General features: G+C 48.0%; 65 protein-coding genes, 1 pseudogene and 1 riboswitch. Of the genes and pseudogenes, 52 read left to right on the plus strand and 14 right to left on the minus strand.

Going from position 1 to position 82,941, the window contains the following annotated elements; all coding sequences use genetic code 11:
- Positions 1-69: 69 nt before the first annotated feature.
- From BN1234_RS05730 to BN1234_RS05755, 6 genes are all read right to left on the minus strand, one after another.
- On the minus strand, positions 70-426 hold the full coding sequence (locus tag BN1234_RS05730; RefSeq protein ID WP_054955704.1) for a Rieske (2Fe-2S) protein: 357 nt from the start codon (positions 424-426) through the stop codon (positions 70-72).
- 15 nt (positions 427-441) lie between these two features.
- Entirely contained in the window at positions 442-1,497 is a 1,056-nt protein-coding gene (locus BN1234_RS05735; RefSeq protein ID WP_054955705.1) for an amidohydrolase family protein, read from the minus strand.
- Between the two features lie 29 nt (positions 1,498-1,526).
- Positions 1,527-3,068: an extracellular solute-binding protein gene (locus BN1234_RS05740; RefSeq protein ID WP_054955706.1), complete on the minus strand. Its 1,542-nt coding sequence runs from the start codon at positions 3,066-3,068 to the stop codon at positions 1,527-1,529.
- Between the two features lie 68 nt (positions 3,069-3,136).
- Positions 3,137-3,997 (minus strand): carbohydrate ABC transporter permease, encoded by an 861-nt coding sequence (locus BN1234_RS05745; RefSeq protein WP_054955707.1) that lies wholly within the window; start codon positions 3,995-3,997, stop codon positions 3,137-3,139.
- Between the two features lie 22 nt (positions 3,998-4,019).
- Positions 4,020-4,880, minus strand: coding sequence for an ABC transporter permease (locus BN1234_RS05750; RefSeq protein ID WP_170307996.1), 861 nt, complete (start codon positions 4,878-4,880; stop codon positions 4,020-4,022).
- Between the two features lie 317 nt (positions 4,881-5,197).
- Positions 5,198-7,471, minus strand: a complete 2,274-nt coding sequence (locus BN1234_RS05755; RefSeq protein WP_054955709.1) for a helix-turn-helix domain-containing protein — start codon at positions 7,469-7,471, stop codon at positions 5,198-5,200.
- Positions 7,472-8,117: 646 nt separating this feature from the next.
- On the opposite strand from BN1234_RS05755, the gene BN1234_RS05760 reads away from it, so the two are divergent.
- The 5 genes from BN1234_RS05760 to BN1234_RS05775 all read left to right on the plus strand — a co-directional run bounded on the left by BN1234_RS05760 (position 8,118) and on the right by BN1234_RS05775 (position 12,305).
- Positions 8,118-9,473 carry a S1C family serine protease gene (locus BN1234_RS05760; protein WP_054955710.1) on the plus strand — a complete coding sequence of 452 codons (1,356 nt, stop codon included), beginning with the start codon at positions 8,118-8,120 and terminating at the stop codon, positions 9,471-9,473.
- Positions 9,474-9,697: 224 nt separating this feature from the next.
- A complete protein-coding gene (locus tag BN1234_RS21780) occupies positions 9,698-9,865 on the plus strand; it encodes a CxxH/CxxC protein (protein WP_082423112.1) in 168 nt (55 codons plus the stop codon).
- Between the two features lie 144 nt (positions 9,866-10,009).
- Complete coding sequence (rlmH, locus tag BN1234_RS05765) at positions 10,010-10,489, plus strand: 23S rRNA (pseudouridine(1915)-N(3))-methyltransferase RlmH (protein WP_054955711.1); 480 nt, start codon at positions 10,010-10,012, stop codon at positions 10,487-10,489.
- 118 nt (positions 10,490-10,607) lie between these two features.
- The gene (locus tag BN1234_RS05770; RefSeq protein ID WP_054955762.1) at positions 10,608-11,582 is read left to right on the plus strand and encodes a helix-turn-helix transcriptional regulator; all 975 of its coding nucleotides are present in this window, start codon (positions 10,608-10,610) and stop codon (positions 11,580-11,582) included.
- Between the two features lie 96 nt (positions 11,583-11,678).
- Positions 11,679-12,305, plus strand: coding sequence for a type 1 glutamine amidotransferase family protein (locus tag BN1234_RS05775; RefSeq protein ID WP_054955712.1), 627 nt, complete (start codon positions 11,679-11,681; stop codon positions 12,303-12,305).
- Between the two features lie 54 nt (positions 12,306-12,359).
- On the opposite strand, the gene BN1234_RS05780 is transcribed toward BN1234_RS05775, so the two are convergent.
- Positions 12,360-14,072, minus strand: a complete 1,713-nt coding sequence (locus tag BN1234_RS05780) for a methyl-accepting chemotaxis protein (protein WP_170307992.1) — start codon at positions 14,070-14,072, stop codon at positions 12,360-12,362.
- A 344-nt stretch (positions 14,073-14,416) separates the two neighbouring features.
- Between BN1234_RS05780 and csaA the strand changes: the two genes are divergently transcribed.
- Positions 14,417-14,749, plus strand: coding sequence for a chaperone CsaA (gene csaA, locus BN1234_RS05785; protein ID WP_054955714.1), 333 nt, complete (start codon positions 14,417-14,419; stop codon positions 14,747-14,749).
- Positions 14,742-15,302 (plus strand): phosphotransferase, encoded by a 561-nt coding sequence (locus tag BN1234_RS05790; protein ID WP_245640102.1) that lies wholly within the window; start codon positions 14,742-14,744, stop codon positions 15,300-15,302. The genes csaA and BN1234_RS05790 overlap by 8 nt, the downstream gene beginning before the upstream one ends.
- A 9-nt stretch (positions 15,303-15,311) precedes the next feature.
- Here the strand turns inward: BN1234_RS05790 and BN1234_RS05795 are convergent, their stop codons facing one another.
- Positions 15,312-16,274: an NAD(P)-dependent alcohol dehydrogenase gene (locus BN1234_RS05795; RefSeq protein WP_054955715.1), complete on the minus strand. Its 963-nt coding sequence runs from the start codon at positions 16,272-16,274 to the stop codon at positions 15,312-15,314.
- A 115-nt stretch (positions 16,275-16,389) separates the two neighbouring features.
- Between BN1234_RS05795 and BN1234_RS05800 the strand changes: the two genes are divergently transcribed.
- The 6 genes and pseudogenes from BN1234_RS05800 to BN1234_RS05820 all read left to right on the plus strand — a co-directional run bounded on the left by BN1234_RS05800 (position 16,390) and on the right by BN1234_RS05820 (position 23,080).
- Positions 16,390-16,962 carry a Crp/Fnr family transcriptional regulator gene (locus tag BN1234_RS05800; protein WP_054955716.1) on the plus strand — a complete coding sequence of 191 codons (573 nt, stop codon included), beginning with the start codon at positions 16,390-16,392 and terminating at the stop codon, positions 16,960-16,962.
- Positions 16,963-17,328: 366 nt separating this feature from the next.
- Entirely contained in the window at positions 17,329-18,957 is a 1,629-nt protein-coding gene (locus BN1234_RS05805) for a catalase (protein ID WP_054955717.1), read from the plus strand.
- A gap of 268 nt (positions 18,958-19,225) precedes the next feature.
- Positions 19,226-19,357 (plus strand): annotated as a pseudogene (locus BN1234_RS22205) (catalase); the annotation flags it as partial.
- Positions 19,358-19,407: 50 nt separating this feature from the next.
- Positions 19,408-20,199 (plus strand): FxLYD domain-containing protein, encoded by a 792-nt coding sequence (locus tag BN1234_RS05810; protein ID WP_054955718.1) that lies wholly within the window; start codon positions 19,408-19,410, stop codon positions 20,197-20,199.
- A gap of 101 nt (positions 20,200-20,300) precedes the next feature.
- The gene (locus BN1234_RS05815; protein WP_054955719.1) at positions 20,301-22,265 is read left to right on the plus strand and encodes an elongation factor G; all 1,965 of its coding nucleotides are present in this window, start codon (positions 20,301-20,303) and stop codon (positions 22,263-22,265) included.
- A gap of 227 nt (positions 22,266-22,492) precedes the next feature.
- Complete coding sequence (locus BN1234_RS05820; protein WP_082423113.1) at positions 22,493-23,080, plus strand: winged helix DNA-binding domain-containing protein; 588 nt, start codon at positions 22,493-22,495, stop codon at positions 23,078-23,080.
- A gap of 107 nt (positions 23,081-23,187) precedes the next feature.
- Here the strand turns inward: BN1234_RS05820 and BN1234_RS22210 are convergent, their stop codons facing one another.
- Positions 23,188-27,348, minus strand: coding sequence for an S-layer homology domain-containing protein (locus BN1234_RS22210; protein WP_054955720.1), 4,161 nt, complete (start codon positions 27,346-27,348; stop codon positions 23,188-23,190).
- Positions 27,349-27,437: 89 nt separating this feature from the next.
- Positions 27,438-27,528, minus strand: a riboswitch (cyclic di-GMP riboswitch).
- Between the two features lie 733 nt (positions 27,529-28,261).
- Between BN1234_RS22210 and BN1234_RS22900 the strand changes: the two genes are divergently transcribed.
- From BN1234_RS22900 to BN1234_RS05865, 8 genes are all read left to right on the plus strand, one after another.
- Positions 28,262-28,384 carry a hypothetical protein gene (locus BN1234_RS22900; protein WP_281177638.1) on the plus strand — a complete coding sequence of 41 codons (123 nt, stop codon included), beginning with the start codon at positions 28,262-28,264 and terminating at the stop codon, positions 28,382-28,384.
- Positions 28,385-28,663: 279 nt separating this feature from the next.
- Positions 28,664-29,098: a YciI family protein gene (locus BN1234_RS05835; protein ID WP_054955721.1), complete on the plus strand. Its 435-nt coding sequence runs from the start codon at positions 28,664-28,666 to the stop codon at positions 29,096-29,098.
- Positions 29,095-30,354, plus strand: coding sequence for an RNA polymerase sigma factor (locus tag BN1234_RS05840; protein ID WP_054955722.1), 1,260 nt, complete (start codon positions 29,095-29,097; stop codon positions 30,352-30,354). Before BN1234_RS05835 ends, BN1234_RS05840 begins: the two co-directional genes overlap by 4 nt.
- An 11-nt stretch (positions 30,355-30,365) precedes the next feature.
- Positions 30,366-30,794: a YciI family protein gene (locus tag BN1234_RS05845; protein ID WP_245640103.1), complete on the plus strand. Its 429-nt coding sequence runs from the start codon at positions 30,366-30,368 to the stop codon at positions 30,792-30,794.
- 186 nt (positions 30,795-30,980) lie between these two features.
- Positions 30,981-31,787 carry an alpha/beta fold hydrolase gene (locus BN1234_RS05850; RefSeq protein WP_054955723.1) on the plus strand — a complete coding sequence of 269 codons (807 nt, stop codon included), beginning with the start codon at positions 30,981-30,983 and terminating at the stop codon, positions 31,785-31,787.
- Between the two features lie 30 nt (positions 31,788-31,817).
- Positions 31,818-32,450 carry a DUF998 domain-containing protein gene (locus tag BN1234_RS05855; RefSeq protein ID WP_054955724.1) on the plus strand — a complete coding sequence of 211 codons (633 nt, stop codon included), beginning with the start codon at positions 31,818-31,820 and terminating at the stop codon, positions 32,448-32,450.
- Between the two features lie 234 nt (positions 32,451-32,684).
- Positions 32,685-33,224 carry a cupin domain-containing protein gene (locus tag BN1234_RS05860; protein ID WP_245640105.1) on the plus strand — a complete coding sequence of 180 codons (540 nt, stop codon included), beginning with the start codon at positions 32,685-32,687 and terminating at the stop codon, positions 33,222-33,224.
- 99 nt (positions 33,225-33,323) lie between these two features.
- Positions 33,324-34,973: an S-layer homology domain-containing protein gene (locus tag BN1234_RS05865; RefSeq protein ID WP_170307993.1), complete on the plus strand. Its 1,650-nt coding sequence runs from the start codon at positions 33,324-33,326 to the stop codon at positions 34,971-34,973.
- 331 nt (positions 34,974-35,304) lie between these two features.
- On the opposite strand, the gene mraY is transcribed toward BN1234_RS05865, so the two are convergent.
- On the minus strand, positions 35,305-36,255 hold the full coding sequence (mraY, locus tag BN1234_RS05870) for a phospho-N-acetylmuramoyl-pentapeptide-transferase (RefSeq protein ID WP_054955727.1): 951 nt from the start codon (positions 36,253-36,255) through the stop codon (positions 35,305-35,307).
- Positions 36,256-36,337: 82 nt separating this feature from the next.
- Positions 36,338-37,117 carry an alpha/beta fold hydrolase gene (locus BN1234_RS05875; RefSeq protein WP_054955728.1) on the minus strand — a complete coding sequence of 260 codons (780 nt, stop codon included), beginning with the start codon at positions 37,115-37,117 and terminating at the stop codon, positions 36,338-36,340.
- A gap of 96 nt (positions 37,118-37,213) precedes the next feature.
- Between BN1234_RS05875 and BN1234_RS05880 the strand changes: the two genes are divergently transcribed.
- From BN1234_RS05880 to BN1234_RS05895, 4 genes are all read left to right on the plus strand, one after another.
- Positions 37,214-37,816: a TetR/AcrR family transcriptional regulator gene (locus BN1234_RS05880; protein WP_054955729.1), complete on the plus strand. Its 603-nt coding sequence runs from the start codon at positions 37,214-37,216 to the stop codon at positions 37,814-37,816.
- Between the two features lie 186 nt (positions 37,817-38,002).
- On the plus strand, positions 38,003-38,686 hold the full coding sequence (gene pnuC / locus BN1234_RS05885) for a nicotinamide riboside transporter PnuC (protein ID WP_054955730.1): 684 nt from the start codon (positions 38,003-38,005) through the stop codon (positions 38,684-38,686).
- A complete protein-coding gene (locus tag BN1234_RS05890; RefSeq protein ID WP_054955731.1) occupies positions 38,683-39,696 on the plus strand; it encodes an AAA family ATPase in 1,014 nt (337 codons plus the stop codon). The genes pnuC and BN1234_RS05890 overlap by 4 nt, the downstream gene beginning before the upstream one ends.
- 65 nt (positions 39,697-39,761) lie before the next feature.
- Entirely contained in the window at positions 39,762-40,646 is an 885-nt protein-coding gene (locus tag BN1234_RS05895) for an NUDIX hydrolase (protein WP_054955732.1), read from the plus strand.
- Positions 40,647-40,756: 110 nt separating this feature from the next.
- On the opposite strand, the gene BN1234_RS05900 is transcribed toward BN1234_RS05895, so the two are convergent.
- Entirely contained in the window at positions 40,757-41,872 is a 1,116-nt protein-coding gene (locus tag BN1234_RS05900) for a copper amine oxidase N-terminal domain-containing protein (protein ID WP_054955733.1), read from the minus strand.
- 221 nt (positions 41,873-42,093) lie between these two features.
- On the opposite strand from BN1234_RS05900, the gene BN1234_RS05905 reads away from it, so the two are divergent.
- From BN1234_RS05905 to BN1234_RS05985, 17 genes are all read left to right on the plus strand, one after another.
- The gene (locus tag BN1234_RS05905) at positions 42,094-43,479 is read left to right on the plus strand and encodes an MATE family efflux transporter (RefSeq protein ID WP_054955734.1); all 1,386 of its coding nucleotides are present in this window, start codon (positions 42,094-42,096) and stop codon (positions 43,477-43,479) included.
- A gap of 269 nt (positions 43,480-43,748) precedes the next feature.
- Positions 43,749-45,143, plus strand: coding sequence for a DL-endopeptidase inhibitor IseA family protein (locus tag BN1234_RS05910; protein ID WP_054955735.1), 1,395 nt, complete (start codon positions 43,749-43,751; stop codon positions 45,141-45,143).
- A 432-nt stretch (positions 45,144-45,575) separates the two neighbouring features.
- Positions 45,576-46,958 (plus strand): methyl-accepting chemotaxis protein, encoded by a 1,383-nt coding sequence (locus tag BN1234_RS05915; RefSeq protein ID WP_170307994.1) that lies wholly within the window; start codon positions 45,576-45,578, stop codon positions 46,956-46,958.
- A 43-nt stretch (positions 46,959-47,001) separates the two neighbouring features.
- Positions 47,002-48,141 (plus strand): nucleotidyltransferase domain-containing protein, encoded by a 1,140-nt coding sequence (locus BN1234_RS05920; RefSeq protein ID WP_054955737.1) that lies wholly within the window; start codon positions 47,002-47,004, stop codon positions 48,139-48,141.
- Between the two features lie 30 nt (positions 48,142-48,171).
- Positions 48,172-49,062, plus strand: coding sequence for a metallophosphoesterase family protein (locus BN1234_RS05925; RefSeq protein WP_054955738.1), 891 nt, complete (start codon positions 48,172-48,174; stop codon positions 49,060-49,062).
- Positions 49,059-49,844 carry an endonuclease/exonuclease/phosphatase family protein gene (locus BN1234_RS05930; protein ID WP_245640106.1) on the plus strand — a complete coding sequence of 262 codons (786 nt, stop codon included), beginning with the start codon at positions 49,059-49,061 and terminating at the stop codon, positions 49,842-49,844. The genes BN1234_RS05925 and BN1234_RS05930 overlap by 4 nt, the downstream gene beginning before the upstream one ends.
- 231 nt (positions 49,845-50,075) lie before the next feature.
- Positions 50,076-50,852 carry an NAD-dependent epimerase/dehydratase family protein gene (locus tag BN1234_RS05935; RefSeq protein WP_054955740.1) on the plus strand — a complete coding sequence of 259 codons (777 nt, stop codon included), beginning with the start codon at positions 50,076-50,078 and terminating at the stop codon, positions 50,850-50,852.
- A 221-nt stretch (positions 50,853-51,073) separates the two neighbouring features.
- On the plus strand, positions 51,074-52,753 hold the full coding sequence (locus tag BN1234_RS05940) for an extracellular solute-binding protein (RefSeq protein ID WP_054955741.1): 1,680 nt from the start codon (positions 51,074-51,076) through the stop codon (positions 52,751-52,753).
- A 120-nt stretch (positions 52,754-52,873) separates the two neighbouring features.
- Positions 52,874-53,731, plus strand: coding sequence for an ABC transporter permease (locus BN1234_RS05945; protein ID WP_054955742.1), 858 nt, complete (start codon positions 52,874-52,876; stop codon positions 53,729-53,731).
- A 17-nt stretch (positions 53,732-53,748) separates the two neighbouring features.
- Positions 53,749-54,636: a carbohydrate ABC transporter permease gene (locus BN1234_RS05950; protein ID WP_054955743.1), complete on the plus strand. Its 888-nt coding sequence runs from the start codon at positions 53,749-53,751 to the stop codon at positions 54,634-54,636.
- 34 nt (positions 54,637-54,670) lie between these two features.
- The gene (locus tag BN1234_RS05955) at positions 54,671-57,673 is read left to right on the plus strand and encodes a family 78 glycoside hydrolase catalytic domain (protein ID WP_054955744.1); all 3,003 of its coding nucleotides are present in this window, start codon (positions 54,671-54,673) and stop codon (positions 57,671-57,673) included.
- An 89-nt stretch (positions 57,674-57,762) separates the two neighbouring features.
- A complete protein-coding gene (locus BN1234_RS05960; RefSeq protein WP_170307995.1) occupies positions 57,763-59,565 on the plus strand; it encodes a sensor histidine kinase family protein in 1,803 nt (600 codons plus the stop codon).
- Complete coding sequence (locus BN1234_RS05965; RefSeq protein WP_054955746.1) at positions 59,540-61,225, plus strand: response regulator transcription factor; 1,686 nt, start codon at positions 59,540-59,542, stop codon at positions 61,223-61,225. The genes BN1234_RS05960 and BN1234_RS05965 overlap by 26 nt, the downstream gene beginning before the upstream one ends.
- A gap of 133 nt (positions 61,226-61,358) precedes the next feature.
- Positions 61,359-61,967 carry a histidine phosphatase family protein gene (locus BN1234_RS05970; RefSeq protein WP_054955747.1) on the plus strand — a complete coding sequence of 203 codons (609 nt, stop codon included), beginning with the start codon at positions 61,359-61,361 and terminating at the stop codon, positions 61,965-61,967.
- 35 nt (positions 61,968-62,002) lie between these two features.
- Positions 62,003-66,052 (plus strand): FIMAH domain-containing protein, encoded by a 4,050-nt coding sequence (locus BN1234_RS05975; protein WP_054955748.1) that lies wholly within the window; start codon positions 62,003-62,005, stop codon positions 66,050-66,052.
- 235 nt (positions 66,053-66,287) lie between these two features.
- A complete protein-coding gene (locus tag BN1234_RS05980; protein ID WP_054955749.1) occupies positions 66,288-67,034 on the plus strand; it encodes a MerR family transcriptional regulator in 747 nt (248 codons plus the stop codon).
- 26 nt (positions 67,035-67,060) lie between these two features.
- Complete coding sequence (locus BN1234_RS05985) at positions 67,061-67,720, plus strand: GAP family protein (protein ID WP_054955750.1); 660 nt, start codon at positions 67,061-67,063, stop codon at positions 67,718-67,720.
- A gap of 184 nt (positions 67,721-67,904) precedes the next feature.
- Here the strand turns inward: BN1234_RS05985 and BN1234_RS05990 are convergent, their stop codons facing one another.
- Complete coding sequence (locus BN1234_RS05990; RefSeq protein WP_054955751.1) at positions 67,905-69,398, minus strand: peptide MFS transporter; 1,494 nt, start codon at positions 69,396-69,398, stop codon at positions 67,905-67,907.
- A gap of 495 nt (positions 69,399-69,893) precedes the next feature.
- Between BN1234_RS05990 and helD the strand changes: the two genes are divergently transcribed.
- The 5 genes from helD (at position 69,894) to BN1234_RS06015 (ending at position 76,389) form a co-directional block, all read left to right on the plus strand.
- Positions 69,894-72,386 (plus strand): RNA polymerase recycling motor HelD, encoded by a 2,493-nt coding sequence (gene helD / locus BN1234_RS05995; protein ID WP_245640104.1) that lies wholly within the window; start codon positions 69,894-69,896, stop codon positions 72,384-72,386.
- Positions 72,387-72,416: 30 nt separating this feature from the next.
- Positions 72,417-73,292, plus strand: coding sequence for an AraC family transcriptional regulator (locus tag BN1234_RS06000; RefSeq protein WP_054955752.1), 876 nt, complete (start codon positions 72,417-72,419; stop codon positions 73,290-73,292).
- A 104-nt stretch (positions 73,293-73,396) separates the two neighbouring features.
- Entirely contained in the window at positions 73,397-74,419 is a 1,023-nt protein-coding gene (locus tag BN1234_RS06005) for a thiazole biosynthesis adenylyltransferase ThiF (protein WP_054955753.1), read from the plus strand.
- 235 nt (positions 74,420-74,654) lie between these two features.
- On the plus strand, positions 74,655-75,644 hold the full coding sequence (locus BN1234_RS06010) for an ABC transporter ATP-binding protein (protein ID WP_054955754.1): 990 nt from the start codon (positions 74,655-74,657) through the stop codon (positions 75,642-75,644).
- Positions 75,616-76,389, plus strand: a complete 774-nt coding sequence (locus tag BN1234_RS06015; RefSeq protein WP_054955755.1) for an ABC transporter permease — start codon at positions 75,616-75,618, stop codon at positions 76,387-76,389. The genes BN1234_RS06010 and BN1234_RS06015 overlap by 29 nt, the downstream gene beginning before the upstream one ends.
- Positions 76,390-76,462: 73 nt before the next feature.
- On the opposite strand, the gene bsh is transcribed toward BN1234_RS06015, so the two are convergent.
- Positions 76,463-77,452 carry a choloylglycine hydrolase gene (bsh, locus tag BN1234_RS06020; RefSeq protein ID WP_054955756.1) on the minus strand — a complete coding sequence of 330 codons (990 nt, stop codon included), beginning with the start codon at positions 77,450-77,452 and terminating at the stop codon, positions 76,463-76,465.
- Positions 77,453-77,790: 338 nt separating this feature from the next.
- Here bsh and BN1234_RS06025 point away from each other — a divergent pair, with 338 nt between their 5' ends.
- From BN1234_RS06025 to BN1234_RS06045, 5 genes are all read left to right on the plus strand, one after another.
- A complete protein-coding gene (locus BN1234_RS06025; RefSeq protein ID WP_054955757.1) occupies positions 77,791-79,302 on the plus strand; it encodes a malate:quinone oxidoreductase in 1,512 nt (503 codons plus the stop codon).
- Between the two features lie 159 nt (positions 79,303-79,461).
- Complete coding sequence (locus tag BN1234_RS06030) at positions 79,462-80,646, plus strand: NAD(P)/FAD-dependent oxidoreductase (protein WP_054955758.1); 1,185 nt, start codon at positions 79,462-79,464, stop codon at positions 80,644-80,646.
- 37 nt (positions 80,647-80,683) lie between these two features.
- The gene (locus BN1234_RS06035; protein WP_054955759.1) at positions 80,684-81,565 is read left to right on the plus strand and encodes an RNA polymerase sigma-70 factor; all 882 of its coding nucleotides are present in this window, start codon (positions 80,684-80,686) and stop codon (positions 81,563-81,565) included.
- Positions 81,562-81,879, plus strand: a complete 318-nt coding sequence (locus BN1234_RS06040; RefSeq protein WP_054955760.1) for an MGMT family protein — start codon at positions 81,562-81,564, stop codon at positions 81,877-81,879. Before BN1234_RS06035 ends, BN1234_RS06040 begins: the two co-directional genes overlap by 4 nt.
- Before the next feature lie 68 nt (positions 81,880-81,947).
- Positions 81,948-82,880, plus strand: coding sequence for an SMI1/KNR4 family protein (locus BN1234_RS06045; protein WP_054955761.1), 933 nt, complete (start codon positions 81,948-81,950; stop codon positions 82,878-82,880).
- Positions 82,881-82,941 lie beyond the last annotated feature (61 nt).

An 82,941-nucleotide genomic window follows, 5' to 3' on the forward strand; every position in this document is an offset into this window, starting at 1 on the left:
CCCCTGACACCGCCGCTCTTTGCTTTTCTTCATTAAACGGGCTATCATTCGCGACCAAGGAGCTTTCCGCTACCGGCCGAATACGACGCCGATCCGTCCATCCTCGATGCGGACCTCGTAGGTCTTCACCCGCACCCGGTCACTGAACAGCGACTTGCCGGTTTTAATGTCGAATTCCCATCCGTGCCAGGGGCAGCGGATGATTTCACCCTGCTTAGCGTAATCATACTGATACACATCTGAGGGCAGGTTGGTGCCGGAGACATACCCGGCACACATGGGCGCCCCCTGATGCGGGCAGTAATTGTTGAGCGCATAAAACTCGCCGTGAATGCGGTAGATGCCGATTTCCCGGCCCTCCAGCTGCACGACAATGTGCCCGCCTTCGGGAACTTCGGCTGTGTCTGCCACCATGTGAACCGCCATGTTCTCCCTCCGTGGTTACAATTTGTACAGCTTCTTCGCATTTTCATAGAAAATTTTGCGTCTCGCTTCCGCGGTGAGCTTGCGCAGGATCATCCCCGGGTCGTCAAAATCCCAATGCGGATAATCGCTGGAATACATCAGAATATTCTCCGCATCAAACATGTTAAACAGATCAACCAAATGCTGCGGATTGTCCGGCTCCTCGATCGGCTGGGTCGTCAGGTAGCAGTGGTCGCGGATATACTCACTCGGCATCCGCTTAAGCCACGGCACGGTGGATCGCAGTGCCTTGTAGTTCTTATCCAGCCGCCACATCAAGGGAGGCAGCCAGGACACGCCGCCTTCCACCAGCACAAGCTTCAGGCCGGGATACTTCACGAACACACCCTCGGTCACAATGCTCACCAGATGAGCCATAAACGTCTGTGACAGGTTCGTGTGCCACTCGATATACCGGGCGGGATAACCGACCGCGGTCGGTGCCGTAGAACTGCCTGCACCCTCGGCTCCCGGGTGAATTGCCACCGGAAGTCCGTTCCGCTCGGCCGCTTCATAGATCGGATGATAATAGCGGTGTCCGAGCGGGGAGCGGGCTGCGCTGGAGATAATCACCTCGACGATGTCGGGATGACCCGCCACGCGATCAATCTCCCGGGCGGCAAGCACCGGGTCCAGTGTGGACACGGCAGCAGCTCCCTTGAAGGATGGATGCCGGCCGAGCCACTCGTTGATCAGAAAATCATTGTACGCCGAGCAGATCGCTGCCGCGAAATCCGGATCATGCGTCGCCGAAATATTGTAGACAACACCTGTCAGCACGGCGAATTCCACCTCATAAGGCTCAATCAATTGCTTGATTATAAGCTCCGGATCGGAACCGGCTTTGCCGCCTTGCGGCGGGATGGCGTCCTTCTTCATGACACCGACCGGGGAATAATATCCGGAGCCCGCCCAGCCCACGCCGGAGCGCGCCACCCGGGAGCGCCAGGGCTCGGGCAGATAAGGAATAAGTGCGGCGTCGTCCTGCTCGTTATGGATGTCCGTATCGATGATTTTCATGCGTTCTTTCATGTTGGCCCCTCACTTTCGAGGTGATTTGGTTACTTCTTGCCGTAGGTGCGGTTGTAGGCTGTATTGTACATATTCAACAGGTCGTCGGAGCCAAGCTTCTTGGCATCGTCCAGGAACTGCTTGTAAGTCTCATCATTGATTGGCGTCTTGCCGGTAACAAATTCTGTCAGGCGCTGTTCCAGGAATTTATTCAGGTTGTTCAGCTTGGATTTCTCCAGCTCAAGCTCTTCCTCGGTCTTGACAATCTGCTTCGGCGCCGGGATGATGAACGGCTCGTAGCGCTTGTTGATGTCCTTGCTCTTGTCGCTCAGGCCGCGCTCCCACACCTCGCGGGATTTGGCGTTGTTCAGTGTGATCAGGTCATACCAGACGCCCCATTCCTTGCGGAGCGTATTGAACGGCGAGGTGCCGAATTCCTTCATGTATACCGGCTTGCCGTCTTCCATGGTGTAGGTCTTGCCCTCGATGCCGAGGGACAGGTAGTTCGAGCCCTCCTCACTGACAAGGAAGTCCATAAATTGAACTGCTCTTTCCTTATCCTTGACCTTCGCCGATATTGCACGGCCGGAGCCCCCGATTACCGGACGGGAATACTGGTAGTTCTTAATACCGTCTGCCGCAAACAGCGGGAGGGCATCCAGTTCATAATCAGCGATGCCGGCTTTGCGTGCCTTATCAACGAGCGACTCGAGGTCGGCTTTCCAGAAGTACGTAACCAGCGACTTGCCGGTCAGTATCCGCTCTTCCCACTGGGCCTGTGTCAGCATCCAGAATTCGGGATCCAGCAGCTTTTCGGAATACAGCTTGTTCATGAACACCAGGGCATCCTTGTAGCCGTCATGATACGGTGCGAACGCATACTGGTCCGTTGTCGGGTCGATGTTATAAAAGCCCTGGATGCCGGTAAATGCCCGGCCCATGACCGTATACAGTCCTGTGTCGCCTATGATTGCGTTGTTAATGAGCGGGTAGGATTTCGGCTCTTTTTCCTTGAAATCCTTCAGCAACTGGTAGAACTCATCAACCGTAGTCGGCTCTTTCAGGTTATATTTATCGAGCAGATCCTTGCGCGTGTACCAGATGAAGTTGAAGCCTTTGCCTGCGGCATCTCCCTCAATGACGGGAACGGTGTAAATGCCGCCGTCCGAGCCGGTGGCGACCGCCTTGGCCTCAGGGTAGTCCTCGTAGAATTTTTTCAGATTAGGGGCCTTATCCAGATAGTCGTTCAGATTCAGAAAAACCTTCTCGGGACCGTGCTCCCGGCCCTCCTGGTTATCTACCTGCATGAAATCGGTGACGGAATTGGTGGCGATCATGATCTGCTTCTTCTCCGCCAGTCCTTCCTGGCTGACAATGTTGAATTTGATGCTGACGCCGGTTTTCTTCTCGATTTCCTTAAAAATCTCCCAGTCCTCCCGCACCTTGCCCTCGACCCGGTCATACACGAGCCAGGAGAAGGTGACCGGCTTGTTCGGATCGTTCCCGCTGGACCCGCCGCTGGAGCAGCCTCCGGCGATCAGCCCGGTAAGCATGCAGAATATTAAGACCCCAATCCATTTCCTCTTGTTCACGATTCAGCCTCCCTTTTTTCTTATCAAAAATCATTTCTATATAGCCATAGATTGCGGACAATCTAGAACTATCCCTTGATGCCTCCAATCATTGCTCCCTGTACAAAATACTTCTGAACGAACGGATATACACAGAGAATCGGCAGCGTCGCAATGATAATGATGGCGTATTTCAGCGTTTCCAGGTGGGTCAGGTCGCCCTCGCCCTGCACGTTCGTGCCGGCGACGAGAATGTTGCGCAGCATGATCTGCAGCGGATAGAGGCTGCGGTCGTTCAGGTAGATCAGCGCATCGAAGAATGCGTTCCACTGGTTTACCGCCGTAAACAGCCCGATGGTCACCATAACCGGCATGGATAAAGGAAGCACGATGCGCAGCAGTACCTGCAGCGAACCGGCACCGTCAATCGTAGCGGCATCCTCCAGCTCCTCGGGCAAGCCCTCGAAGAAGGTCCGCATGATGAACAAATACCATGTACTTACCAGTGAGGGCAGAACGATGGCCCATATCGAGTTCAGCAGTCCGAGCTTCTGGACAACGAGAAAGGTCGGGATCATGCCGCCGCCGAACAGGAGCGTAAACGCGGCGAGCAGCAGGATGGTGCGGCGTCCGGGCAGCCATTTTTTGGCGAGGGGATAGGCCATCATGGACGTGACCAGCAAGGTCAGCACGACCTGGGTAGCTGTGTAGCGGATCGTGTTCCAGTAGCTCACCCAAAGATCCGGATTGTAGATCAGCTGATCATAGGCAATAAACGTAATCTGCTTCGGCCAGAGCAGTACATCCCCGCTTGCGACCAGCGCGTTGTTCGAGATCGAGGCGGAGAATACATAGACCATCGGGTAGATCATGATGATCATGAGCAGAATCATCAGGATAACGTTGAAGACATCAAATATGCGGGAGCCGAGGCTTTGTTTAATTTTCATACACTTTCCTCCTTATGCCTTCTTACCATAGGCTGGTTTCCGAGTGTTTCCGCACGATCCGGTTCGCGGTGACGATCAGAATGAGGCCGATGACCGACTGGAACAGCCCGACCGCCGTAGCGAAGCTGAAGTCGGCATCCAGAATTCCGCGCCGGTAGACGAATGTGTTGATGACGTCGGAGGTTTCGTAGTTCATGGAGTTGTAGAGCAGCAGGATTTTTTGAAAGCCGGATTCCATGAAGTTGCCCAGCGTCAGAACGAACAAAATAATCATGACCGGCAGCATGCCCATAAGCGTAATATGGCGCATCTGCTGAAAGCGGTTGGCCCCGTCCATTTTGGCAGCTTCATAAAGCGTCGGGTCAATGCCTGCAATCGCGGCCAGATACAGGATGGTGCCCCAGCCGACCTTCTGCCAGATTTCCGAGCCGACGTAGATCGTCCGGAACCATTCGGGCGTCCCGAGAAACGAGATCGGCTCCATATCAAACACCCGTACAAGAAAATGATTCACGACCCCTGTGGTCGGAGACAGGAAGGTGACCAGGATGCCCGCGATAACGACCGTGGACAGGAAATGCGGCATGTAGCTGATGCTCTGGACGATTCGCTTGAACAATTTCCCTTTCAATTCATGGAAGAGCAGGGCCAGAATAATCGGCGTCGGAAAATGAAACAGGAGATCGTACACGTTCAGCATGATCGTATTGCGGATTAGCTTCCACGAGTCCGGCGTCACATAGAAGAATTCGATAAAATGCTTCAGCCCGACAAACTTGCTGTCCAGGATGCCCCGGCCGACCGAATAGTCCTGGAACGCGATAACAATGCCATACATGGGGACGTACTTGAAAATAATGTAGTACAGAATTCCGGGCAGCATGAGCAGATACAGCACCTTGTGTTTTTTGAAGAGATTCCAGCGATAGGCGCGTTTGGACACGGACGATGACCTCCTTGTGAACAATCCTCTTTCATCCGGGCAGCTGACAGGGACTGAGGATGTCCTGACACCCGGATTTACTGAAGCGCTTACAAAAATATTGGTCTTACTATATCCAACCGGAAAGCGGGCGTAAAGCGCGATTATTTAGAGGATGATCTCATTTTTGCATAGGCTGTCAGGACTGGGCTAAAGGGGCTGTGGATGGAAAAAAAGGAGACTCCGGAAAAAACGGAATCTCCCTGTTATGACTGTAGCTACTGGTGAAGTGCCCGGTATTTGGCGGGGGTGATGCCTTCATATTTACGGAATACACGGATAAAGGAGTTGCGGCCCCAGTAGCCGACCTTCTCGGCAATGTCGTCGATTCTCAGATCGGTTTCCAGCAGCATCTCCTTGGCTTTCATCAGGCGGTAGCGTGCGATGTACTCCACGTATTTTTCCCCGACCTGCTCCTTGAAGGTGCGGCTGAAGTGCCCGACGGACATGTTCAGCGAGGCGGCAAAATGCTCAATCGACAGCTCCTGGTCATAATGCTGGTGGATGTAGTCCAGAATGCCTGAGAATTTGCCGGGGCCTGTGTCCTCCGCCGCTTCGGGGGCGGGAAAGAGGAAAGCGTGAATGTCCCGGAAGAGATTGTTCACCTCATCGATGGTCATGCAGCGGTTCAGCTTGTCGAACAGCCCGGCGTAAAAGGGAACGTTGAAATCCTTGCGCTCCGCTTCTGCCGCACGGATCCATGTGTTCAGAATATCAGCGCACAGCTGCTTTACCTGCACGGCTGTCGCGTTCAGCCTGACCCCTTCCTCCAGAATGGCAAAAGCCGACTGCAGCACCTTGTCGTACTCGCGCGTCTTGCACTGATTCAGCATCCGGTTCACTTCCTGTACGGTCAAAAAGCTGTCAAACCGCTGGGACTCCGGGCTCGTTGACGGACTGCAGATTTCCACCCCGGAATGAAGCCGCCGGCGCTGCAGCAGCGATACGGCGTGCTCGTAGGAGAGATGAAGCTCCTCCACGGTCTGGACGGTGCTGCCAATACCGATGGTTGCTTTGAAATAGTTCGCATAAAGCTGCAGCGCCAGCTTGACGAGATCTGCCTCCTCTTCGGGATGGAGCTGCAGAAACGGGTCCTGGTGGATCACACAGGCCAGGGTGTCCGGCTTCGTCTGGCACAGCCACAAGGAAGCAGGGACCAGTCCGCGGATGCGCTCCTTCAGCTCTGCCATCAGAAAGGATTTGGAGGATTCGGACAGCTGTTCGTACTCCACCTCGTAATGCAGCGCGATGCAGAGGACGGTGCGGGCGGCCTTGCGGCTGTATGGGAAGCTGATTTCGCGGGCATAGGTCTCGATGGAGAGGGCATCGCGGTACTGGCCCTGCAGGATTCTGGCGATAAAATGCTCATGGACAATCGGCATCATTCCGCTGACCAGCTGCGACAGCTGCTCGTTCTCCGATACAATCAGCTTGGAGTAACGCTTGATCACGTCAAAATCGTTGTCCCCTGCGTGCAGCCGTTCTTCCTCAGAACCCCGCGCTTTCAGCCCTTCCTTGATCTCCATGACCGGCGTATAAATCCGGCGGCTTAAATGGTATGACACGATGCTGCCGATGAGGACGAAGAAGAACAGGAAGCCCCAGCACACCAGGCGCGTAATATGCGCGGGCTTCATGAGGGTCTGCATATCGATCATGCTGAGATAGGACCAGGCATCGTCAAAATGGGAGGGAACGAGAGAGACGGCTTTGTTTTCGGCGACGTTGAAGCTGGCGCTTCGGTTGTCAGGCTGGAGTGGAAGGGATGCCAGATCGACCTCCGTCATCGCCCCGGAGCGGCTGAGCACACGTCCGTCGGTGCCGACGATGGCCGTGCCGGCCACCCAGTCTTGTTCGACATGGATGAGCTGCTGCAGCATGCTCTGGTTCAGGTTGACGACCAGGTACACCTCGGGCGAGACGGTATTAAACGGATAGCTCATCAGCACGGGGAGGTCGGAGCCTTGAGGCTCTGAGAAGCCCATCATTTTTTTGCCCTCCAGATCTGTGGAGAAGAGAGCCTGCTCCCTGGAATCCAGCGGGTACCGGATATTGAAGTAGTAGCCCTTGTTCGTGTACATATCGCCATCAATAATCAGATCATGATTGGCAAACACCAGATACGCCTTCGACACCAGCTCGCTCGACTGCAGCTTGACGAGCTGCTCGCGGAGGCTCTGGATCATTTCTGAGCGGTGGCTGCCGTCTGAAAGGCTGCCAGCTTCTTTTAGCAGGGTGCGGATGTTGGAAGTGTTCAGCATGTTGATCATGTTCGTCCTTAGCGACTGGATCTCTGTATTTGCCTGCTCCGTAAAGCGGCTCATGACGATGTCGCTCAGCTTTCGGGCGTCCTCCTCGATCATGCGTACCACTAGCACATGCGTCAGCACGCTTGCAGCCATCACCGGAATGAGGATCAGCACAAAATAGCTGGCAAAGTGGCGCCAGAACAGATTCGCCCGGAAGGACTTCATTCGGGGAAGAGGTAGCATCGGGACACCGCCTTTCGGAATGGATAATACTTTCAGGATGAGACAAACGGGTATGGAAACCATGAGCGATCCAATTTTAGAAAGCGTTTTCAAAATAACATTATTTGTATTATATTTCGCCCACAATCATTGATCAATAAGGAAACAAAGAAAAAAGGCAAAATTCCGCATGAAAACTCACGAAGAAAAATAAGCTGACCCCTCGCTATTATGATACAATGAACGAAGGTTATGAGCCTGGAATCTATGGATAAGGCTGTCTCCCATTCGCCTTTCATAGAGGCTTGTTTTTATTGTAGTGCTCATTGTGGAAAATCATTCTTAGTTTTTCGCAAAATGTTAATATTTTTCATGAATATTCATCAAAATAGGCGCTTATCAATCGCATCTTGGTGGTATAAAAATGTATGGTCTTGCAGGAATGAGGTCCTCTACATAATAGATGCAACTTTTTAAGCCGCAAATGTGTTAATACTGTATAGATATTTACCATTCGCGCGTAATTATTGCCTGGTCTCGGGGCGGAGCTTGTGGAGCAGATTCAGAGGTTTCCTGGAGACAAGGTTTGTTATATCGGAAAGATGATGAACGGGCTTGTGGCCACTTGGTATATTGTCGTGTAACGGCATAGGGGAGAGGGATCGCGATGGGATTGTTTGATGATGATTTTTATTCAACGAAGGTATCCAAACGTAACAAAAAGTGGAGCGGTAAGCCCCTTGGAGCGATAAAGTGGAGAGCAAGAAGAAGGAAGAGAGGCTTGTCGACATTCCAGATTTCTGCGATCAGTTCTGTATGCAGTGCGCTTATTGCTGTTCTCTTGTTCAGCCTGCTGACTGGAAATCCATCTGCCTCTTCGAAGATGGCCATTACCAATGGTAATCCCGTTGCACAGAGCGAAACAGATCCATATGAACGATTGGTGAATGCGGCAGCGAAGGTTCGTCCTTCGGTTGTCAGCATTATAACCCATAAGGATCCTCAGGCCGCTGTTCCGGAACAGCAGGATGGTGATCAGTCTGAATCAGGGGATTTGAAAGATTCATTGGAGGAATTCGACCTTGGAGAGGATTTCGAATTTGATGACGGCTTTAACTTTGATGAGAACTTCGGCTCAGATGATGCGACTTTAGGGTCCGGCATTATTTTTAAGAAAATCGAGAATAAGGCTTTTGTTATTACGAATAATCATGTCATTGACGGAGCGGATACACTTGAGGTCGTGACGGTGGACGGGGAGACCAAACCAGCTGCACTTGTAGGTACTGACCGCGTGAGTGATATTGCGGTTTTGTCCATTGACAGCAAGGGTATCGGAGAGGTTGCGGAATTTGGGGACTCCTCGAAGCTGCGTCTCGGTGAAACGGTGTTTGCGATTGGAAATCCGCTCGGCTTGGGGGATACCCTGACATCGGGCATTGTCAGTTATACGAACCGTGTGATTCCGGTGTCACTGAATCAGGACGGCGTGTTCGATTGGGAGACGGCGGTCATCCAGACGGATGCGGCGATTAACGAAGGCAACAGCGGCGGGGCGCTTGTGGATCTGAATGGTAAAGTGATCGGGATTAATACAATGAAGATCGCGGATATGGGTGTAGAAGGACTGGGATTCGCCATTCCGGCGAACGATATCACAGATGTGGTGAAGGAGATTATCCTGAAAGGGAAGGTTTCCCGTCCATATCTGGGCGTGTACACTGTTGATCTCAGTAACCCTTATGCGCCGCTCAGCAAGCAGGAGATTAAGGATCTCAAGCTGCCGAGTACAGTAACCGAGGGTGTGGTTGTGCTGGATGCCCTGGGACCTGCGAAAAAAGCCGGGCTGAAGCTGAACGACGTCATTACGAAGTTCAACGGCGAGCCGATTAACACCACGCTTGAACTGCGTAAATTTCTCTATCAGAAAACGAAGATCGGCGACAAGCTGGATGTAACCTTTTACCGCGGCGGCAAGGAACAGAGTCTTAAAGTGGTGCTGGAAGAGAAGCCGGAGGAATGATAAGGAAGGGCGTGTCATGCGCCCTTTTTCTGTTTATAGGGAAGAGTAATGATAAAGAGTAAAAATGTGCAGGATGCTGGATTTTCGGGCGGATGATCTGTATTTTCATCATCGTTTCGGACAAAATCATTTCTTTTTGCCACATTGTGTGGTAGAACAGAAGAGTGGTTAACCTTTATAAAAAGGCACATCAGGATGGCGAATGACAGAAAGGATGCTTATATATGTACGTCGTATGCAAGGAACATGTGGAACTGGCGATCGAGAATTTCGTGGATGAGTATGAGGATGCCCCGGACGTTGTTGATCTGAAGGAGACGGAGTTTTCCAACTGGGACCCACCGGTGAAGTGCGCGGAGTGCGAGAAGCATGCAGAATTTTTGGTTGTGTAGCTGGTCAGGGATATTATCATAAATGGATATGAAAAGGGAAGCGTGAGGAATCACGCTTTTTTTGTTGGATAAAGTAAGAGAAGCAGCGTCACCATGTTAAAATGAACGACAGAACAGGCATAGCATAAGGAGCGATCATACGCGATGAATATACAGATTGTATGTGTTGGCAAGTTGAAGGAGAAGTATCTGGTACAGGGGATTGCTGAATACAGCAAGCGACTTGCACCCTATGTGCGTCTATCCGTGCATGAGGTGCCGGATGAGAAAGCGCCCGAGAACATGAGCGAAGCGGAAATGCGTCAGGTGCAGGAAAAGGAGGGAGCGGGAATCCTGAACCACATTAAGCCGGATGCCCACGTCATCGCCCTCGCGATCGGCGGTCAGCTGTGGTCCAGCGAGGAGCTCGCTGCCCATATCGATAAACTTGGCACCTACGGGACAAGCACCGTCGCTTTTGTCATCGGCGGCTCGAACGGCTTGTCTGATGAAGTGTTGAAGCGCGCCCAAACGAAGCTGAGCTTCGGGCGCATGACCCTGCCGCATCAGCTGATGCGGTTGGTGCTGGTGGAGCAGGTGTACCGGGCGGTGAAGATTAATCGGGGGGAACCGTATCATAAGTAGGGCGAAAAATCCCCCGAAACTATCCCACCAATATCGCCAACTTCCTATATAATGTAATAAGTGCAAGCTGGATTTGCCGCAAGCAGTGCAGAAAATAGAGTTGAAAGTTGAGAATGGTATGCCCAAAAACGATAATATGTTGGCGATTCTATGGTTGCTAAATTCAGGTACTAAAATGACTGCAAAACAGATTTCCGAGAAGCTGGAGATCAATATTAGGACGGTATACCGGTATATCGATGCACTATGTGCCAGTGGAGTGCCAATCATATCTGAATCAGGTCATAATGGCGGGTATAGCTTGTTGAATCAGTTTATCAGAGCACCTCTGCTATTTGATATGGAAGAGAAAAAGGCACTCCTTCATGCTGCGGTTTTTGCAAAAGAAGCGGGGTACCCTTTGAGTGAAGCATTAGGCAGTGCAACTGCAAAGTTAAAAATGTATCAAAATCAGGCGCAAGAAAGTGTACTTGACCGCCATTTAGAAGGATTTGAAGTTATAAATGAGAGACGATCTTCTTCTATTCAGCCCGTATTGGTGGAATTGGAACAAGCTATAGATATTGAATTCTCTGTCGAAATTGATTATCGCTCAAACCGTGACGAACAACCTAAGAAAAGGATGATAGATCCCTATGGGTTGGTTTACTGGAACAATAGATGGTATGTGGTTGCATTTTGTCACTTAAGAAGTGAGATCCGTACCTTTCGAGCAGAGCGGATTGTGGAAATTAAACCTACTCAAAACAAATTTAAGCGTCCCGCGGCCTTTTCACCCCGAGGATTTTTTATGCAAAACCTGCTGCCTGATTTAGATGGCAAGGACAGAATCATTTCTTTAAAGATCGAAGGTAGGTCAAATGCATTGGATGATCTATGTCAGCATTGGTTTTTGGGTCATTATCTGAAAGAGCGGACATTAAATCGAGCCATTTTTCGGCTTGAGGAAGAATTTATTCATAACTATGTTCCGAATTTTCTTCTACCTTACGGGAAATCGATTCAAGTCATCGAACCGCAGAGCTTGAAGGAAAAGCTTGTTGCTGTTGCGTCGGAGTTAACGGAATATTATAAACTAAAACAGCTTCACTGACTGCAGATGTCAGTGAAGCTGTTTTATTATGAAGATAATCACTGATTACCGATGGTTGGTATACTTGATGAATTGTAAAACGAGAGGAAATTACAAATGAAAAATACAGTATATCTCTATGTATTTGACACAATGGCGGACTGGGAAATTGGTTACATAACTGCTGAACTGAACTCGGGAAGATATTTTAAAAAAGGGCTGGCTCCATTAAAAATAGTTACTGTGGGAAATGATATGAATCCCGTAACTACCATGGGTGGATTGAGAATACTCCCTGACATCAAGCTGGAAGAGTGCAGCTTCGAAAACACGGATGCATTGATTTTACCAGGTGGAGATACATGGTCAGAAGCAATTCACCAACCAATCATGAAAGCTGTTGAAAAGTGTTTAGAAGAAGGTGTATTGGTTGCGGCGATTTGTGGTGCTACGATACGGCTTGCCCAGACAGGCTTGCTAAATTCACGCCCGCATACAAGTAATGATCTGGAATATCTCAAAATGATCTGTCCCACGTATACAGGTGAAAAGTATTTTAGAACGGAGCCTGCAGTAACGGCTGGAAATTTGATCACCGCATCGGGCATAGCTCCATTAGAATTTTCTGTACATATTTTGAGAGCATTGGATGTATTTCCTTCTGGAGCTTTAGATGCGTGGTATAGCCTTTATAAAACCCATGAATCAAAGTATTTCTATGAACTAATGAATTCAACCCAATAGAATATTTGAATACATAAAAAGAGAGTCCATCCTGTGAAGGATGGACTTAAAACTTTATCCAATGTGGAAGCGGCGGATCATCTTGTTTAACTTTTCGCTCAGCTCATTTAACATTTCAGCGGATTGTTGAAGATTTCTAAATGCCTCATGCTGCTGATCAACAGAAGTATGGATTAACTGAGTCTTAGAGGAAACGGCGTTTGCGACATTAGAAATATCCGAGATGGCGCTAACAACATCCTCCTTAATACGATTTGCAGATGAAATTTCGTTATTAATATCATCAAGTGACTGCAGGATATGACTTATCGTGTCATTTATTGTATTAAATGCTTCATTAGTCTCTATTACGATATGACCTTGATTATTGTTGACCTGTTCAGTTTGATTCATTAAGTCTAGAGTTTTCACAGTGTCCAGTTCTATTGCAGTGATGGTTTCTTCTATCTGTTTGGAAGCCATTGAAGATTGTGCCGCTAATTTTTTCACTTCAGATGCAACTACCGAGAATCCAACTCCGTACTCGCCCGCCCTTGCTGCCTCAATGCTTGCATTCAGAGCCAGTAAATTCGTTTGGCTGGATATTTCATTTAATGTTCCAACAATAGAGCTGATTTTTTTCATTTTTTCTGCAAGGATTTGAACCATTTGAACGATCTCTTTGGTAACGTCCGTTGATGTTTCTGATTGTTCTTGTAAGTCCTTCAGTTTTTCTAAACCTTTTTGAAGAACGATTTTTGCATGGGATGATAGCTGATCCATATGAATGTTATTATTGTTTAATTTATCTATAATATTTGAAAGCTCCAGTATCCTTTGATCTGTTGCTTCAGATAATAGGGCCTGCTTGATAACCCCATCAGCAATTTCTGATATTTCTTTACTGATTTTACTCCCCGTTTCACTTGTTTCTTCAGAGATTAATTTGAACTGTTGCGAGGAATCACTAAGATTATCTACGGTATCTCTGACTGTCGATAGTAATTGTTTGGTTTGATTGGCCATTAAATTAAAGTCCGCAGATAATTCCCCTAACTCGTCACTTGCGAAGGATTTTATCTCGACTGTTAAATCACCCTCAGCCATCCTTTTCACATTATTTTTCAATGTGAGAATAGGACGGTTAATAGACCGTATAACTAATAACCCCAGATATGTACTTACAATTAAACATAGAATGATAATGATGCATGTAATCATAAAGAGAAAAGAATATTCCTCTTTTACATTCTTAAGCATGATTTCGTTGTCATCAAAATATAAGTCACCAATCACATCCAAAGATTCTTCTGCGGCTTCAAACTTTTTAAGCCCCTCTGATTGGGAGAGTAAAAGACCTTGCTCATGATCGTTGGGATTAGAAGAAGATAGTAACTTTACAATCTCGTTGGATATGGCAAAATAATCTTCCTTCAGTTTTTTATGTGTTTGAGCAAGTTCCTCCTCATTCTGGAGATTTATGATATTAGAATAATAAGTGGAGAACCGCTCTTCAATATCTTCTTTTTGACCATTATACTCTTCTAATTGTGCTTTAAATCCATCCGTACCTGGCTCATATAAGTATAAGTTTTTTTCGGCTAAGTACATTTGATGAAAATCGATACCAACCGTACGTAATAGATTTAAATTTTTAGCTCTGCTTTCTAAACTTTCCTCGAGTGAGGCTTGGACATTATGAAGATTGTATAGACCCGTTAATCCTAGCAGGATATTTGTTGCCACTACCACAATGATAATAGAATAGATTTTTGCTCTAATAGACATGTTGAAATTCCTAGTCATAGAAAATAAGCTCCTTTTATATTCTCCAAATAAAATCCAATCAACTTCATTAAGTTTGAAGAATCATGCTCCTTTCTGAGTAAAAAGAACTAGGTAATATTACCCAATCAATAATATCATAACTGCTTTTTTCAGGATATAGAAAGTTACTGAAATTTACCTGTTGTGTCTTGATAATAGAACGTTGATCCTGTTAATAAGTTGTCAGGAGACGTGCATTCGATATAATATACAAAAATAAGGAATTGTGGAGGTTGAACTTCGCCCGAAAAGCGTGAGAGATATTTTCGTGAGCGGTTAAAGACTTTAGTGGAGGAGGCAAAACGTTGGCAACGATCGATGATTTTGCAGCACTGGATATTCGGGTCGGAACGATTAAGGAAGCGGAGTTTTTTGAAGAAGCAAAGATCCCTGCGATAAAGCTTATGATTGATTTTGGACCGGATATCGGGATTAAATCCTCAAGTGCACAAATAACTAAGCGTTACAAGGTTGAGGAGATTGTAGGAAGGCAAATTATAGGAATCGTCAATTTTCCTCCTCGGCGCATTGCGGGTTTCAAATCGGAGGTATTAGTGTTGGGAGGGGTACCGGAAAAAGGAGATGTTATTCTATTAAAGCCAGATACTGAGATACCTAATGGTACTCCTATTGCGTAAAAATAAGGCTGAATCGGTTTCAGTAGATGAGATTGACGCGGTTCAAGCAGCGCGCGATCTAGCGGCGTTCATCGCAGCGCTGCAACAAATTGATCCGTCGGGTGGCCCACCGGGACGGGGTATTCCTTTGGCGCGGCGGGATGAGGAATTCCGGTACTGGCTGGCTCGGTTCGATGGCGATCCTGCGGTGTCTGACGTGTGGGAATCAGCACTTGCTGCGCCTCCGTGGAACGGCCCGCCGGTTTGGCATCACGGCGACTTTGACATGCGTAACTGGCTTGTGCGGAATGGACGCATCACGGGTGTGATCGATTGGGCCACCATGGGCGTAGGCGATCCTGCATGTGATGTCATGGTCGCATGGAAATTGCACTCGCCCGCGGCACGTGATGAGTTCCGCGAGTATCTTCCAACCGACGACGCTACGTGGGCAAGAGCCCGCGGGTGGGTCGTATCGCAGGCGGTGGCAGTGCTGGCTTACTATACGCCGGAAAACAACCCGGTTTTGTACCATGAGGCAAAATCCTGGCTTGAACTGGCATTGTCAGAATGATGATGGACTTTAGAACTGAATGATCACGTTACCCTTTTTACGTTCCGTCTCTACGTATTTGTGTGCATCCGGCAGAGACTCTAGAGGATATCGACGGTCGATGACGGCATTCAGCGATCCTTTGCTGGCGAGCTCCATGAGGAAGCTCAGGTTTGCTTTGTTTTGCATAAGTCCGGCTGTTGCAACAACAGCTCTTTTGCCTTTAAAGAGAGATGTCCGCATCATTTGCAGCAGGGTAGACAATTGGGGCTCGGTAGTTAGATAGATTCCCCTGGCCGTAAGAACATGCTTGCATGCCGGGAAGGAACGTTTGCCTACGGCATCAAAAATAACATCATAGGCTTTGTCCGCCTTGGTGAAGTCTTCGTGTGTATAATCGATAACGAAATCTGCTCCTGCATTTCTTACCATACTTTCGTTGGCACCAGAGCAAACACCGGTTACTTCAGCGCCATAATGTTTGGCTAATTGTACAGCGTAGATACCGACGGCCCCTGAGGCCCCGTATATCAGCACTTTCTGCCCCTTTCGTAATTTCGCCTTATCTCTTAGAAATGTCAATGCGGTGGCCCCTCCGTCGCAGACGCCAACGGCTTCTTCATAGGTAAGGTTGTCGGGTATAACCACAAGCGGGCTCTTTTCGGGAAGGCACTTATAATCAGCGAAAGCACCGAAGTTCTTCACGCTCATTCCCAACACACGATCCCCTGGCTTGAAATGCTGCACGTCCTTGCCAACCTCTTCGACCACTCCAGCCAATTCAGTTCCCCCTACCGCGTATTTGGGCTTGGATAGCCCGTATAACAGTTTAATCATAAACGGATTTCCCTTGCGAAAAGCGCAGTCTGACGGCCCTACCTTAGCTGCTTGAACACGTATGAGAATTTCATCGCTTTCAGGCGATGGCTTGGCGACTTCCTGCATAACAATGACTTCCGGTGAACCGTACGAAATTTGAACCATGGCTCTCATGGCTTTTTCCCTCCTAAAGGTAATTTCACTGCAAAAAAGGCATTTACAACAGGCTCCCCACATTAGAAAATGGATAGGAAAGTAACGACGGATCATGAGATGAGGGTAAGGGATAATGGAAAACATTCTGTACAAATACATGTCGAGATGGACTTCTCTTAACAATGAAGATCAGCAATCCATAGTTAACGAAATTCGTGTGGAGCCATTTGCGAAGGGCTCAATCTTGTTTAAACAGGGAGATATCCCTACCGCATGCTATTTCATCTTGAAAGGCTGCGTCAGGCAGTACTCGGTCGATGAGGATGGCAGAGAGGTCACGTCTAATTTCTACACTGAAGAGCAGGCCATTGCGATTTTTAATCATCACAAGACAGATAAGTCCTCCGATTACACCTTCGTATGCGTAGAGGATTCGGTAATGGTCGTTGGCGATCTGGGCCGGGAAAAGGACATGTACAGCAAACACCCCCAACTGGAATCCATGACCCGCAGAATGGTGGAGGAGAACTTTAGTCACGTCCAAGAGGAGTTCGCTGCGTTTATCGCTTCTTCGCCTGAAGAACGCGTCAAGACACTTCTAATGAAACGCCCTTCTCTTATGGACCGGGTTCCCCAGCATCAACTGGCTAGCTATCTCGGCATTACTCCAGAGTCGCTAAGCCGAATTAAGAAGAGAATCGAGTAAGAGCTTATCTGGTTCGAACACCATCATTGTATCTGGAGAAATGTTTCCTTGCATTGACTTAAGTCAAGAGCCGGATATACAAGAAAGGACACCATCCCAGGTGTCCTTTTAAATTTACGGTTATAAACAGAGCGGTGAATAGCTTATATCGGACACATAAATGATTGTTTATCGTCATAAATTTTGATGTACATCTTGTAATTGGACACCGACCAGAATCGTAAATGGTGAAATACAGGGACGTGCTCCAGCTTCTATCATTATTCATTTTGCCGGCATACAGACGTAGAGGTAGTTGATGGTAACTGCATATATCTAGTAAGCAGGGGTAATTAGTTAATGAGAAAACTTTGAGGAGGCAACGTTATGACTGAGGAGAAGAAAGACGTACAGCGTGAGAACTTAACAACACGTCAAGGCCATCCTGTAAAGGATAATCAGAACATCAGGACTGTCGGCAATCGAGGTCCGGCTACACTAGAGAACTATCATTTTATTGAAAAAATCTCTCATTTCGACCGGGAGGAGGTTCCGGAGCGGGTGGTTCATGCTCGTGGAACAGGGGCATTCGGATATTTTGAAACCTACGGCAAGGTTGGGGACGAACCCGTAGAGAAATATACACGTGCGAAAGTATTTTCCGGGGCTGGAAAGCGGACACCGTTAATGGTTCGATTCTCTACCGTAGCAGGGGCGAAGGATTCGCCGGAGACGGCAAGAGATCCGCGTGGTTTTGCTGTAAAAATGTATACGGAGGAAGGTAACTGGGATCTGGTGGGGAACAATTTGAAAATCTTTTTCATTCGCGATGCGATGAAATTCCCCGATATGATCCATGCATTTAAGGTAGACCCGGCTTCGAACATAGCTAACCCTCAGCGGATGTTTGACTTCGTTTCCCGCACGCCTGAGGCTACTCATATGATTACATTCTTGTTCTCCCCGTGGGGGATTCCTGCAACCTACCGCCATATGCAGGGATCTGGTGTAAACACCTATAAGTGGGTAAATGACAAGGGCGAGGCGGTACTGGTGAAATATCACTGGGAACCTAAGCAGGGGATCCGCAATTTAACCCAGGAGGATGCCGACGCTATACAAGCGAAGAACGTGGCTCATGCGACGCAGGATTTATACGAGGCCATTGAGCGCGGAGATTATCCGGAATGGGAGCTCTTCGTACAAATCATGGAGGATGGTTACCATCCGGAGCTTGATTTTGATCCGCTTGATGATACCAAGCTGTGGCCGGAAGATAAGTTCCCTTGGCTGCCGGTGGGCCGGATGGTTCTGGACCGCAATCCGGTGGATTACCATGCGGAAATTGAGCAGGCTGCTTTCGGCACAGGAGTTCTTGTGGACGGAATGGACTTCTCTGACGATAAAATGCTGCAGGGCCGTACCTTCTCCTACTCCGACACGCAGCGCTATCGCGTTGGTGCCAACTATCTGAAGTTGCCTGTGAATGCACCGAAGGTGCCGGTTCGCTCGAATCAGCATCGGGGGCAAATGGATATCCGGGACCCTAGAGAATCCGGAGAAAATCCGCACATTAACTATGAACCGTCCATGATTGGCGGCTTACAGGAGGCAGGTAACGAGGATCGTCCCCCACACCGTCCTACTTACAATGCGGCGGTAATGAGTGAACCGATCGACCGCCCGAACAACTACGGTCAAGCGGGTGAGACGTACCGCAATTTTGAGGATTGGGAACGCGAGGAATTGATCAAGAATCTGTCCGAAGCGCTTGCGATATGTGATAAACGCATACAAGACGCCATGGTTGAACACTTCACGCAGGCCGATGAAGACTATGGTCGCCGCGTGAAGGAAGGCATCGAAATGAAAATGAAAGAAATCGAGCAGACGAAAACGGAATACAAGATTCCAGGCCGTACTGCGGGTAAATCTAAATATGGCCAAGGCTCAATCGATGCTAATCAAGCGGTAAAAGACGCGGTGAAAAAGAGCCACGAAGCAGATCCATATTAATATATTTAATGATGATCGCGAAGAAGGTTACCCTGTTGACTACAGGGTGACCTTCTTTTTGTTGCTAGAGGGGTTTCGGGGAGTATCATACACCCAACATTAGAAGGCGAGCGGTCAGCCACACGGGTGGATTGTGCTCGCTTTTTTCTATGTTATATGCTGTGAAATTGTATCTATCATGAGCCGTGTTAGGTAGTTAATGGTAACTGAATAACTTCCCTGAGCAGGGGTAAATAAATGATGAGAAACCGTAAGGAGGCACAGCGTTATGGACGACGATCGTAGGATATTAACAACACAGCAGGGCCATCCCGTAAGGGATAATCAGAACATCAAGACCGCTGGCAGTCGGGGGCGGACTACATTACAGAATTACCATTCTATTGAAAAAGCCTCTCATTAGTACTAGGTGTTTGTACATAAAGCGAAGCATAAAAGGGAGAATACAACATGAGAAAAACAACAAGTTTCCTATTCATTATGTTATTGGTTATTAGTATGCTTGGATGCAGCAATCAATCTGGAAAAACAGCGGAACAGCCGCCATCACCAGATGATATATTTATCGAGGAATTTGGAAAGGCCATCAATAAAAGATGGACTGCGCAGGATATGCTGGACGACAAGCTTTCTAAAGAAGTTTACTATGAAAAAAATGCTGAAATTCTAGAAGCTGAGTTAGAGAGCATCGAAAAAAGTCTAGCAAATGTAGAAGATAAGGATTTAAAAGAAACGGGCAGTCAGTATGTTGAAGGTGCAAAAAAACAAATTGAAGCATTTAAAACAACGGATTACGAACTGCAAATTACATATAGTGAAGAATCAGAGAAATTAAGAAAACCTGCACTTATAAAATTGGTTGAGGAATATCATGTAAAGATTGATGAAGAACATAACCAAACATACAGAGACTTTAAAGAACAGGCAGCCGTTATTAATAAAGAGAACGATGCCAATAAGTACGCGGAAACTCTAGGACAAGAAATATCATTCGAAAAGTCAAAAGGTGAGTTTGGCAACATCACGTATAAAGCAATTGTTGAAAATACTTCTGATATTGAATTTGATTCAATAAGCTATGAGGTTCAATACAAAGATAAAGATGGAATTGTAGTTGGCAATGATTCAATTTACCTGGAAAATTTCTCGCCAGGATCAAAACAAAAGGTAGAATTAATACTGGCACCAGAAGATACGAAAACGATATCGATCTCATTGGATCATGTTAATCTGGAACAATAATCGAAAATAAACAGATTATTCGATCCAGAGATGTGCTTCTCCCAATTTCTGTGCTTTAATAAAATAATCAGCATCAACAAGAACATAGAAAGCGGGATTCGATGAAGCGACTAACCATTGGCCTGTTCGCCCATGTGGATGCAGGTAAGACAACTTTTGCGGAACAGCTGCTGTACCATACGAACAGTATCCGGTCGCGGGGGCGGGTGGATCACCAGGATGCCTTTCTGGACAACCACGATATCGAGCGGGCAAGGGGCATTACGGTGTTCGCAGATCAGGCAGTCATGGAGTATAAAGGAGACACCTATTATTTGATAGACACGCCCGGGCACGTCGATTTCTCCCCGGAAATGGAGCGGGCGATACAGGTTATTGATTATGCCATCCTGATTGTAAGTGCGGTTGAAGGTGTCCAGGGCCATACGGAGACGGTATGGCAGCTGCTGCGCAAGCATCAGATTCCGACGTTCTTCTTTATCAATAAGACGGACCGGATTGGCGCGGATGCAGTCAGAACCGAGGCGGATATCCGTCAGCAGTTAACGGAGGACGTATGCGGCATTACAGATGGCTTCACTGACGGCATCATCGGCGAGCCGCTGCGGGAGGCCATGGCGGAGCGCGACGAAGCCTTGCTGGATGCGTTCCTGGAGGGGAGAGAGGATCCCGTATTCTGGCTGGAGTCCCTGCAAAGGATGATAGCGGGGGGTCTTCTCTTCCCATGTGCTTACGGCTCTGCGCTTCAGGATACAGGCGTTATGGAATTTCTGAATCAGCTGCATCTGCTGACGACAACGTCTTATGACGAGAATGCTTCGTTCCTAGGGCGGGTATATAAAATCCGGCACGATGCAGGCGGCACGAGACTCACGTTCATTAAGGCGCTCGGTGGTCGGCTGAAGGTGAGGGAACAGCTTGGCTACATAAGCGGCGGGGTTCAATATAACGAGAAAGTCACACAAATCTTCTTGTTGAACGGCTACAAGTCGCAGCCGGTGGAGCAGGTGGCCGCAGGTGATTTGTTTGCAGTTGCCGGATTGTCCGCCGCCGAGGCTGGACAGGGTCTTGGGTTACTATCAGACAAGTTAGCTTACGAATCAGAGCCAACGCTACAATCGAAGGTGCTATTCGACAATTCGATACATGTACAGAAGGTGCTTGGTGCTTTTCGCACGCTGGAGGCGGAGGAGCCGTCCCTGAACGTCGTCTGGGATGAGAAATTACAGGAGATTTCGATCCGTGTCATGGGATTGATTCAGCTGGAAGTGCTGGAGCAGCTGGTAGGGGAACGATTTGGCTTTGCCATTTCTTTTGGACAACCGCAGATCTTGTATAAGGAAACGATTCAGTCGGCTGTGAAAGGGTACGGCCACTTCGAACCTCTAAGGCATTATGCAGAAGTGCATCTGCTGATTGAACCGGGAGAACGGGGCAGCGGCATTCTGTTCGATAGCAGATGTCATCCCGATGATTTGAACGTCAGCTATCAGAATCTGATTCGGAATCATCTCTACGAACGGGAGCATCACGGACTGCTGACCGGTATGCCTGTCACCGATGTAAAGATTACGCTGCTGAGAGGCCGCGCGCATAAAGAGCATACCCATGGCGGCGATTTTCGTGAGGCTGTCTTCCGAGCGCTGCGGCAGGGGCTGGAGAAGGCTGACAATGTACTGCTGGAGCCTTATTACGATTTCAAAATCAAGGTAGCCATCGATGACATGGGCAGGGTGCTGTCCGATATTCAGCGTGCTTCAGGTACTTTTGATCCGCCGCATATGGACGAAACGCAAGCGGTAATTACGGGCAGGGCGCCTGTATCGACCTTCATGAACTACAGTACCGAATTTGCATCGTTTACGCATGGACGCGGCAGTATTCGCTGTGTGTTCAGCGGCTACGATCGATGCCATAATACAGAGGAAGTTATAGAGCGGATCGGCTACCGCAAAGAAGCGGATCCCATGTATACATCCTCGTCCATCTTTTGCGCCAAGGGGGCAGGTTACTCAGTGCCATGGGATGAGGCGGAGGCTAAAATGCATCTGGAATTAGAACCTTGAATGCCCTAATTGGACATTTCCATGCAAGAATGCACCTCGAGAGAGGTGCATTTTTTGTCGTTCATAATTACAGCAAGATGTGGAAAGTCGGGGGAAGCCCGTTATGTTATTTTATGTGCAGATAAGAATATTCTAATTCGAGATATGAAGGGAGCGGACAGAACGACAGGCTGGCGTAAACATTACAGATCAGAATCCGTGGGGAGTTTTTTAATAGGGGCATAGATATGGTAGGCCGAATCCAGTTGGTGAACGTCATACATACGTCAATGGAAGCCTGGTTAGGCCAGCCCTTATCCTCTGAAATCGAGCCTGAATGGCTCATTCGGAGATACCTGGCTGCATTCGGACCGGCTTCAGTCAAGGACATTCAGGCATGGTCTGGGCTTACACGCATTCTTGAAGTTATAAAGTCTATTCGTCCGCATCTGATCACATTTCGAAACGAACGGGGTGAGGAGTTGTTCGATCTGCCGGATGCACCTAGGCCTGATGCCGATACGCCATCTGCACCGCGGTTCCTTGGCGAGTTCGATAATATGCTGCTTTCCTATGCGGACCGCAGCCGAATCATGGATGAGTCATACCGTAAACGTCTTTTTACATCGAATGGAATTATCCGTGCCGCCATTCTCGTCGATGGTTTCGTCGCTGGAAGCTGGAAGCTGACGAGCAGTCGTGATCATGCTGTTCTGCATATAGAACCATTTCGCGTTCTCTCCAGACAAGATCAAGATGCCTTGTCTGAGGAGGGGATTCGTTTGCTTCGATTTGCAGGTACGCATGGGGGTGCCTCGGAGATAATTTATCACTGACCATTGAAAGGGAAACAGGAGCTTTTACAATGGAGATGAGCATTGCTCCGAATAAAAAAACTCCTCCCCGACTGTACAGTCGGAAAGGAGTTTGCTGTTACTATAGTTTATTTCATGTTACGGTACTCATAGTCGGGTTTAATTTCTACCCAAGTTTCTGTACCATCTTCATTGCGGGTATAGATGTGATGGTGAGTGGCTTCGATGACATCATAGTAATACCACTTGTCCTTCGTATTGTCAGGCCATGGTTTAGTATCGGCAAGGACGCCTTCTTCGGTTACCTTGCGGTTCAATACATTATTGATCAGGCACATAGCCTCTGCACGTGTAATGTATTCATTCGGCTTGAAGGTACCGTCTGGATAGCCCTTAATCCAACCTTTATTCGCAGACGATGCGATGTATTTCTCTGCCCAGTGGCCGCTGATATCGGAGAACATCGTGTTCTCAGTCAAGTCAAGATCGTCAAATCGGGCAGCGATTACCGCGAATTCTGCTCTTGTAATAGAGTGGGTAGGTCGGAATGTGCCGTCTTTGTAGCCTGAGAGAATGCCTCCGTTTTCCAGTGTGGATACATGCTTGTTCGACCAGTTCGTCACTTTCATATCCGAGAAAGGATTAGTGGTGTCGTAAAGTGCATCACGGCTCGTTTCTTCCAACAGACGATAGAAGATGGCAGCAACTTCTTCACGGGTGATCTCATTCTCTGGTCTTACAGTGCCGTCCGGATAACCACTAATGTAGTCATAGTGGTCTTCTTTATTTAACACTGGTTTCACCGTGTAGTTGTAAGTAATAGTGACTGCTTCTGCAGGCATCTGACCACTTACATTACTATTCTCATCAATGTTAAGAACATTCTCAGGAGTGATGGTTACATTGTTGAAAATATAACCCTGATCCAGTACTTCCTGGCTGATCGCTGCAGTAATGTCCTCGCCCTCTGGCAATTGGGAAACTGCTGGAGTGGCAAGTTCTTCGTCACCATCCATGTGCTTCACAGTAAAGTCATATACTTTCGTGTAGTTATAAGTAACAGTGACTGCATTTGCAGGCATATTACCTGTTACATTACCTTTATCATCAGCGTTTAGAGCTTTTTCAGGAGTGATAGTTACACCGCTGAAAATATAACCCTGATCCAGTACTTCCTGGCTGACTGCTGTAGTAATTTCTTTGCCTTCTGGCAATTGGGAAACTGCTGGAGTGGCAAGTTCTTTGTCACCATCCATGTGCTTCACAGTAAAGTCATACACCTTCGTGTAGTTGTAAGTAACAATGACTCCCGCTGCGGGCATTTTACCACTTACATTACTATGCTCATCAATGTTCAGAGCACCTTCAGGCTCGATGGTTACATTGTCGAAAATATATCCTTGATCCAGCACTTCCTGGCTTACTGCCGCAGAAATATCAGTTCCAGGTGGCAAATTTGAAACCTCTGGTTTGATAATTGGTTGGCCATTAGCCACGTGTTGTACAGTAAGTGTTTGTTTCTTCACATAGTTAAAAGTAACAGTGACTGCATTTGCAGGCATATTACCTGTCACATTACCTTCTTCATCAACGGTCAGAGCAGTATCTTCAGGATCGATGGTTACGTTGATGTAAGCATAACCTTGATCCAGCACATCTTGACTGACTGCTGCAGAAATGTCTTTGCCCTCTGGCAATTGGGAAACTGCTGGAGTGGCAAGTTCTTTGTCACCATCCATGTGCTTCACGGTAAAGTCATATACTTTGGTGTAGTTGTAAGTAACAATGACTCCCGCTGCAGGCATTTTACCACTTACATTACTATGCTCATCAATGTTCAGAGCACCTTCAGGCTCGATGGTTACATTGTCGAAAATATATCCTTGATCCAGTACTTCCTGGCTTACTGCCGCAGAAATATCAGTTCCAGGTGGCAAATTTGAAACCTCTGGTTTGATAATTGGTTGGCCATTAGCCACGTGCTGTACAGTAAGTGTTTGTTTCTTCACATAGTTGAAAGTAACAGTGACTTCTCCCGCAGGCATATTACCTGTCACATTACCTTCTTCATCAACGTTTAGAACAGTATCTTCAGGATCGATGGTTACGTTAATGTAGGCATAACCCTGATCCAGCACATCTTGACTGACTGCTGCAGAAATGTCTTTACCCTCTGGCAGTTTGGAAACCGTTGAAGTGGCAAGCTCTTCGTCACCAGCCATGTGTTTAACGGTAAAGTCATATACTTTGGTGTAGTTGTAGGTGACAGTAACTTCTCCTGCAGGCATCTGACCAGTAACATTACCTTTATCATCGGCTTTGAGAGCATTTTCAGGCTCGATGGTTACATTGTCGAAAATATATCCCTTATCCAGCACTTCCTGGCTGACTGCTTCAGAAATCTCAGCCCCAATTGGCTTATTAGTAACCGTTGAATCGATAATTGGTTTGCCATTCGCCATGTGTTGAACAGTAAATGTATGTTCTTTCACATAGTTGTAAGTAATTGTGACTTCTGTTTCAGGCATCTGACCGGTCACATTACCTTTATCATCGGCTTTGAGAGCATCTTCTGGAGTGATGGTTACATTGCTGTAGGCATATCCCATCTTCAGCACGTCTTGGCTGACTGCTGCAGAAATGTCAGCTCCAATTGCCTCATGGGTAACTGTTGGAGCGATAATAGCTTCGCCATCAGCCATATGTTTAACGGTAAGCTTTTGAGATTGTGTAAAAGCAAAATAGATCGTTTCATACGGATGATCTTGAGTAAGCGTAACCTCTTTTTTATCGGAATCAAGAGGAACATGCTTATAGCCATCAACTACTGGTACGCTTACTTCGTATGTGTTGCCGATTTCCAATCCAGGCTTGTCATTAACTTTCATATAATCATGGTAGAGAATATCTGCATCTTCCCAGTTTGCTACAACTTCTGTGCCTTTCAGAGGTTGCCCTTGGGCATTTGCCTTATACCCCTTGATAATGATTGATCCTTTACCGTAATTTGCGGTAGGGATAGGGAAATCCTTGGTTGCATCGTTATTATTAACATCTTTATAAAACAGTGTAGTTGTCTTATTCGTAGGATAGTCCTCGAACAGGTTCGGGAACTTGCTCAAGTCCATGCTTACGGTATAGGTAAGTGTTGCAGTGTGACCTTCCTTCAGATCTCCGATATCCCAGCGAATGGTATCGAGAGTTTCCGAATTATCGCTGCTAGTCAGCGTCACGCGATCCGGATCAGCGATGTAACCGGCTAATTGATTATTTTCAAGCTTTAAGTTGAACATCTCACCTACCGGGTCAATCACGTAAGAATCTCTGGCTGCGCTCAGGATCTTGCTGGCAATGGCAGAGAATACTTCATTTAGTTCCTCAGGTTCGGCTGAGTGGTAGCCATCTGCGACTGCACTGTTCTTGAGGACATATTCTGCATCACCTCCCGCTGGAACGCTAAGTCCAACGGAGAAAGTCTTAATGCCGGCATCAGCTGCCAGCTTCGCTTCAGAAAGGGTTGCAATACCGTTATCTTTTACGACGTATTCACCAACCGGATATTCTTCGTTGTGCCAGTAATCCGTTTTAAGCTCATAATGAGAGCCGTCTCCAATACGAGCAGAGTGATCATAATTAAAATTGCTTAAGGTGAAATCATATTTTCCATCGGGCCAAGAATATGCTTCTGCATTAGATGCAGGAAAGCTGTAAGTTGGTGCACCGTCACTTAGCAGGACGATCACTTTATTCTCAGAGGAGCTTTGGCTCAAGATAGTACGTGCTGCATAAATACCTTCTTGAATATTGGTTCCTCCATTTGGTCTTTTTATCGTATTTAATTTCTGGATGATACCGTCAAGTTGATCAGCACCGTAAAATGGTGAATCAGAATTAGCAACACCTGCCTCGCTGTCAAATGTTACTAATGCCACCCGCGATTGAGAACCTTCTGCAAGAAGCTTATTCACCAATAGTTTAGCTGCTTCTTGTGCCTTTTCAAATTTGTCGTTGTCCTGCATACTGCCTGATTTGTCCATAACCAATACAACATCACTCGCAACTCCAATGTTGTGGTTAGCCCCTTCGGCAGTGAGGGTAATCTCCCACTCATTATCAGTCCCCTCAACTTTGGTTGCGGTTTTGTCGAGGGCAATTTCACCTGGTTGCAGGGCAGTATCTTCAGATGCTGCCAGAGCGGGAACAGGGAAAAAACCGCACAGAATTGTCAGGATACAAAGACATGAGATGTATTCCTTCCATTTCCGGCGAAGTACGGTACTGCTCTTCATGCTGCTCTCCTCCTTTGATGTAAAAACAATGTTGACCTGGAGATGACCCAGGAAATATAAAAATAGTCCCACTGCACCTACGAAACGTTTTATGCAGCCGGACTATCATTAGCAAATCTCATGCTGTTAGACTCCGAAGCTTTGCGACCTGCCCTTTCGAACAGTGTGCCAAATATGTATGTATGGGAAATTGTTGAAAGCTAACATAGTAACTATTGTGTGACTAATTTCACATTCACCATCAAAACTCATCTACAGCCATTTAAATTCACCAAGGATTTATTAGGTGAATGATTTCACGTTATTTATATAACTACTTTATGAAATAACGAAACTCTTTTGTGGTTTCCTTTTATTTGAAAAAAGGGGCCGTCCTCAACGATCCCAAACTTTTAGGATAAAGCGAGGTGAAATAGTTTCCTCGAACAATGGAACAACCGTACATATCGGTTCATCGAATTAAACAAAATTTAAACATAAGGTCACCTAAAAGCTAATCTTAGGGTGATAGGATCGCTGTTGAGGTGATAAGGATGAATATAGTTAAGAAAAGAAATGGGGCCGCGTATACAGCGTGCATATGTGGGTTGTTATATGCCCTCCCGCACTTTTGGTGGGGCGTTGGGATTTCGTTCGGTTTCCCGGGGGATTATGCAAAGGCACCCGATGAAGTATGGTCTCAAATCATCGGTTATTGGTTTATGGGCATAGCAGCCATTCTTGCCGTCCTGTTCAGCTTGTCATTTGTTTATAAAAGGGGGGCGATGTTGCCGAGGATGCTGAAGCTTGTTCCTGCATGGGTTGGATGTATTGGGTTGTCCATGTGGGGCTTTAGCTTCTTTGTTTTAAAATTTCAATTTGCGATCGGACGTGTCGTATCAGCCCCGCTTTTATTGAACAGGATGCAAGTCCAATGGCTGCATGGGGTTATGTATGGTATGCCCTTTTCCTCGTCTGGGGCGTCTCGCTTGGCTTTACTGCACATTTAGAAGCAAAATTACAAAAACAAACGCTCATCGCGACTCAGGCCGGGTGATTAACCGTGATGGTTCGCCGCGACGGAACTCTTGTCTCAAATAATGAAGGGTACTCTTGGGGTGCCCTCATTTTCGTTCTGGGATGATACCGTGAAATTCAGGACATTTAGACAGGGAATAGGAAATGTATGGAGAATCTAAATGAAGAACTTTATGAATTTATTTTTGCTTGATGTCGATGTACTCAAATGTTGTTCGTTGTGTATATAGAGGCCAGGTACAAAAGGTAATCAAGGTTGTATTATTGGCTAAACAATCCAAAGAGGAGGAAGATACAAATGCGGTTTATGATGATCGTAAAAGCAACAAAAGATTCTGAGATGGGTATACCTCCAAAACCGGAGTTATTCGAAGCTATGATGCGGTATAACGAGGAGTTGGCCAAAGCAGGTGTACTGCTTGCGGCAGACGGTCTGCATTCGAGTTCGAACGCCATCAGGATATCTTACCTGGAACCGGGGGGCAAACCGGTCGTTGTGGACGGGCCATTCAGTGAAACGAAGGAAATTATCGCTGGGTATACCCTGATCGAGGTAAGTTCACGGGAAGAAGCGATTGAATGGGCGAAGCGCATGCCCGACCCTCACGGATCCGGCGAGGGACAAATTGAACTTCGCCAAGTGTTCGAAGGTCATGAGCTGACGGATAGCCCTGATCTGCTGGATGAACATACTGCATTAAGCGAAGAGCTCAGAAGGCGCGCCCGTTCGTGACAGACTCTGCTGCTCGCCGTACGATAGAAGCGATCTGGCGTATCGAATCATCGAAAATCGTTGCCGGATTGACAAGAATGGTCCGCGATATCGGCTTGGCAGAGGATCTTGCGCAGGATTCGCTTGTCATTGCGCTTGAACGATGGCCGGAAACCGGCATTCCAGAGAACCCCGGAGCCTGGCTCATGACCGCAGCGAAACGCCGTGCGATCGACTTCATTCGAAGGAACAAGGTTCGTGACCGGAAATACGAGGAGGTTGGCCGGAATGTTGATTTATTCAGCGAGGAAGATTTCGATAACGCCCTGGATGGGGAAATCGGGGATGACCTTCTGCGGCTGATCTTTATGACCTGTCATCCTGTCCTTTCCCGGGAAGCGCGGATCGCGCTGACGCTTCGGTTGTTGGGCGGGCTGACGACAGGTGAGATTGCACGTGCCTTTTTTGTCCCGGAACCTACCATCGCCCAGCGTATCCTGCGTGCAAAGAGAACATTAAAGGATATCAGGGCCGAGTTTGAAGTACCGGCGGGTAGTGAGCTGCAGGAACGATTAGAGACCGTTCTTGAGGTGATTTATCTATTATTCAATGAAGGGTATGCGGCGACCTCGGGAACGAGCTGGATTCGTCCGCTTCTCTGCCAGGAGGCACTGCGGTTGGGGCGCATCCTCGCGGAAATCGCATCTGGAGAACCCGAGGTGCATGGCCTGGTTGCGCTTATGGAAATCCAGTCCTCACGATTCAAGACAAGGGTCACGCCGACGGGTCAGCCGATTCTTCTTATGGATCAAAATCGCGCGCTATGGGATCAACTGCTGATCCGGCGGGGGATCGCAGCGTTAGAACGTGCACAATCGATCGGTCGTCCATTGGGCAAGTATGCGCTGCAAGCAGCGATAGCGGCATGCCATGCTCAGGCGCGTACCGCTTCTGAAACGAATTGGGTGCGCATTGCGGCACTCTATGAAGCATTGTCGCGGGCAATGCCTTCTCCTGTAGTTGAGCTGAACCGTGCGGTGGCCATTGCGATGGCATTCGGTCCTGAGTTTGGCCTTCAACTTGTTGAACATCTGGAAGCTGAGCCGGCTTTAAAGGAATACCATTTGCTGCCTAGCGTGAAAGGCGACCTTCTGGAAAAGCTGGGTCGCAGGGCGGAGGCCTATGAAGCATATAGACGCGCAGCGTCCCTCGTCCGTAATGAGCAGGAGAAAGAACTGCTGCTGAGCCGGGCTGCCGAATGTAAGACAAATGGATAAGAGGGTGAACAATGATGCGTTTTATTTTTATAACCAAGGCAACTAAGTTTTCGGAGGCCGGTGTTCGTCCAAGCAAGGAGAGCGTCGATGCGATGAACGCCTTTCATGAGGAGTTGGCGGCAGCCGGCGTGCTGCAGAGCTCTGAACATTTTTATCCAAGCTCCAGCGGGCTGCGAATCTCATACAACAAGCTCAGCGGCGAGCCGAAATTCATTCCGGGTCCACTGAACGAAGTGAACGAGCTAACAGCGGGATACACGATCATTGACGTCAACTCCAGAGAGGAAGCGTTAAAATGGGCAAAAAGGATGCCTGATCCCAGTGGATACGGAGATGGTGTCATTGAGCTACGACAGCTCTTTGACCATTCAGCTGAGATTCAGGACGCTGCCTTGGAGTATGAGCTGCTGAGCCACATCGACATGTTAAAGAGAATATAAAAAATGAGGTGCTATAAACATTGGCTTTTGCCGCCCTTAAAGGGCGGTTTTTTTATTGGAGACTCGTTTCATTGACCATCATGAAAAAATAATTTTCTGGATGTGTCGATTTAACCGTCAGTAGTTCGTCGTCATTATAGAAGCAAGAAAAACCAAGATGGATAACCAAGAAGAGGAGAATGGAACATGAACTTTGTAACCTCAAAAGACGGAACCCGGATTGCTTATGACAAAACAGGACAAGGGCCAGCGCTCATTCTGATCGGCGGCGCGTTTAGTTATCGGAATTTCCCTGGAACGGTACAGCTGGCGAAATTGTTAGCAGAGCATTTTACAGTCTTTAATTACGACCGCCGCGGACGCGGTGATAGCGGAGATACAAAACCTTATAGCACAACACGCGAGATTGAAGACCTTCGGGCTATGATCGATGATGCAGCAGGCGGATCCGCCTTCGTATGGGGATTATCGTCGGGGGCCGTTCTTGCTCTTCAAGCGGCATCCGAGGGAGTCAATATCAAGAAATTGGCCCTGCATGAACCTCCTTTTGTCGCAGGAGATGTGGATCACAAGCCGCCAAAGGATTTTCTCGAGCATGTAACAGGACTTATTCAGGACAATCGCAGATCGGAAGCCGTTAAGTATTTTATGACCAAAGGGATGGGAGCCCCTTCCTTCATCATCACGATGATGCGCATGATGCCGGGGGTATGGGCGAAGCTTACGGGGGTTGCTCACACGCTTCCCTACGATGCTGCTCTAATGGATGGGTACATGGGCGGAAAACCTCTGCCTGCACGATTGTTCAATTCAGTTATGGTGCCAACGGCGGTGCTTGAAGGAACCGAAAGTCCTGCCTGGTTGCGCAGCGGTGCACAGTCGGTTGCTGCTGCACTGCCTGATGCGAAGCTGATCAGTAAGAAAGGCCTCGGCCATACGAAGCAACTGAATGCCACAATCATCGCAACGGAGCTAAAGGATTTTTTTCAATAGAATTGATGATAAGAAAGGGAGGATTTTTAAATGAAGAATATGACCACAACCAGGATATTATTGCTTGGAGGAGCCATCTCCGCGCCGCTGTTCTATATCATTGCAATCGCACAGGCATTTACCCGTACCGGATTTAATATCAAGCTTCATGCAATTAGTACGCTTACTTTGGGTGACTTGGGTTGGATTCAAAGTGCTAATTTCATCGTCACGGGATCACTGGCTGTATTGGCAGCCATTGGGGCACGCAGTTTACTCATGAGAGGAGCAGGCAGGGCGGGTTCCTGGCTGATTGGAGTTTATGGGATCGGTATGATCATGGCAGGACTTTTTAAACCCGACCCCGGTTTAGGATTTCCTGCAGGTGCCCCTGAAGGAATGCCGATGTCAATGAGCGGTCAAGCGGCGGTCCACTCCATGGCATTCTTCACATCCTTCATCTGCCTAATTGTCGCAATGTTGGTATTCGCCCGGCGTTTCGGTGCACAAGGCGAACGGAGTTGGAGATCTTACTGTATTTCTGCTTCAATACTCGCGCCATTACTAATTGTGGTGGGTATGGGAATCAACAGTTGGATCGGGGTTATCATGGGGATTGCCGGGATGGTCGCTTTCGGTTGGGTTTCTGCCCTAGCCGTCCGACTGCTGAACGAAACTTACTAATTATTTGGTGCTTTGGTTAAATCGGACTTTGATATGGAAACTCAACGTTTTTATCGTTCTTTTCTTTGCGGCGTACTACTTTCGTATGACTACAAACTCCTATAATTCTCTCTACAATGTCTAGGTGGAGTTGAATGATAGGAGTTTTTGTTGTGCGATGACGGTCAAGAAACTTCAGTCCGTTGTTTTGGAGCTTTATTGGATGAACACAAGGAGCGATGATGAGTGGAACAGATGGTTACGAATAGAGTAACAGGTGAACAAATTACATTTTTAGAAACAGCAAAGGATACGAGAGGTGAATATTTATTAATTGAAGTTGCACTGCCTCCACGTGGCAAAGGTCCACCCCTACATATTCATGATCGCTTTGAAGAGGAGTTTGAAGTAATTTCAGGTAAGCTCACAGTTACCTTAGGAAAGACAAAGCACTTGTTAGAAGTGGGAGATCGTCGTATTGCCCCAATTAGAACACCACATACATTCACCAACAATCACGATATTCCTGTTGTATTCCGCGTTCGACTAACGCCACCAAGCAACTTCGAGCAATCAGTCCGCATTCATTACGGGCTTATGGACGATGGATTAACAGATGAGAAGGGCAACCCCAAATCACTCGCCTATTCCGCTTTAGTATTAACATTACAAAACACACTGATCGTGGGTATTCCACTCTGGCTTCAACGTTATTTTTTTGGACTCATAGTCAAACGTGCCCGTAAAAAGGGAGCTTATGCTGTACTAGAAAAGTATACGGGAGGGGAATTCTGAATGGGATGAACAGCGAAGCGATGGCGGCTTCCAACAACCGATGATTTTCTATGCGAAAGGATGGAAGAATGGTGGTAAGGACAAGTAATTCCGGAGAAGTTGGACTTCATCGTTCAGTTTAGTGAACCCGTGATGGTAACTGGCTCACCGGTGCTGGCGCTGGATATCGGTGGCGCTACACGGCAAGCGTACTACGTAAGCGGAAGTGGTTCAGCGGCCTTAACTTTCCGCTATGCGGTACAAAGTGGAGATTTGGATCCCGATGGCATTAGCATCGGTGCTATCGAGTTGGACGGAGGAAATGTGCAGGGCAGTGATGGAACCCATGCGGATTTGTCTCTTGCAGAGGCTGCGATTCCATCGACTGCAGGCATCATAGTTATTCCTCCGTGTACACAGTGCAATGGTGGAAACGGAAACACGGGAGGCGGAGACTCACCGAACGTTGACTACCCTATAGTCAGCTACCCTATGACCTCATCATCTAATGTTCAGACGATTCAATCCTCCATACAGAATGAACATGGAGACGTTCTGCTGACGGTGACGATTACCCGTACCACGGATGCATCGGGCAGGAAGAAGGACAAGATTATCATGACCGCGCAGCAAGTGGAACAACTCAGAGCTGCTTTGGCGGGAAAGAAATCCTCTGAGGCAAGGTTGGTTCTTACAGATGATAAGAATGAAGTGTCCGAATGGACGATGAATCTGCAGAAGGATGCAGTCGCACTGCTAGCAAATGCAGGAATTGATCTTGAGATTATCACGAGCAAGGGAACCATTCATCTATCGAAGGATGCCTTGGCGGGGATCAGTGGAGGTATTACATTCAGGATCGCCCCAGTCCATTCGGAGAGTGAACGGTCCCATCTTCAGCATTTGATTGCAACCGAGCCTTCTGTGCTTGAACGAATTGGGAGCTCCTCGATTTCTGTTGTCGACATTCCAGTCGTGATTGAGACGAACGCATCGAGACTGCAGTCGGAGATTATTCTTCCTCTGAGTGACTTGAACATTAGCGAGGTGGATGCGAATAATCTTGCCGTATTCATTAAGCATAGTGACGGTACGGTTGAGCTGCTGAGAGGTCATGTTGTCACCTATGACAAGTCTGGCAAAAAGGGGATTCGTTTCGCAATCGATCGTTTCAGCACGTTCGTGATCGTTCGCTCGGATGCATTGAACATCAAGCATCAAGCCGCCTACATTACAGGATATAAGGATGGCACGTTCCGACCGAACACGTCGATCTCCCGCATCTTCGAAGATCGCAGCGTGAACACCTCATCGGGGATCAGATTCAACGATGTCGATGCATCTTATTGGGCTAAGGATGCGATTAACCTCGTATCGGCGAATGGTTGGATGATCGGGCAAGCAGGCGGAAGCTTCCTGCCCGGCAAGACGATCACGCGAGCCGAGATGGCCACCATTGCAGCGAGGTTCATCGAACGCTCAGCGGTGGATGAGGCCGTCTTCACAGATGTGAGAGATCACTGGGCCAAAGCCGCTATCGCCGAGGTTCAAGCCTCCGGTATGATGAACGGCTATGCAAGCGGCGAGTTTCGTCCCAATTCACCATTAACAAGGGCAGAGGCCGTTGCTATTCTGAATAAGCTTCTTGGGCGTAAGCCGATCACGGGCATCGCTACCAAGTGGAGCGACGTTTCCGAAGGGTTCTGGGCGTATGGCGATATCCAAGCGGCCTCCAACATCTATGACGAGGACGTACTAGAAACACGCTAGAGGTTATTAAAGGGCACCTAATTAGGTGCTCTTTAATTTTTCGCTCTATAAATGATGAGATAATCGGTATGAAAAGAGACAGCGAACATTAAGCTGCAGTCTACCCTTAGCGCATACGCTGAGAGGGGGAGCTGTGGCTTATTTTTGTTGTTATTCACGCCGCCCATTCACAAAGAGTGTATATACATCACGCAGGCTAGACTCTAAAAGCATCATAGATTAAGATTCACTTAGGTAAGTTAATCAATCGATCTCATCTAACCGAAATTATAATTATTATATTTTGGAATATGACAAAAAATTTTTACGAAAGGGACGTCTGGTTATTGCTCTAAAGGACAAACTTCCAAATGATCCAGCATATAAGAACAGATACCCATGAGATGAAACCAAATACCATGACAATCTTATTCTCGCTCCAGCCATATTTTAAGCTGAAATGATAATGAATCGGAGCCATTTTGAACAAGCGAAGCTTTGTGCGTTTATAGTACCAGACCTGCAAAATGACGGACAATTGTTCTGCGAGATAGACTGAAAACAGAATGGGAATTAGAATTTCAACCTTTTCAATAACGGCTAAGAAGGAAAGCGAACCACCAATGGCGAGTGATCCCGTATCCCCCATAAACGCCCTGGCTGGATAAATATTGTAGAGAAATAAACCGAGCAGGCAGCCAATCATGACTAGTGAAAATGCTTGTACTTCAGGTTTGTCCGAGATCATAAAGAAGAAAAAATAAGTGGGGATCGCAACATTGATCAATAACCCGTCCAGACCATCCGTAAAATTGATAGCATTCGCTGAACCAACCACAAACAGGAGCATGATTACGATATACACGGAAACGGGCAGTTGCAGCTGAAACCCTTGGAACAACGTAATGTCACTTGTCAGCGAAAACGAACGGAACAATATGAATAGCAGCGCACCAGTAAAAGCGAATTGGAACACAAGCTTTGTCCTTCCGGAGATACCGGATGGGTCCTGCCATGCTGCCTTTTTGAAATCATCCATAAAGCCGACCGAACTGAATAAGAGAAATGTAGCGCATAAGAAGATCATCAATGGGGTGGGGTGAAACTGTAATGAAGTTACCACGCCGATAAGTAAGATCAGTCCGGCCATCAGCGGTGTTCCCTGTTTGGCTTGATGATCAGGCGGCAACTCAGATCGAATGGGCTGTGTAAGATTTAGAACGCGCAAGCCCCATATGAGTAGTGGTGTAGTAAACGCCACAAGCAAGAACGAAAGACCAGAAACCCCGAAAATCCCAAACATGCTAAAAGCCCCACTTTCATTATGGATAAGTACCCTTAATCTATTGTAATTCAAGATGTTGGACAAATATTCCTCTTGCGAGTTAACCACTTAAGCCGTTTAAAAAATCTTCTATTCTACGATTGACTTCGTCTGAATTATCCAGATTCGTCAAATGATGCGCGTTTGGAATCTGATGTATGATTGCACCTGGAATTCGTGCCCCTAACTCGGCCTGCTGCCGACCGACCATATTATCCTTGTCACCGTACAAGATGAGGGTTGGGCATTTCACCTTTTCCAAATCGTCCTTACTTTCCATACGCAGATTACCGGCCCAATGCCGTATGAAATTGCGATGTGTCATCAATCCGAACGCTTCCATGACAAAATCGTGATTAGAAGGCGTGATTTTCGAGAGTGCATCTGCTGTCAGCTTGGCCGTCGTTCTCAGAGGGATTAGACGTGTGGCGAGGCGGCTGAACGGAGCGGTAGTCTTTTCAAACCAATTGAACGTATTCGTGAACGGGGTGCCGATCAACACAAGCGCCTGTACACGCTCCGGGTAACGGACAGCAGTCTGCAACGAAATATGCCCGCCCATCGACAACCCGCACAAAATGGCAGACGGAAGCTCCAGTTTATCCATTAGTGCGGCTAAGTCTTTGCTGAAAAGCTCCGGATCAACCTCGCCCTCCGGCAAAGAGGAATTTCCATGCCCCCTAACATCCCATGCAACCGTCCGATATGAATTGGAGAAATAATCAATTTGCGGCACCCATTGTTTATGATACATCGAGTGGCCATGCGTAAAAATAATTGCGGGACCGCTTCCCTTTTCTTCGTAATATATATCAGTGCCGTTTATTTTGAACGTTGCCATGTGTACTCACCTCTTCAACCTAATTATGAAATATTTGTTGGAATATATTTCATATCTTGAAGTATTGTAATGATATTAATGGTATCGGGGTGCAATATGAATGGATTCGAAAGACGAAGAGAACAGAAGCGCCAAGCGATTTGCGGGGCGGCTACTGAGTTATATATGAGACATGGGCTGCGCAATGTCAGCATTGCAGCGATTGCGGAGGCTGCAGGTGTTTCGCAAGTAACGATTTACAACTACTTCGGAAGCAAGGATGAACTGACTCGAGACGTTGTCGCCAATTATTTGGATCAATACTTGAAGGAGTTTGAAGCCTTCTGTGAAGGGGAACTTCCGTATCAGGAAAAGCTGGAACAGCTGCTGCTTCGCTCTAGCGCATTCGACAACCTCCACATTCAATTTCTAGATACGTTTCTCTCCGAGGTCCCTGAAATGGCGGAAATCATCAAAGAATATGAAGCGAAGCTGATTCCATTGTTCGTCGCTTTTATTGAGGAAGGTAAACGGCTTGGATACCTTAACAGTTCGCTCTCCACCGATACCATTCTGTTTTATATAAGTCTGTTCAGCAGTGAGACACTAAAGAGGCTGCGAGAGGAACAGGATGAAAATCGCAAGCGGCAGATGTACAAGGAACTGTTTGTGATTTTCTTCAATGGCGTAGGCGAGCGTTCTCTGGACATATCGCTATAAGTTTCCCTCCTTGTGAACGGCTCTCATTAAAAATGAAAAATCCAGCCTGCGTTACATGGTCATTTTCACTTGCCCTGCGCAGACTTTTCTGTTATTTTTGATAGTAACAAAGTGTTATTAACAAAAAGGTACTAAGTGTTATGCCTTTTGTTCTTTAAATAACTAGAGAATGCGGAGGGATGCAATGTGAAGAAGGCTGCGGGTGGATGGAACCTGTTCGAAATAACGTGGTTGGTGTTGTTCACCTCAATCGCTATCGGGTTTACGGTGATTTTAAAGGACTCTTTATTCGGGTTTACGGTTTTTATTACCGGTGTGCTATGTGTGGTGCTTGCGGCGAAGGGCAGTCTGATGAGTTATGTATTCGGTATGTATAATACCTTCGGTTATGCCTATTTGGCTTATATTAACGGGTTGTTTGGGGAGGTTATGCTGAATCTGCTGTTCTTCGTTCCTATGAATGTCATTGGGTTCTACATGTGGAAAAATAACCGCCAAGACAACGGCAAGCTGGTCATGCGTCAGATGGAGCTCAGAGGTCTGATTTTCGTGGGGATGATCTGCGTATTAAGTTGTTTGCTGCTGGGATTCGGGCTTTCGTTCATTCCGGGGCAGAACTCGCCTTACATCGATGCCACAACGACGGTGCTGTCCGTTGTTGCAACCTTTTTAATGGTTCGAAGGTTCAAGGAACAATGGCTCGTCTATATCGTGTTGAATCTGTTTACCGTGCTGCTGTGGGTGATTCGGACGCTGGACGGAAGCGGTGAGGGATTGCTGATGATCGTGATGTGGAGCGCGTATTTGGTTAATGCGGTATACGGCTATTACAATTGGAACAAAGGGGCCAAGGAGGTGGCTGCAGCATGAAAACGCTTGGACTTACGCTTGGGAAGTTTGCCCCGCTGCATAAGGGGCATCAGTTCATGATCGAAACGGCCCTGCAAGAGGTCGATGAGCTGATCGTGGTCATTTACGAGACGAGCGTCACCTCGATTCCGCTTCATATCCGGGCGAACTGGATTCGAAAGCTCTACCCGGGAGTTCGGGTAATCGAGGCTTGGGATGGACCGGACGGATATTCGGATGACAGGGAGCATGAAATTCGGGAAGAACAGTATATACTCGGTTTACTGAACGGTGAGAAAGTTACGCATTTTTACTCAAGTGAGTTTTACGGCGGGCATATGAGCCTCGCTTTGGGTGCAGTAGACCGGCGGGTAGATGAAGCCCGCAAGCGGGTTCCGGTCTCAGCGACGATGGTTCGCTCCGATCCCTATAAGTACAGGGAGTTCGTAAGTGATATCGTATACAGGGACTTGATCACGAAGGTGGTATTCGTTGGAGCGATGTCGACGGGTAAATCGACGATCACTGAGGCACTGGCACGGCAGTACGGCACGACCTATGCGAGCGAATACGGACGCGATTACTGGACCGAGCATCAGGTGGACCGGAGAATCGGCCTGGAAGCGTTCAATGAAATTGCAGTGGGTCATATCGAGCGCGAGGAGCAGGCTTTGCTTGCGGCCAACCGGTTTCTGTTCGTTGATACCAATGCGATTACGACATATATGTTCGCAATGGACTATCACGGTAAAGCCCCGGAGCTATTAACCCGGATCGCCCTGGAGAATGCGCAGCGCTACGATCTGTTCTTCCTATGCGATGACGATATTCCTTACGACGATACATGGGACCGCAGCGGGGATCAGAAGCGGCATGTTTTTCATAAACAGATTATCGCGGACTTGAAAGAGCGGCGTATTCCCTACATTACACTGCGGGGGAGTCTTGAGGAACGGATGCACAAGGTAGATGAGGTGTTGGCGAAGTTCGAGCCCTACCGAAACTATTTCGGGGAGCTGCTGAATGGTTAGAATAAGATGCAGGCAGGGGTAAATGATTCCGAATTAAGAATCCAAAATCAAGGAGGCGAACCCACTTGGAATGGTTGGATCGCGATGGGCTTACGGAACGTGAGTTTTTGGAGCGTTACCGGGCAGGAGATTACGAGCGACCCTCGGTAGCCGCGGATATGGTTATCTTCACCGTTACAGATGCGGAGGCAGACAGCTATCGCAAGCTGCCGGAAAAAGAACTCCGCATTCTGCTCATTCGCCGGGGGGGTCATCCCTTCCTGGGCAAATGGGCGCTGCCTGGCGGCTTTGTTCATCCGAACGAGACGACTGAGCAGGCTGCGGTAAGGGAACTGCGTGAAGAAACGGGTGTGGACGACGTTTATTTGGAGCAGTTGTATACGTTCAGTGATATCGGACGCGATCCCCGAGCTTGGGTGATGAGCTGCAGTTATATGGCTCTGATTAATAGCGACAGATTGGAGCTTAAGGCGGGTGACGATGCGACTGACGCTGCTTGGTTCAAGGTATCTTATCGGTTGCTGCGGGAGCAGAAGGAGCTGATGGAAGACGGATACGTCAAGACGCTGGAGTACGAACTCAAGCTAAGCGGTGAAGAGGAGCTTTCGGCGGTAGTGACGAAAACGTTGACAGTGAAGGCTGCATCGACCGGCACGGATTATGAAATTGTATCGAATGACGGATTAGCCTTCGACCATGCGAAGATCATTGCATATGCTATCGAGCGGCTGCGGGGAAAAGTGAATTATACCGATATTGCGCTGCATTTGATGCCGAAGCTTTTTACTTTAACGGAGTTGCAGCAGGTTTATGAGGTGATTTTGGATAAAGAGCTTTTGAAAGCGGCCTTTCGGCGTAAGGTGGCCAATCTCGTTGCGGAGACCGATCATTACACTGAAAATGCGGGGCACAGGCCATCTCGCCTGTACCGGAGAAATTTGGAGGATTAATATGGGCCGGTCCAATCCAGACGCGGAGACCCCTACAAGCTAAAAAGAGCTGCATCATGGCAGCTCTTTTTTAACCAATAATTCTTCAAATCAATTCAGGTCACATCGCATCACTTCGGCGTCGCAGTAACCTGTATATCACTGTAATACAATGTACTTAAGCCTTCAAACCCGGAGTGTGTACCAATTAATAAATAAATCTTACCCTGTGCATCGGTCGTTACTGTAGCGCTATAATCAAAGTCCACTCGCTGAAATCCCTCTTTACCGGGATCTGGTTTTCGAATATCGCCAATCACCGTAGCATTCTCTCCATTGCTAGATTGGTATCCGATGTCAAGATTCATACGATAATACAGGTTTTCTGCATCCTTCACGGTTAATGCTTGCGGTTCTTTATTTACAATGCCAGCCTTTACAAAAACAGATTCAGCCGGGGCTACACCGACTCCGTCTGACCCCGCTTTCTGATCTGTGTACATAGCGAAATTCATCTTCACGTCATAGTCGGTATTTGGTTTAAGGCCGCCTACACCCCGGGAAAGGAACATGAATAAATCCCCATTTTGATTGATACCTGACAGTTTCAAACCGTATTTCGGTTCCTGCTGTTCCGGGAGAGGGATAAGCTCTCTCGTATGTTTAAGTTCATAGGTGTCCGGATTATAGTCAACCGGCAATTCCGAGAAGCCGCCTTTCCAACCCTGCTCGTCTTTATTAAAATCATAATTTATGTATATAGGATCGGCGGAATCTAAGTGCTGCGAGACGGTAACCGTTCGGGAGCCAGGCTCCCATACAAGCTTGGCATTCATAAGAAGAGCCACGCTTCTGGCAGGCACAAACACACGGCCATTCACCAGTCTTACATGCTCCGGAAGCTGTATTTGTTCTCCATGAGCATTAACGGCAATGTTGGAGTCTATCGTTAGTGTAATATCTCTAAACGACCGACCTGATAAAGTGATTGACTGATCGGTTTGATTCCATGTTACTTGGGATCCGAGCGAGAGGGCCATTTCTCTCAAGGGCACCATGGAATGACTGTGCAGCTCGAAGGGCGCAGTCTCCAACAAGTGTTTATCCGATTCAACGGAATAAGATAATTGGTCCATTTGAAATTGAACGGATTGCTGTGTCGATTCAGCAGCACTGGACGTAGGATTGAACATCAAAGAAGCAGCAGTAGCTGTAATGAGACCAGATAAAGCCAATTTTTTCTTCATAAAGCTTATGCACCATCCTTTGTGGCGTTTTGGTTATGTAGGGGACTTGCTTTGAAGCTGGAGCATTTACATTTCATTAACCCGATTGGCCCGGTTTATCACGGGGCATTCTGAAAATTGGATTGTTTTCTTTTCATGGGATATTTTAGATAGACGTTTTTTCCCGCAGGAGATACACTGGGAAAGCATTAAAGAATAGACATAATAGGAGCTTGAGAAATGTGACCCAGACAGACCATATTCCATCATGGAAAAAACTTAGCCTATTTGCCGTTACCTGGCCCATATTCATCGATTCTGTACTTCGGATGATGCTGGGTACAGTGGACGTGTTTATGTTAAGCCGCATATCCGACAAGGCAACGGGCGCTGTAGGCTTGGCCAACGAAATTATCTTCTTCTGTATTATGATGTTCGGGTTCGTCGGAATCGGCACCAGCGTGGCGGTTTCCCAGTATATCGGTGCCCGGCGGGAACAAGAGGCGAGCCGGATCGCTGCATTGGCGATTACGATGAACCTGATTTTCGGAATCCTCGTTAGCATCCTGCTCGTTTTCTTTGGAGAGTCTCTCCTGGTGCTGATGAACCTTGACCCCGAGCAAATCGGAATCGCAAGTCACTATCTAAAAATCATCGGCGGCTTTATTTGGATTGAGGCACTGTCGTATGCGATATCTTCCGTAATTCGGGCAAACGGCCATACCAAAAGTGTTATGTTCGTGACGCTAGGCGTCAATCTAATCCATGTGACAGGTAATTATTTGCTCATTTTCGGGAACATGGGATTTCCGGAGTGGGGTGTGACAGGGGCGGCCATATCAACGGTCGTAAGCCGGCTGCTTGGTATCATCGTCCTGTTCTTCATTTTGTACCGACGGATTCCTGCACCGATTCGGCGAAAGGATTACGTTACCTGGAATGGTCCTTATGTGAAGCAGATTATAAGCGTTGGCCTGCCTGCTGCGGGGGAGCATCTTTCCTGGCAGTCGCAGTACCTTATGATCATGAGCTTCGTGAATATTATTGGCTTTACGGCACTAAACACGCATGTTTACGTGATGAATGTATCGAACTATTTTATGGCCCTGGCGATGGCGATCGGGGCAGGGACCGAGATTATTGTTGGGCAAATGGTGGGCGCGGGAGAGATGAATGCTGCCTACAGGCGACTTATGAAAAGCGTGAAGGTCAGCTTTGTATTGACGCTGGCCATCGTTGGTATAGCGGTGATATTCCGGCATGATTTGATTAGTTTGTTCACGAATGATCCTGATATCATTGTGCTCGGAGCAAGTATTTTCTTGCTTTCCATTGTGATTGAGCCCGGGCGGACCTTCAATATGGTTATTATCAATTCGCTGCGTGCTGCCGGGGACGCACGTTTTCCCGTCTTGATGGGTGTCATCTCGATGTGGGGAATATCGGTGCCGCTTGCTTATGCACTTGGCGTTCATTTCGGGATGGGGCTGTTTGGCATATGGATTGCTTTTGCGGTGGACGAGTGGCTGCGCGGGATCATGATGCTGCTGCGCTGGAGAAGCCGGGCTTGGGAGAAGAAGGCGCTGGTAAAGCCGGCTTCTGATATGGATGATAAGATTGTGGCATAATTCAGGGTTTGCGTGTGCGGGCAGCCGTAATGATATGAGATGAAGATCGAGCCTCCGAAACGGAGGCTTTCTTCTTTTACCTTGCGCCGTATGGAGTTCGGGTAATAAATATCCGCATCAACTATGCTAAATCGGGTACCTAAAAACAACGTGAAAAATTTTTTTTCGTTTTGATGTTACCTTTTTCATTTCTGTGCGTTTATATGGATGAACACGGAGCCATGGACCGTTGTTTGAATTTAAAACGTATAAGTGAAGGGGATATGAAAATGAATTTACGAATGGGTAAGCGTTTGATGTTTACGGTATTAATTGGGGCATTGTTAACACCTCAAAGTTTGCAGGCGGCAAAAGCAGACACCAGCGCAAAGGGTGCCCAGAACAGTGGCAGTCCAGGTGCTGTATCTGTACAGAAATACGATTTGGAAAAGAGATATACCTATAAAACCGATCGATTCACAATAAGCTTGCCCTCTTCGTGGGAGAAGAAATTAACGGCCCAGGAGAGCAAAGACGCAGTCGTGTTTTATTACACTTCTTCAAACAACACGTTAAAACGCGAATTTCTATTCAGCGTTGAATGGATTGCTAAAGAACATTGGGGTGTTTGGCAGAAGAACGGATTTTTCAAGGAGCTCGGCCGCACAGAGCAAGTTGTCTATGCGCTGCATAAACCGAGCGAAAGCCCTTTCGCGTCTGCGATGAAAGGAGCGGACTACAAAGAGACACAGAAAATGCTGAAGCAGCTGGACACCGTCCTTGGTTTTAAGCTGCTGGACCCAGTGTCACCGCACCCGTCGAAGGAGCTGATCCTGACCGATGCGGGGCAGGCGGCAGAGCTTTACTTATTTGGACTGCAGCACCGGAATGCGTCTATTCAGTATGCTGCCTTCTCGAAGGAAATGAAGAAGCGGATGCTGAAGCCTTTTGAGAGCTTGAATTGGGTAACGGGTGTATCCAGCCCATGGATTACCGGTTGGAAAATCAACAAGCAAACCTCGGTGGACAGCACTCATCAAACGATCGAGGTCACCCTTAATACGGCAACCTCGGCAGGACCTGATAAGCCCGTACGGCTTACTATTTCACTTGCCCTGGAAGGCGGCAAACAATGGGTTGTCGACAATGTGAAAATCGAGGGTGCGCTGCCGAGAAGCGGCTTAACTAATAATGGTGCGGTTTCACCGCAGTCATTTACCGTAGAGGATGCAAGAAAGCTTGCGCTTCAGGCGGTCTCTCATTACTGGTATATGAATTCCGGTGGAACCTATAAGAATGGAGGGGCTATCAAGGAGTTCTCAATTAAAGGAAAAGGCGATCATTACAGATGGATGGGCAATGACCTTGACACCAAGGCGAAGCTGAGCGCCTATTTGCAGGAAGTGTACACCAAGGAGCGCGTTGAGCGGTTCTTGAGCAGCCAACTGGCGTCAGGCAATTTAGCCGAGAAAGATGGACGTTTGGCTCAGCCGAACGCCGATGGGGGAAGCATTCTTGATTGGGCGAATGCCAAGATAGAACTGACTGGAGAAAGCAAAAATCACAAAACGTTTCGCTATATCGTACCAGCAGGCGGTTCTGATAAAAAGACGATGAACATCGGCTTTAGCTATGTAGAAGGATCCGGTTGGAGAATTGACGAAGATATTCGTGAGATTCGATAAGCAGAGGCCTGCTGGCTGCTTTAAATAGTCCCGACAGGAGTATTTCGGGCTGCACGGGGACTACCCCTTTTTAAGTATAAGCGTCATCCCCATGAACATTGCATTTCAATTCGCGGACGAAAGACGCGTTTACCTCGAATTTTGGTGATAATCCCTCCATAATAGCTCCTTCCAAATCGCAGACCATTTTCCTCTCACCGTTGTGATTACGGTTACTTGCACGATTGGATATGTCGAAAATCTTCTGTTACGCCACTTTGCTTATGGATGTTTATTTTGTACCTACTAATCTAAAAAAGCAGGAATTGGTAAAATTTTCTCGAATCATAGGAGGTGATTTCATCGAATTGAATGGAGTGAACACGGGTGGTTGACCAGGGAAGTGAACTATATCAACGCAATAAGTTAATGGTCTGTTTATTATGGGGGGCTTTGATTTTAGGCATTGGAGCAAGCTACGAGTCGATTGCGAAGATGTTGATGCTAGCGGAAATCGGAGGCGTGGTCGCTCTCGTCTGCACGGTTATGCTTTGGAGGCGCATCGCGCTGCCGTATTTAATGTATGTCGTCGCGGTCGGATTGAACGTTATCGCAATCGGGTTTATTTATGTGTCAGTGGGATACCACAATTCGCTGATCATCTATTTGGGACTCGCAATCGTTACGATTTATCATAATATTCGCCCGCTTATTGTATACGGCGGGATCTCCGTTGTTGCGCTTAATTATTTCTTGCAAACGCATGAAGGATATACCACAATCGATCCAATCGGCGCGAACGCCTTTCTGATTCTGACGCTCGTTACGCTTGCCTTCCAGGGCCAAATCGGTGCTAAATTGACCAAGAAAATCGAGGCGGGCGCGAAAGAATCGGAATTAGCCAGACGGCACACGGATAAGGTGCTGAGTGAGGTTACGACTTCAGTCAAAATATTAAGCCGCTCGGCTCAAAACCTTTCTTCCAACGCGGGGGTTACCGGGAAAATTTCCGAAGAGGTTACGACCGCCTTCCATGAAATTGCCAGTGGTATGGAAGTGCAAGCGGGCAGCGTATCGGATGTATCCGAAGCGATGGAGGACGTTAACAAGGTGGTTGCGAATGCGACAGGCGCTTCAGTCAGCATGAGTGAAAAACTGCGCAATACGGCACAGATTACCACGCTTGGTCAAGCCAATATGGAGCAGCTATCAAAAAATATGGCGGAGATCGATCATAGCGTGACAGAAACGGCCGGTATCATAAATGAAGTCAACGAGGAAAATGAGAAAATCGGTGAAATCGTCGCTTCCATAAGCGAAATTGCCAATCAGACGAACCTCCTCTCCTTAAACGCTTCGATTGAGGCATCAAGAGCGGGTGAGAATGGCAGAGGGTTTGCCGTCGTTGCCACGGAGATACGCAAGCTGTCGTTGAATGCTCATATGGCGTCGGAAAATATTGCGCTCAGCCTTGGATCGATTCAGAAGAAGATTGGCCACGCCGCCGAGAGCGTTGAGCAGGGGCTGGAGGCTGCTCAGTCCGGCTCCAGATCGGTGACGAACGCGGTTGAATTTTTCGCGAGTATCAAGCAAAACTCGGAGGAAGTGCTGGAGCAGGCTGAGATGCTTAATGCCATGAACGAGCAATTGCTTGCTTCGTCGAAGCAGGTCACGGATCAGATGAACGCTGTGGCAAACGTGACGGAGCAATCAGCTGCATCGGTCGAGGAGGTATTGGCCAGCGCCGATGTTCAGAAAAGCCGCGTTAACGATATCGTGGAAAGCATTGAGGAGTTGAGTCAAATAACAGGAAAGCTTAGCGATCTTGTGAAGTAGTGTTATGGTAAACCGTAATTTATATCCCCAGGGAGATATTCTGATGGTTGATGTCTTTGCGGTAGCTGAAATTATTGTCCAGCACATTAAGAACCATTACCCCCAAGATGTTGCGATTGTGGGGTATTACGGGTCTTATCTCCAGGGCAGAGCGACGGAACGATCGGATTTGGATTTCTTCTTCATTCCAGCCACGGAGAGAGGCAGACAAGTGGAATGCCAGTTTATCATCGACGGCATCGGATTTGATTTCTGGCCAATCGGATGGGATCGTGCTGAAAGAATGGCAAGATCTGAGGAGTGGAACACGACAATCATAGCAGACTGTGAACTTTTGTATGTCCGATCAGAGAATGATCTTGCGAGATTCATGGAACTTCGCGAGACGATCTCCAATATGGGGGATGAATCCAAAACGTCTGCGATGATCAGCCAAGCCGAGTCTGTTCTAAAAGATTGTCTGATCAGCATAGCTAAAATGCGGCTTACCGAAAATTCCGGGGATTTATCCTATTTACGAATCCAGGCTCAAGCAATTTCGGGAAACATTTTCAAGGCTCTCGGCTTCTTGAATCAAATCTACTATAAGCGCAGCTGGGGCCACTATCGTGAGCAAGTCAGAAATCTGCCTATGAAGCCGGAACAGCTGGATCAATACCTGGATATTATTATGTTCAGCACCGTTCCTGATGAATTGATGTCAGCGTGCGAGAATTTGACTGCTGATACACTTCGCCTAATATCGGAGCGGCACAACAAACAAGAGGGGATTCGCTCATATAAAGAACGAATGAAGGGGTACTATGAAGAGGAAAGGGCAGTCCTGAACAAACTGTTAACCGCGTGTGAAAAAGGCCATTACGAAACAGCCTTCTTCGTTGCTGCCGGAGTACAAGACGCGTTATCCCGAATTTTGTACGCAGCAGAAAAGGGACGTTGGCCAGGTATTGCTGATTTAGGCGAGCACCGCGAGTTTTATGTTCGTTATGGTTATCCCGATCTTGCCGCGCTTCTGGATCCGTCCGATTTCGAACCGTTGCGATTAGCTGTTCTACAGCTTATTGAAAAGTTAGAGAATCACCTCAACACAGAAGGAGTGCCTATGAACCAATTCGGCTCTGTTCCGGAATTTGAATCATTTTACAAAAACAGATGGTCTGATGAAGGGGAACGAACGAAGTAAACATCATAGTGAGCAGAGGGCGGTGGAGATATGGTTCGATTTTTGTACATCACTGATACACATTTGGGATCGAATGGTGCAGGGTTTCAGCAGCAGCCTGCCTATCCTGATCAACTTGGCCATTTGCTGGATGGCATCCGTCATATACTCAAGGAGGAGTCGGAAATCGACTTCATCCTGCACGGCGGGGATATGGTGCACGGCTGTTCAGAGCATACGATTGAAATGGCAAGGGAAGCTTTCCAATTTGATGTTCCGCTCTATTTGTCTGTCGGCAATCATGACCTCGACCGACCGGATGCCGCGGAACTATGGCTTAAGCACGCACCTGGATTCTTCGCTTCAGGCAAGGCGCTGGATTATCAGGTCCAGGTCAACGGGGTTATGCTGCACGTGATGCCAAATCAGTGGGACCGGGAGCAGTTGTACTATTGGAAGCAGGCACAGGATCCGTTCTATACGGAGGATCAGATGCGCAGGTTGGAAGCTGATATCCGCAGAGATCCCGATCTCATTCACCTGCTGGCTGTACATAATCCGGTTTTCGGTGTGATGCCGGAACAAACCGGTCTCATGGAAGTCATTCATGAGGTGGACAGCGATTTTCGCCGCTATATTCTTGATCTGATGGATAGGTATCCGCAGCTAAAGTGCGTGCTGTCCGGTCATAACCATATTAATTCGCTATACCATGTGGAAGGTGGACTGCTTCTATCATCCAGCTCTTTAATCGAGACTCCGTTTGAATACAAAATCATTGAAATCAATCAGAACCGGATTCAGGTAGAGACCAGAAGCCTGCCGATCCAATCGCCATTGAAATCAAGCCAAAGCGCTGACTTCATGCCCGACTACAGGGTAGATCGCAGCTACGTTCAGGGAAGAAGACAAGACAGGGAGGCGGTGTTCAAGTGGGAATGAATATCCTGCAGTACAATGTCTTAGATGGATGCCAGGACGAGGAGCGGTTAGCAGGCCTTGACTCCTGGATCACCTCGCAGCCTTATGATGTCATCGGATTTAATGAGTTAAATGGTTGGATACAGAGCAAGCTCGCTTCCTATGCTCTCCGTTGGGGGTACGGCTACAGTTACGTGTATGAGACGCATAGGAGTAAATACTATGTTGGGCTCGTATCGAAGTTTCCGATTGAGATCATTAGCAGGACAGAGGAGCCCTTCCACCATGGCTTGCTCCATGTGAAGGTCAATGATGTGCATTTTCTGATTACCCATCTGTGTCCGTCCGATTCCTTGAAGCGGGAACGGGAGACGGAATACATTGCCGGGATCGTCCGAAGCATCACCGAACCACTGCTCGTGATGGGCGACCTTAATACGTTATCGCCGCATGATGAACCGTTCTACATGGAATGCGGCATCGCTCATACACTCGCACAGGAAGATAGGTTGAGGAAGAAGTTTATGCACGGAGGAATGATTAATTATAAGCCAATGCAAATCCTGCTTGACGCGGGCTTGTCGGATGCAGGACATCATAGCGGACAAGAGAGAGAGCTTCCTTTTCAATATTCAGTTCCAACTTCCGTTAATCAAGATCATATGCACGCAGCTTGCTTGAGGCTGGATTATGTCTTGGTCAATGAATCCTTGCGGAAGCGAGGGCCGGCTGCTTCCATCGTTCGTGATGCGCATGTAGACGGGTTGTCTGATCATTACCCGATCAGGTGTGAGTGGTCTTAGGCAGGCCAAGTGAACCTGCCCGGGAGATTAGCAGGCTGATCGTTGTAGCATCGGCAAAAAGAAGAACACGGTTCCTCAATACAGGAGCGGTGTTCTTCTTTTTGCCTGGATAGGGAGATGTCCATGGGGGCGGAAAGAGAAGATTTCCCGCATATATCCTTCTCCTAACGGGTAAGTACTAACAACACAGTTCATCTCATGACGATGAGATTAGAAAGGGGTTTGAAACGAATGAAGCGCAAACTATTAATAACAGGTGCGGCGGGTACCATAGGGAATGTGCTTTTTAAGGGGCTTAAGCAGGACAACAGGTATGACATTGTCGGAGCGGATATACAAGCCGACGAGGAGCAGGGCATTGTACAATTGGACATCGATGACGAGGCGCGGCTGGCCGAGCTGACGCAAGGAATTGACACGGTGCTCCATTTTGCCTGGATAAAGGACAACGATGATTTTCTCGGTAAGGTGCTGGAGGGAAATGTGAGCGGAGCATACAAGTTATTCGAGGCAGCCGTGCAAAATGGTGTTCGCCGCCTTGTATTCGCCAGCTCCAATCATGCGACGGGTTATTACAAGACAAGCGAGAAGGTAGAGCCGGATGACCCGTACCGTCCGGACAGCTTTTACGGGCTCAGCAAATGCTATATCGAGCTGCTCGGCAGGCTTTATTCAGACCAAGGGAAGATCTCTTCAATCAATATTCGCATAGGCAACTTTCCCGGAGACAACCGTCCCCATTCAGAGCGTGCGGGGCGTATATGGATATCCGAGCGTGATATGCTTGAGCTGGTCGTTTGCTGTATAGAAGCTGATGACGAGCTGAAATATTTAAATTTATACGGCACCTCGGCCAATCGTGATAACTATTACAACATAGATTATCTGGAGGAGTTGATTGGTTACAAGCCTCAGGATGACGCAGCAAAGCTGCTTGAGCAGGCCAAGGCAGAAGGACGGAAAGTCGCTCAGGATGAAACGATCTATCAGGGGGGACAGCAGCAGTAGCCACTCATGTGTACGAAAAATGAAAGAGTACGAGTACAGCATAATTCTAATTTAGGGCCGCCATTTTGGCGGCCCTTTAGCATACCGTGAAAATCTCAGCGTCAATTTCCAGGTAAAGATAATACAACGGATGTAAAGATGTTTTTCTAGTTTTTGGAGTGTGACTCCGTCTAGAATTATAAATGTAAGGTTATATCAGAATCCGTTAGGGGGAGTAATTGATGCAGCTTGTTAAACGTATGAGTGTTATGCTAACCGTTACCCTGGCCCTCGCTGCCGCGCTCAGTGGATGCGGAGGCGGCGAAAGCAAGCCCGCGGCCGATCCGGCGCCACCTGCACCTGCACCTGCTCCGGTGTCCAAGGAAAACCAGGATCCCAATGCCAAGTCCAAGTACGACCCGCCGATTAAAGTGAGAATGGTGCTGTCTCAAGCGGTCAACACGACCTTCCCCGAGGGGGATTCCATGAGCAATAACTTGTGGACCCGTACCCTTCTGGAAGAGGACGGCATCCAGATTGAAGACGTGTGGACGGTGGATGAATCACAGTATAACGAAAAGCTTAATGTTGCGATCGCCTCCGGTGACCTGCCGGATGTTTTCCAGGTTACTCCGACACAGCTGCAGCAGCTGGTGGACGCTGACCAACTGGCCGATTTAACGGAAGCATATAAGAACAGCATCTCGCCTCTGGCGGATGAAAAACTGCGTGAGGACGGCGGAGTCGGTATCGAATCGGCTACCTTTGACGGTAAACTGATGGCTTTGCCGTATACCACGGCAGCAATGGACGGAGCCATGATGCTGTGGGTCCGGAAAGACTGGCTCGATAACCTGGGGCTTCCGGAGCCGAAGACCATGGATGACGTGTTCAAAATTTCAAGCGCTTTCACAAAACAAGATCCTGACAAGAACGGAAAGAACGATACCTTCGGAATCGGCTTCCGAAAAGACATTTTTTCCGGATTTGGCGGCATGACCGGCTTTTTCAACAGCTTCCATGCTTACAAAAACATGTGGGTTCTTGATGAAAGCACAGGGCAGCTCGTTCACGGCGGTGTCCAGCCAGAGATGAAGGCTGCGCTTGCCAAGCTTCAGGAGATGTATAAAGCAGGGGAGATCGACAAGGAATTTACGGTTAAAGGAACGCCGCAGATCCAGGAAGACCTGGCTGCTGGACGTATAGGTATGATATTCGGGGGAATGGCGGAGCCGCTGTCCAACCTAAATAAATCAGTACAGAATGACCCGAATGCCGTATGGGAGTGCTATCCGCTGCCTTCCATAGACGGGGAGACGGCCAGACCGCAAATCTCCTCGATGCCGCCAGTTTACTTCGTGGTCAACAAGAACAGCAAAAATCCTGAGGCTATCATGAAAATGATGAATCTCTGGGTGGAGAAATGGTTCGGTGAGACGGCTGACGGCAAATTTGACTATGATAACGGCTTCCCGACCCATAAGTACTATACAGTGAGAACCTATGGGGCGAGAAAAAATCTCGACAACTACCTCATGATCGGCGAAGCGCTCAAAACCGGAGATACGAGCAAGCTGAATCCCGGACAGCTGGGCAACTACAACCAGGTGAAGCAGTATCTGGACGGCGACAAGAGCATGTGGAATTATGCCAAAATCTTCGGTCCGGAAGGCTCGCTCGGCGTTTTAAATCATTATGTTAATGAGGGCCTGCTGCTTCCGGACGCCTATCAGGGCATCCCCACAAGTACGATGGTCAAGCGTAACAGTACCGTTGGGGATTTAATGCAGCAAACTTATATGAACATCGTCCAGGGTGAGCCGATCGACAGCTTTGATGCCTTCGTTGAAAACTGGAAAAAGCTCGGCGGGGATGAAATCACGAAGGAAGTCAACGATTGGTATGCCAGTCAGAAAAAATAGGTAAAAGAGGTGAGGATCATCCGTACTATAGCAAAAGAAGCAGGCCCGGCACCTGCCCGAAAACGGGCGCCAAGGTTAACAGGCCGCAGCTCACTTTATTCTAGGTGGCCTCTCCATCTGATGTTTCTGCCAGGAGCAATATTGCTCCTGGTGTATCATTATTTCCCAACCTTCGGGTTTGTCATCGCTTTTCAAGACTTTATTCCGGCTAAAGGCTTTTTCAAATCGGAGTGGACGGGATGGGAGAACTTCAAATATATTTTGGAGCTTCCGAACTTTTATCAAGTGCTGTGGAACACCTTTTATATTTCACTGCTTAAGGTGATAACCGGTCAAATCTTTCCGATTCTGATCGCGCTGCTGCTCAACGAAATGCGAATCAGGGCAGTGAAACGAACGGTGCAGACCCTGATTTATCTACCGCATTTTATGTCATGGGTCATTTTGGGCGGAATTCTGATCGATATTTTGTCCCCAAGCAAGGGGATCATCAATCAGATCATTACCGCCTTGGGCTTCGAGCCCGTGTTCTTTTTAGGTAATCCGGATATTTTCCCGTATGTGCTTGTCGGATCAGATCTTTGGAAGGATTTTGGCTTTAGTACAATTGTCTATTTGGCGGCGCTCACAAGCATTAACCCGAGTCTTTACGAAGCGGCGGTAGTGGACGGGGCCTCAAGATGGAAGCAAACGATCAATATTACGCTGCCGGGGATGATGCCAGTCATCATTCTGATGGCCACACTCAGCATGGGGCAAATTTTAAACGCGGGCTTCGAGCAGGTGTTCAACCTGTACAGCCCAACTGTGTATGAAACCGGAGATATTATTGATACGCTGGTCTACCGGATGGGATTGGTTCAAGCCCAGTACGGCTTGGCCACTGCAATCGGACTGTTTAAATCAGCCGTGTCTCTGGTGCTCATCTCGACGTCTTATTATATGGCTTATCGCTTCGCCAACTATCGAATTTTCTAAGGAAGGAGACTGAAACTGTGGTTGAGGACAAATCCTGGGCTTCGCGGACACTCATTACAGCCAACTACGTCTTCATGATCTTCCTGTCACTGCTGTGTGTTCTGCCGCTGGTTCATATCTGGGCCATTTCCTTCAGTTCGGACCAGGCGGCTGCATCCGGCTTTGTCAGCCTGTGGCCGGTTGATTTTACGCTCGACGCCTACCGGTTCGTGCTCGGCAAGCCGAATTTTCTGAACGCACTTTTGGTCACTCTGCAAAGGGTGTTCTTAGGTCTTCCGATCAACCTGCTGCTCATTATCCTGATGGCTTATCCGCTGTCGAAAGAAACGCATGTATTTCCCTGGAGAACGGTGTATGCCTGGTTTGTTGTCTTTACGATGCTGGTACACGGCGGCCTGATCCCTACGTACATGGTTGTGAAGGAGACGGGGATCATCAACTCAATTTGGGCGCTTATTTTGCCTGGAGCGGTTCCGGTCTTTAGCGTGGTGCTGATGCTGAACTTCTTCCGCCAGCTGCCCAGGGAGATTGAAGATGCGGCCTTTATTGATGGGGCAGGACATTTTACGATGCTCACGCGGATATTTGTTCCGCTTTCCCTTCCCGTCATTGCAACAGTCACGCTTTTCTCTACGGTGGGTCATTGGAACGCCTGGTTTGACGGAATGATTTATATGAAATCTCCGGATCAGTACCCGCTGCAGACTTATCTGCGTACGATTATTATCACGCTGGACTTTACCAATCTGGGATCGGAGGATGCCTTGAAAATGGCTGAAAACGTATCAGAAAGGACGACCAGAGCAGCTCAAATCTTACTTGGGGCATTGCCGATCCTTCTCGTATATCCGTTTCTTCAGAAGTATTTCATGAAAGGAATGGTGATGGGAAGTGTCAAAGGATAACGTAATCAATCATGACAAGGGGGCTTCTGGGAGGATGAATGAACAGAAGGCAGACTGGAAGGCGGAGTGGATTTGGGGCGGAGAGGAAGAAAGCCCGAGGAATGAATGGTGGTGCTTTCGTAAAAATTTTACGCTGCAGCCGATGGAGGCGCCCGGTGCTAAGCTCTCGATCACGGCAGATTCAAGATATGTTCTTTACGTGAATGGGGTAAGAGTCGGCCAGGGCCCTTCACGGAGCTGGCCGGCTCAGCAATCCTACGATACGTATGAGGTCGGGGATTTGCTTCGGGAAGGAGAAGGAAATGTGATTGCTGTGTTGGTACAGCACTTCGGTACTTCCACCTTCTCCTACGTAAGAGGACGGGGCGGTCTGCTCGTTCAGCTGGAACTGCCAGAAGGAAACCAATCTGCCCCGCAGATTGTTACGGATGGCAGCTGGAAAGCGCTCAAGCATCCGGGGCAGGATCCGAAGGCTCAGCGTATGGCTATGCAGCTGGCCTTTACGGAGCGAATCGATGCACGGCAATTTGACCCGGAATGGATGATGTGCGGATATGACGACAGCAGCTGGGAACAGGCCCGGGTTATCGGACCGGCAGGTATGTCCCCATGGACTGAATTGGTGCCGCGCAGCATTCCGTTTCTCACGGAGGAACCCGTCTTTCCGGTACGTGTACAATCTCTTAAGCGGGTGGAGCCTTATCGCTGGACAACCACACTGGATACCCGGGCCCAGATGGCACCGGAAAGTCAGAATCATGCGAATGCCTATAACTTTGCGGGCTTCCTAGGCACTGTAATCCGGGCTGAGCGGGCGGGGAGTGCCGTAATGAGCTTTGCTCATACGCCTCCAACTTTACAAGCTGTTATTATAAACGGCGTCCGGTTTGAAAAGAGCGGCATGAAAGGCATCCGATCTGAGAAGTTCCTTGAGTTTTCGCTTCAGGCGGGGGATAATCTCGTTCTGATTGTTATGGCCGGAAGTGAACATGGAAGGAATATTATTTTTGGTTTAGATGCCGATGTTTCCTTTACCGTGGTCTCTCCTGACCAAGATGCGTCCAGGATGGAGGGGATGTCTCCGTTTATCTCGATCGGGCCGTTTGAGATGTTTGAATATATTGATCACCGTTATGGCGAGGAGGAAAGAGCCAAGCAAAGGATCATCAAGGCTTGCGGTGACTTTGAAAGCACCGTAGAGGGCGGGGATACAGCTTCACTGGAAACTCTGGATCTGTTCCGTTCGATCGGCATCTCCTCTCGTAAGGAGGAGCTGTCCGCCTATCAGGAATGGATTCGGCCCATGCCGGAAGCTTATGCAGCGAAGGAATCTGTTTCCGCGCTTGCTGTATGGAAGAAGAAGGAGCAGGCACTTCCGGTGCCCCGCTCGCTGCAGCAGCTGGCTGCAGTTAACCGTATTCCAGCCGCGATTCCCATGTTTGCCGGCGCGGATACAGAGATCATCGTTGACTTCGGCAAGCAGGGGGCCGGGTATATTTCCTTTGATGTCGAGGCCGGAGACGGAACCATTCTTGATTTCTACGGTTTCGAGCATATGCAGGATGGCTGGATTCAATATACTAATTATCTGGAAAATACGTTCCGGTATACCTGCCGGGAGGGCCGGCAGACGTACGTTTCTCCAGTACGGAGGGGCTTCCGGTATCTGATGATCACTGTACGGGGAGCCTCACGGCCGGTGAAGGTGCATCAGATCCACTTATTGCAAAGCCATTATCCTGCTCCGGAAGTAGGACGGTTCCTCTGCTCGGATTCGCTGCTGAATGAGGCCTGGAAAATGAGCCGTCATACGACCCGGCTGTGTATGGAAGATACCTTTGTAGACTGCCCGATGTATGAGCAGACCTTCTGGGTCGGGGACAGCCGGAATGAAGCGCTCATCGGCTATTATCTGTTCGGTGCCGAGGAATTGGTGGAAAGATGCCTGGACCTGGTGCCGGGCTCACGGGACATGACGCCGCTGTATGCGGATCAGGTACCGACCGGCTGGAGCAGCGTCATTCCGAACTGGACCTTTTTCTGGGTCATTGCCTGCCGGGAATATTATGCCCGGACAGGTAAAGAGGACTTCCTGTACCGGATCTGGCCGGATGTCGTATACACGCTGGATCATTATTTAATGCTTCGTGATTCACAGGGACTGCTCTCCCTGGATGCATGGAACTTCCTGGATTGGGCGCCGATCGACCAGCCAAGGGAAGGCGTGGTATCACACCAGAATATGTTCCTTGTCCGTGCACTTCGCTCCGCGGCGGAAATTGCGGAGTTGACCGGTGACCAGGATAAGCAGGCGGCTTATCTGAAGGCATCGGAGGAGCTGCGGCAAGCGATCAATGCTCATCTTTGGTCGGAAGAACAGCAGGCATATCTGGACTGTATCCATGCTGATGGCAGACCTTCTTCCATCTTCAGCATGCAGTCACAGGTAACGGCGCTGCTCTGCCGGATTCCTGACGGAGAGCGCAAGGAACGGATTCTCGGCTATTTAGATGTGGAGCCGGAAGGATTTGTACCCATCGGCAGTCCGTTCATGGCCTTCTTCTACTACGAGGCGCTTATACAGGCAGGGCGCCATCAGGACATGATTGAGGATATTCGGACCCAGTACGCGCAGATGATCGAATATGATGCGACCACCTGCTGGGAGATGTACCCCAAGCTGAAGGACGGCAAGCCTGATCCGCAGAATTTGACGCGAAGCCACTGCCATGCCTGGTCGGCAGCCCCCGGCTATTTCCTCGGTACGACGGTTCTTGGTGTTCAGGGTGAGACGGCCGGCTGGAGCAAGGTTTCTATCCAGCCGGAGCTTTGCGGCTTGACTTGGGCCCGGGGAAGCGTTCCGCTTCCGCAAGACGGCCGGATCGATGTGGCCTGGAAGCTGGATCCGGAAGGATTCATGAGCCTGCAGGTTTGGCTGCCGGATACAGTGGAAGCCGAAGTGAAGCTGCCAGAGGGCGTCCGTGGAAAGGTTCAAATTCACCGTATTGGTATCGACGCTGATGCGTTGACGGTGTAAAAATACAGCCATGACCGCCTAAAGGGGAATGTTCTTTGTAAAAAAGGACATTCCCCTTTTATTGTGGAATGCCTTTTTATAGACAGGAGGTGAAATCCATAAAACTTCGCAAACGGCTATCAAGTATTTATGCGAAGCTGATTGCTTCCTTTCTCATCGTTCTGGTTCCGGTTTATATGATCAGTCTCGCTATGAACGAAGAAGGAGAAGCTTCAGTTCGACGGGAAATCGAGAATTCCATGAATTCGCGTGTCAGCTTTTATATCCGGCTGCTTGAGAATGAGTTCTCCAGGATTATCCAGATGGAGAAGGAGTTTATTAATGACCGACAGCTGAGAAGGCTCAGCTTTGCGGCATCCATTATGGATGATGTTGAATTCCGGGAAGCTGTGTATGCCATTAATGCACGGCTCAAAACCATGATGAACTCAAACAACTACATCATGGATGCAGATGTGTTTCTGCCGGAGCAGAAGCGGATCGTATCGGCCATTCATTTTTACGACAAAATTCCGGGGGAGGAGTACGAAGCGCTTAGGTCAGTCAGTTCGCGGAACCAGCATCCGTTTGTTTTTTGGAATAACCGGTTGTTTGTCAGCTTTCCCTATTCGGATCTGGCTCTGATTAACGATGAGGACCCCATCTTTCTCGTCAGTGCAGAAATTTCACAGAATCAAATCCGGGATGTGCTGAAGCGTCTGAAGATTGGCAGCAGCGGTGGAGCGATGCTGATCGGACAGGATGGCCTTTGGTCGGTGTCTACGGATCCGGATATAGAGATGCTGCAGGCATCCCTTTCCTTGCTTCGGAAACAGCGGGAAAAAGAGGAGGGTGGCGGTCCTTCGGATAACGGCGGATTTACGACCGCGGAGATCAAGGATAAGAAACACTGGATTGCTTATCATGAATCCCCGCAGCTTGGAATCAGCCTGCTGATGTATATGCCAGAGGGAGATATGCTCGGCTCTCAGGCACGCAACCGGGTCTGGTTCTGGCTGCTGTCAGGCTTCTCCATCGTGGTTTCTATCTGGTTCTCCTACTGGATATTCAGGCAGATTCATCTTCCCATTAAAAGGCTGGTGAGGGCTTTTCAGCGTGTAGAGGATGGCAACCTGAACATCGAAATCAAGCAAAAGCGATCGGATGAATTCTATTATTTATATCAGCAGTTCAATGGCATGGTCAGACGGATCAATGAGCTGATTCACGAGGTGTATGAGCAGAAGTACCGGGCAAATCTGTCCGAGCTTCGCCAGCTGCAGTCCCAGATCAATCCGCATTTTTTGTACAACAGCTTTTTTGTCCTGTCCCGTATGGCTAAATATGAGGATTATGAGAGCATCTCCCGGTTGTCCGATTATTTGGGCAGCTACTTCCGGTTTGTTACTCGGACCCATTCAGACGAGGTGCCTCTGGTGGAGGAGGTCAATTATGCGAGGACCTATGTTCAGATTCAGGATTTCCGGTTTGAGGACCGGATCAGAATTGATTTTGACGACCTTCCGGATGCCTTCCATGAGATTGGGGTTCCGCGCCTGATCGTTCAGCCGGTGGTGGAAAATGTCTATGAACACGGCCTTAAGAACAAGGTAAGAGACGGATTGATCCGGGTGAATTTCCACAAAAAGAACGAGCATTTAATCATTATGGTTGAGGATAACGGGGAGGGAATGACAGAGGAGGAATTACAGCAGCTGACCGCAGCCCTGGCCCGTGTGGAGGATGATATGGAGACAACCGGGCTGGTCAATGTAAACCGGAGACTGAAGCTCCGGTATGGACCGACGGCAGGACTCGAGCTGCACAATATTCCTGACGGTGGACTAAGGGTTGAAATCAAGATCCCATTAACCAAGGAGGAGAATGATGTACAATATCCTGATCGTGGATGACGAACCGAAAATAGTAAACCTTCTGTATGATCAGCTTTTGGATTGGAGTCCGGTGGAGATGGAGGTGTACCGGGCGTATTCTGCGCAGGAGGCTGCACAGATTATAGAAAAAACAAAGTTTCATATCGCGCTCATGGACATTCATATGCCGGGCATGACAGGTCTTGAGCTTCAGCAGCGGATGGTTCAGCTGTGGCCGCGCTGCCGGGTGATTTTTCTGACGGCGTACAATGATTTTGATTATGTGCAGTCCGCGCTTCGGCACGGAGCCGTTGATTTTATTCTGAAAATCGAGAATGATGATGCGATTCTGGCTTCATTGAACAAGGCGCTGGCGAGTCTGAAGAAGGACACGGTGGTGGAGCAGTACATGGTGAAAGCCGAGCAGAAATTCAAGGCTGCAAGGCCGATGCTGCAAAAAGAGTACCTCTGGAGCCTGCTCCAGGGAGAGCTTCCGCCGGGGCAGCTCGGCCCTGAGCGGTTTCAGGATCTCCAGCTGCCCTTTGATTCTGATGAAAGAGTGCTGCTGGTTGCCGCGCGGGTGGATCACTGGCGGGAACTGATCAAGCCGTCTGATAAGCCGCTGCTCATTTACGGAATTGACAATATTGCTGCCGAGTTTCTGAATCCCGTTCGAAGCGCGTTCTGCGCGGACGGCAATCAACATCTTGTTTGGTTCATCCAGCCCTCCACGAAGGCGGAGAGCCTGTCCGATTGGAAATCCTGCTTAACCTATGTAATGGGCACGATGTCGGATATTCAGGAAGCATGCGAGGGGCTTCTAAAGCTGCCGGTCTCCGTGGCGGTCAGCCATGATGCCTGCAGCTGGATGGATACGCCGGTTCAATACCTGAAGCTTCAGCAGATGCTGTGGAGAGGCCTTGGCCTCGGGAGGGAAATGATTGTGCAGGACAGCCCCGTTTCCGGTAAGGGACCCTGCGGAAGCCGCGAGGAAGCGATCCGGCAGGAGCTGGTTCTGCAGCTGCGAAAGCTCAAACGCCTGCAGGATCATCTCGAAAGCGGGGAGCAGGAGGATTTCCTGGACATTTACCGGGAGATCTCGGAATTTGCGCAGCGATTGGCTAAACAGCCTGAATATTATACCTCCCTGCTTGAAATTCAGTATGGGCTCATTTCCTTGTATTTATCTTATATCAACCAGTCCGAGCTGATGGAAGAGACCGCCGGAAAAATCAGCCTGGACCCGCTTCTCGGCAAAAAAATGTTTCGTTCCTGGGAGGAAGCGGAGGTCTATTTCTCAAGGCTGGCGGCCCAGCTGTTCTCACTCCGGGGCAGTGACCAGAAGAACCGGACCGGCTGGATTTTGTCCACGCTTCATCAATATATTGAGACCCATTTTAATGGGGATGTATCCCTCGACTATTTGGCAGACCTTGTCGGGCTTCATCCGGCTTATCTGTCGAGGCTGTATAAACAGGCGACAGGCTACCGGCTGTCAGATTATATCAAGGAGATTCGAATTCATAAAGCAAAGGAGCTTCTGGCCGACCCGCGGCTGAGAGTACACGAGGTGGCAACCCGGGTAGGCTTCGAGACCTCTTATTACTTTTCAAAGGTGTTCAAGAAAGAAATGAATCTCACCCCTCAGGAATACAGGGAACGCTGTGCGAAGCGTTCAATCGTAGACAGCTCGCCTTAAAAAGTTATATGAAAAGTAAAAATTGTATTGTGGATACCCCGATTTTTAGAGGGCTATAATGACAGTACATCCGGGGGAAGCTGCCTAAAAGGCATATTAACACCGGATGAAACTGAAGAAATGGAGGTCAGGTATGACCCGGTTTTACTTGATCCGGCATGGAGAAACAGAGTGGAACAGCGACGGAAACCGCTACTGCGGCAGAAGCGACATCGTATTGTCGGATAAGGGGGAGGATCAGGTTAGGGAAGCTGCCAGGCTAATGTCGGGGACCCGGCTCGATGCGGTTTACAGCTCTCCGTTAATCAGGGCAGTACGTACGGCGGAGCGAATCGCCGAGTCCAGAGGACTGAATGTGATCACCGATGATCGTTTGACGGAGATGGATTTTGGAGCATGGGAGGGGCTTCGCCCTCCGGAAATCCAAGGATCATACTTGGAGAACTGGAACAGCTGGAACGAGCGGCCCGACCACGTACGAATAGGCATGACAGGTGAAACTGCCCTGGAGGCAAGTGATCGCCTTATTGATTTTTTTCAGGAAATAGCGCTGAACAGCCCCGATGCCAGGATTGCTGTTGCAGGCCACAGTACGGTTTATCGCTTGTTTTTGGCCCGAATTCTGGGAATGCCTCTTTCCCGTTATCGCCAGATTCATGTTTACAATGCCGGTATTACAACACTCCAATGTGATGGAAGGAGGGTGGAATTGGTCCAGCTGAACGCGGGCCCGATCCGGTAGGATCTCACCTAATTTGAAAACAGAATGGGGGAAAAATGATGACGCTTACAAAAGTAATGCGCCGCAGAATAAGCCTTCTGCTGGCGGCCATGATGTCGGCTGCTGTTGTTTGGCCAGGAGCCGGACAGGCAAATGTTTCAGCGGCTGAAGCAGGGAAGGGCTCCGCTACTGGAGTGCCGCCTGTGCTGGTTACGGAAATTGTCCCGAATTCAACGGACGCGCCTGGCACAACAGATGATGCTTACGAGTACTTCGAGATATACAATAACTCCAATCGGCCGATGGATTTGAAGGACTATCAAATTCTGTACCGTTATCCAACATCTCCGAATGATGATCTCGTGTTAAAGACGGTACCGGAAAGTGCTGTTATTGAACCGGGGAAGTCGATGATCTTTTGGCTGTGGAGTGCAAACACCAAAAATATCACCATCGATCAATTCAATGCTCATTACGGCACGAACCTGGAGTTGAACAAGGATGTAGTCCGGGTGGATGCGGGCCTCCACAGCAGCCGCACACGCTGGATCATTGTTGCTACCAAAACGGGGCATGAGCTGGTTAGCGCAGCTTATAACGATGGAGAGCATGACGCCGCCGTGAGTGACATGGGTGTATTTTATCGCTACCCGGACGACGGGTCCAATGAAATGATCAAGATCAGCTCTAAAACAAAGCGGGGAACTCCCGGTTCAGTGGAGGGCAGTCAGGTGCCTGATCAGCTGGTCATGATGCCGGACGATACAACGCCTCCTGTCCTGACGGATCAGTCTCCTACCACAGCGGAGAGGCTGGAGCCTGTTACCTTGTCCGTCAAGGTTGAAGATGATTCGCTTGTCAAAGCGGTGACTCTCCACTACCGCACAGATCTGCAGGAAGAGACAACCAACGTGTCTCTGAAGGAAAGCAAAGAGCATGCCGGGCTTTACGAGCATACGTTCAAGGCGGTGGACCTGCTAGGCAGTTCATTTATTGAATATCAATTTGAGGCATCGGATGGACTGCAGACTGCGGAGAGCGCAGAAGGACGGACCGACCTGGTCTTTGATGATGCCAGCCCTCGGCTCAGCCTGGACAATGGGGAACTGTTGAAAGGAGAAGCATGGGTTAAAGCTGCCGGAGATGACCTTGCGGCCATAGAGGTGAAGGTGGACGGTGAGACCTTGCAGACGCTGTCACGCGGACTTGAGCATCCGGCTTACTTCGCCTTTGATGTGAATGGTGCAGATAAAAATTATCTGAACGCCGTAAAGTTTGACGGAGGGATTGTCCATCTGTTTAATTACGGAGTCACCGGCTATAAGACTGTGCTTGTTCCTGTAGACGGATTAACCGCCGGAATCAATACCATTACGATTGCTGCAGGCTCCTATACTTCTACATACGACGGCAATCTGGACGGTAATCTGGATGATTTCGACGTCCGTAATGTCCGGCTTCTCCTTGCTGACGGCACTGAGCTGAGGGATCCGGCTTACAGTGATCCGGCCAAGGTGCTCGATATGGGAGATAACGGACGGTTCCTTCCCGTCGTGGATTTCCGGTTTGACATTGCTGCAGAGAAAGCCGGAGCACTGCTGTACAAGTGGGATACGAGGAATGTGCCTGACGGGACGCATAAGATCGAAGCTGTCGAAACAGCGACAAATGAGCGGGTGACTGCAGAGGTATCCGTGGATAACGATGGCCCGGTCATTCAAACCTCAATGGAAGAGAAATCGTATAAAGGTGCGTTTGAGATCAGTGCTTCCTTTACTGATGCTGTTTCAAACGTAGAGAGCTCCTCGGCAACGCTTGATGGTGAGCTGATTGAGCTGCCGTATGCCGCATCTTCAGCTGCGCTTCAGCCAGGCCAGCATACGCTGCAGCTCACAGCCACCGATGGCTCCGGCAACCGGAGCGAGCGTACGATTGCTTTTACTACCGTGGAAGAGCATCCGACTCTGGAGCTGGCAGGTCCGGAACAGGGTTCCGGGGAAATCGGGAGTTCGGCTGTTTTAAAGGTAAAAGCAGTGGATCCGTCTCAAGATCCAATGAAGGTGACCTTCTTCCAGGGCGATGAGCTTCGTCCAGATGATCTGGAACGGACAGCCGTCTTTACCGGAGCCGCGAAGACTGAGCCGCCGGCCGAGCTTGTGCCGGAGGGCGAGCGCCAGCTTACGGAGGAAGAGCTGCGCCTGATCAGCAGCAGCGATGGTGAGTATTTGACCGAGGATTCGCTGACACAGTTTCCGTATCTCAGGTACGAAATCAAGGTGGATGAAGGGTTAGCAGAGGACAGCCAGGTAGAGTTTTCATGGGAAGGACGGTCGCTGGAAGGGCGCAGGGTAACCCTGTACGCCTGGAACTACCATTCGTCTCAATGGGAAGCTCTGGATTCATTGATCGCTCCTTCTGAGGATAAATTTGAACTCGTTGGCCGTGTGTCTGCAGGGGAATTCTCCAGCGGAGGAGCTGCCAGCTTCCTGGTGCAGGATCAGATAGAAGCAGCGGAAGCAGGAGCGGCAGAGCCGTTTTCCTTCATGTGGCTTCCAGACACCCAGTATTACACTCAGACCTTCTCGCATATCTTTGATTCCCAGGTGGAATGGATACGAGATCATGCAGAAGAATACAACACGAAATATGTGTTCCATACGGGTGATATCGTAGAGAACTATCATCAGGTATACCAATGGGAGAATGGTGACCGGACGATGAGCATGCTGGAGGAAGCCGGTATTCCTTACGGCGTTGCCGCTGGTAACCATGATGTATCTCCGGAACTGGATTACACCATGTTCTCAAAGTATTTCGGAGAGGAACGTTTCAAGGACCGCGAGTTTTACGGAGAGTCATACAAGGACAACCGGGGCCATTATGATCTGATATCTGCCGGGGGCACCGACTTCGTGATGGTTTATATGGGCTGGGGCATAGGCAGCGAAGAAATTCGATGGATGAATCAAGTGCTGGAGCAGTTTGCCGACCGCAAGGCGATCCTGGCTTTCCACGACTATGTTCAGGCTGATGGACAGCTGAATGCGAACGGGAAAAAGATACTGGAAGAGGTCGTCAAGCCGAACCGGAACGTCTTTCTGGTCATCAACGGACATTACACCGGGTCTGCGCTGAATACAGCCCAGCTCGATGATGATGGGGACGGAACCCCAGATCGTAAGGTATATCAGATTTTATCGGATTACCAGTCGCTTGGAGACGGAGGGGACGGCTATTTGAAGATGCTGCTCTTTAATCCAGCCGGAAATACCCTGGAAGTGAAGACATATTCCCCGTATAAGGATGATTACAATTATTATGATCCGGAGCAGTATCCGAACAAGGATGAGCTGACACTGGAAATGGATCTGACACCGCAGCTGAAGCGGGTAGCGACAGATTCGGCTGTAGCACGGGTATACAGCTCTGATGTCATCGGCAGCGCGAATGTGGAAAGCGGGCAAACTGCGGAAGCTGCCTGGGAGGGACTGCAGCCAAACCGAACGTATTTCTGGTATGCAGCAGCTGAAGATCAGCATGGCGGCCGCTCCATATCCGAGCTGTGGAGCTTCGCAACAGGAAAAGGACAGGAACTGGCGGCTCCAGTGAATCTCCGGGCAGGTGAGGTGACGGATACCTACGCCGTTATTACCTGGGAGCATGAAGGAGCTGGCGAGGATGAAGTGTTGTATAACGTTTACCTGAACGGAGATCTGGCCGCTTCGGTGACAGATGCCGTATACCGTGCGGATGGCCTGCTGCCTGATACAGAGTATACGTTTACAGTCGTTGCCAAGACAGAAGGAAGCCAATCGGAGCAAAGCAAGCCGCTGACTGTTCAGACGAAGGTGAATCTGCCTGTGCTTCAGCAGGGGTTGGAGCAGTTCATCACAGATGGCGAGGTTAGCGGTCCGCTGGCGAAGCAGCTTGAGAATGCGCTGAAGCAGGCCGTACACCAGATGGACAAAGGCGATTCCGAAAAATCGAAAAAGCATATCGGCGATTTTCTGAAACATCTGAATCAGGAGCCGATGACGGAGCATGTTTCGCCGGAGGCCAAAGCATGGATGCAGACGAAAGCAGAGGCTTTTCTGGCCGCTTGGTAAGCGCATGGGTGTAAATTAATGGTGAAAAAGGAAAATAAGCAGGCTGTCCAAGGACTCTTCTTTGGCAGCCTGCTTTATTTTGTAGCATCAACCTTTATCCAGCTCAATGTTTAAAATACTTGAAAGTGACCTTACGTCATCTTTTATACTGTTGATAACACTTCAAAGCAGAGCTACTTATCCAAAACTCTATTTTTTACGAATACGAATAAAGATTAAGGAAGTAGGAATTTTATTGTTGCATATTAACGAAGTGAAAAAGATGAGTGGAGTTTCAGTTAGAACCTTAAGGTATTACGACAAAATAGAACTGCTAAAGCCTGTATCAAAAACTCAAGGTGGCCATCGATTGTATTCGAGCAATGAACTGAAAAAGCTGCAGCAAATCCAATTCTTAAAAAGTATCGGCTTCCAATTAAGTCAGATCAAAATGATGTTAGAGGCTGAAGAATGGGATTGGTCTATCAGTCTGATGAAGCAGCTGTCTTATGTATTAAGTGAAAAGGAGCATCTCTCAAAGATAGAAGTTAATCTAAGGGAACTGATAAACGGGATCGCGATTGATGGAGAAGAATTTAGAATCAAAAATATTATGAGTTTATATAATAGGGATTCCAAAGAAGTTCTGACATTTGATAAAGATGAACTGAGCATTAAAAACGTAGAAGTTTTAGAAAAAATCCCGAATATGGCGAGTAGTGATCCGGATTCTTTAGAGTGGATTGCTCTGCTAGGACAAATAAAAAAGCATATGCACCTTGGTTATCGTGATACACGCATACAAAATATTATTAATAGAATGGATGTAAAAAAAGGTGAAGATTTCGGTGAAGAAGATGCATTTTTAGATAAGTTCTGGGATATAAGGATATCACCTGAGGAGTCAGAAAAGTACAATCTTTATCCTGTGGATCAAGAGGTTCTCCGGTTTTTGGATAAGGCCTATGTTTATTACATCTCAAGAAAGTCAGAATCGCTTTAAGATACCTAATCGATGTGGAGGTATACATGGAAACAGATCTTTTCATATATTTGGGTGGGCTAGCGCTGTTAGATACATTAAGTCCGACAATCATTGGTGTTACGCTATTTCTTATTTTGACGGATCAGAAGAAACTAACATCCCGATTTTTTTTATATGTATTTACAGTGGCGATATTGTATTTCTTATTAGGCATCGTGACGATGTCAGGAATAAGTTATATAAATGAAGCCTTCTCAAACTTATTTCAAAATAAAATATTCAGCTGGGTTATTTTTATCATTGGGGTGATTCTATTTGGAGCCAGCTTTATTCTCCCTAAAAATAATAAAAAAAGCAGGATTCCAAAGCCTAAAACTCAAAGTGTATTTTCAATTATCGTTATCGGTATTACAACTTTTTTAATTGAGGCTGGTACAGCTCTACCGTACTTTGCTGCTATTGGTTTATTAACAACAAATGATTTGCCTATATATCAGTGGTTACCAATCATAGCTGCCTATAATGTAATAATGATTCTTCCAGCTATACTTATCTTTTTGGGAAGTAAAATATTTGGAGTGCGAATAAATTCGACCTTAGTGAATCTTCGTAATAAAATATCAAGCGGTTCAAATTCAGCTCTATCTTGGGTGATGAGCATAGTTGGGTTAATTTTAGTTTTTAACACACTGGATTTTCTATAATGGTGAAAGAGTATGCTTCAACTAAACCAGGGAATAGATTGTCAAATATTTCGTCAAACAATGGGTTTTCAGCATCTCATCATCTTGAATGTATTGATCATCAAATAAAAAAGCGGCGATTCTCCAATAACCGGAGAATCGCCGCTTATAATTCTAGTCCACTGTTGTTTTGCTATCCCAATTCTTACTGAATCCCTTTCATATACCCCTGAATTTTTGAGGAGAACATGAAGAGTATAATACTGAGGACGATCGCTGCTCCCCCAATGATACCGAAGTATACCATCTCCGTGGCAGGTGAGTAGAACTTAACAATTTGCGCATTAATCGCTTGGGCAGCCGCATTGGATAAGAACCATAAACTCATGGTCTGGGCCGAGAAAGCGGCAGGCGCCAATTTGGTCGTCGCTGACAGCCCTACAGGAGACAGACATAATTCCCCGAGCACTACGATGAAGTAGCTTAGAACGAGCCACAAAGGATTAACCAAGGAATCTTCCCCGCCGAAGTAAGCAGGCAAGAGAATCACAAGGAAGGACAACCCGGCAAATAACAAGCCCAAGGCGAATTTCTTAGGAATCGAGGGCTGCCGGTTGCCAAGCTTCATCCATAACCAGGCAAATGCCGGTGCCAAAGCTATGATGAACAAAGGATTTAAAGACTGGAACCAGGCTGCCTCAATACGAATTCCGGCAAAATCCAGCTGTGTCCGTTTATCTGCATAGTTAGCAAGAATTGTTGAGCCCTGCTCTTGAATTGCCCAAAACATAATCGATGCAATAAACAGCGGAATATAAGCAATAAGTCTGGAACGTTCAACACTTGTAGTTCGCGGACTGCGGAACATGACAATAAAATATATAGTTGGAATCAAAATTCCCAGAATACCTACGACAACAATCAGTGAATCAAACGTTAACAGACCCATTGGAACAGTAATGGCGATAATCAATGCGAGAAGCACTGCGCCGATACCGATCGTCCGGAATACTTTTTTTCGTTCCGCTGGTGATAACGGACTTGCTACGACCGTGCCTGCAAGGCCGAGGTTCTTTTTCTTGGTAGCGATAAACATGACCAATCCGAGGAACATACCGACTGCTGCGATACCGAAGCCCAGATGGAAATTGTATTTCATGCCGACGGTTCCTACGATGAGCGGAGCAAGGAATGATCCCATGTTGATGCCCATGTAGAATATGCTAAAGCCTGCATCCCGGCGTTGGTCCTGTTCACTGTAAAGCTCTCCTACGACACTGGATACGTTAGGCTTCAATAAACCTGTACCCAGCACGATCAGAACCATGGAGACAAAGAATAAGGCCAAGCTGCCCGGTATCGCCAAGGTAATGTGCCCCAGCATGATCAATATACCGCCGTAGAGCACAGCTTTGGATTCACCGAAAATCCGATCCGCTAACCAGCCCCCAATAATCCCGGACATATAGACAAGTGAACCATAGACAGACACGATGGCGAGTGCAGTGCTCTCATCCATACCGAGGCCGCCCTTACTCACTTCATAATACATATAAAAAACAAGGATTGCTTTCATCCCGTAATAGGAGAAACGCTCCCAAAACTCTGTGAAGAAAAGAGTAAATAACCCTTTAGGATGTCCAAAAAATCCCCGTTGTGGAACACTATCAACAACTTTTTGTTTATCAATATTACTCATGTTGCTAATTCCTCCCTGGTGCAAATAAATGTTCTGCTAAAAGCCTCACTCCTCAGCAAGAATATCCATTATTAGTTATTTTAAACTCCTTGAGACTAATTAGACTCAACAGCGGGCTTGAAAAAATAGTATATCATACGTTTAATGGGGTTTTCTATAAGAAGGATCATTGCGGGAATCATTTACATCGTTAAAGAAGTTGTTGAACACACACCCAGAATTATCCCTCATATCCAGACAAAACAGAGCATTCCGATCCAGGGACTGGGCTTATTGCCCGTCAGCACAACCATAATAAAAAGACCCGGCGAATCGCCGGGTCTGACATACAAATATTAATGTTGCGCACGAAAAAGCACTATGTTATGATTAGAAAACCTGTAATGATTATTTCGAAAAACAAAATAGTTATCCCATCTTATTTACACCTTAATATTATCATACAGAGTTGTGGGGTGTCAAACATTATTTTTCTTCAAATTGAAATGAAGGAGGATGCTTAAAAGTATGGTGAACGCGGAGGATTGGAAGCAGGAACAGGAACGGCTGCATCTCGTTACGGAAAAGCTGGAAGAGAGAATTGCCGAATTGGAGCCGGAGGTGACTGGGCTGCAGGGTCAGGTGACGGACATCCGTAAGCAATTTTGGGAGGAAGTCACCGTAAATACAAGCACGGATGAGGATTTTGAAGAGACCTTTTACAGCATCAGGCAGCAAGAAGCGATATTGTCCGAACGGGAACGAAGCCACCGCGGGCGCGTGCAGCAATGGAAGAACATGAAACGACTGCTGCCCTCTCCTTACTTTGGGCGTATCGATTTTCAAGAGGATGACTTGAACTTTACCGAGCAGGTTTATATTGGTGTATCATCCTTCATCGATTCGGATGGCATGGACTTTCTGGTCTATGACTGGCGTACTCCGATCGCAAGTATGTATTACGATCACTCGCCTGGAGCGGCTCAATATGAAACGCCAGGTGGGACCGTCACAGGCACGATGAAGCTGAAACGGCAGTATCAGATCCGCGAGGGTCAATTGCAGAACGTGTTTGACACCAGCCTAACGATCGGCGACGAATTGCTGCAGCAGGTGCTTGGCAAGGGTGCGGACAATCAGATGAGAAGCATCGTTGCCACAATCCAAAAAGAGCAAAACGCCATTATCCGCGATGACAAAAGCCGAATGCTTATCGTGCAGGGAGCTGCAGGAAGCGGGAAGACCTCGGCGGCACTTCAGCGGGTGGCGTACCTGCTGTATAAACACCGCGATCGGATACGGGCAGACCAAATCGTTCTGTTCTCGCCGAATCCGATGTTTAACAGTTATGTATCTACCGTTCTTCCTGAGCTCGGTGAAGAAAACATGCAGCAGACGACTTTTCAGGAGTATCTTGACCTCTGGCTTGGCCGGAAGTTTCGCCTGGAAGATTCCTTCGATCAGATTGAATTCGTGTTGACAGAACAATCGACTCCAGCGTATAAGGCCCGTCTGAGCGGGATTCATTACAAGGCATCTGTAGATTTCCTTCAAGCTCTCCAGAATTATGCGCGGTGGTTGGAGCAGGAAGGCATGCAATTCATCAGCATTCGGTTTCGGGATCGTGATTTAATCTCGGCTCAACAGATGAAAGCCAAGTTTTACAGCTATGATCCTTCCATTCGTATGACCAATCGTATCGCTATGCTCCAGGAATGGATCCTCCGCGAGTTGGCCTTGCTGGAAAGCGAGGAACGGGAGGCGCCTTGGGTGCAGGATGAACTCGATTACCTTGATAAGGATCAGTACGCGGAAGTTTATCAACAACTGCACAAAGAAAGAGGCGTATTTGATTTTGCTGAACAATATGAAGAAATCCAGGAAAGGGTGCAAGGCAAACGGAGGTCGGACGAAGGCGATTTTGACTATGCCGAGCGGGAGGAAAAGCTGCTGCGCCGGGCAATCGTGAAAGAGCAGTTTATACCGCTAAAGCGAAGCGTGAAACGAATGTTATTTATTGATATGGTTCAGTTATACGTTCAGCTGTTCGGAGAGGGAGACGCCTTTACGAAGATGACGAATGGGGCCGGCATGCCACCACTCTGGCCGGAGATCTGCGAGCAGACCAAGGATAAGCTGGCAAGGCAAGAACTGTTCTATGAGGATGCAACACCGTATCTGTATTTAAAAGAACTCATCGAAGGCTTGAGGACGAACACGGAGGTACGGCATGTATTCATCGACGAAGGACAGGATTATTCGATGTTTCAATATGAGTTTCTCAAAAGGCTGTTTCCGCGTGCCCGCATGACCGTTCTCGGCGATTTCGGTCAGGCCATCTTTACCCAAGCAACGGAGCTGTATGGAGAAGACACGCCGCTCATCCGGCTGTATGGCGAATCGGAGACGAACTTGTTTCGTTTGGTCCGCAGTTACCGGTCAACCCGCGAGATCGTGGAATTCACCAAGCATCTGCTGCCGAACGCCAAGGAGATTGTACCGTTTGAACGTGGCGGTAGAAAACCACTCCTCACTAATGTGGGAAGCAGTGAAAAACGGGCAGAGAGAATAGCGGAGCATCTTGCGTCGCTTCAGGCTGAAGGCTTTACCTCAATCGGCATCATTACAAAAACAGCGGCCGAGGCCAAAGATGCATATGATCTTTTGACGTCTCAAGGATGTCAGGGATTGAAGCTCGTAACGAAAAACACGCCCACCTTCGAGAAGGGAACATTGATCCTCCCGGTTTACCTCGCCAAGGGCGTAGAATTCGATGCTGTTCTAATCTACGATGCATCTTCGCAGACGTATCACCTGGAGAGCGAGCGTAAGTTATTTTATACGGCTTGTACGCGTGCCATGCATCGGCTTCTGCTGTTCGCAAATGGAGAGTGGACACCGTTCATTCAGACATTAGATACGCAATTGTATGAGGTGGAACAGCAGACAGGGAAGATGAACCCTGCAAAACGGTGCAAGAGATGTCGGATGGGCACCAATGAAACCTGATAATCTGAACGTGAAGGGAGGTCATCCGCAATGGCTTGGCTAGCAGATCTGAATAGCGCTTTGCACTATATTGAGGAGAATCTTGCAGAAGAGATAGATCTTAAAGAAGCAGCGAGGCGGGCGCACTGTTCTGAATATCATTTTTCCAGAATGTTCTCGTTCATGGCGGGCATCCCACTGTCCGAGTACATCCGGCGAAGACGTCTAACGCTGGCGGCATTTGAGCTCCAGACTAGTGATTTAAGAGTGATGGATGTGGCGGTAAAATACGGATACAGCTCAGCAGACGCCTTTTCAAGGTCGTTTCAGAATCTGCACGGGATATCGCCTTCATTGGTGAAATCTCATGGGCCATCACTTAAAGCTTATCCGCGTTTGACCTTCCAATTAACGATTCAGGGAGGAAGCGAAATGAATTATCGTATCGTTGAGAAGGAAGCCTTTCAGATTGTGGGCTTGATGAAAAGAGTGCCGATCCAGTTTCATGGCGTAAATCCGGAGATTGCATCCATGTGGCAAAGCTTGACCAGCGACAACATTGATGAGCTTAAGCAGCTCTCGAATGTGGAACCTGGGGGATTGATTCAAGCATCCATCCATTTTTCCGAAGGACGCATGGAGGAGAAGGGGGAGCTTGATCATTACGTTGGCGCAGCTACGACCCAAGAGTGCCCGGATCATTTTTCAGAATTGAAGGTTCCTGCCGCCACATGGGCCGTATTCGAAGCGGTCGGACCCTTTCCAGAGACACTGCAAAATGTATGGGGACGTATTTACTCGGAATGGTTTCCTTCAGCAAGCTATGAGATCGCCAGGGGTCCGGAGATATTATGGAATGAGAGCAAGGATGTATCTTCTCCAACCTTCAGAAGCGAGATCTGGATACCGGTTGTGAAAAAACAATAAGTGTAAGGCCGCCTCTGTAAAGGGCGGCCTTATGTTATAACTTTCCGTTATCTACCGCTTGCGGATATACTTAGGGGAGAGATGCGTAGAAAGAGAGGAAACACATGGATCAGGATCGTTACTCCAGACAGCTGCTCTTTAGGAAGATCGGTGAAGAGGGACAGCGGAGGCTCATGGACAGTCATGTACTGGTTATCGGTGCAGGCGCACTTGGTACGGGGAGTGCGGAAATCCTTGTCCGGGCAGGTGTTGGCACACTGACGATTTTAGATAGAGATTATGTAGAGTACAGCAATCTGCAGCGACAGCAGCTGTATGCGGAATCGGATGCCAAAGGCAGAATACCGAAGGCTGTAGCAGCCCGGCAGCGGTTATCAGAGATTAATTCAGAGGTGGATATCCGGGCGCATGTGATGGACGCGACTGCTGAGGAATTGAGGGAGCTTGCTCCGGACGTTGATCTGATGATTGATGCAACCGACAATTTTGAGACACGACTTGTTATTAACGATATTTCGCAAAAATACAACGTTCCCTGGATTTACGGGGCTTGTGTAGGCAGTTATGGGATAAGTTATATGGTCATTCCCGGGAAAACCCCATGCTTAAACTGTTTATTGAACTCGGTTCCGCTCGGCGGAGCCACTTGCGATACAGCAGGCATTATCGCTCCGGCCGTTCATATGGTTGTTGCCTATCAGGCGGCGGAAGCGCTCAAATGGCTCACAGGGAACCATGACGCCCTGCGTGGTGAGCTTGTTTCGTTTGATGTCTGGACTAATCAGCATACCTCTATTCGCGTTAACCGTTTAAAGAGAAGCGATTGCCCGTCATGCGGCGATCGTGCAGCATATCCTTATTTATTTCAGCAGCCTTTGTCCAAGGCGGCGGTGCTGTGCGGAAGGGATACGGTTCAGATCCGTCCTCCTCACCGGGTGGAACGTGATTTGGAGCAGCTGGCTGCAATGCTGTCCATGCAAGGAGGACTTGTCGAGGCCAATTCATTCCTGGTGTCCTTTAGCTTGGGTGAGCATCGAATGGTGTTTTTTAGAGACGGACGGGTATTAGTGCATGGAACGAGTGATATTGCCCAGGCCAAGAGCCTGTATCATCGATATTTGGGGTAGGAACAAGGCTAACATCAGGCATAATGCTACTTATATCAGCATAAAAACGAGCTGCCAGCATATCGCTGCGGCTTTTTTTCATATCTGAAATTGTAGATCATCCGCCCTGCATCTCCATCCTCAGACGGAGAACAATCTCCATCTAAAGCCAGTTCATGAAGGTGGCGGCCACCCATAAAATGAATGTAATGGTTGAATTGCATGTTCATTTTGTACGGGAAAGGATGATGAAGTGTTGGAGAAGCTTATCGAAGTACGGGGCATAAGCAAGATGTATGGAAAGAGAAAAACAAAGGAGAAGATCCATGCGGTTCGAGATATTTCCTTTCATGTGAACCGGGGTGAGGTTCTGGGATTATTAGGGCCAAACGGCGCGGGGAAGACTTCAACGATCAAGATGCTCTGCGGCTTATTGGAGCCGGACGCAGGTTCTATACATATTAACGGTTTAGATATTGGCAGGAAGAGACTCAAGGCTCTGGAGCATATCAGTGCGGTGCTCGAGGGGAACCGAAATCTATATTGGCGGCTTACCGTACGGGAGAACCTGGAGTATTTTGCAGGTAACCGGGGTTATTCCCGGCAGCAAGTTGCCGCTCAGACGGAAAAATTATTAAATCAATTCCATCTAAAAGAAAAGGAACATCAGCTCGTTAATGAATTATCCCGGGGGATGCAGCAAAAGCTTGCCATCGCTGTCGCTTTATTAGCGAATACGGATGTGATCTTGCTGGATGAGCCCACTTTAGGTTTGGACGTGGAAGTCAGTTATGAATTGCGGAAGATCTTAAAATCGATCGTTACGGAAGAACAGCGCACCATCATCATTAGCTCACATGACATGCCTGTGGTTCAGGAGTTGTGTGACCGCGCCATTATTATTAACAAAGGCGAAGTGGTGATTGACGAAAAGGTGGAGAACTTACTGAGGTTATTTGAGACAAGGGCGTATTCCATTAAGCTCAGCGAGAAGTTAAGTGCTGAACAAGAGATGAAGCTGTACAGTCGCTTCCCTTTAAGTACATATAAAGCAAGCTCACATGAAGGCATCATAGAAGTGAATTTAGAGCACAGTCAGGATATCTACGAGCTGTTTGATCTGCTGAAAGAAGAAGGAACGGTCGTCGAAAGCATTGATCGCATCACGATCGACTTTGAGCAGGTGTTTATTCAGATTGTAAAGGGAGGGAAGCCTCGTGAAGTGGCTGCATTTGTTGAATGCTAATTTTCGTAAGGAATATATCGAGTTAAAGCGTTATTTACCGAATACGTTCGCACTCATATTCACCTTTTATATTGTGTTCCTAGCCGCATTCTTTGGGATTATGTTCATAGGTGATCCAGCAACCTTTGATACAAATGTTCAATATTCCATTGTTAGTGTTGTTTTCTGGAGCCTGACGATGATGACGATGAATTTTATCGGGTACTCGGTTATTACCGAAGCGACGCGCGGAACGTTGGAGCAAATATATATGTCTCCGATGGGCGTATGGAAGATCATGCTTTCGCGGATCATAGGTCAATTGGGCTTGCAGTCACTCATCATGGTCATCCTGCTCTTTGCTTCGATGTTAACCTCCGGGCAGTGGTTGAGTCTGAATCCCATGACAACGATTCCGATCATCATCGTAACGATGGTGAGCATGATCGGCGTTAGCTTTATGATTGCCGGTCTCGCCATTATCGTAAAGCAGATACAGGCATTTTTGCAGATTTTTCAGTTTGTGCTGATGGGGCTTGTCTTTGTCCCGTTAAGTGTGGCTCCGTTTCTGGCATTTGCTCCGTTCGTTAAAGGTGTAGATATGGTGAGGACCGTGATGATTGAGGATCTGACCCTTACACAATTGCCTTTGGCGGATTATGGGGTGCTGTTATTAAATTCATTAATCTATTTAGCTGCAGGGCTCTTTGTATTTCTTCGCTGTGAGAAAGTAGCTATGAGAAAAGGGCTCCTCGGGCAATACTAGCGCGAATATTCAAAAAGCGAAGAGGAACCTATTATAAAAAAATAGGTTCCTCTTTATTGGTCATGCTGTACATTTAATTCTGGAAGTGTATGGACTGTTTATCCATGTACGGAAACACCTTGATTTCTTGACCATCCATATCTTCTTTGAACATATTTACCGCATTAATCTGATTATTATTGTAGGTTGTATAGGAATATTCTCCACTTTCAAGACACATGCAGGAGGTATATAAGGTTTTAAACATTTTACCTTCCTGGGTGATCACAGAACCCCCTACGGGAGCCACATTGCCGAGAATATGAAAAAATTCCGCCATCGTCGATTCTTTTGTCTCCAGGAGTGCGGCGTAGCTCTTCAGGAGTGCCGTTTTTACAAACCGTGAAGAGGGATAGAAGTCACCCGGTAATCCACGGAGCCCTAGTCCATTACCGATCGGCTCTAATGGCTGCTTATGCCATGTAACCTGTTCAGGCTGCGTAGGCGATAATGCTATATATTGATTTAAATTCGTGAGATGCCAATCAAATGTAGGCTGGTTCGTTAACACGCCAATTTTATTATCCAATACAGAGATTCGCTCAGCTGTAGCTTCTATGACAATCGATTCATCATTCGTATCATAAACCATCCAGTGGAGGGTAGGGACAGGGAGGCGGGGAGCAAAAGGTTTATCGACCAGATTTACGCTGTCAAGCGCCGACTTCACTTCAGAAACCGATTCGAAGTTAGATAAAATCCATAACATCAAATCATAAGGCCCCAAGTTCACTTTTCCAGCTGTCTGTTCCTCCTCAAAATGAGCGAAGCCGAGGAAGTTAAGTCCAGCACACGCTAATCCCTTTTCATTCATTCCATCTGCCATAAGCGGATGGTTGTCCACCAGGGACCCCATTCCTAAAAAGCCGTATTTTGTTTTAGTAGACTCCCCGCTCACTGCGTTTTTCCATTCCAGGTTTCTTGGGACGAACAGGAGAGATTGATTAAAGTTGTAATCAAGATCCATATTTCTGCCGAAAAAGTGAAAGCCGTCCTTACTTGTCAAAGTTAATGCTGTACACATCGGGTTGCATCCTTCCTTAGCTTGTGATGTCTGATCTTTTTTACTAGCTGCACTTAACATTCCCTGAATCATTCATTTAAATAAACAAAATCATTAGCAGGTTAAAACCGTTATAATCTAAAATATTCGCCATTTTGCGCCAAAACAGGCTGTTTTACGACTGAATGAAGCGATTTCACAATATTTAACGGCTTTCAAATAGAATATAACTATCATATAATAATAAATATCTTCATGTATTTTCATCCAGAAAAGGTGTGCCTAGGTAACTGTTGAACCTGAGCAGGGAGAAGAACCTACATCTTTTCTCAAAATATTAACGTGTAAGGACGGTAAAAATGAGTAGCCAAAAAACCGAAACAGACGTTATCTTGATTGGTGCCGGCATTATGAGTGCAACCTTGGGAACCATGCTTAAAGAATTAGCACCGGACTGGAAAATTACAGTGTTTGAGAAGTTGGCAGGCGCAGGAGAAGAAAGCTCGAATGAATGGAACAATGCGGGTACTGGGCATGCTGCACTGTGTGAGCTGAACTACACCGCTGAAAGACCCGACGGAACGGTGGATATTAGCAAGGCGATTCAAGTGAATCAACAGTTTCAGGATTCCATGCAGTTCTGGTCTTATCTGGTTAATGGCAAGCTCATTCGTAAACCGCAAGACTTTATTATGCCGCTGCCTCATATGAGCTTAGTGCATGGAGCGAGTAATGTAGCATTTTTGAAAAGACGTTTTGAAGCGATGTCACAGCATCCGCTGTTTCAAGGGATGGAATTTTCCGATGACCCGAACAAGCTGAAGGAATGGATTCCACTGGTTATGAAGGATCGCCCATCGAATGAACCGTTGGCGGCAACCAGAATAGCCTCGGGCACAGACGTTAACTTTGGTGCTTTAACGCGCATGCTGTTCGAGCACTTAAAGAAGAAGAATGTCGATATTCGTTACAAGCATAATGTCGAAGACATCAAGCGAGCAGGTAATGGATCGTGGGAATTGAAGATCAAAAATGAAAGCGGTAATATCGAACGCCATACGGCTAAATTCGTCTTTATCGGCGGCGGGGGTGGAAGCCTTCCATTGCTTCAGAAATCCGGTATTCCGGAAGGCAAGCATATTGGAGGATTCCCGATCAGCGGACTGTTCATGTCATGTAACAATCCGGAGGTTATCGCACAGCATCATGCCAAAGTATATGGCAAGGCGAAGGTTGGTGCACCGCCTATGTCGGTTCCGCATCTCGACACCCGGTATATCGATAATAAAAAATCTTTGCTATTTGGACCGTTTGCAGGCTTCTCACCCAAGTTCCTGAAGACCGGCTCCATGTTTGACCTGATCGGCACGGTGAAACCGAATAATATCCTTACCATGCTGGCATCGGGTGCGAAGAACCTGTCATTAGTGAAATACCTCGTTCAGCAGGTGATGTTATCGAAGGAGAAGCGCATGGAAGAGCTGCGTGAGTTCATCCCGAATGCTAAGAGCGAGGATTGGGACTTGGTGGTGGCTGGTCAGCGGGTACAAGTCATTAAGGATACGGCTACCGGAGGTAAAGGAACCCTCCAATTTGGTACCGAAGTGGTGAGTGCAGCTGACGGCTCGATTTCTGCGCTGCTTGGTGCTTCACCGGGTGCTTCTACCGCTGTCTCTGTCATGCTTGAAGTGATCGAGAAGTGCTTCCCGCAGCATCTTAAGGATTGGGAACCGAAGATTAAAGAAATGATTCCTTCTTACGGAATCAGGATCGCGGATGAACCCGAGCTGATTCGGAAGATTCATAAGACAACATCAGAGGCGCTTGGTCTGAACGGAAACGGAAAACCTCCGTTACAGGTTGCACGCTAGGGGCGTTGTAAATATTGAATAGATTAAAGAGCTTTTCCTTATGGGAAAGGCTCTTTTTGTTATGGGAAGAAAGAAATAAATTAGCTGCAGAGAACTGATGTCACAGAATCATCCTTCATCTCGTTATATGAGCAAATCATAAACAAGGAGTGTTGTGAGATGAAGGAGCTTACATGCATTGTTCTTGGCGGAGGATATGCGGGCATACATGCTGTAAAAGAGATTCAGGATACAATCCGGGATAAGACTGAGGGAATCAGGCTTCGGCTGGTTTTAATAGATAAGCACCCTTATCATACTCGCAAAGTACTATTGTTTAAGCCTGCGGCTAAGGATCAGGATATTACCATCCCTTTATTGAAATTGTTTCCTTCCGGAGTGGAGATCGTTCAGGGTCAGGTAACGAGAATCGAATCAGGCGAGAAAAGACTGCTGCTCCAGGATACTGCAGGAAATGAAAATTCAATGAAATATGACATTCTGGTCGTGGCAGCAGGAAGTACGGTCCGGCAGATCGAACCAAATCAGGGGGGAGTAGCATTAACGGGCCTGGAAGCGGCACGTAAGATTCACCAGATATGGCGCTCTAACCTGATGAAGACAACCCAGATAAGAGATGCGTCAGAAAGAGCAAGATTAATGACCATTGCAGTAGCTGGAGCAGGAATAAGCGGTATTGAGACCGCAGCAGAGCTGGCTTATTTTGTTCGTGAGGATGCCAAGAGATTAGGACTCAATCCGGACTTAGTGAATATTTATTTATGTAACCATAACAAGAGGCTTTTCCAGGAAGGACCGGTTAAGGTAGGACTTAAGCTGGAACGCTCTCTGAGGGCGCTTGGTGTAACGGTATGCCATGAAAGCAAAGTGCTGCATGAGCAAAAAGGGGTGCTTACTTTATCAACCGGAAGGACACTGCCTGTTGGGCTGTGTGTCTGGACATTGGGCTTACTGCCTAATCCGATGTTGGCCAAGATGGGGCTGAGGGTGAATTCAGAGGGATATGTGCTCGTGGATACAAGTTATCGCGTAGAGGGTGCACCAGGTGTATATAGTATTGGAGACTGTGCGCATATTGTAGATTCAGCCAGCGGAAGGGTAGACGGGAACACCTGTAAGGAGGCGGGCGCACAGGCGGCAAGACTTGGGAGGATTGTAGCGGCAGATCTTGCAGGACGTCCAGCGCCTTCGCATAAAAGCTTCATGGACTTCTTCTGTTTTGGATTAGGACCGGAACAGGGAATGGCGTGGACTCGTCAATGGGGAGTAGACTTCGTATTTACTGGAAAGCTGGGTCTGGGAATCCGAAAATATACCTGGGACTTAGCAAGTTTATTAAAATAAGACAAACACTCGTTTAAAAAGATGGGGAAGTGGCGAAATGCAGGAGTTATATGCACGGTATAAAAAGCTGTTATTCACGCTTGCGTACCAACTTACAGGCTCAGTTTCGGATGCGGAGGACGCTGTGCAGGAGGTATTTCTGAAGCTGCATAACGTTAATCCGGAGCGTTTGACCCATCCGAAAGCCTATCTATGTAAAATGGTGACCCATCATTGTTTCGACTTGAATAAGTCAGCAAGAAAACGGCGGGAGCAGTATTTTGGACAGTGGCTTCCTGAGCCCGTTCTCACTTCGGAGGATGAAACTTATGAATCGGTTGCCCGCGGAGAACTATTGTCTTACGCCATGCTAGTATTGCTTGAAAGGCTGTCGCCTTTGGAAAGAGCCGTGTTTGTGCTGCGAGAGGCACTCGGCTTCGATTATTCTGCGATTGCCGAACTGGTAGGCAAAGGTGAAGCCAATTGCCGCAAGCTAGTCAGTCGTGCAAGAGCAAAAATGGGGGTAACCAAAGAAGAGTTCGTCCAACCGAATACAACCAGCGGAGAGTGGGTTCGGCAATTTATCACGGCCCTCGAGCAGGCTAATGTAGATGCTGTGATATCCATGCTTTCGGAAGACGCTGTACTCATTTCCGATGGAGGCGGAAAGGTAATCGCTGCTCTGCATCCAATCACTTCCTCTACTTCGGTTGCTCGCTTTCTTTTGGGTCTTGTACGTATGTCGCATAATAGTGAGAGCGGAATGCTTGTTGAAATGAGGGAGATAAACGGAGAAACGGGAGTTCTTATTCGGTCTGGAGATCGAATTGAAACAGCAGTGCTTATACAATTGGAGGGGAGTCTGATTCGTCAATTATATTTTGTCAGAAACCCGGATAAACTCAAGGGATTGATGGAACAAGAGGACGTGAACGAATGAATCCATTTACAGCACGGGTGATCGATATTATAAAAGGTATTCCAGCCGGCTGCGTCATGACGTATGGTCAAATTGCCGAGCTGGCTGGAAGCCCGAGAGGGGCAAGGCAGGTCGTCCGGATTCTCCATTCGATGAGCAGAGCCTACGAGCTCCCGTGGCATCGGGTCGTGAATGCAAAAGGCGAGATTGCGATAAAGGATGACGAGTCCCGCTTTATGCAGCTGGTCTATTTACGAGATGAAGGGGTTATCCCTGGGAATGATGGTCTCATCGATTTATCGAGGTATCGTTATGTACCGGTTAAATCCAAATGATGCGGTGGAGAGAGCAGCGCCGGAAATGGTATAATTTCAAAAAGGCTTTTAAGTAGGAGGCAGAAATGATGCGGGATGATCTGTTAGAGAAGCTCGAAACGTGGCACGAAGAAGATGAATATGAAGCGATTGTAGATGCAATTATGGAAATTCCGGCGGAGGAACGGGATTATGAGCTGATAAGTCATTTAGGACGGGCGCTGAATAATCTCGAGCGTTATGAAGAGGCGATTGAACAGTTCCTCCTTATTGAAGAAGAGGGAAAGGATGATCCGCTCTGGCATTACCGTATAGGACTAGCTTATTACTATCTGGATCAATATGATGATGCGCAGAAGGCATTTGAAGAAGCAGACCGGTTAGATCCTGGAGATGAGGATACACTGGACTTCCTTGAATCGATTGCGAGTTTGAAGGAAGAGGAAGACGAGGAAGACGAAGAATCCGAGGATGAGGAAGAGGAAGATGAGGACGAAGAGGAAGAGTCCTCTGAAGATGTAGAAGTTACGCGTCCTGTCTTGTTTGATACGGATTTTGATTATACAAACTTCTGGGATGACAGTGATCCGAATGCGGACTCCTATGTTTCTGCTCCCCCTACGGATAAACTTATTGAATCTGTAGAGGAATCCCTGGTGTTTAAGCTGCCGGATTATTACATTCAAATGATGAAGCAGCACAATGGAGGCGTTCCTTACAATCGACAATTCCATACAAACACAGGCTCCATTCAAATCTCCGGCATTCTGGGGATTGGACGGGAGAAGAGCCACTCCCTATGTGGGGAATCAGGCAGCCGGTCCTTAATTGAAAGTGGAGGATATCCTGAGTTTGGAGTGGTCATTGCTCTGGCAGAGTCCGGCGTGATCATGCTTGATTACCGCGAGACAGGTAATGACGGTGAACCGGAAGTGGTCCATGTCGATCAAGGAAGCGGCCACAAAGTGACCAAGCTGGCACCGAGCTTTGAGGCATTTGTGCGTGGGTTAGTGAAGGAATAACTCGGGATTTCAGGCCGAGGTATAGAGAAAGGGCATTCCATGGGGAATGCCCTTTTGTTTT

Origin of the sequence: Paenibacillus dakarensis (assembly GCF_001373415.1) — a bacterium.
GTDB lineage: Bacteria > Bacillota > Bacilli > Paenibacillales > Paenibacillaceae > Paenibacillus_AQ > Paenibacillus_AQ dakarensis.

Excerpts from the sequence above, each read along its gene's own strand:
- helD (WP_245640104.1), top strand. The coding sequence starts at position 69,894 with ATGCTTAAAAGTATGGTGAACGCGGAGGATTGGAAGCAGGAACAGGAA.
- BN1234_RS05755 (WP_054955709.1), bottom strand. The coding sequence starts at position 7,471 with ATGCTACCTCTTCCCCGAATGAAGTCCTTCCGGGCGAATCTGTTCTGG.
- BN1234_RS05760 (WP_054955710.1), top strand. The coding sequence starts at position 8,118 with ATGGGATTGTTTGATGATGATTTTTATTCAACGAAGGTATCCAAACGT.
- BN1234_RS05945 (WP_054955742.1), top strand. The coding sequence starts at position 52,874 with ATGTTTCTGCCAGGAGCAATATTGCTCCTGGTGTATCATTATTTCCCA.
- BN1234_RS05810 (WP_054955718.1), top strand. The coding sequence starts at position 19,408 with ATGAGAAAAACAACAAGTTTCCTATTCATTATGTTATTGGTTATTAGT.
- BN1234_RS05990 (WP_054955751.1), bottom strand. The coding sequence starts at position 69,398 with ATGAGTAATATTGATAAACAAAAAGTTGTTGATAGTGTTCCACAACGG.
- BN1234_RS06005 (WP_054955753.1), top strand. The coding sequence starts at position 73,397 with ATGGATCAGGATCGTTACTCCAGACAGCTGCTCTTTAGGAAGATCGGT.
- BN1234_RS22210 (WP_054955720.1), bottom strand. The coding sequence starts at position 27,348 with ATGAAGAGCAGTACCGTACTTCGCCGGAAATGGAAGGAATACATCTCA.
- BN1234_RS06025 (WP_054955757.1), top strand. The coding sequence starts at position 77,791 with ATGAGTAGCCAAAAAACCGAAACAGACGTTATCTTGATTGGTGCCGGC.
- BN1234_RS06040 (WP_054955760.1), top strand. The coding sequence starts at position 81,562 with ATGAATCCATTTACAGCACGGGTGATCGATATTATAAAAGGTATTCCA.
- BN1234_RS05975 (WP_054955748.1), top strand. The coding sequence starts at position 62,003 with ATGATGACGCTTACAAAAGTAATGCGCCGCAGAATAAGCCTTCTGCTG.
- BN1234_RS22900 (WP_281177638.1), top strand. The coding sequence starts at position 28,262 with ATGGCTGCATGGGGTTATGTATGGTATGCCCTTTTCCTCGTCTGGGGC.
- BN1234_RS05735 (WP_054955705.1), bottom strand. The coding sequence starts at position 1,497 with ATGAAAGAACGCATGAAAATCATCGATACGGACATCCATAACGAGCAG.
- BN1234_RS05900 (WP_054955733.1), bottom strand. The coding sequence starts at position 41,872 with ATGAAGAAAAAATTGGCTTTATCTGGTCTCATTACAGCTACTGCTGCT.
- BN1234_RS05940 (WP_054955741.1), top strand. The coding sequence starts at position 51,074 with ATGCAGCTTGTTAAACGTATGAGTGTTATGCTAACCGTTACCCTGGCC.
- bsh (WP_054955756.1), bottom strand. The coding sequence starts at position 77,452 with ATGTGTACAGCATTAACTTTGACAAGTAAGGACGGCTTTCACTTTTTC.
- BN1234_RS05970 (WP_054955747.1), top strand. The coding sequence starts at position 61,359 with ATGACCCGGTTTTACTTGATCCGGCATGGAGAAACAGAGTGGAACAGC.
- BN1234_RS05910 (WP_054955735.1), top strand. The coding sequence starts at position 43,749 with ATGAATTTACGAATGGGTAAGCGTTTGATGTTTACGGTATTAATTGGG.
- BN1234_RS06035 (WP_054955759.1), top strand. The coding sequence starts at position 80,684 with ATGCAGGAGTTATATGCACGGTATAAAAAGCTGTTATTCACGCTTGCG.
- BN1234_RS05985 (WP_054955750.1), top strand. The coding sequence starts at position 67,061 with ATGGAAACAGATCTTTTCATATATTTGGGTGGGCTAGCGCTGTTAGAT.
- BN1234_RS05930 (WP_245640106.1), top strand. The coding sequence starts at position 49,059 with ATGAATATCCTGCAGTACAATGTCTTAGATGGATGCCAGGACGAGGAG.
- mraY (WP_054955727.1), bottom strand. The coding sequence starts at position 36,255 with ATGTTTGGGATTTTCGGGGTTTCTGGTCTTTCGTTCTTGCTTGTGGCG.
- BN1234_RS05805 (WP_054955717.1), top strand. The coding sequence starts at position 17,329 with ATGACTGAGGAGAAGAAAGACGTACAGCGTGAGAACTTAACAACACGT.
- BN1234_RS05750 (WP_170307996.1), bottom strand. The coding sequence starts at position 4,880 with ATGCTGCCCGGAATTCTGTACTACATTATTTTCAAGTACGTCCCCATG.
- BN1234_RS05875 (WP_054955728.1), bottom strand. The coding sequence starts at position 37,117 with ATGGCAACGTTCAAAATAAACGGCACTGATATATATTACGAAGAAAAG.
- BN1234_RS05795 (WP_054955715.1), bottom strand. The coding sequence starts at position 16,274 with ATGAGAGCCATGGTTCAAATTTCGTACGGTTCACCGGAAGTCATTGTT.
- BN1234_RS05880 (WP_054955729.1), top strand. The coding sequence starts at position 37,214 with ATGAATGGATTCGAAAGACGAAGAGAACAGAAGCGCCAAGCGATTTGC.
- BN1234_RS05820 (WP_082423113.1), top strand. The coding sequence starts at position 22,493 with ATGGTAGGCCGAATCCAGTTGGTGAACGTCATACATACGTCAATGGAA.
- BN1234_RS05775 (WP_054955712.1), top strand. The coding sequence starts at position 11,679 with ATGAAAAATACAGTATATCTCTATGTATTTGACACAATGGCGGACTGG.
- BN1234_RS05770 (WP_054955762.1), top strand. The coding sequence starts at position 10,608 with ATGCCCAAAAACGATAATATGTTGGCGATTCTATGGTTGCTAAATTCA.
- BN1234_RS05965 (WP_054955746.1), top strand. The coding sequence starts at position 59,540 with ATGTACAATATCCTGATCGTGGATGACGAACCGAAAATAGTAAACCTT.
- BN1234_RS05925 (WP_054955738.1), top strand. The coding sequence starts at position 48,172 with ATGGTTCGATTTTTGTACATCACTGATACACATTTGGGATCGAATGGT.
- BN1234_RS05850 (WP_054955723.1), top strand. The coding sequence starts at position 30,981 with ATGAACTTTGTAACCTCAAAAGACGGAACCCGGATTGCTTATGACAAA.
- BN1234_RS06045 (WP_054955761.1), top strand. The coding sequence starts at position 81,948 with ATGCGGGATGATCTGTTAGAGAAGCTCGAAACGTGGCACGAAGAAGAT.
- BN1234_RS06030 (WP_054955758.1), top strand. The coding sequence starts at position 79,462 with ATGAAGGAGCTTACATGCATTGTTCTTGGCGGAGGATATGCGGGCATA.
- BN1234_RS05745 (WP_054955707.1), bottom strand. The coding sequence starts at position 3,997 with ATGAAAATTAAACAAAGCCTCGGCTCCCGCATATTTGATGTCTTCAAC.
- BN1234_RS05935 (WP_054955740.1), top strand. The coding sequence starts at position 50,076 with ATGAAGCGCAAACTATTAATAACAGGTGCGGCGGGTACCATAGGGAAT.
- BN1234_RS05860 (WP_245640105.1), top strand. The coding sequence starts at position 32,685 with ATGGTTACGAATAGAGTAACAGGTGAACAAATTACATTTTTAGAAACA.
- rlmH (WP_054955711.1), top strand. The coding sequence starts at position 10,010 with ATGAATATACAGATTGTATGTGTTGGCAAGTTGAAGGAGAAGTATCTG.
- BN1234_RS21780 (WP_082423112.1), top strand. The coding sequence starts at position 9,698 with ATGTACGTCGTATGCAAGGAACATGTGGAACTGGCGATCGAGAATTTC.
- BN1234_RS06000 (WP_054955752.1), top strand. The coding sequence starts at position 72,417 with ATGGCTTGGCTAGCAGATCTGAATAGCGCTTTGCACTATATTGAGGAG.
- BN1234_RS05730 (WP_054955704.1), bottom strand. The coding sequence starts at position 426 with ATGGCGGTTCACATGGTGGCAGACACAGCCGAAGTTCCCGAAGGCGGG.
- BN1234_RS05780 (WP_170307992.1), bottom strand. The coding sequence starts at position 14,072 with ATGTCTATTAGAGCAAAAATCTATTCTATTATCATTGTGGTAGTGGCA.
- BN1234_RS05890 (WP_054955731.1), top strand. The coding sequence starts at position 38,683 with ATGAAAACGCTTGGACTTACGCTTGGGAAGTTTGCCCCGCTGCATAAG.
- BN1234_RS05835 (WP_054955721.1), top strand. The coding sequence starts at position 28,664 with ATGCGGTTTATGATGATCGTAAAAGCAACAAAAGATTCTGAGATGGGT.
- BN1234_RS05845 (WP_245640103.1), top strand. The coding sequence starts at position 30,366 with ATGATGCGTTTTATTTTTATAACCAAGGCAACTAAGTTTTCGGAGGCC.
- BN1234_RS05855 (WP_054955724.1), top strand. The coding sequence starts at position 31,818 with ATGAAGAATATGACCACAACCAGGATATTATTGCTTGGAGGAGCCATC.
- BN1234_RS05920 (WP_054955737.1), top strand. The coding sequence starts at position 47,002 with ATGGTTGATGTCTTTGCGGTAGCTGAAATTATTGTCCAGCACATTAAG.
- BN1234_RS05800 (WP_054955716.1), top strand. The coding sequence starts at position 16,390 with ATGGAAAACATTCTGTACAAATACATGTCGAGATGGACTTCTCTTAAC.
- BN1234_RS05955 (WP_054955744.1), top strand. The coding sequence starts at position 54,671 with ATGAATGAACAGAAGGCAGACTGGAAGGCGGAGTGGATTTGGGGCGGA.
- BN1234_RS05815 (WP_054955719.1), top strand. The coding sequence starts at position 20,301 with ATGAAGCGACTAACCATTGGCCTGTTCGCCCATGTGGATGCAGGTAAG.